The organism is Microcoleus sp. ARI1-B5, from assembly GCF_036705795.1.
Taxonomy (GTDB): domain Bacteria; phylum Cyanobacteriota; class Cyanobacteriia; order Cyanobacteriales; family Microcoleaceae; genus Microcoleus.
The window spans coordinates 1,823-100,539 of sequence record NZ_JAUBVK010000025.1 but is presented as its reverse complement, the minus strand read 5'-3'; the positions used below and the strand labels follow the sequence as shown (position 1 = coordinate 100,539).

Sequence of the window (98,717 nt, the reverse complement as noted above, 5' to 3'; positions counted from 1 at the left end):
AATTGGTAATTGGTAATTGGTAATTGGTAATTGGTAATTGGTAATTGGTAATTGGTAATTGGTAATTGGTAATTGGTTATTAGAAAAATGACTAACAAGTAACCACTAACTATTACCCATTACCCTATGCCCTCTCTGCCCTCTCTGCCCTGTTTGGCCTCTCTGCCCTGTTTGGCCGATACCCGATATTAGTTTGTGTTAATATGCTAAGATATCCAAAAACCCCGGTAATTTGGTGGACAAACTTCAGACAGACATAGAGGCAATTTGCTCTGAGATTGAGGCGTTGCGACGAGAACGCCAGCAGCTCAGCATTGGCGCTGCGGCGCCAGTCGGTGATTCGCCCCAAGCGATCGCTGATGCTTACCGCCGTCACGCGAGAGAAACAGCAGAAGTGTCGGCAGAAGTCAAGGGGATTGATGATGCGATCGCGGCTCTGTCAGCTCAACTGAATCAGAAACAGCAGCAATCGGTAAACTTGCAAAGAATGAGTCCGATGGAGCAGCAAGTTGAAGAGGGAAGAGAGCTCGCTCGCGGACACGCGGAACGGATTAACGAACTGGCGGCCCAATTGGCGGGGGAAGTGAAGGAACTTAAAGCCATTGCCGACCAAATTAGCCCCAGCTACTGGCAGGTTTATTACAAGCCTTTTATTACCGGTTTTAAAAGTATTTCTGTTCCCTACGTGCGATCGGACGGGGATGTGTGGACTATTGTCAATCGAGTAGTTTAGAGAGGCTGCGGGAGCAGAAATTAGAAGCATTCAAGACATTTTTTCTGTCCCTCTTCCTCTAATTCAACCGCGCAGCAGTTGCTTAATCGTACCCACCAATTCTTGTGGGTGAAATGGCTTGGCGATGTAAGCGTCTGCTCCTTGTTTCATTCCCCAGTAGCGATCGAACTCTTCGCTTTTGCTCGAACACATTACCACGGGCAAATTCTGAGTTTTGGGGTCGCTTTTGAGCCGGCGACAGACTTCGTAGCCGTTCATCCGGGGCATCACGATATCCAGAACCACTAAATCCGGGCGGTTGGCTTTGATTTGCTCTAGAGCTTCTACGCCATCACTAGCTACCGTGACGTTGAGCCCCCTACCTTTGAGCAAGTCGGCGATCATCTCCCGCAGAGTGACGCTATCGTCAACAACCATAACTGTACTCATAGAATAATCCCTACCAAGTTTCTGGGTTGAAACGTTCACATTAACGTTTGCATTAACGTTCACCTTCAAAGGTGTCTTTGCCCGATCGAGATTGCGCTCTGCTAGATGTAGTTTACCCACTTTTGCTGATTTCCCAATCATTTTTGAAGAATTATCGCGAAATAATAAAGATCCGCGCAATCTCGGTTGACACCCGAGGCTATGTCCGTTAGTCTATCATTTTCTTTCTCAAATGGTACGTTTGTCAAAAAATGACGGTGCTGCTTGGTTGTACACTTGGGGCCGAGTACGGCGGCGCGCCGCCGCCTGCATCAAAATTTGTCTAATTATGATTTTTCGTACCTAAAGTTGAGAGTTTTTGGTCGTAGAGGGTCTCTAAACCGACCGGGCGCTGCCGGTAGCTGTGGCGGTCGTTTTTGCAGCCGTTAGCCACGATTCCCAAGACGGAAGCTCCAGAAATTTTTAATTCTTCTAAAACTTTGCGAACTTGCGATCGGTCTGTTTTGGCAATTTGCACGACCATAATCGTAGCGTCGGTGTGAGCTGCGATCAAGTGAGCGTCTGCCAAGCCTGCTAGTGGCGGGGTGTCATAAATCACTAAGTCAAAAAATGCTTGAAACTGCTCCATCAGATACTGCATTTTTTTGGAAGAAAGCAGCTTGATCGGATCGGGGGGAATTTGGCCGGCGGTAAGTACGAACAAATTGTCTTGGTTGGGGGCTCGCTGAATCGCGTCGTTAAGGCTGATATCTGTGGAGATGGCATCGCCCAGGCCGCGCACGTTCGGCAGTCCTAGCTTAGCGTGCAGTTGCGGGCAGCGCAAATCTGCATCTACTAACAATACTCGCTGTCCGACTGCTGCTGCTGTGGCGGCCAGGTGCAAAGCTACTGTAGATTTGCCGTCTCCGGCTACGGCCGAGCCCACTAAGAGCGATCGAATCGCCGTACCTGCACTGAGCAAGTGAATGTTCGTGTAGAGCGATCGAAATGCTTCTAAAAATTGATAGTCCAACTCCCTAAAAATACTTTTCCCCCCGAGCATCCCAGCAGTAGGTGCAGCTTCGACAGGTTCGAGAACTTCCACTTGCGACTTCGACTTCGACGAGCGAGCCGATGTGAGTTTCCTCGGTTTCGCTGGCGGTCTGCGCTTGACTTTTTTGCTAAACGGAATCACCCCGATCACCGGCAATCTTGTGGCTATTCTCAGTGCTTCTGGAGTGTGGAAAACAGTATTTAGCACCTCTACCAGCAAGCCGACTGCTATGCCCAGCAGACCGCTTAAAATTACTGCCAGCACTAACTGTTTTTTGGTTTGTTTGACTGTAGCTGCGATCGGCTTGTTGAATTTGTCTAGCGGAATTTCCGGAGGATTGATCAGCACCCAGGGTATTTGCTGCTGAGCTGCATCAATCCGCAAGGCTTCGCGTTTTGCCAAAAAGTCCGACAAACTCTTAGTAACAACTTGTTGTTCCCGTACTAAATTGTCGTATTGTCTCGTTGTAACTGAAAAATTTCTAATTTTTTGGTATAGAGCCTTTTGCAAAGCAGTCATTTCGCGGTCGCGCGCCTCAACTTCTTTGATTTGGCTGGCCAAATTTCCCATCACCACTTCTTTTGCTTGTTGAGTCGCTGTTAAAACCAGTTCTTCCCGACTTTTTCGCAGTGCTAAAACAGGCAAACTGTCATCTCTGTACTGAGCTAATTTTAGGGATAGGTCTGAGTCTATTTTCTGGATTTGACCTAAGAGTCCGCCGTAAGCTTGTCCTTGGGTCATCAACACGCCAACAGGGTTATTTTGATCCAGTAAATTTTGATAGCTTTGGTAGAGATTTCGCATCCCTTTTAACTGTACTTGGAGTCCTACTTGCTGTCCCCGAATGCTTTGAACTTGTTCTGACAGAGATTTTCCCTCTAGCTGCGGCTCAAACAAGTTGCTCTGCTGCCGCAGTCTTTGGACTTGCAGTTGCAGAACTTCGACTCTTTCTCGGAGCTTGGGCATCTCCATATCTATAAATTTAATGCCTTGATTAATGCCCGTCAGACGCTGCTGCAAGCTGTACTCTAGATAAGCTTTAGAAACCTTATCCAATACGCCGTAAATTTTATTGGGATCTGAATCTTTGTAGCGAACTTCTAAAATTTTTGTCCCTTGCTGTTTGCCATCTTTTCCGTAGCTGATCCGGGTGATCGACAGTTTTGACATCAGTTCGCTGTAGGTCAGGTTAGAATACCAACCTCGCAATTCCTGAAGCACTGGCTGCATCATTTTGGGACTGCGCAAAATCCTAATTTGGGTTTCGTAATCTACTAAGCTAATTCCTTCTATATTAATTTTTGCTAAGTCGGCCGCGACGGTGTTGTCTAATTGTTTGGATAGCAAACCTTCAGCGGTGGCTGGTTCTACTAACAGGGAAAAGGAGCCTTCATACTCGATCGTTATCCGTTTAGAAGCGGTGACGATCGCAGTTCCTGCAAGGGCGCTCAAAGCAATGGTGGCTGCTGCCATGACTAGGATACGGCGGCGCAGGACTCCTAACAGCCAGGACAAGTCTAGCTTTTCTTCCTCTGTCTCCTCGACGAACCTATCTCTGTAGTTCTGAGCCGAGAAATCTGGCAGTTTGCCATTAGATTTGGGTGTGAAGGGTTGGTAATCTTGTCTGCTATCCATATTCAGCCTGGGTATTTTTGAGGTTTATATTTGTGATGTTGATATTTTTGAAGCTGCCACGCCGCGACCCAAGAAATCCTATTGTTTAATTTATTCTAGCCTTTGCCAGGAATTATCCACCTCACCAGCAACGTTCTTACCTGAATAAACTTCGGAGAACGTTTATAAAATTTAACACTCCGGTAGCTGGCCCGACAGGCCCGACTACAGCGTTCATGCGGTCTATGAAGTTGACGAGACCGCTGCGGGATACGATAATCATGTCGTTGTTGCGAAGTTGAGGATTGACTTCTTCGTTAATGCCTTGAGTTAAATCGACTTCGATCGTCCGTTTAGTAGCTGTACCGTCCTGATTGAGGCGGACTAGCTCAACTTTATTCCTTCTAGCTCTGGTATTCTCGTAGCCAAAAAATCCTCGCGAAATTAAAGCTTGATTCAGGGTGGCATTGGCTGGCAGCCTTAGGGGATCGAGGGATGTTCTGATTTCTCCTACTACAAAAACGTTGATGCCGGGGGGAGAAAAGTTAGTGTTAGCCAGCAGGCCTGCTTCTGCGGGGTTGACGATAGTTGCTTTGGGAACGACGATCGTGTCTCCCTGCTGCAGGATGGTATCTTGGGCGCCGTCGCCGGACTCTAGGAATTGCCACAGGTTGACTGGAATAATTTGTTCGCCTCTTCTGGTGATGCGGCGCACTTGAATTTGGCGGATGTCGGCTTCGGAGGTAATTCCGCCTGCAAGCTGAATGGCGCGGATGACGGTGGGGAAGCCTTCTCGGCTGAGGTCGCTGTTGGTGTTGCCGCCGATGACGACGTAAGCGCCCGGGCGGGTGACTTGGCCGACGATGGAGATCGATCGAGGTTTTTCGGGCGGCGGCGAAAAGTTGGCGGTCGCGAATTGGCGCGCTTCTGCTTGGTTGAAGTTCGCGACGGTGGGGATCACAATTGTGTCTCTGTCTTGCAAAATGATATCTTGGGAGATGTCCCCTTCTTGCAAGAATTTCCACAGGTTGACGCTGAGCACTTGGTCGGGGCCGTCGGGTTGGGGACGGCGCACGCGGATGTTGCGGATGTCGGCGACGCCAGTGACGCCTTCTGCGAGTCTGATGGCTTGGGTGACAGTTGGGTACTGCACGCTGGGCGTGACGCCCGGGCCGGGAGTGAGGGTGATCGTGAAGTTTCCGGGCCTGGTGACTTCTCCGATGACGCCGACGTTGAGGGGGCGGGCGGCGACGAGGCTGACTGTGACTATCGGGTCTTTGAGGATGCGGCGGTAGGCGTTGCGGATGATGGTAGTGGCTTCTACTAAGGTGCGGCCGCGGACGGAGATCAGACCGATCAGCGGCAGGTTGACAGAACCGTCTGAGAGGACTTCGTAGCCGCGGGTGAGTTCGGGTACTTCGAGTATTTCTACTTGGATGCGATCGCCACCGCCGAGTTTGTAGCTTTCGGGCGCTCTTCTAACGCCCGCAGGCGGTGTGGTGACAGCGCCCGGACGCAATGGCAGTTGCGCCGCTGCACCCGGAGCGAAGCCCAGGGAAATACTCGCTCCGGCTAAAGTCCACAAGGTCAAACTCAAGACGGGCGCGGTTATTTGTTTGGGAAAATCAGCGTTAACCACAGGCTACCTATTTTATTTGAGGCTCATTCACCAGTTTAATCGCTCATCATTGAAATGCGATATCTAGCGCAGATACAAAGAAAAAAAATCATCAAATTTTCTTCCCCTCCCCTCCGGGCACTTACGTAGAAGGCAGAATTAAACAAATCCTCGCTATTGGCGAACCCCTCTCCTCATACCCAACCACCAGACAAGTTAGATCCGCAGCAGCTTGCATAGAAGGCTAAAGGGCGACAACTGCCTCGGTTTATTGTTATTTTGGTGGAATTAGCCCGCTGCTAAATTGATATTTTTCTCAGAGAGGGTAGATATTTATGGCGAGAATGATTAAGGAACTAATTTTCAGCAATAATTTGTTGCTGATTATATTGGGTGTCAGTGGATTGATAATCACTCTGTTCATATTTCAGATAGCCAGCAAAAAAAAATTCGGTGTTACTTTTGAAAAATGGTTTGCTGTTTTGTACATTTTCATATCTCCTCACGTCAATGTACCTCCTTTTAATTACCTGCATTTTATCAATCTTACTCAAACTAATGGCGCTGCTATCAATCAGCTTCCTTTTGTATTTTATCCCTGGATATTATTTGTTTTGTGTGGAAGATTTATATTTTTTTTCAAACATCAGTTTGTAGAAGGATTGTCATTTTTAGTGCTGAGAAATCCTGGTTTTTCCCTGTATTGTTTGCTACCAATAACATCGACACTCTGGTCGCTAGTTCCTGATATTACGCTGAAAGCGGGGATGGCATTTACAGGTTTTACGGTTGTGGGTTTTTATGTAGGTGCGCGATATGAGTGGCACGAACTATCAGGCTTGGTGCGATGGGGCTATACCTCGATCGGTATAGTTAGTTTTTTGCGGCACCCGAATGTGGGACGGGAATTTGCAGGAATTACCAGTCACAAAAATTCTCTGGGCAGCATCATGGTGGTGAGTACAGCACTTTGGTACCTGCACTATTCCCAAGGTGCTAAAACTCAGAAAGAACGCTGGATAGCTCTCTTATTCATGTTGTTTTCATTTTATTTGGTGAGAGCTACTAGCTCAGGGGGTTCTCTAGTTAATAGTTTGATGCTCATAGTTATAGTATCATCCTTGAGTTTTTTGAGCAAGTTAAAGTTTCAATGGGCATTTACTTGTATTGTCGGCTTTACGGTCTTCGGTATCATAGGTAGCGTTTATATAATAGACAATTTAGAGTCCATTGTTGTCGGAGGTTTGGGAAAGGATTTGACTTTGACAGGACGCACGGAGTTCTGGCCCCAATTAATCGCGGCCGCCAATCAGCGTCCTTGGTTTGGCTATGGATTTGAGGGATTTTTTCAACAAGAGTTACTAGGTAAGGAAACCCCAGCTTATTTTATATATACTACGAATGGATTTCAACCTAAAACTGCTCATAATGGGGCTATAGCAGTCTTGCTCTCTTTCGGCTATCCGGGACTGATACTAATCTTAGTTTCTGTGTTGACTAATCTGATTTTTGCCGTCCGGCAACTGAGCCGCAGCCCGCTATCTCAAGCGGGAATACCGATTATTTACTTAGTTTTTATTATTTTGAACAACCTAACTGAAGGTTCTCTAGGTGATATTGGGGATGTGTGGCTTGCCTACGTGTTAATAACAGTTAGACTCAGTATCGATAGTAGCAAATCTCCATCCAGCAACCGCCGCATTTACGGAGGCGATTTGGTGCCGCGATCGCCATCGGGATTGAATCCAGATTAACTTGCAGAAGTTAAAAATCGATCGACTTATGATATACTATATTAATGAGTCTGGTTTTTGATTAATTCCCCAGCGCTCAAAAAGTATATTTACTTCTGACAGGGACTGAAAACTTTCTGATGTTAGATAAGCTAAATGCGGTCAGTCAAAAGCTCGGCCCCGGCCTCCGCCAGGTACTCGGCAACCTGGCTTGGCTGTTGACCGACCAAATTTTGCAGATGGCTCTGGGTCTGCTGGTGGGCGTGTGGGTAGCACGATATCTGGGCCCGGAACAATTTGGCTTAATCAATTATGCGATCGCCTTTGTTTCCCTGTTTGCCTCGGTGGCAACAATGGGATTGGGTACTCTGGTAGTGCGCGATATTGCTCGCAATCCCGACTGCAAAGAAGAGACTCTAGGGACTGCTTTTGCCATACAATTAGCAGGCGGAATCATCACTTTACTGCTAACGGTGACAGTGATTTCGATACAGAATCCCAACGACAGCTTAACTCGTTGGCTGGTGGGTATCATCGCCGCCGGAACTATTTTTCAGTCCTTTGAAACAATAAATTTTTGGTTTCAATCTCAAGTTCAATCTAAATATACAGTTGTTGCTAAAAATTTCGTATCGTTACTGGTTGCAGGACTCAGAATCGGATTAATTCAACTCAAAGCACCGCTGATTGCTTTTGCTTGGATCAGGTTGGGAGAGGTAGCATTAGCCGGATTGGCGATCGCCATTGTCTACCAAAGCAAGGGAAATGATTTCAAGCTGTGGCGAGTCAGTTGGCAGCGAGGCAAAGAATTGCTTCAGGAAAGTTGGCCGCTCGTGCTATCGGGCTTGGCGGTTTTTATTTATTCCAAAATCGATCAGATTATGCTCGGCTCTATAAATAAAACTGAGTTAGGATATTATGCAGTTGCAGTCAAACTCTCGGAAATCTGTGATTTCTTGCCGGTGATTATTGCTTCTTCTATTTTCCCTAAACTCGCACAGTTAAGAGAAAAAAATTATGGCGAATACTTAAAAAACTTTCAGATTTACTCAGATACCATGTTATTTTTGTGGTTGGGAGTGGCAGTACCAATCTCTCTGCTAGCTCCTTTCATAGTCCAGACTCTATACGGCGAGCAATATACAGATTCAGCCAGGGTGTTGTCAATCTACGTTTGGGCTCAATTTGGCAGTAACTTTGGTATCGCTAGAAATACCTATTTTGCCTTAGAAGGTCAACTGCGATACGGTCTTTACTTGACAGTTATTGGCTCAGTTTTTAATATAGTATTGAACTCTCTACTGATTCCTAAATATGGAGCTTTTGGAGCAACGGCGGCAACTTTAATCACTTATTTCTATGTAATTATTTTAGTCAACTTTTTGATTAAAGAACTGAGACCTTTTGGCAATTTAATCCTAAATTCGCTGAATTTATACAAGGCGGCTTCCAGGCTGATAGGATTGATCAAATGATTGAAATTAAACCCAAGCTCCAACATCGATCGCACTGTCCATATTCTGGGCAAATACTCAAACCTGTTAAAGTATTGTGGCAAGGTACCCGCGTCTGTGTTGTGTCTGAGTCTCCAGGAGGCGGCGAAATCATTGACGAGTTGAGAATTGGCCACGCCGCTAAAACTGCTTACAGCATTAACTTAGCTGAAGGAACAACTGTTAGTGATGACAAATATGCGGAAGAATTTTTAGCAAAACCATTGCTCAAATCTCTGCAAAATCCTCAAAACGAACAGCTAGAAATTTCTCAAGAAATCTTCAAATCTTACCAGCGGGTAATCGTATTAAACTGCATTGATTATCTTTACGGACACAGCCTTTTAAAGTTGCTCAACGCACAGAGGCATTTAGAATCTCACCCAGAGTTGGGTTTGATTGTCATCGTCCAAAAATTTATGAGGTGGATGGTTCCCGAAGGAGTGGCAGAAGTCTGGACAGTACCTATATCGCTGAAAAATGGTCAGTCTTACTATCCCAGTTTTGGCGATTTTGTCAGCAAACAGTTAGAACGTTTTGATGAAGTTTACGTCAGTGAAGCCTATTCTCACCCCAGTCAATTTGATATTAGTAAATTTACGGGGGTTCCCAAACACGATTTTGACAAGGAAGAATACAAAATTACTTTTGTTTGGCGGGAAGATCGGCTGTGGTGCAATAATTTGCTTGTGAAACTTTGCCGAAAAATCAACTTGCTGCAAATTCTTTTAAGTATTCAAAATTGGAAGGTGCAGAGGTTGTTTAAGAAAATGCGAAAGTTGCTGCCGCAAGCGGAGTTTGCAGTTGCAGGTTTAGGCAAAAGCACTAGCTTTCCTGAGTGGGTAGAAGATTTCAGGGTGGATAAGTTTGATGAAAAAACAGAGAGGCAAATGTGTGAGGTTTACTCTGAGAGTCGCTTGGTGATAGGCATTCACGGTTCCAATATGTTGCTGCCTTCGGGGCACGCTGGTATGACGATCGATATGATCGAGGAAAGGTGGGGCAATTTTGCTCAAGATATTTTATATCAAGAAACAGATCCCAGACTGTCTTCGTTTCGCTATCGATATCTGCCGCTGGCGACTAGCTTGAGCAACTTAGCGCATATTGGTTCTGAAATGATTCTCAAGCGATCGGATTTCTATTTTCACATGATGGGCGATTCCCTACCCTTCACCGAACCCCTTCGGGGAACGGGATAGCTTCGCTTCACGGCTTTAATTGAATCCACACTTTAAATATAACAGGAGATCTAGGCCATGAATAACAGCGGTTCTGTTTACATAGTTACTGGAATGTGCTGTGATGAAGAAGGTCAGGAAAGTAAATATCCGCAGGGATCGGATGCTAAATCTTCATCGGAGAAATTTCAATTAGTTTACTGGCGATGTGCGGTGGTATATTTTGCTTCCAGCGTGAGAAATAACCCGGAAGCTCAGCATATCTTATTTACGAATGCCGATCGCATTCCAAATATTGAAAGCTTTAACACCGTTGAGTTTTTCGACAAAATCGGAGTTAAAGTTGTCCAGATTCCATTTACCTATCAGCCACCAATTGAATACTACCACGCCTTCAGAAGTACGTTTTTTAAGTTTGACATAATTCAATATTTGAAAAATCATTCTGAGTTAAACGATCGCTGTATCGCTTTAGACTCTGACTGCGTGTGGGTAAACTCCGCCGATCGCATAATTGCCGATATTGAAAAACAAGGTTTGGCAACCTACGATTTGTACGAGCCTGAAGACAAAAAAATCAGCGGTTTAACCAGGCGAGAAATGCAGAAAATTTATGAGGAATTAGGCTATAAAGTAGATGAGCCTCCCAAGTATTTTGGTGCAGAATTTATCGTAGGAAGTGGCAAGCACATTAAAATACTGTCCGACGAAGTAGACTCGATATGGGAGACTTGCTTGCAAAGATTTGCCGAAGGAAAGACAAAATTAAATACAGAAGAGCAGATGCTCACCTACATTTACAATAAGCTGGGATATGCTCGCAGCAGCGGCAATGCTTATTTTAATCGAGTGTGGACATCGCCGATACTTTGTACAGCAACTGAGGCTGATTTCAAAATGGATGTGTGGCATTTGCCTGCAGAAAAAGGCTACGGAATTAAGCGACTGTTTAGCCAAGTGGCTAATCCCCAATCAGATTTTTGGAATGTGCCTCTAGGAGAGCAGTTTACTAAATATGTTGCGGGTTATGTAGGAATACCAAAACGCAATATTCCTAAGATTGTTTTGGATGTATTTGACAATAAAATTTCGGGTCTAAAAAGGAGATTGTCGAAAGTCACAAGTGTTGTCAGCAATTAGCAGAGTGGAGTTGTGTAAATGTTCGATAGACCATTAAAAACCCCCGTCGCGTTTATTATTTTCAAACGTCCTGAAGAAACTCTGAGAGTATTCGCAGAAATCCGCAAAGTCAAGCCGTCTAAATTGTTAGTAGTTGCTGACGGGCCGCGGCCGGACAGACCGGGAGAAGACCGGCAATGCGCTGCTGCTCGCGCGATTATTGAGCAGGTGGATTGGGAATGCGAAGTTTTGCAGAATTATGCTGAGACAAATTTGGGCTGTCGCCAGCGCGTTTCTAGCGGGTTAGATTGGGTGTTTGATACGGTGGAAGAGGCGATTATTATTGAGGATGATTGTTTGCCTGACAGTACATTTTTCTACTTTGCAGAAGAGTTGCTCGAACGCTACCGATACGACGAACGAATTATGTCGATATCTGGACAAAACGTGCAGTTTGGGAAGCAGCGAACTGATTGTAGCTACTACTTTTCTCGCTACACTCACTGCTGGAGTTGGGCGAGTTGGAGGCGAGCTTGGCGACACTACGATTTAGATATGAAGCTGTGGCCGTCGGTTCGAGATGGCAATTATTTGATGGATGTGTTGGGAGATGCTCGTGCTGCCAAAATCTGGACGAAAACTTGTCAGTTGTGTTACGAAAAAGCTATTGATACTTGGGATTTTCAGTGGACATTTGCTAGTTTTATTCAAAATGGTTTGAATATTTTGTCTAATGTCAATTTAGCTGCAAATATCGGACACGGAACGGGGGGAACTCACACGGATGATCTCAACAGTCCCTACAATAATATGCCTGTTGAACCGATCGCCTTTCCTCTAAAACATCCTCCGTTTGTGATTCGGGACGCGCAAGCCGATCGCTTCACTCAGGAGAGTTTATATGATTACGATCCGAAATTTGTCAAGAAAGTCCAGCGAAAAATTAAAAAACTTTTGAGAATTTAATTAACTAACCATGGGTTAAGGATGTTTTGATGAAAGTTTTGCTGGTCAGTAATTACGATATTAAAGGTGGTGCTGCGAGGGCGACTTATCGCCTGCACCAGGGCTTGCAAAGTGTGGGGGTAAATTCCCAAATGTTGGTGAATTACAAGTCGAGTAATGATGAAAGCGTGCGGTTGATGCCGACCAAATTAGGAGAAAAGTTTAAGAGTCTCAGAGCTAAATTAAATAGATTGCCGTTAAAAGTTTATCCAAAACTAGGTCAGGTAATTTTTTCGCCGCAATGGGTTCCTGATTCCTTGGCATCTGAAGTTGCCAAAGTCAACCCAGATGTGATTAATTTGCACTGGGTTTGTGAAGGTTATATGCAGATTGAAACCCTCGCCAAGTTTAATAAACCGGTGGTTTGGACGCTGCACGATATGTGGGCGTTTACGGGTGGATGTCACTACAGTGAAAGTTGCGATCGCTATATTGGTGCTTGCGGTGCTTGTCCGCAACTGCACAGCACTAAAGATGCGGATATTTCTCGTTGGATTTGGCAGCGCAAAGCTCAATCTTGGCAAAATTTGAATCTGACTTTGGTAACTCCGAGTCATTGGTTGGCTGAATGCGCTAAATCTAGTTCTTTGTTTGAAAAATATCCAGTTAAAGTCATTGCTAATGGCCTTGATGCTCAACTCTACAAGCCGCTGAACCGCCCGCAGGTGAGAGATAGTTTGAATTTGCCCCAACACAAACAGTTGGTGTTGTTTGGGGCGATGCAGGGTACGGGCGATCGCTGGAAGGGTTTTCCGTTGCTGGTTCCGGCTTTGCAAAGCCTCAGTAAGTCGGGATGGCAAGATCGAATTGAACTTTTGGTTTTTGGGTGTTCTGAGCCTGAAAGCCCGATCGATGTCGGTTTCAAAACTCATTATTTAGGCAGGTTGGATGATGCTGCTTTGTCACAGGTTTATGCAGCGGCGGATGTGATGGTTGTGCCGTCGCGGTACGAAGCTTTTGGTCAGACGGCATCGGAAGCGCTCGCTTGCGGTACGCCTGTGGTGGCTTTTGATGTGACGGGATTAAAAGATATTGTCGATCGCCAGCACAATGGATATTTAGCTCAACCTTACGACAGTGAGGATTTAGCGCGAGGGATTGCTTGGGTGCTAGAAGATTCCGAGCGACACCAACAGCTTTGTCGCAACGCACGAGAGAAAGTCGAAGCAAAGTTTACGTTAGAAGTGCAAGCTCGCGAGTATCAAAACCTTTATCAAGAAGTTTGGCAAGCTGCTAAGTAGGTAAAACTCATTAAACGTAGAACTTGTAGGGTATTGAGAATGTCGGTTTTTGGGTGTGTATTGGTATATTTTCGGATAGTGGACGTGTTGATTGCTACAATCACCTCCTCAGGCAATTATCGTCGGGGCAAAGCTAGAAAATCAAAAAATAAACGATCGACTAAATATTCTTGATACTCGCGACAGATTAAGTTAATAATTGAATAGGACTCGCAGTCGATCGGCATTGTCGATCGCCAGAGGACAGTTTTATACCAATTTTGCACAAACAGCCCAATATTTGATATAGATGGAGCCGATAAGTATAGCAGTCCTGATGACTTGCCATAACCGCAAGTTAAAGACTTTAGCCACTCTAGAGTCGCTGTTTAAGCAAATATTGACAAGTGAAATTGCACTCAATGCTTATCTGGTAGATGACGGCAGCACTGATGGCACAGCCGAAGCCGTACAGCAAACATACCCTCAAGTCAAGATTTTTTCGGGAGATGGTAACTTATTTTGGAATGGAGGAATGCGTGTTGCTTTCACCGAAGCCATGAAAGACGATCCAGATTACTATGTCTGGCTCAACGACGACACCGTACTCGATCCTGAAGCTTTAAACGACCTGCTGACAACCAGTAGCGAGCTAATTAAAAAAGGAGAAAAAAAGGCGATCGTCGCCGGCTCTACTCGCGATCCAGAAACAGGTAATTTTACTTACGGCGGCATAGTCAAAATTACCCCATTGCTTCCCTTTAAATTTCGCTTCCTCGAACCTACAAAAGCAGCTCAGCCTTGTGACAGCATGAATGGTAACTGCGTGTTAATTCCCCGCAGCGTGGTTGAACTGGTTGGCAATCTCGATCCAGCTTTTATTCATTATCTATCAGATTGGGAATACGGCCTGCGTGCCAGACAAAAAGGCTGTACAGTTTGGATAGCTCCAGGCTATCAAGGAACTTGTTCTCCCAATCCGCAGTCAACAACAATAGCGGCTGCCAATATGAGTGAAGGCTTGCAAAAAATGAACCAACCCAAGGGTTTAGCTTTTAAAGATGCTACCCTTCAACCCTGGGAAGAGTGGAAAGTATTTGCTCAGCGTCACGGTGGTTTATTCTGGCCAGTGTATTGGTTGCTACCTTACAGAAGGTTAGTTTGGTTTTCAGTTTTGAGCAAGCTGGGATTAACTAAAAACAAAACCCAAGGTGAATAGCATGGTCGATCGAGATGATTTGCGCGTCGCTTGGCTGGTTCCAGAAGTAGAATTGGGTGCATATTGGCAGCCTGTATTGAGAGAATTTACAAAAGTATATAAGAATACAGTGTTTTATACTGGTCGCGTGTGGTCTGGGTTCGATCCGACGCTACCGGGAGCATCAGCAATTAAGTTAGTAGGGGAGACTAAATTTGTCGAAACCCAAAAGATAGAAACAGGATACGATCGCGGTTTCATCGCAGTGTCGCCTAGCATCATCGGTCAGTTGCTCAAATTTAGACCTCAAGTAGTTTTTCCTCAAGCTTTTTCTTTGTGGACTGTCTTGGTAATTCTCCTCAAACCGTTTTGTCAATGGCGAGTTGCAATTATTTATGACGGGAGTTCCCCAAACACAGATTTTCGAGATTCGAGTTTTCGGACATTCGCCAGACGCATTTTAGCTAAATTTGCCGATGCTTTTATTTCTAACAGCCAAGCCGGGAAAAGATATTTGGTGGAAGTTCTCCATGCACCGGAAAAGCAGGTTTTTACGAGAACTTATTTAGTTCCCGATGCGGAAACGCTGCTGAAACCTTTGGCCACAACCAAGCCGCTAAATTTAGATGTCAAACAGCCAGTTTTTTTATATGTGGGACGGATCACAGCTAGAAAAGGAATTAAGACACTGTTAGAAGCTTGTGCCATACTCAAAAAGCAAGGATATTCTGATTATACTTTACTAATTGTTGGCAAGGGCGACCAGCGAGATGAGTTGGAAGCTTTTATTAAAGAGCAAGATTTCCCCGAGCAAGTAAACTGGGTGGGATGGGTTGATTACGGAAGTTTGGGAGCTTATTTTCAGCTTGCTGATATTTTTGTATTTCCTACTTTTGAGGATGTCTGGGGGATGGTTGTACCGGAAGCAATGGTGTTTGGGAAACCGGTATTGTGTTCTAACGGTGCAGCTTCCTGTGAGTTAATTGCGTCGGGGGAAAACGGTTATATTTTCGATCCTAGCAATGCCAAGGAGTTGGCAGAAAAGATGCAGGTTTTTATAGGTCGTCCTGATTTGATTGAATCGATGGGAGAGTGTTCGCGACAGCTAATTTCTCAAAAAAATCCTGAAACAGCAGCTAAAGCTTATGTCGAAGTTACATCTTTTTTAATGGGGAAGAGGTGAAGTCATTAGTCATTAGTCATTAGTCATTAGTCATTAGTCATTAGTCATTAGTTATCAGTCATTAGTTATCAGTCATCAGTCAGAAGGAAGAGGGAAGAATTTTTTACGGGGAAATTTCCACTTCCAATTACCAATTACCAATTCTCAATGCCCAATGCCCAATGCCCAATTACCAATTACCAATTACCAATTCCCAATATCCCCGATTACCGATTACCAATTACCAATTACCAATTACTAATTACCGATGAAAGTTCTATTATCTGCCTTTGCTTGCGAACCTAATCTCGGCTCCGAAGAGGGAGTGGGATGGAATACTGTTATTCAATCTGCTAAACATCACGAAAGTTGGGTATTTACTCGCACGTTTTGTCGATCGTACATTGAAGCAGAACTAGAACGCAATCCAGTGCCCAACCTGCACTTTGTTTATTTCGATCCCTTTGGGTGGAGCGAAGATTGGAAGGGGAGACAGGGATTGCTGCAACTTCACTACTATTTGTGGCAAATCTGGGCTTATTTTATCGCTCGAAAGCTCGATCGCGAAATTGGTTTTGATGTAGTACATCACGTAACTTATGTCAAACATTGGTCTCCAAGTTTCCTGGCGCTGTTACCGCATCCTTTTATTTGGGGGCCTGTGGGGGGTGCAGAAGCAGCACCAAAGCCTTTTTGGCAAGATTTTAGCCGCCGGGGCAAAATTTACGAAACGCTGCGAGCATTGGCTCAAAGCGCCGGAGAACGCGATCCGTTTGTGGGGCTGACGGCGCGCCGCAGTGCCGTGGCGCTGGCAACTACCGAAGAAACAGCAGCCCGAGTGCGATTTCTCAAAGCAAAAAATGTGAAAATTTTCTCGCAAGTCGGTTTGTCCCAGCAGGAAATTGAGGAACTAGAAAAATTTCCAACCCCGCCGGATCGACCAATTAGATTTATCAGTGTCGGTCGTCTATTACACTGGAAAGGGATGCACTTGGGACTCCGTGCATTTGCGGAGGCGAAGGTGGAACAATCGGAATATTGGATTGTCGGAGACGGCCCGGAAAGGCAGCGTTTAGAAGATTTGGTAACAGAATTGGGACTGGCAAATAAAGTACATTTTTGGGGAGCTTTACCGCGCACTGAAACTCTTTCTAAAATGGCGGAGTCTCACGTTCTCCTCCATCCGAGTTTGCACGACTCTGGCGGTTTTGTCTGCACGGAAATGATGGGGGTTGGGCGTCCGACGATTTGTTTGGATTTGGGCGGCCCCGCTACTCAAGTGACTGCTGAAACTGGCATTAAAGTGGCTGCTACTGACCCCGATCGCGCCGTGCAAGGTCTAGCAGAAGCTATAGTGTGTTTAGCGCACGATCGTGAATTGCGAGATCGCTTGGGTCGTGCGGGTCAAAAGCGCGTCAGGGAAATCTATGATTGGAATATCAAAGGTAAATTTTTTGCCGAATTGTGCGAAGATGTATTCCAAGGCAAACCAGGATAAAATCTGATTTGCTCGATCGCACAAAACAAAGAAAACTATATTTTTTAGGCGGTGAAGCGTGAGCGTTGCAATCATTACTGGAGCGGCGGGTTTAATTGGATCTGAGGCCTGTAAATTCTTTGCCAAACAAGGTTTCGACATCGTTGGCATCGACAACAATATGCGCCAGTTCTTTTTTGGTGCTGATGGTTCTACTAATTGGAACCGCCAACAACTAGAAAAATCACTGGGAACAAAGTATTACCATTTAGATGTGGACATTCGCGACTATGAAGCGATTACCAATATCTTTCAGCGGTACGGCGAGTCGGTCGAGTTAGTAATTCACACAGCAGCCCAACCCAGCCACGATTGGGCTGCCCGCGCTCCTAAAATAGATTTTACCGTCAACGCTAACGGTACTCTCAATCTTTTAGAAGTAACTCGCTTGTACTGTCCCAATGCCGTTTTCATTTTCACTTCTACTAACAAAGTATACGGCGACACGCCCAACAAATTGCCTTTAGTTGAATTAGAACACAGGTGGGAAATTGAACCAGGTCATACTTACGAAAGTGGCATTCGGGAAGATATGTCGATCGACCAGTGCCTGCACAGTTTGTTTGGTGCTTCCAAGGTATCCGCTGATGTTTTAGTTCAAGAATACGGTCGTTATTTTAATATGAATACGGCTTGTTTTCGGGGTGGCTGTCTGACTGGTCCAAATCATTCTGGAGCTCAATTACACGGCTTCCTCGCCTACTTAATGAAGTGCGCCGTGACGGGAACTCCTTACACCGTGTTTGGCTACAAAGGCAAGCAAGTCCGCGACAACATTCACAGTGCTGATTTAATTTCGGCATTTTATGAGTTTTATAAAGCTCCCCGAAGCGCCCAAGTTTATAATACAGGAGGAGGCCGGTACAGCAATTGTTCGATGTTAGAAGCCATCCAGATGTGCGAGGCAATTGCGGAACGCAAATTCAATTGGACTTATGCTGAAGGGAATCGCATTGGCGATCACATTTGGTGGATTAGCGACAATTCAAAATTCGCCAGTCACTATCCTGACTGGAAAATGAAATATAACGTTAAACAAATCCTGCAGGAGATTTATGAATGTAACCGCGAGCGCTGGCTGAAAGAGGGATCGCAGAATTGAGCGGGGAGAAAAAGAATTTCCGGGCAATTTTGGTAAATGATTGAATACAACGTTCAAACAATCATACACGAGATTTATGAGTGTAACGGTGAGTGTTGGTTTACAGAGGTGTTCTATGATCGATCTCGGGAAAAAGAATGTACTCGGCATATTAGTAAATGCCGTTAATTATGAAGCGGCTGTCAGCAAAATTATGGCGGCAGCCAGCGCCGGAAAACCACTGTCAGTTTCGGCTTTAGCGGTTCACGGGGTAATGACTGGGGTGCTTGACAGCACTCACCGCTACCGGATCAATCACATTGACTTAGTATTGCCAGACGGACAACCCGTAAGATGGGCGTTAAATTTGCTCTACAATACGGGATTGCCCGATCGAGTTTGCGGGCCGAATGCGATGTTACACATCTGCGAACGTGCGGCCGAAGAAGGATTCTCTATCTATTTGTACGGATCTAAAGCTTCTGTACTGGAGGCTTTGTCTCGCAATCTCTGCCAGCGTTATCCCAAGTTAATTATTGCTGGAACTCAGCCTTCTAAATTTAGGCACGTTTCGCCCCAAGAGAAAAAGGAAATTGCGCTGCAAATTCGCAACAGCGGTGCAGCCATTACTTTTGTAGGTTTGGGCTGTCCGCGACAAGAAGTCTGGGCTTACGAATACCGGGATGACATATCAATGCCGCTGATTGCTGTAGGTGCAGCCTACGATTTTCATGCGGGAAATTTGGCGAAATCTCCTGAGCTTTTGTCTAAGATAGGTTTGGAATGGCTGTTTAGGCTGATGAAGGAACCCCGGCGCCTCTGGCAGCGGTATGTTTTGTTGAATCCGCTTTATATCTGGCTGTTTTTGCTGCAAGCTTTCAAATTAAAAGAGTTCGACCCCAAAGACGCCACGCCGCCCGTGGAAGAAGTATTGTATGGTTGAATTTTCTCTCTTGTGTTGTAAATAGTCAGTTTTCACAAATAAAAAGCCAAAAGCCACAAGTAGAAATAATCATTAATTATTTTGACCTGCGACTTTAAACTTGTGAGGATTTAAATCGAGAATTAATGGGTTGTTTTCTGTAACTTTTGTTGTGCTTGTTTTGTAACTGTCTAGGTTATCGATTGATTTGAGGCGATCGCATAAAATTTCATTTCACTTTTTATTTGAGATTGCTGGTTTGTCTTAAAAGTCTTCCTTACGGCGGAATTTCCAGTTAGGGAATAAGTTTAGCCTAAATTCAGGCTGTTGTAAGTTTGTGGGAAAATTAACAAGATTCGAGCCGATCGACCGCGCGGCTGTATCATTGATGGTGTTGCTGAGTTTGGCGAGCGGGTTTTTGCTTGCTCAGGGCGATCGATCTTTACCGAAAGTGCGCGATTTTAGCTGGCAAAACAAACAGGTAGGGGCGGGAGATACTGCTTTTGTCCTGACTTTCAGCCGCCCGATGGATCGTGCAAGCGTAGAAGCAAACCTGCACGTAGAGCCGCCTCTGCCGGGAAAAATTAGTTGGTCGGGGCGGCGGATGGTATATACTTTGATAGCGCCTCCCCAGTACGACCGCACTTATAAAATTACATTGCAAAAAGCGCGGGAGCAACTAGGTTCTGACAAACAAGGAAATGCGATCGCACCGTTTGCCAGTCAATTTAGCACGCCCGATCGAGCTTTTGTTTACAAAGGCACAGAAGCCGCAGAAAAAGGGCGGTTAATTCTTTACAATCTCACCCGCCAACAAAAAATAATCCTCACCCCTGAGAACTTAGTCGTTAAAGATTTTAGAATTTATCCGGCGGGCGATCGCATATTATTTTCTGCTAGCGAATGGTCGAAATACAAGCCTGGTTTGTACGAACAATCTTTGTATGCCGCAACCACAGGCAGAAGTTCCGATCCGGCTCAAAAACCGGGTTTGATCCAGCAAATTTTAGGCAATCAAGACTACGAAAATCTCAAATTCGATTTGTCTGGTGACGGCAAGGCGATCGCAGTTCAGCGCGCCAAGAGGGGCAATGCAGAGGACATCGGTTTGTGGGTGCTGCGGCCGGAAACTTCCCCGATTCCGCAGCGGTTGTTAAGTCGTCCGGCTGGAGAATTTGCGCTCGCCCCAGACAGCGCAACATTAGCCAATCCCCAAGCAGACGGCATCGCCATTTTATCCCTAACACCAAACGTCAAACCTTTAGACTTCATACCATCTTTTCGGAGAGTGTTCAGCTTCACTCCCGACGGCCGAGAATCGGCAATGCTGAAGTACAACAGCGATTTTACGCAGTCAATTTTTTTAGTAACAAATCAGGGATTGCAAAAAGAATTGATCCGCACCGCCGGAGAATTTATAAACTGTCAGTTTGACCCCAGAAATCCTCAGCTTTACTGCTTGTTAACTAGGCCCAAGCCCGGGAAAGATTTTTCCGAGCAACTTACCCTAGAAGCAATTAATTTGCAGACATTTGCAGTAAAACCGCTGTTAGTTTTGCCCGACCAAGTGGAGACAAGAATGAGCTTGTCGCCGGACGGGTTAGAATTGCTATTAGACCGGATAGTTACCAAGAAATCGGAACCAGTCGCAGGAGATTTGAGAACAGATGGCGGAAGTGCGATCGGCTCTTCAACTCTCATACTTTTCAACTTAAAAAACGCACCGACATCTAATAATTCTCCCTCACCACAAGAATTGCCTTTAAAAGGATTCCGCCCCCGCTGGCTCCCCTAGAAAATCAACAATAAAAAATCCCATAACTTTACTCTTCAGTCTGCGGAGGCCGACGAGAGTTTGTGTAGTGGCGGTTTCCACCGCCGACTCACTACAAACCTTATTACAAACCTTTATTTTCCCGCGTAAGCCGCCATCCGTTCTTTGATAAACCGGATATAAAAATGCCTAAAAGTAGACTTAATCACCCGAGGCATCCCAAAGTCGATCGGCATCATACTTTCGGGCAATTTCCAATCTAACACTTTGAGAGTTTCCGGCCGCAACAGTGGAAAATCGAGCTCCTCCAAATTCGAGCACAGTCCCAATCTCATCGCCGCAGCTACAGTCGGAACCATTGCTGGATCGACATTAATAATTTCCACTAAAGTTCGATCCAAAGCAAACACATCACTCGACGCGCCCAAAATTCCCAAAAACTTAGGTTCGCCGCCGCTTGGCCCGTTACCTTCGTGACCGATAATCCCATCCAAAATCGTCAAATTTGGATTAATTGCCCGGGCAGTTTCTACCAGCATTTGACCGAATCTGGCGCTATCTTTGCCGGCTTCCATGTGCCACCAAGCCTTCATTTTTCCGGGCACGCAGCCGAACAAATTTTTGACGCCCATTGTCACCGTTAATTGAACGTGAGATTTCAGTTTGGGCAAATTTATCACTACATCGGCTTCCATTGCTTCTTTGCAAATTCGCAGATGATTGAAATCTTTGCTGACAGTTTCGTAGCGTTTTCCTTGAAACTCAACTACTGGCAAATTCAGTTCTTCCAACAGCGGCAAATAACCGTTAGCTTTAGCTACGCCCATCGCGCTACCAAAAGCCGGACTGTCTCCTAAAAATGGTTTTCCTCCCGCTTCAATCACCATTTTCGCCGCGCAGTAAACTAATTCCGGGCGGGTGACGCATTCTTTTGTAGGGCGAGAACCTGTGAGGAGATTGGGTTTGAGTAAAACCCGATCGCCCGATTTGACAAAAGCCGACATTCCGCCCAAGGGGGCCAGCAAATTTTCTAAAGATGCTTGTAGATTTTGGCGATCGTATGAATTGGCGCGAATTAAACTAACAGCAGACATAATTATTCAGTTGACAGTTGACAGTTGACAGTTGACAGTTGACAGTTGACAGTTGACAGTTGACAGCTTGCCCGGTCGCGCAGCCGAAGGGTTGACAGTTGACAAAAGAAGGAAGAGGATTGGAGTAATGAATCGTGTTCTTTTAATTTCTCCCGATCGGGGAGAGGCTTTAAACTAATTGTTTCTGGGAATCGGGAATTGGGAATTGGTAATTGGAAATTGGGAATTGGTCATTGGGAATTGGCAGGAGGAGTGGATTATTGGTATTTTTTGGCTTTGTGATTACCCATTACTCATCACCCATTACCAATTACCTTTTTCCCAATTACCCATTACCCATTACCAAGTTTAAGTAGACATCGGTAATCTGCCAGAAGCAGCCCGCTGCATGGTACTAACTCGCAGGGAGTTAGAGAAAATTCCTTGACCTTGAAGTTCCGGGATAGCAGGTTTAACTTCTACTTTCACCAACCGGGCAGTGCAGATAAAAACCGTTTGATCGACCAAATGAAAAGTCAACCAAGGTTGATTTAACAACTGCAGCACTTCCTCTTGAAATTCTTGTGCAGGCATCGGAACAGTAAAGGTTTCCGTGTGACCTTCCACATAATGAAATGTCACTTGAGTTGTGTTCTCTTTATCTTGAGTTGGTTTGCCAAAGGAACCTGCGCGCATAAATTTTGCTCCCAAACTTTAGAGTTGAAAAGATAGGACGTACGGTTGAAACCGCGTCTTGTCAAACTAAGTCCACCTCCGCGGTGTAAAGAAAATAATGTAATTTTAACCGCCCGGCCTTCAACCCGCTATACCAGCGGGTTTTGTTTGACAAGAAGCGGTTTCAACCGCCCGGTTTTCTGGCATTGCACTCATTTTCTCTAAATCTAGAACTTTTGCCAAGTCTTCTGCATTCATTAAACCGCGTTCTAGCACAATTTGCCGCAAAGATTTGCCTGTTTCTAGAGATTCTTTGGCGACGGCGGCGGCATTGAGATAGCCGATGTGAGTGTTGAGGGCGGTAACGAGGGCGAGACTGCCTTCTGCGTAAGCGAGACACCGATCGCCCTTTGCTTCAATTTTGTCGAGGCATTTTGTCGTCAGGGCGCTGATGGTATTGCCTAAAATTTCGATGCTGTGAATCAGATTGTAGGCGATGAGGGGCATCATCACGTTCAATTCTAATTGTCCTGCTTGGGCGGCCAGGGCGATCGCGCTATCGTAACCCATGACTTGAAAACACACCATCGAAGTCATTTCTGCCATCACAGGATTGTATTTCCCCGGCATAATTGACGAACCAGGTTGCACCGGAGGCAATTGAATTTCCTTAAAACCCGTTTTCGGCCCCGAGTCCATCAAACGCAAGTCATGGGACATTTTAACGCAATCCTGAGCGAGATTTCGGAGCGCGCCAGAGACATTTACAAACGGCGCCATACTCTGCATTGCTGCCATTAAATGCGGCGCGGGTTTTAGGGGTTTTCCGATTAACTCCGAGAGAATTTGAGCAACTTTTTCACAATATTCTGGGTGAGTATTTAAGCCCGTTCCCGCCGCACTTCCTCCCAATCCCAAGGATGTTAAATCTCCCGATGCAGTTTCAATTCTCGCGGTATGTTCTCTGAGAATCTGCGCCCAGGCGCCGAAGGTTTCGCCGAGTCGAACCGGGACGGCATCTTGCAGGTGAGTGCGGCCGGATTTGACGATATCGTGGAATTCTGCGGCTTTTTTGTCAAGGGATGCGATCGCCCCAGATAAGGCCGGAAACAAAGTTTTTTCTAACGCCAACAATCCGCCGATCCGAATCGCCGTCGGAATCACATCATTTGTCGATTGACCGTAGTTTACATGATCGTTGGGACTGACGCGCTTGTAGTTGCCTTTTTCAGATCCCATAATTTCCAAAGCGCGATTGGAAAGAACCTCATTAACGTTCATGTGGTGAGAAGTTCCGGCGCCTGCTTGGTAGACATCAACTACAAATTGATCGCGCAGATTTCCCGCTAAAACTTCATCAGCAGCTTGGATAAGTGCTTGACTGATATCTTCTGGAATGCAGCCGAGTTTACCGTTGACAATTGCCGCAGCTTTTTTAATTAAAACGCAAGCATCGACGTAAGTTGATAAAGGCTTGATACCGCTAATTGGAAAATTTTCCACGGCGCGCAGAGTTTGAATGCCGTAGTAAACAGTAGATGGGATTTGTTTGTCTCCCATCGAGTCGCTTTCGGTGCGGTAGGTGATGGTTGGCTTTTGGGTCATATCGTCTGGTTTGTGATAATTAGTAATTGCACAAATTTTTGGTAACACCGCGCTGCGGGTGTTTTTACTGTACCGCGCCCGCTGGCGACTGTGCAGTAATGCGTAAGTTGCGATCGCCTAGAATTATCTCACATCCCGGGGCTTGCTCTCAAATCAAGTTTTCCGCAAGGGCGATCGCACGCAGACAGGCCCACTCAGCTATAATCCTACAAGTAAACAAATTTCACTCTTACTGTTAAACTCCCATGAACAAACCAGCAAAAACTTTCAAACACCCGCTAAACATTTTGACGATCGGCTTAAGTGCCTCTGCGATTTTCCCGGCTTCAGTAAAGGCTATATCTAGCATTGTTCCCAGCGCAGCCCTCCCGGAACAACCGGCTATTTTAATGGCTCAGCGGCAGCAGCAGATTCAGTTTAAAACAGGTGCTAGTTCAGCGGAAGTAAAAGGAGGAGTAGCGCGCGGCGAAGTCATGATTTATTTGATTAGCGCCAAACAAGGTCAAACCATGAATGTTGAGATCCAATCAGTTGAGGGAAACGCTGTTTTTAAGGTTGTCGATCCGAATACAAACGCCGTAGCTGAAGGAGAAAAAAGCTGGTCTGGAGAATTGCCCCAGACGGGAAAATATCAGATAGTCGTGGGTACAGAACGAGGCGGCGCCAGTTACACTCTGTCAGTTTCGATCAACTAACATTTGGATGTTTCCGTTAGGTTGTTAAATCCCGACATTTATAACATTACCTAAATTCCCGAAACTCGGTTTCTTTAACTGCCGCGCCCCTCTCGAAGATGACAGCGTTAGCAGCACGGTCTTTCCCGTGCTGCTAACGGTTATTAAGTGCAGGAATTGCACATCATTTTAGTGGTTTATCTGCTGGTTTTGTGGCAAAATAGATTGTACCCTTAATTTTTTTGAGGATTGTTCATGGCTCGTTTAAATCAAATTATTGTGCTTAGTACCCTCACCCTTCTAGCTTTGACTGGTTGCGACAGCGCCAAGCAAGCTTCCACTCCGCAAGCCTCACCTTCAGAGATTCCTGCTGGTACTGCTGTAAAAACTGAGCAATCAACCTCTCAGGGAAATTATACAGAGTTGCTGAGTGTAGTTACCAATACCAAAGCAGCAGTTCAGACTGGTAATTTTGCCAAAGCCAAAACCGAATTTGACAAGTTCGAGAATGCCTGGAAGAAAGTAGAAGACGGCATCAAAGCTAAAGCTCCTAAAAGCTACGATGCAGTGGAAGATACTACAGAAAAAGTCATGGACGAACTCAAAAAGTCTAAGCCGAGTAAAGAGCAAGTTCTGGCTCAATTGCAGTCGCTAGAAAAAACGATCGCTACCATTCCTAAGTCCTAGATTTAATTGCTGAGTGCTTGATTCTACAGTCGGGGACGCAGAAACCGAGTTTTTTAACCCCCTAATTAGTTCAAACCTTGAATAAAAGTTAAAATATCCGGTTTCTCTGAGTCGGAGTGCGTAAGTCCTGTGAGAGTTATGCGATCGCAGTTACTCAGACACAAGCACTCAACCCTCCCTCCTTATATAACCTCACTCTTCCAAAACTTTCAACCACTATGAAGAAAGCATTTCGCAAGTACCACCGCATTCTAGGCATTATTGTTGCTTTGCCGATCGCGCTGACGGTGTTGACTGGAATGGCGATCGCAATCATCCGAGAGTGGCCGCTCGGTATAGAAATCTCATCGAGATTCTTGTTAAAAATTCATACAGGCGAAATCTTTCACCTGCAAGCAATTTACCCGATTTTAAACGGATTGGGAATGCTCGGCTTGCTAGTGACAGGTTTAAGTATGTCTGGTTTGTTTGGTCGAAGAAAGCAGCGAACCTCCAACGATTCAAACTAAAAAAGTAGTGAGTCCCGCTAACAAAGCTGAAGGGAAAAAATAATGATACAAAGCATGAATATCGAACAAACCCTATTAGAAAATCTGCGGCTGCTTCCGACAGAAAAACAACAGGAAGTGCTCGATTTCGTGCAATTTCTCTTGTACAAAGCACAACAGACAAAGCAGTTACCGAATGCAAGTTCTGAGTCGAGTATTTCGCCAACAGAACCACCGCCTCTCAAGCGATCGCTACTCGACTGCGAAGACTATTTGATTGACCCAGCTATTACTCGCAGCCAGGACGCTTTTTTGAAAGGCTGCGCACCCGAAGACGAAGGACTTTATGACGACTATTGAACCGGGTGATTTTAGGGTGGCCAATATTCCCTTAAAAATTCAATAGTTATGAGTCAAAAATTGAATTTTTCAAAATAGCCTAATTCTGTACTTTTTTCCGTTCCATTGTATTGAGTAGTTGCGACAAATTCTGGTTGAGAATCGCATACCCCTCTTCGTTCAAGTGTAGTTCATCTGCTCTATATTTCGGCAACATCATGCCCTGACTATCGGCAAGAATAGGGAAGGTATCAAACACTATAGTTTTCTCTCCTGCTAAGGTGGCGATGTAAGCATTTACTTCTTTAATCGCCCGACTGATGTCATCAGACCAAAAAGGCTTGCGCTCTAGTGGCACTTCTCCGACTGGGAAAATAGTAGTCACGATTACTACTGCACCCAGATTCCTAGATTCTTCGACAATTCGTTTAATATTTCCTTGACAATTGGCAACGATCGCATTTCTGCTTTCGGGAAACAAAGGAATGGTTTTCAGATCGTTGACACCAACTTGGATAATTACGATTTTGGGTTTTAAGGAGCGCACATGATAGGCAAATCTCTCGATCGCCTGAACTGAGGTTTGAGAACCAATTCCCCGGTTAATAAACTCATATTCACCGAGATTGGGCGATGTCCAACTGGCCGCTCTGGAGTCACCAAAGAAAACCACACGGGTTTGCTTGTTATTAGTAACTGGCTGGGCATTTATAGGATGGTTGTTCAATCCGAGAGGATCTAAACGAGTTTGATTGAGTTCGCGATAATACTGTTTGGCTCGACTGAAAAGAAGAATATTTATAAAAATTGAACTTCCCAGCACTACTAATACAAGAGCGCTCAACAAAATACTACGTTTGCTCAATGTCATCTTTTTGGGATTTGGCAGCAATTTACTCTCACATCTTACGATAAATTAAGAGTTATCTACCAGCGCTGTTAGCTGCATAGTGCTCCCATTCACCCTAAGTTATTTTCCTTCAAATTCTCCCATCGCTCAACCCGAATTGTTATTAACTCTACATCGGTTAACGCTTCATGCGCTCCTTTTTTAATTATCGGTGAATTTCGGGAACAGTTGGATGCGATCGCCCGAATTACTGCATTGCCTCTGATTACGGGAAAGACGAAACAGGCAGAGCGCGATCGGCTGTACGAAGCATTCCGTCACAAAGAGATTCCCGGATTAATTCAGTCTCGCGCGGGCAATTTTGCCGTCGATTTACCGGATGCCGATGTGTTGATTCAGGTATCAGGAAAGTATGGTTCTCGCCAAGAAGAAGCGCAGCGCCTGGGACGCATTCTCCGCCCGAAATCTGACGGACATACTGCGAGTTTTTATACATTAGTCTCGCTACAAACTTGCGAGGAGGATTTTGCGCGACACCGCCAACTGTTTCTGACTGAACAGGGCTACAGTTATACTATTGAGGTTCAAGGCGATGGTTAGTCAGCGATCGATAAATTCTTGGTAAAACTGCTCGTGCAAACCCGAGAAATTATCCATCCCCTCCTTTGTCAGATACCCGCTATTCTTACCAGTGTGCGGGTTTTCTACGTAGCTAGAAATTTTCTTTGAAACATTAGGATTCTCGCTCCACCTAATGTTGAACGCTGCATAATCTGGGAAAAAGGTCATTTCTGCATAAGCATCAATGTGGTCATGTATCCACCATGCCAATGCTGTCCAATCTTGAGTGCGTTCATAGTAAGGGATGAATGATGTAACAACAATACACGCTGTTGCTCCCATATACCCCTCTGAATCTTTTACGTCCCAGATATGTTGTGCATAGTTGGACTCATTACTGGCACAGTTGTACTGATTTTTATTCTCTGCTCCTTTGGCGTTCACCGCACACGAACGATAGGCTGAGCGGATACTAATCCGACCAAGCGCATCTTGAATTGGTTCAAGCACCCTCTCACACAAATTCTTTCCTGCTGCGATCGCCAAGTCAGGATCGTTAGGAATGTTAGGGATACCTTCAATTTGAGAGATTTCTGAATAAAGAAACTCACGCATGAAAAAACTCTTAGAGAGTTGAACCCGTCCTAGCTTTTCCAAAGCTTTAACAGTTTGTGGCTTTCTCATGGACTGAACTACAGCAATTAGAGGTGAATAGCTTAATGTTAAACACTGACAGATAACTTAGAAGAATTGTTTCAGCCCAAAGCGAAGCCAGCTAACTGATAATTGTACCGCATCTGCGGTACAATACATGATAAACTCTAAAAATACCGCAACTTGCCCATCTCTGTCCACCCCTTCTTACCGCCGTCGGAATCTCCTGTTCTCGATCGACGGCGCACCACCCGACTCAAACATCTTACTCGTCGCACTTAAAAAAGCGATATTTGATTACATATTAGACTATTTACTTTCACAATAAAGGACATCCACAAGACATGGGAGCTGAAGAGGTTCGTGCTGAGCTTTCCTAACCTAAATTCTGGAATATCGAATGTCTAGACGCGATAATTTACATTCCTCCCTGCGTCGCACCCTCGAAAAAGACGGGTGGACAATTACGGACGATCCTTTAGTCTTAGTGTTAGAGCAGACTCTTTTGAAAGCCGACTTAGGAGCAGAAAAGTTTTTCAGTGCCGAAAAAGAAGGGCATAAAATCGCTGTTGAAATCAAAGACTTTGATTCACCATCAGTCATTAGCGAACTGGAAAAAACGATGGGACAACTTCAGCTTTACCAATGGGCATTGGAAAACCAAGAACCGGAGCGTCAGTTGTTTTTAGCAGTGAGCCAAGCGATCTACATTAAGCACTTTCAAAAACCGATTTTTCAGTTAGCCGTCCAGCGAAATAAAATCAATTTATTAGTTTACGAACCAAGTCAAGAGGCGATTCTCCAATGGATAACTCACTAACCTATGCAGACATTCTCAAAAAAACCCTGCAAGAAGCAACTCGCGCGCAACCCCGTTTACAGGCGATCGAGCTTTACTCCGTCTGTGATGTCGATTCGGGTCACTTTCTGGTTCTGGCGACAGGCTGGGATAAACAGCGCTGGATGGACACCATTCTGTTTCATGCTCGTTTAGTCGATCGTCAAGTGGTAATTGAAGAGGATAACTTCGAGGAAGGGCTAAGCCAATCGCTGATTGAGGCTGGTATAAAAGCAGAGCATATCGTAACTAGCTCTTTTCCTGAGAATAGCGATCGACAAAGAACGCATCAAACAGTGTAAAGCCCCTCGTTCGGAGCTATTGGCGGCGTATTTGCGATCGCCAGTTGATGCTGTTATTGTCCGCGTCCTGGTTTGCAATCTGCAAAACCTAATGCCTCTGTGTCAAGGAAACTAGCGATCGCCATCTCAATGACTGCTTCGATTGGGTATTCAATTTCAGCAGCACGAGCAATTAGGGCAGCACGAATTCGTTCAGGAAAACGTCCTAAAATAACTTCGGCATCAGCGAGGGAAAGTTGCTCTTGAAGTTTGGCTTGCATGGCTTTACATCTCAGTTGGAATTTGGACGTTGTAAGGCGGTTCAGTAGCTCTTAGAATGATGGCTTCTAGCTCCAATAGTAACGCAGGGTTCTCAAGCGTGAGAAATTGTCTGTACTGCAATCCGTATGTCTTCATCGCTATATTTATCGAGCCATGCCTACAAAAAAGCTTTGTGCCCACCACTGAAGCGACCTCGTAAGCTCTTGGTTTTACCGATGTAGAGCAATCCATCAGTTCTGTGCCTGATTGCATAAATGCCAGGACGCGCAGGAATGCTCTCAAACCCACGGGTCAAGGGTTGACATTGCTCAAAAGGAATGAAAGCAATCGCGTCTAGAATTCTTCGCGCTTGGATTTGTAGGTCAGAATCATTCGTTGGCATGAAGGCAAGAAGGCTGATTGCACAGAAATCATAATCCCACAAATTCTGTTACAACCATCATCAACTAGGGATGGTTTCCTGCGCGATCGCACAGAGAAGGCGATCGATCCCGATCTGATTTGAGCCTTGACCGTGCTTGTATTTTTCTAGGATATTGGAAAGGGGCGAGCGAGCGAGTTTTACCTGCAGGTAAAAAATGTAACGTTATTTTTGTAAAAAACCTGGTTTCTGCGTCCAGGAGTATCAATGATGAAATTAAATCTAAAAATCAACAACTGCAGAATATCTGGCAACTATCCGAATTATACCTCCTAACATCCTGCTACACTATTAATAACCGCATCCTCACCCACATTTATGCTTCCAACAATCATCGCCGCTATCGCTCCCTACATCTCGGGAGTGCTCTCACCCATCGCCAGAAATATCGGCCACAAACTAGGAGAAGCCTTCGGTCATAACTCTCAAAATTACCGAGATATCCTGATTCCCTATCCTAATAATTCATCTGATTCGACCGAAATAGAGCGAGCAAAACAGCGTTATTCTCAAGAAATGCTGGAATACGCGAAGGCGAAAGATACCAGAGACCGGGAATTGTTAAAGCTAACAGTAGCACAAACAGCACGCCGCCTTGAGTTGCAGGAACAGGAACAGCGAGACAGACTGAAGCTGGCAGCCTTGCAGCGGGATTTGATGCGGGAATTGCAAGCAAAGGATATTCAGGTCAAGCTGGCAGAAATTCAAACCCTTTGGGATAAAGATACTTGGTTTTCTAAGTTGAATCGAGAGGAAACTAAGCAGATTTTACTCCAGCAGCAACACCGCCTCTTAATCTTACTATCACCGCCCAAGATTAGCAAGCGATGCCCGGAAACCTTCTGTGAAGATTTGCCAATTGAGATGAGAAGTGTGGGAGATTTTCTCAGACAGCATTATCCTCAACAGGATGTCTTACGCCCAGTTAAGTTTTATAGCGACTATTTCACTGAGTCGATTGGTGATATTGATGTGGAACGCTTGCAGCGAATTTTATCTCCGGTTCCGACTACAATTTTATATAGCGATATCAGCGACTATGCGGTAACTTTTCGTGTCGGCTTTTGGGGATTCCTGAATAATCAGGAAGTCTCCCTGTTTTCTACAAAAGTTTTTGACTGGGAAGAGGCCAAAGATGCACTTTTAGCATCTGGGGTAAGTGAGAAAAAAGCCCTCCGCATGATTCGGCAGTTGATTGTGGCAATTCACAAGTTACTGGCTGGATTTTTAGCGGATTTGTATTATCTCAATATTGACCCCGGCTATGAACCTCAGTTGTTTAATTTAAGGGATGAATTGGCTGAAGATGGATTGGCAGAAGAATGGGTGAAACCTTATTTTGATATTCTTCAGGATATTCAGGGGCGACAGGGAGAACAGTATGAACAGGAGTTGAAAAAGCTGATTGAGCAAGTAGAAGCGGAACGTCAATCTCAAGAAGCACCCAAAGCTGAAGCACAACGTAAACAACAAATACGAGAAGCAGCCAAAGCTGAAGCACAACGCAAACAACAAATACAAGAAGCGTCTGCCAAAGCTGAAGCCCAACGCCAACAACAAATAGAAGAAAAAATCATTAGAAAAGCTCACTCCTTCAAATGTGTAAAAACTCTTAATGGCGTAGGTATGTCATCTGTTGATTGCGTAGTTATTAGTCCAGATGGCAAGACTTTTGCTAGTAACAGCAGTGGAAATTGCAGCAAACTTTGGAATCTCCATACAGGAGAGCTAATTCGTACTTTCTCAGGGCATTCAGGTGCGGTTTATTGCGTTGCCATTAACCCTAACGGAACAATTTTAGCTAGTGGAAGTTATGACAAACAAATTAAGCTGTGGAATCTGGAAACTGGACAAGAATTTAGAACCATAAAGGGTCACTCATCTTTAATTCGGTCTCTTGCTTTTAGTCCAGATGGAGAAACTCTTGCTAGTGGCAGCCAAGACCATACTATCAAACTGTGGAATCTGAAAAACGGGCAGGAAATTCGCACTCTCATAGGGCATTCATCCTCGGTTTGGTCTGTCGCTATCAGCCCGGATGGGAACACTCTGGTTAGTGGCAGTTCGGACAATACTATCAAGCTTTGGCATCTGAAAACTGGACAGGAAATTCGCACTCTCACAGGGCATTCACAGTCGGTTTGGTCTGTCGCTATCAGCCCGGATGGACAAATTCTTGCTAGTGGTAGTGGAGACAACACTATCAAGCTTTGGCATCTGAAAACCGCAAAGGAGATTCGCACTCTCACAGGGCATTCAGAGTCGGTTTTTTCCGTTGTCATCAGCCCGGATGGACAAATTCTTGCTAGTGGTAGTCGAGACAACACTATCAAACTGTGGAATCTAAAAAATGGACACACAATTTTTACTCTCACAGGGCATTCAGCCAATGTTAATTCGGTCTGTTCTAGCCCAGATGGAAACACTCTAGTTAGTGGCAGTAATGATGGGAGTATCAAGATTTGGCGGTGTGAGGGGTCAAGTAAGAGGGAAAGATGAAAATTCTGGCGCGATTGGCAAACATGGAACTACAAAACTTGACTGCGTGAGAAATCAACTGACTACTAAATCCGCCTTAAATACTCCGTTCAGTAGAGGTGAGGAACTTTGGTCGGTTATATTGTGGGAGTGGATAGAATCAGGAACGCTCTCACCTTTGAGAGTCGTGATAATATATGTAGGTCATGCAGAAATCTAACAAAGCTGAAGGGTAAAAATCCCATGAAACCAACTATTAATAATATCGAAAAAAGCGTGGTCGAAAAATTGCGACTTCTGCCTATAGAAAAACAACAGGAAGTGCTCGATTTTGTGCAATTCCTCTTGTACAAAGCACAACCGACAAAGCAGTTTAGCATAAGTTCACAATCTAGGACTTCGCCAACAGAAACACCGTCTTTCAGGCGCTTCCTACTCAAATTAATACAGACAAAGCCGTTGAGCGTAAGTTCAGAATCTACGACTTCGGCAACAGAAACACCGCCTCTCCAGCCCTCGCTACTAGACGGCGAAGACTATTTAATTGACCCAGCTATTACTCGCAGCCATGATGCTTTTTTGAGAAGTTACGCACCCGAAGACGAAGGACTTTATGATGACTATTGAACCTGGTGATTTTTGGGTGGTAAATATTCCCTTTACAAACGGCGCAGACTCTAAACCACGCCCCATACTTTTGCTATGGTTGGATGGCGAGGATGTGGTAGCAGCCGCCGTCACCTCTGCCAAACCCCGCAGCCAAACTGATGTATTTCTTAATGATTGGTCTGTCAGCGGTTTGCGCCGTGCTTCAACAGTGCGTTTGTCTAGATTAGATTGTTTGGAAAAGTCTTTGTTGCGAGCGAAAATCGGGCAAATTTCTCAAGCAGATGCAGCAGCAGTGAAACAAGTCTGGGAGTTGTACGTTAAGCCTCAATTTTAATCATAATTCGATCGCCCTCAACTCCCCAACTCCCCTCAACTCCCGTCGCCCATCCCCCAACAGCCCAACAATACTTAATAAAAACTTTACAAAACTTACCCGATCGCCCAACACGAGTTAGAGTTATCCTATAAAATCCAGCAATCCTGCAAATCGTCAACATTCCCGTCACTCATCCACTGGTTCGATGACTCAAACCCAAAGCACCAAAACTACCACCACAACAGCAATTTATTCCTTGACAATTGCTCCCGCCTGTGTATTGCGGGGTCAAAAAGCCGTTTCACAAGCCGGAGATGCGATCGCCCGTTTCGGAAAGCGGCCCCTCATCGTCGGGGGTAACAACTCCCTCGCCGCCGTGCAACCCTACCTGCAACCCATCCTGGAACAGCAGCAGCTACAATCCGCCCACACAGCCTACGGCAAGGATTGCAGCGAAACAAGCCTCGAAACCCTACGCGCAGCCGTCCAAACCCACAAAGCCGACTTCATCATCGGCGTCGGCGGGGGCAAAGCCTTGGATGCAGCCAAACTCGTCGCCCACCAGTGCAAAATGGCGATCGTCACCATCCCCACATCAGCAGCAACCTGTGCCGCTTGGACAGCACTTTCTAACATTTATTCCGAACAAGGTGCATTTCAATACGATGTTACATTAGCCAGATGTCCCGATTTGCTAATCCTCGACTACGGCTTAATTCAAACCGCACCGCAGCGGACATTAGTAGCAGGAATTGGAGATGCGATCGCCAAATGGTACGAAGCATCAGTCAGCAGCGGACACTCCGAACAAACCCTGATTATTTCGGCCGTTCAACAAGCTAGAATACTGCGCGATATTTTATTCCAAAAATCAGCCGCCGCCCTCAAAGAACCCGGTAGCGAAACCTGGCAAGAAGTCACAGATGCAGCCGTATTGCTAGCAGGAGTAATCGGCGGAATTGGCGGCGCCCAATGCCGCACCGTCGCCGCCCACGCTGTCCACAACGGTCTAACTCATCTATTAGCAAGTCACGGCGCATTGCACGGCGAAAAAGTCGCCTACGGCATTTTAGTGCAACTGCGGCTAGAAGAAATTCTGCAAAACAATCAACTCGCAGCCACCGCCAGACAGCAACTGCTAAAATTCTACGCCGAGATAGGATTGCCCCAAACTTTAGACGACTTAGGACTCGGAGACGTTAGCCTCACACAATTGCAGCGCGCCGCCCAAATAGCTTGCAATCCCAATTCCGACATCCACAGACTGCCATTTAAAGTCGTTCCCGAACAATTAATGGCGGCCATGGTTTCTACCACCGCACCTGTGGGAGAATTAAAGATTAAGAATTAAAACAGTTTGTAGTAAGGACTTTAGTCCTGCTGAAAAGGCTGTGCTAGCAAGGGCAGAAGTCCTGACTGCAAACCCGGAAAACAACTAACAACTGATACACAACAAATGACTTTGGATTGGATTAGCCCTGCTGACAGGTTGCAAAAACTACCGCCCTACGTATTTGCCCGTCTCGACGAACTCAAAGCCCGCGCGCGCGAACAAGGACTCGATTTAATAGACTTAGGAATGGGAAATCCCGACGGTGCGACTCCGCAACCTGTAGTAGAAGCCGCCGTCGCAGCCATCCAAAATCCTGCAAATCACGGCTATCCGCCGTTTGAAGGAACTGCTAATTTTCGGCGCACAATTACCAAATGGTACAGCCGCCGCTACAATGTTGAACTCGATTCAGAAAGCGAAGCATTGCCTTTGTTGGGTTCTAAAGAAGGTTTAGCACATTTTGCGATCGCCTATATCAATCCAGGGGACTTAATATTAGTACCGAGTCCTGCTTATCCCGTATTATTTCGCGGCCCAATAATCGCCGGTGCAAAAGTTCACAACATCATCCTCAAACCAGAAAACAACTGGGTAATTGACTTAGCCGACATTCCAGACAGCGTAGCCGAACAAGCCAAAATACTTTATTTCAATTATCCCAGTAATCCGACAGGAGCAACTGCACCCCGCGAATTTTACAAAGATATTGTTGCTTTCGCACACAAACATCAAATTTTGCTGGTTCACGATTTGTGTTATGCGGAATTAGCCTTTGACGGCTATCAACCGACAAGTTTATTAGAAATTCCCGGCGGCAAAGAAATCGGCGTCGAATTTCACACCATGTCCAAAACCTACAATATGGCGGGCTGGCGCGTCGGTTTTGTAGTAGGAAATAGCAAAATTATCCAAGGTTTGCGGACATTAAAAACTAACTTAGATTACGGTATATTTTCCGCCTTGCAAACAGCAGCGGAAACAGCGCTGCAATTACCTGACAGTTACTTGCACGAAGTGCAGGAACGCTACCGCACCCGCCGCGATTTTATGGTTGAAGGATTGGCCCAATTGGGGTGGAATATTCCCAAACCTCTGGCTGCAATGTATCTTTGGGTTCCCTGCACTCCGGGCATGAGTTCTACGGATTTTGCCCTGAATGTTTTGCAGCAAACGGGTGTTGTGGTGACTCCTGGCAATGCTTTTGGGCCGGGCGGCGAAGGATATGTTAGGGTTAGTTTGATTGCAGATTGCGATCGGCTGGGAGAAGCATTGCGGCGTTTGAAACAAGCTAATATTCGATATTAGTCAGTAGTCATTGGTTATTGGTTATTGGCGATCGGCCGCTCACTCTGCATCAACTCATTATTATGTGGAGGGTGACACCCATTATCCCCTAAACATAATAATGAGATTAACAAGCTCAGGCGCATACAAATTGTACAGTCAAGTTTGATGAAATTATTGTGGGGTGTCCCGCCCGCCCGAAAAATATAACGCAAGGTGCGGGACAGCTTAGTGTGTAGTATGCACCAGAGCAGAATAAACCTGTTAAAATTGAAATAATCAATCTCCGACGCACTCTACAAGTTGATTTAAGAGTCACTCTTTATTTTGTGGTCAGGTTTAAAACATCCGTGGATGTACGAGTTGCGATGCCGTGTCTCCTTAGTTATACTTAACAAAGATCATTAAGGAAGCATTTTTGCCATGCCTGTAATTGAATCTAAGTTAAACAACACGCGCAACCTTTTACAAGAATTAGGCAACTCAGTCTCTAGCTTAGTCAAATCGTCCCCGGATGTTTTTGCTGATTCGGGGATTCAATCTTGCCTACAGGATTTTTTAACTGTTTATCAAGAAGCCGTCCAACGCCTAGAAAATCCTAGTTTTCGGATTGCTACTCTGGGCACAACTTCCTCTGGAAAATCAACGATTGTTAACGCGCTGATTGGTCGGAAAATTGCGCCTATTGAAGCAGGGGAAATGAGTGGGGGTGTATTAACCATCAAACATTCTCAAGAACAGAGATTAATGATTGCAGAAACGGAAGATGCTGCTTGGGATGCTGGTGAATGGACGGGATTAAGCGATGAGGATTTATACCAGCGAATTAGCACCGTGATGCACTCCTATCACGCGGCGCGGAAAAAGCGTGAGTATGTTGCGCCACAAATAACAGCTCATGTTCCTCTTTTACCTGCTTGTGATGCTTCTTTACTGGGTTTACCCAACGGAATCGGAGTGGAATTGATTGATTTACCGGGATTGAAATCAGTTCAAGACCGGGCTAACTTAGCAACTATCCAAAAGCAAGTTAATAAAGCTTTTAGTTTAGTGGCTTTGGACTATATGCAGGTAGATGATGAGCACAGAAAACGCTTATTAGAAGAATTAAAGACAGTTGTCGGATATCTACAAGGTCGCACAGATTCGATGATTTTTATCTTAAATCGGGTCGATAACCGAGGAACCGATGATTTACCCCTATCAGAGCGGATTGATAAGTTAAGAGAAGAAATTAAAGATGTCTTATCGCTTCCAGAACTTCCTGATGTTCTGCCTTTTAATGCTCGTCTTTTATATTATGCTCAGTGTGCTTGGGGTTCAGGAGCTTTTAACGAACCGTCAACAGTTGATCTAGCGACAAGAACAAAATTCATAAAAGCACTTTTTGAAGACTGTTTTGGTACAATTTTTCAGTGTATTGGAAATAATCTGGAGTTAGCACAATGGTTTTTTAACCTCAGAACGCAAATCATGTCAGGTCACAATGTTGATGATGAAACCATGCTAAAAATTATCGACTATTCTTTAGAATGGAGTGGAGGTAGAGAACTTTGGGATCGTTTTCGTGTGCGGGTTCAAGAATCATTTGCTGAACTGGTAATACTTCCTGCATTGTTGGAAGTATTCGATAATTACGATGCTTTGGCAAAATCTCTCGATATTCTGATTCAAAGCAGAAAAATTTACAATCAAGAGCAGGTTGAACAAGAAAGAGATAACCTTGCTAAAATTCGTCAAAATTTACAGGAAAACATAAAAACAATTGGCAAAGAATTTAATGGTGAAATTAAGGAATTAATCGAAAAGCTTAAGAAAAACAACCCGACGACTAATGATCAACTTGTACAAGATGCTGTAAAAAAAGGGCGTAAGGGATTTGAGCCGATTTATGATGCTGTTCGAGAAGTAGAAGGAGATTTAATTAAAGTTTTAATTGTTCCTGTTCTTGATGCTTTTAAAAATAATCAAGGAGCTTTTGAACTCAGAGATAAACTAGGGGAAGTGACATCCCCCCCATTAGCTGAACATATTTCTAAAGCCTATGATCATGTTAGTCGAAGACTCACTAAATTTTCTTCAGACTCAGAATACTTAGTTAAGCGTATACGGGCTGATGATGATAAGGGGAAAAAAGAACTTGAACATGATGAACGCTATGTTCGCTTGCTATATCACACGATGAGAAAAGCTATGTCTGCAAGGGCAGAGTTTGTTCTACAATCAAAAGCAAAACAGTTTGAACAAGCTTTAGAATCATTAGTTGATGAACAAGTTAAGAAACTAAAGGTTTTTCTGACCGAGGGCAATTTTTCTTCGATTAATTTTGAAAAAGCAGCCATCAGTAATTTACGCAAAAAGTTAGCTCAAAACTTGCCAACTTTACCAGAAACATTTTTTGAATTGCCAGATAATATCAAGCAAAACCGTTCTAAAAAAACCGAAGTAGTTGGACAAAAAACAGAAGACGAAACACGCACCAAAACAGAACAGGAGAACTATGAAGAATCTTATCAGGAAGGGTCTTGCTTGAAAACAACAAAAACGAGAACAAAAACACGACCTGTAACTCGTACTTACCAAGAAGCAGTAACTCGTGATATTACCCAAGATGTTGAATACATCAAACTTTTCCTTCCATCTCCCGGCTTAATGGCAAAACAATGGTCAAGTGGAATTGAAAAAGGGAAAGGGAGTTTGTGGGATATTTTGCGTGAGTGGATTCTCCAACGGTTAGATTATGTTAGCGAGATATTTAAAGAATCCGTTGATGAGATTACCAATCTAGCTGAACGTGCTTTGCAGCAACAATTAAGTATTATTGAGGGCAATTTTGAGCAAGAAAAACAGTTTTGGCGTGAGTTTGAAGTTAAAAAAGATCATGCAACAGCAGATTGTGAAAAGTTACAAGAGATTTTTCGTCAGTGAAACAAGTTTTAAACCTAATGAAATTCAGGAGTTGAACAATGGAACCTAAAGAGATGGATATTGTATCACAATTAGTAGTAGGAGGAGCAGTATTAGTAGGAGGAGCAGGAGGAGCAGTATTAGGAGGAGCAGGAGGAGCAGTATTAGGAGGAGCAGGAGGAGCAGTATTAGGAGCAGTAGGAGGAGCAGTATTAGGAGGAGCAGTATTAAGAGGCGCAGTATTAGGAGGAGCAGTAGGAAGAGCAGCACTTGGTCCCAAGAAACAAGAAGGACAAGAATCACAACAGCCAACTAATAGAGAATCTTTTAATCTTCCATCTCCGCCAGGTGAAACTCCTCCTGTTCAGGAAAATGCTAAAGAATCTTCTATTTTAGTTTTAGTGATTTCCGCCTCGCACGCAGAGTTTCTTAAATCGCTAAAAGACAAAAATGATATTGATGTTAGTGAGGGAGAACAACTTTACCAAATTACGAGATATTTATGGCTAGGAACTGAAACTCAACTTTCTGAAAACAGACCTGATATCAATAAGTATTCAGTGGGCGGAGCAGAATCAGAATATAACATTTACTTGGTTGAGATTAAACTCAACCAAGATGATGATGGATTGAAGCCTAATGTCAATCAACTCGATAGATATGATGCTTTTCGTAAATTAGCTCATTTAGCAGTTGATGTTAAAGTTTCTGAGAGATTGCAAATAGAAGCCTACGAAAACCTTGAAGTTTATAATCGATAAACATAGAAAATAAAATGCTGATTGATACCACTCTTTTAGTTAACAATCCCGAAATTATCAATGGTTTACTCGATGGCTCAATGCAACGCTATGGAAGCGTTATTAGATGGGCTGCGGGAACTGTGAATGGTGGTCAAATTGTCCGCCATTTAGCCGAAACTCCCGGACTGACTAGCAAACTGATGACTGTTCCATTTTCTCCCATTTTGGCAGGAATTGATGTTATTGGTCATGGGCTTAACTATCATAAATTAATAGGTGTAGAGCGTAAATTAATCGGTCTTGAAAAAACCTTATCCTCAGTGATGGGGCTAAGTCAAATTGCTGCGGGCGCAAGTGTTTTAAACCTTGGTGTCAGTATTGCTGGCTTTGCCTATATGGGCTATAAACTGCACCAAATACAAAAAAGTTTAGGTCACATTCAACAGTCAATGGAAGAAGGCTTTAACCGTGTTGAATCTGGCTTAAATCGGATTGATAATCGCATGGAAGAAGGATTTAATCGAGTTGAATATAGGTTAAATCAGGTTGATAATCGCTTAGATAATATCTCTGGACAATTGGCATATCTGTATTTATTGGTAGAAGACAGCCGCCAAAAGCAAAAAAGCCTTGCTAAAGCTATTTCCCATCTTCATCAAGCCATGCTAATTCAAGAAATAGCTGCTTTAAAAGCTGAACTTGACGTTCGCTCTCTTTTTCCTGATGAATCACCGATATCTGCCATTAAAACAGCTTCCCGTGTGGGATTATTTCTCAGTAATCAAGCGATGCAAGCTACCCCAGAATTAGATGCTGAAATTATGCTTAATGCTGATGTTTCTATTCAAGGTTGGGCTGTAGCCCTAGCAACAGAAGCCAATCTTCTCTTAGAAATAGGGAAACATCAAGAAGCTAAAGAATTCCTGGCGTTACAAATCCCCCAATTTAAACAAGTCGCGGAAAGATGGGGTAAGGCACTAATCAATGATGAAAACACTTATCTATCTACTGCTTATCGCTTTACTAATTCTCGGTTTAAAAACCATATTACCTCAGAACGAGTAGAACGAATTACGGAAATATCACCAAGCGATCGCACTTTATCTCCTGACCAAATCCGAGGCAAAAAAACTAATGTTGATGTAGAGTTTGAAATGTCCTATAGTTCTGCTAAATTTGATCAAACATGGACACATCGCCAAATTGCTGTAGCTGAATATTTGGATGGATTGAGTGAACTTTCAGCCAGATTAGAGGGTTTAGAATCGTTTGCAAATCTGTGCGAAAGTAAAGGTGTTAAAAGCAGCCGTGAAATTCTGCCAGGGGATGACGCTGAACCGGGCATATACATACTACCCAGCACATAGGGTAGGGTGCGTCATATCAAATCCGGTAGCATCTGAATTAATATTACCCACAATCAGGACACGGCAGGGCCCATAAGTGTCAACTTAAGCTTTTTGTGCGCCAGTCATCCCGCCCACCCGGCAGTCCGCCAGGGAATGAATTCCCTGTCTAATAGCTAAAGTCCTCTCAAAGAGGACTGAAAAACTCATTAGTCCTCTTTGAGAGGACTTTAGCTTTGAGGCAGGGGTTTCAACCCTTGCCGGACTATCGGTTTTACGTTAAGTTGACACTTATGGGCGAAGCGTAGCGGAGGGAGTGCCGTTTCCCTACAATTAATGGGGGTAGGGAAACGGCACTGCCGTGTCCTCCGTTTCTCTCATCTCTGAGTGTAACTATAACCTTTTAATTTGCTCGATCGCCCAGTTAAAAGTTTCTATAACTTGCTGGAGAGCAAATTCGTCTTCCAAAGTAGATAAAGCCAGACTCGGCGACCTTCTCTCTCCAGGTTCTGTAGGTAGCGACAGACCGATCGAACTCAGCTTACTTCTCAATTCCAGCCAATTTGGTTCTGCATTAAACGGCGGTTGGGAACCGTAATTGTCAGCAGAAATCTCCATTCTGCCAGCAATATCTACAGTGAATAACTGATAGGGTTTTCTTCCCTTTTGAAGCAATTGAGCCGCGAAACCGCCGTAGGCATCCCCCGTTCCCCAGTGGATTTGAACTTCGGGTTCTTGACTTTTTGCCCAAAGGTATATGGCTCTTGCCATTTGCGCCTCGTCCGTACCCCGTCTGGCTTTGATTTCCGCAAAAAATGAAGATTCATCCCAGCGCCTTCTTTCGCGCGTGGCGCTGGCTTTTTTCTGCTGTGCTTCGGCTGTCTGACCGATCACTCTGGGAACCAAGGTTTTCAAACCGTCTTCACTTACATACTGCTTAATTTCCAGGGCCAAAACTTCAACCGGGTCCATTTGTTCGTTGAGAAATTCCACAACTCGGCGCATTTCAGCGGAAATCTCGTCAGCTACAAACACTAAGCGAACTTTACCGGCTTGCAAATTAGTTTTAACCTTCTGCCAAAATCTCTCTTCATTAGCATCCGCACCGAGAAACTCTTCAAAAATCTGTTCGGGATCGCGCCCCCGATCGCGACAATTAGCTTCAAACAGAGCAATAATTGAATCTATTGGCCAGTAAACCAACGCATTAGCAGCATAGTCGATCGACTGACCCAAAACTTTTTGCCGCAGTTCGGCATTAGGAGTGCGCCTGACATCCACCAAAGTAGGAACTGCATTTTGGTCGAGAAACAAATGATCCAGCGACCACTGGACGGCAGTTTCCTCATCGGTGGGCACTGCGGCTTCCCGCGAAATTAGCAGCCATCTCCGCGCCGTCGCCCGATCGATTTGGTCTCCCGCGATCAGATTAGGATAAGTTACTAGCAAGTCTTGTAACTGGTCTTCCGAGTCGTAGGGCTGTTCCATCATTTCTACCAGCCTGTCGTCGTCCTGAATCAAATAAATACCTCCAGCCATGCAAGTCCACCTACTTAATTTTAGATTTTAGATTTTAGATTTTAGATTTCCGGCTGAGTCATTAGTCATTAGTCCTGCCGTCATTAATCATTAGTCATCAGTAATCAGTCTTGGACCAATGACTTCACAAGGCGCAAGGCATTAGTCATTGAGCATTCTTCATACTTAAAGAATTCAATAAAAATTTTGAATTCAATAATTTTCCTTGTTTGTCAATTCCACAAAAAACTCCTTCTGACAACTGACCAATGACAACTGACCAATGACAACTGACAACTGACAACTGTCAACTGTCAACTGTCAACTGTCAACTGACTACTGACAACCAGTAAATACTCGCTGTGCCGGCCCAGTCATGTAAATCCGCCCAGAAACTTCTGCCCATTCGATTTCTAAAACGCCGCCGGGGAGTTCAACAGCAGTTGTACGATCGCACGAACCGACCAACACCCCAGCAACCACAGCAGCACAAGCACCAGTCCCACAAGCTAGAGTAACACCTGCGCCTCTTTCCCACACCCGCATTTTTACGTAGTCCGATCGTATAACTTGAATGAATTCGGTATTAGTACGCTGCGGGAAGGCTGGGTGGTGTTCAAATTGAGGCCCCACAGTTTCCAAAGCAACAGCCAAAACATCTTCTACAAAAGTAATGCAGTGAGGATTACCCATGCTGACACAGGTTACAGACCAAGATTTACCGGCAACTTCGATCGGCACATCTATAACTTTGCCCGACGGTGCAGCCAAAGTTGTCGGAATTTCCGCAGCCATCAGCCGGGGAACTCCCATATCCACCTTGACTTGACCGTCCGATCGCAATTCCGGGCTAATTACACCCGCCAGAGTGTGGATGCGGTACTGAGTTTTTGCCTCCTCACCTTCCAAATCGGCGATAAACTTAGCCAAACAGCGAATCCCGTTGCCGCACATTTCCGGTTCCGAACCGTCGGAGTTAAAAATCCGCATCGTATAGTCAGTGCCGTTTTGACCGGGAAGAGCAAAAATCGCGCCGTCTGCGCCGATCCCAAAATGTCGATCGCACGCGGACACAGCTTGTTCTGGCGTTAAAACTGGTTCTGACGAGTGGCGGTTGTCAATCAGAATAAAATCATTGCCCAGTCCGTGATACTTAGTAAACTCGATCGGCATAAAAACAAACCTCTGTTGACAGTTGACAGTTGACAGTTGACAGTTGACAGTTGACAGTTGACAGTTGACAGTTGACAGCTTTCCAGGTTGACAGTTGACAGCTTTCCAGGTTGACAGTTGTCAGAAGGAGTTTTTTGTGGAATGGACAAACAAGGAAAGTTCTTGAATTCAAAACTTTCTTTAATTCTTTAATTATGAAGAATGACCTGGGAAGGCCAATGCCCTATGACCTGGGAAGGCCAATGACCAATGCCCTCTGCCCTGGGAAGGCCAATGCCCTGGGAAGGCCAATGACCAATGACTAATGACTAATGACTAATGACCAATGACCAAATTACCCATTTCCCACTATGTCAGAATTTGAGACCGGATTGCCCAGCGTTCGCTTAATACAAAGCTACATCAAAGACAAAGAACAGGTAGAAATCAAACTCATGACCGGTGACTTGCTAGCCGGCAGAATTTTTTGGCAGGATCATAACTGCATTTGCCTCTTAGATCCCTCTGAAACACAAATTATGATCTCGCGATCGGCAATTGCTTATCTCAAACCCAACGCCTGAGGAGAGGGGGAGAGGCGGAGAGGCGGAGAGGGGGAGAGGCGGAGATGGGGAGACGAGGAAAATCTTTCCTGTTCCCTCTTCCTTCCATCCGTTACATCCGTTACATCCCCTACAGGGCGACGGAAGCCGAACTTCCGTCTTCCGCCTTCCGTCTTCCGTCTTCCGTCTTCCCTCTGACTAATGACTGACAACTGACAACTGACAACTGACTAATCGCTAAACAGCTTTTCGCTGACTTGGGCGGTAACAAAAGGCAGCTTTAAGGCAGGTTGCGGCACCGGAGGCGAGGCCGTCCGCTGCATCAAGCCGAGCTCGTAGAAGCCGCCGCACAGCAGCAAACGATCGCCCTCTTGCAAATCAGTAGTTCCGTCCGGCCAGCGAGTAAACTTCCCTTCCCGGCGGATCGCCCGCACCTGCACCCCGTACTGAGTCAACAAATCTACCTCTGAGAGTTTTTGACCCGCCCAAGGGCTGTTTGCTGGCAGCCTCAGCCACTGACAAGAACTGTCGCCCTGGGGCACAGCAACTTCGCCCTTCGCCAGCAACTCAAAACTGATCAGTTCTTCCGGTTCACCCACGACCAAAAGTCGATCGCCCGACTGCAAAGCTGCCTTCCCGTTAGGATAATCAATTTCCTCGCCATCTTCGCGGACGATCGCCATCACGCTGACCCCTGTCAACTGCCGCAAGTTAGTTTCTTCCAGAGTCATGCCGGCGATGGGAGAACCCGAAGGCAAGCTGTACCACTCGCTGTTCATATCTCGAACCGCCACTTTCAAATCCCGCGAAACCGCCAAAGGTTCGCGCGCCGGGCGCAATTCCAGATAGCGGCTGCTGCGAATTTGCTGGACTTCCCGCCCGATCGCCATTGCTGACAAACCCATCCCAGCCAGCAAGTGGGCCGACAGTTCTAAACTAGCCTCAAACTCCGGCTGCACAACTTCCCAAGCCCCGAGTTGGTAAAGCAGTTCAATGTCTTTATCTTTGTTGGCCCGCACCACAATATCCAAATCCGGGACTAATTCTAAAGCCCGCTTCAGACACAAGCGAGTGCTCATGGGATCGGGAAGGGCGATCGCCATTGATGCGGCCCGTTCCACCCCGGCTGCTTCCAACACGTGCAAGCTGGCAGCATTCCCGTAAATGTAGGGAATTCCTAGCACTCTGCACTCTTGAATTCTGCTTTCTGACTCGTCGATCACCACAATTGAACAGTTGCGGCTTTGCAGCATTTTGACTAAATTTCTGCCAACTCGCCCGTAGCCGCAAATCACAACATGATTTTGTTCCGGCAAAGTTTCAGCTATTTCCACAGGTTGAGATGTTTCGTCAAAATAGCGCTGCAAGGGCCCGAAATTTTCTGCCCACTTGAATAACTGCGGCACGCTTCTCAATACAAACGGCGTCAGCACCAGGGTGACTGCTGTCGTTCCTAAAATTAATAGGTAAACGTCTCGCGAAACCAGTCCCATAGCTTGACCGGAACTAGCAAGTACAAAGGAGAATTCTCCGATTTGAGCTAAGCCCAAACCTGCGATTAATGCTGTTTTTAGCGGATAGCCAAATAGTCGGACGATCGGCGTGACGATCGAGAATTTGCCGACAAATACTAGAAATACCAGTCCCAGAATTAATTCTAGATGGTTCCAGAGAAACACCGGGTCGATTAACATTCCGATGGTGACAAAAAATAAAGATGCAAAAATATCTCGCAAAGGCTCGACATAAGTTAGAGTTTGGTCGGCATATTCCACCTCGGAAATCATTAAACCCGCCACAAATGCGCCCATCTCGATCGAGAAACCCAAATATTCTGTCAGCAGCGCAATGCTTAAAGCCAAAACCACAACTCCCAGCAAAAACAGTTCCCGGCTTTCTGTTTTCGCGAGGTAGCGCAGCAACTGCGGGACGATCCAAATGCCCGCGACGACTGCACCGGCAGCAAATAAGCCGATCCGCAGCAGGGCCCACGCTACTGTCATGCCGATCGCCTCTGCGGGCTGGTTGAGGGCCGGCAAAACTGCCAGCATTAGCCCCAAAGCCAAATCTTGAACTACCAAGATTCCCAGCATGACTTGACCGTGGGAAGTACCGCCTTCATTGCGTTCCATCAAGCATTTGAGTACAACCGCCGTCGAGGAAAGCGACAGGATCGCCCCTAAAAACACGCCTTGGGCAGGTGATTCTACCCAGCCTACACCCAAGGAAATTGCAGTAGTAATGGCGATCGTCAGCACAATTTGCAAGCCCCCACCGCCCAGACTAATTGCTTTAACTCGATTTAGTTCGGCGAAGGAAAACTCTACTCCCAAGGCAAACAACAGAAAAGCAACGCCAAATTCAGCCAGGGTGTCTACCTGAATTAATTCTTTAATCAGTCCCAAACCGGCCGGCCCAACTACGATCCCTCCCAGAAGGTATCCGAGAATTACCGGCTGTCGCAACAGCGATGCAAAGAGTCCTCCTGCTGCGGCAGCAGCGAGAACTAGAACTAAGTCAACAATCAGTCGGAAGTCTTCTTGCACAACTTTATGAAAAAAGTGTAAAGTTATATTATAGTGTTTAATGTGTTGACTATGTTTGGCGCGTTGACTATAGTTGAGTAGCAAGCCCAACTGCCACTCTCGAACAAGGTATTTTCTCATGACAAAGAGTTCAAATCCTCACAAAAAGCTTAATCTCTTGCAAGTTTATCGAGGGATTGCGGCTTTATTGGTGGTAATGTTTCACGTCAACCAGATGAGCACCGAAAGATTAAATCAAGTTACTTTTTTTAATTTATTTCAGGCGGGGTGGAGCGGTGTTGATTACTTTTTTGTCTTGAGCGGTTTTATCATGGTGTACGTTCACCGATCGGCGATCGGTAAAAAAGACCAGTTAAAATCATTTTTAGTCAAGCGCTGCGTGCGAATTTACCCGATCTACTGGATAATTACTCTGACAGTTTTGTGTTTCTTTCTAGTAATTCCCGGTTTTGCTAACAATCAAGATTTAAGTTTGACCAAGATAATTCTGTCGCTGCTCTTGATTCCTCAAAAAAACAAGCCCATTCTGGATGTAGGTTGGACGTTAGTTTACGAAATATATTTTTACGTATTGTTCAGCATAGCTATCTGGCTAAAGCCTAAACAATCTGTGCCTATACTGTCGGCTTGGCTATTTGTGACGGTTCTACATTTTTGGAAAATAGATACAATAGTAAAAATTACCGAGGCTTTTTTCGGGCTGAATATAGTATTTGGAAATATGAATCTAGAATTTGTTTTGGGCGGCTTGGCGGCGTATATCGTGCTTAAATATAACAAGAAAATTACCAATTACAGATGGATATTATTTGGGATAGCAAATTTAGGATATCTTATTTTAGCGCTGCTGGTGGCTTGGGGCAACATTGAGTTCGAGCGCATCAATACTTTTGCAGTGCTGGCAGCTTTGTTAATCGTTGCTTCTACTTCGATCGACCTCAAGGATTCTCCGAGAATTCCTTATTTTTTCATCTTCTTGGGCGATGCCTCGTATTCAATATTTCTGATCCACAGTCCGGTGATATCAGCAAGTACAAAAATTGTGCAAAAGGCGAATTTAGGAAAATATTTCGACGGTTTCTTTGCCCCGGCTATGGTGGCATTGTTGGCCGTAGTTGTCGGCTGCATATTCTACTCTTTGATCGAAAAACCATTGACAGTTTATCTGCGGAAAAATGTTGTTGAAAAAATGTTTCTTCCGAAGGCACAACCAAGCTAATTGTGTGGTGCGGCTCTGTGAGATGTGCGGTGCGCTCGAGCTTAACTTGCGTTCGATCGATTGACCGCCATACGTCGGCAGGGGCGGGTTTTTGAGATTGTCAATGATTGGCTGTTGTCAATATCGAGAAAAATTGAGCGATCTCAAAGCGACGCACCGCAAAATCTAATTAGTTCGATCGCACAGTCTTTTGGATGGTGCGTCGCTGACAGATTATCGCTAGAAATTGTAGATTGTAGAAGGAGCCGCACCCTACAAAGAATCAACAGAGAAAAGAGCAAAATAGCCAGAGAGAAGAGCCCTTGCCGGGAAAACTAGGATGGGGAAGAATACGACGACATTGCTACCCGAAAACCCTCGATCGAAGAAGAGCCCATGCCTTCCCGATACGGGCTGTGACACAGGTACAAGATGCGATTGAAGCGATCGGAATCTGTATGGTTGATAGACTCAAGGTTCATCCGAATTGAGAGTGGGAGAATACCGCCAGTCGGTGCGCCTTTGTCGGTATTACCCAAGTTAATGCCGCACCATTCCGCAACCTTGCCGTGCATATCGTAAAGTCCAAAAGCATTGGGCCCAAAACTCCCCACATCGTTTATTTGGCGATGAAGACCATGCGGTGCATCAAGGTCGGGATGATTGCCTTTACGGTTAACTTCTATTATAGTTTCCATAAAAAAATCACCATCAAATGAGGCTGTTGTATTGGCACGACAGGCATATTCCCATTCTGCTTTACTCAGGAGACGATATTTTTTACCAGTTTTTTCCGATAGTTTTCTAGAGAATCTGAAGGCCCAACGCCACGATACATTTTCAACAGGACGTTTTTCGCCTGTGAAACTCGATTCGTTGATTCTCTTTCCCATTACTGCTTCCCACTGTGCTTCGGTGATGGGGTATTTGCTTGCATAAAAAGCGGGTATTGTGACTTGATGCTTCTCACCTTCCTCATAAACTCTATATCTATCACCTTCTGTTACTGGCGAACCCATCATCAATTTACCACCGGGAATGTAAACCATTTCCAGCACAATTGAGTTCCCTAGGTCTTCGGTGAAGCAGAAAGCAAATGACTTAAGGCGGCTGCTTTCTTTTCCATACCGATCGACTGCGATCGCCTCAAACTCAAATATATGAGAATAGTTTTGTAAATATTGTTCTACCTTCTCATCATTTCTATCTTTCAGCAGTGAATAGGCAGCTAATTTCACCTGTATGGAGTCGTCGCCTAATGCTCCAATTATCAAATCTAAACCAGCTTCTCCATATTTCAGTGCTTCGGACAGTGCAGCGACTCTCGCTTCGACATCGGGCGATGCCAAGCGGCTCTTAACGCCGGCAATTCCTCCTAGTACCGCCAAATCCCTAGGAAGTGAATTTTTCCCCCCAAGGATGGCATCATATTCTCCGGGTCGATCTTGCTCGTTTGGCATGATATTTTGACCTCAGTACGATTAATATCTACGATGCGATGGTTATAACATATATATATAATATAGGTCAATATTCATGGCTTATGCAGCTACGCTAAAAACCTGAAAAATAATTAGTGGCGCTTGGCGTTTTCACAGGCGACACTTAACAGACTTCGCAGGAGTGATAATGCTTTGCTCTTTAAGGTAAGAGGGTGCTAAGATAGCATTTTTTGTGTAACATTAGCTAGACAAAGATTAAGGATATCGGACATGACAGCGACTGTGAATCGAGCCAACTCCGAATCAATTGCGGAAATAGTTGTGCGTGCTATTTTGAAGTGTAGGCTGTTGAACGCACGCATGAAGAGATCGATTTCGATCGCACCAATTGTTGCTGGCATTCTGAGTTTCACTGTGCCGGCGCAAGCTTTGCAGGTGCAGGTGACACCGACAAATCCTGAACTGGGTGATACGCTGTCGGTAATTATTCAGGTTGACGGTAACGGCGGGGAAACTCCAAAAGTGTCTTTACAGCAGAAAAATTACCCTGCTTTTGCGATCGGCAACGGCCGCTTTCGGGCCCTGCTGCCGACGACGCCGCTAGAGAAACCCGGTGCCCGCCTTCTTCAAGTCTCGGGTGAGGGACAAGTGCAGAAGTTGAACGTGCAAGTGCGCGATCGAGATTTTCCCACTCAATCCATCTGGCTGCCGCCTGGGAAAGACGAGGAAGGTACGGATGCCGAATTCGATCGCGTAGACGCCTTTAAAGCACTGGTGACACCCCAAAAATTCTGGGACGGCAAATTGTTGCGCCCCAACTCCGGCGAAATTACGACTATTTACGGCGTGCGCCGGTACTATAATGGGGTATTTGCTAAGGACTACTACCACCGCGGCGTCGATTACGCGGGCGCTTACGGTTCCCCTGTAGTCGCACCGGCCGCCGGTCGCGTGTCTCTGGTGGGGCGCGAATCCCAAGGGTTCAAAATCCACGGGAATGTCGTTGGTATCGACCACGGTCAAGGGCTAGCAAGTATTTTGATGCACCTCAGCCGGATTGATGTTAAGGAGGGCGAGTTCGTGAAAGCGGGTCAAGTAATTGGTGCTCTGGGGTCTACGGGGGCTTCGACAGGCCCTCACCTGCACTGGGGACTTTACGTGCACGGGCAGTCGATCGATCCGGTACCTTGGCGGCTTCAGGGAATTGAGTAAGACTTTTTTACCGATTTTGACGAATTTAGCTGTCAATTATGGGGTAAGTTTGTGGCTGGGGTGTGCGGATAACTCTGGGTTCTCAGTATTGAGTTATGATTTGTAGAAAAATTCTCAACTCAACCCTCAAAACTCGAATCTCAAGACGCCAGCAATCGCGTCTTTACAAAACTTTATTGATGATGCCGTTGAGCGGGAAGCATATATGAGTATTGAAAAAATTGTTGAACAGGCTTTGCAAGACGGCTATTTAACGCCGTCTATGGAAGCTGAGGTGGGACGGATCTGCAATACGGCTTCTGAATTGTCGATCGAAGAGTACATGGCTCTCGATCGTCTGATGGGAGCTTTGTTGACCGGAGAAGTTGTGGTTCTGCCTCGCAAACAGTTCATCAATGTGATGGAAGAGTTGGTGCTGAGCGATGCGATCGCTAGGGTGGCAGAAATTGAGGCGAGTAGCGACCTGAGTCTGGATGTGGGAGATATTGCGGCTTATGCTTTAAATAGGCTGCCGCCTCTGTACGCTACGACGGAAGAGGGAGCTCACTTTCAAAGGGCTAGGGCTAAAGAGCAACTTCACGATTTGATTTCCAAAGAAGTCAACGCAGCGATCGCGCGCAACTTGGACAGACCTGAACCGGTAAACCCCACAGCTTTGGGTAAGCCGTCTTCTGGAACCGAAGTTCTGTCTAATCTCAGCAATTGGCTGCAAGCTAATGCCGTTAATTTTGAGCCGCAGCCGTAGCACCACCTCCAACTGCTCGGTTTCGCCGGTTAAGTAGATCCCGCTCTATTCAAAAAGCGGGATTTTTAGTTTTTTGAGCCACAAACATTAATCTGTCGGCATTCGCCAGAAGGCATTTTTGACAGTTGACAGTTGACAGTTGACAGTTGACAGTTGACATCTACCTCTACCTAGAAGGAAGAGGATTAGATTAATGAATCGTCTTCTTTTAATTTCTCCCTAGAAGGGTTCCGGCTTTAAACCAATTCTTTTAGGTCACAAGACATCCGTCAGAATTGAAGAAAAAAATTTTAAAGGAATTGTTTATTTGCTACCTAAAACAAACAATTACCTTTTCCTTCTTGCCTCTGCCCTCTGACTAATGACTGATGACTAATGACAAATGACGAATGACCAATGACCAATGACCAATGACTTCAAACGATTAATTATTGCTGTCAGAAGAGTCGGATGAGGGGCCGGCAGTAACTTTTGTTTCTCGCTTTTCGCGTTTTTTCCGTTCCGCTTGGATGACATCTTGAAGCACTATTCGCGCTTGGGCCATTTTTTCCAAATTGCTGCGGTACAAATCTAAATCTTTGCTAACTTTGTCTTCAGGGAGGTGCAAGGCGGCACTGACTTTGGCGATCGCGTCGTTGCGAGTTTCTGGTTTTTTTACCATCTCGGGGTCAGCTTTTTCTAACATCGAGAACAAACCGATCGCGAACAAGCGACTGTATTTAAATTGAGGGTTGCTGGCGATCGCCCCTAAGGACGCTTGCAAATCTCCTGTATCTTCAAAGCTGGTGGAGCGATCGAGCCACGAGAGCAACTCAGACCCGGAAAGGCGCTCCGCCAAGCTTTCCAATCTTTGAGCGTCTTGCTTGTAGCGATCGGGATTGTCTTCTAGGGACTTGCACAAAGCGTTAAAAATCGAAAGTCTGTCTGCTTCTGGGGCGTACCCGAGCATGAATCGATCGAATGCTGTCACCACGCCCAAAGCATAAATCGGGTCGTATTGAAAATCGACATTTGCCGAAAGCAAGTGCATTTCTACCATCAACTCTTCCACCACTCGACGGTAAATTGAGTTAATCGGTCGAGTGTGAATCGTATAGAAACTTCGCTTAGTATCTGAAACAGTACGGTTATTGTTCACCTGAGTCTTATAGATAAATAATTTTGCCGCCGCGGGTGGGCCAGCGCGGCATGAGTAAAGTCGGGGGAGTCGATTGGCGATCGGGCTGACAAAAATTGCCAGTTTTTTTTAGCTGTGCCGCCAAGACAGCGAGGCAAAATTTTACCCCGGAAGATTTTGCGGGCGATCGGCAGCAACAATTAATATGTCGCACTACCAGGGCAAAAGCCAAGTATCTTTACAATCATAGCTCTTCTGGGATCGGTGATAAATCTAATCTTCTGACTTTGCCGACCCTGCTCTGGCTTAGCACAATATTTTTTAATTGTCAAGCACTCATTTCTCAAAAATCACACAAACATGACAATTTCTCCTGAATTAAGAGCTTTAGCCCAGTACATGGCGGGCGAATTTGACAACCGGGAACAAGCGCTAGCAGACCCGGCTTGGTACGTTCACCTGCGTTTCTGGCAAAGACCCCTGCCGGTTGCTCTATTTTCTGAGCCCAGCATTGCCCTGTTTGCCGAACAAGCGAACATTCTCGAATTAGACAAGCCCTACCGCCCCCGCATCGTGCAACTGAGGCACGTTAAGACAGCGCCGGGACAGATAGAAGCTCAGTATTATATGTTCAAGGATATCGCAGCCGTCAAAGGAGCCGGTCGCAACCCCGACTTGCTAAAAAAGCTAAAGGCGGAGCAAATCCAACTCCTCCCGGGCTGCACCCTTTCCGTTGCAGTGCAAAATTTAGGCTCAAACCGCTATCGCTTTCGGGCATCTCTGCCTCCGGACACTCGCTGCGGTTTTACCTACGACGGGCAAAATTACCAAGTAGACTTGGGATTTGAAGCCTCCGGCGAGGAATTTCTCAGCTACGACAAAGGAATAAGCCCCACGACAGGTAAGGCTATCTGGGGAGCTTTAATGGGCCCTTTTAGATTTGTCAAGCGTCAGGATTTTGCTTCTGAGATATTGGCGAATACGCTTGGGATCGGATCGGACGGCGGTTGAAACCGCGTAAGCGTCAAACTTTCGTCCGCGGAGGCGGACGAAAGAAGAAGATCGAGTAATTTTCACCGCCTTTGTCTTTAACCTGCACGCCTGCTGGTGCAAGTTTGTGCAGACGCGATTTCAATCGCCCGGTCTTCTTCAACCTGCACGCCTGCTGGTGCAAGTAGAAGAAGAAGAAGCGGTTTCAACCGCCCGGTTTTCTGGGCGAGTCTCAAGGTTAAATTGTCTTTACACCGCAATCGATGTCAGCAAGAGCAATCAACTGGCGCGCGGCACCCCCTCTAGAGCTTCTTCTTCCGTTTCAAAGATTTCAAACACAGAATCCATCATGGTGACTTCAAACACCAGTTTGGCTTCTGGATGAACATTGCAAATGCGGAAACTTCCCTTAACTTTATCGGCATCGCGCATACCCGCTACCAACGAGGTCAGGCCAGAACTATCGATAAAGTTTACCTGACCAAGATTCACGACGACATGGCGGCTGAGTTTGGAAATACACTCTTGCAACTTGAGGCGGAATTGCCAAGCTGTCGTGATGTCCAACCGTCCTGTCGGTGCTAAGACGATAACTGTTGTACCGTCTTGAAGCGTGTGGGTTTTTTGATCAATATGAATCACTGACCCTTCCCTCAAATTTATTACTATTTATCGCGGTGGTTACTTTCCCAGTAGTTTAACTCAGGTCGGTGACTGCTGAGGCATCCAATTCGCCCAATCTTGCGGTTTTAAGAACTTGGAGTAGAGTTCGGCTTCTGGAGAGTTGGGTTCTGGTTCGTAGCAATATTCCCAGCGTACCAGAGGTGGCAGGGACATCAGAATCGATTCGGTGCGTCCGTTGGTCTGCAAGCCAAAGGTCGTGCCTCGATCGTACACTAAGTTAAATTCGACGTAACGGCCGCGGCGGTAAAGTTGGAAATCGCGCTCGCGATCGCCGTATGCTTTCGATCGGTGCTTTTCAACAATCGGGGTGTAAGCCGGCAAAAATGCCCGGCCGCAGTCCTGTACGAAGGCGAACAGCGACTCCCAGCTTCTCGGCTCCGGGTTTCCGACATTCTTGCTGTACTCAGCAGCTTTCCCTTTGACATTCTGGTCGCGGTAAAGCGGGCCTTGAGCGTTTTGGTAGTCAAAAAACAGGCCGCCGATACCGCGGGTTTCTTGGCGGTGCGGGAGGTAAAAATATTCGTCGCACCAGAGTTTAAAAGTCGGATAATAGTCCGAATGGTGTTTGTCGCAAGCTGATTTCAGAGTTTTGTGAAAATGAGCTGCATCCTCATCCAACAGGTAATAAGGAGTCAAATCGACACCGCCGCCAAACCACCAAATCGGCCCCGCCTCAAAATAGCGGTAATTCAGGTGAACCGTAGGCAAGTAGGGATTGCGGGGGTGCAGCACCATCGAAGTGCCAGTGGCGTAGAAATCGTGACCGGCAGCTTCTGGGTGCTTGGCCAGAATCAAAGCAGGCAAACTTTCGCCCCAAACTTGGGAAAAATTGACTCCGCCTTGTTCAAACACATTGCCTTCGCGCATGACGCGAGAACGTCCGCCGCCCCCTTCGGAGCGTTCCCAAGAGTCCTCTTTAAATTTGCCGCCGCCATCGAGCTGTTCGAGGGCTTGACAAATTTCGTCTTGTAGGCTTTTCATAAATTGGCTGACTCTAGCTCTAGAGTCAGCGGGCGGCAAAAACGGGGAAGTGGTTGTTTTAAGTGTGGTAGAAACTGTCATCCGATTTTAGATTTAAGATTTTAGATTTTAGATTGAAGAATTGCGACCACGGATCAATTCGGGGATTGTGACCAAATTGCTTTCGGTCGTAGAAATTCTTGCCGATCGCATTTGAGTTTGAGATTGACCGTGAGTCCCAAATCCAGTCGTCATGTAATTATGCCACCGCAGGTCTGCAAATGATCGCAATGAAGATACATTAAAAAATAGCAACAAAAATATACTTAAACTTGCGATCGAAAATTCGCTCACACAATTGCAGAGCTATGGTGGAGAACACAATGCCCAATACACTCGATATTAGTTCAGTCTTAGAAATCCTGCGACCCGTGCAAGACCCAGAACTGCAAAAGAGTTTGGTGGAATTGAACATGATTCGTAACATCAAAATTGACAGCGGTGCCGTCAGTTTTACTCTAGTGCTGACAACGCCTGCTTGCCCGCTGCGAGAATTTATTGTCGAAGATTGCCAAAAAGCGGTCAAACAGTTGCCAGGAGTCGAAAAGGTGACTGTGGAGGTGACAGCCGAGACCCCGCAGCAGAAAGGAGTGGTCGATCGCCAAGGCATTGAAGGAGTCAAAAATATTATCGCAATTTCCAGCGGCAAAGGCGGCGTCGGCAAAAGCACGGTAGCGGTAAATGTGGCTGTAGCCCTGGCGCAAACCGGCGCTAAGGTGGGTTTGCTGGATGCGGATATCTACGGGCCCAACGACCCAAATATGTTGGGTTTGGGGGACGCGAAAGTGATGGTGAGGGACTCAAAAAGCGGGGAAAGCCTCGAACCCGCTTTCAATTACGGCGTCAAATTGGTGTCGATGGCGTTTTTAATTGACAAAGACCAGCCTGTTATTTGGCGAGGCCCGATGTTGAACGGGATCATCCGGCAGTTCCTCTATCAGGTAAATTGGGGCGATTTAGATTATCTGATTGTCGATATGCCTCCGGGTACTGGAGACGCGCAGTTGACAATGGCGCAAGCGGTGCCGATGGCGGGTACGGTGATTGTGACGACGCCGCAGACGGTGGCTTTGTTGGACTCCCGCAAGGGGTTGAAGATGTTCCAGCAGTTGGGAGTGCCGGTGCTGGGAATTGTGGAAAATATGAGTTATTTTGTGCCGCCGGATATGCCGGACAAGCAATACGATATTTTTGGTTCCGGCGGCGGGGAAAGGACGGCGGCGGAGTTGGGAGTGCCGCTGTTAGGCCGCATTCCGCTGGAAATTCCGCTGCGGGAAGGTGGCGATTCGGGTGTGCCAATTGTGGTGGGGCAACCGGGTTCTGCTTCTGCTAGGGAGTTGCGGGCGATCGCGGGACGCATTGCCGGTAAAGTTTCTGTAGCAGCCCTAGCCTAACTGTTCGCCAGTGTCCGCCAGGGAATGAATTCCCTGACTAATAGCTGAAGTCCTCGCTATGAGGACTAAGGAGTTAATAAGGTTTAAAAGTCTTCTTCTGAGTCCTCTTTAGAGGACTTTAGCTTTGAGGCAGGGGTTTTAACCCCTGCCGGACTGCCGATTTGACGTTAAGTTGTCAGGAATGGGCGATCGCCTCGCATTTGAGCATCAAGTCTCGATCGCAAAGAAACGGTAAGCTATAAAGAGCAAACTTAACATTCAAAGAATTATGATTTTTCCAGGTTCGGCAGTTCGAGTTAAAGATAAGGGCGAGATTTACTACGGCTTTCAAGGACTTGTCCAGCGAGTTACCGACGGGAAAGTCGCGGTACTGTTTGAAGGCGGCAATTGGGACAAGCTGATCACGTTCCGGCTATCGCAGTTGGATATCGTGGATGCTACGGCTGGCCGCGCGAAATAGTAATTAGTCAGCGGTCATTGGTGATTGGTCATTGGTGATTGATAATTTTGGACTTACGCATGGGTGGCGAGAAACCGGGTTTTTTATCTAAATACTTGCTAAAAACCCTCAAATTTGGTAAAAAACCCGGTTTCTTTAGTCTAAGCGCGTAAGTCCTGTAATTGGTAATTGGAAAAGTACCGAAGACCAGACCACTTACTAAATAGCATTGCAAACTAACACAAAACCAATGGCTGATGACTAATAACTAATGACTAATAACTAATGACTAATGACTAATAACTAATGACTAATGACCAATGACGGCAGGACTAATGACGGCAGGACTAATGACGGCAGGACTAATGACTAATAATTAAAACTATGCGTTTACCTTTACCCCAATTTGGAACAAAAGAACGCCATCCCGATCGCATTGCTGAGGTCATCGAGACGGCAACTTGCGAGTTTTTGGCTCAATGTTTGGAACCGGATGATTTGAGTTTTCCCGTGATGCCGCCTTTTGGGAGTTGGGTGAAGGCCCAGGATGAGGAGTCGAAAAATCAAATTTACGGCGTGGTTTACTATGCTACCACTAGCCCGATCGACTCCGTGCACAGAGCCCGCGCCTTGGGTTTGTCCCTAGAAGAGTTGCGGGAAGAACAACCGCAGATTTTTGCGATGCTCAAAACCGAGTTTCGAGTGGCGATTGTGGGGTTTGAGGCTGCGCCGGAAAGGTTGAACGGTCACGGCCCGTCGAGGGGTAAAATTTATCAGTATTTGCCGCCGCGCCCGCCACAAATTCACCAGGCGGTTTATCGCTGCGAACCGGATGAGGTGATTGATTTTACGGTGCAGTTGGATTTTTTGAGGACGCTGCTGGGGGTGACTAATGCGCCGGTGGATGCGCTGACGGCGGCGACGATTCGGGAGATTTATCAGTTGCGAATGCGCGATAGAGCTTGGTTGGTGGAAGCGGGGAGGAATTTGAGTGTTTTGTTGAAGGATGATTACGATCGGTTGCGGGTGATTTTGAGCCAGATTCATCCTTAGGATATGGTATATGGAAATGCGGCCGATCGCACTTTGCGAACAGCTAAGTTTTATTTAAAGAGCTTTCTAAAATCATATTATGGTGACACTTCAACTCAGACAACTCGATATTCCCCTAGGACAGCGATTGCTGCTACACGATGTTAGTTGGCCAGAATTTGAAGCGATTTTATCAGAACTGGGCGAACACCGTGCCGCCCGCTTAGCCTACAATCAAGGTTCGTTGGAGATTCGGATGCCTTTACCAGAACATGAGGTAAATAAAGAACTAATCGGCGATATGGTGAAGATACTGCTAGAAGAATTAGAAATAGATTGCGAGTGCTTTGGTTCTACCACATTTAAGCGAGAAACGAAAAAAAGTGGTGTGGAACCTGACCAATGTTTTTACATCCAAAACCATCAGGTGATGCGAGGAAAACGGCGGGTTGATTTAACAGCAGATCCGCCTCCCGATTTGGCAATTGAAATTGATGTCACCTCTAAAACGCAACTGGATGCTTATGAAGCTTTGCAAGTTCCTGAATTGTGGCGGTATGAAAATAATCAACTGCGAATTAACGTGCTGGAAGATGGGAAATATGTTAATTGTTTAAGTAGCCGCATCTTCCCAGGATTGCCGATTGTTGAACTGATAGCTGAGTTTGTCTCTCAAAGCGTTACTCTGGGGAGAAGCCCGACTTTGAGAGGTTTTCGCGATCGCATCCGGCGGGCGATCGCCAATTAGTTGCGGTAGTTTCTTAATGATTACTCTTCGGATTTTTCCTCCAAATCATTTAAATACAAACGAACGAACTCTGCTGACGCCTGTGGATTAATTTGCCATAGTGCTTTCCGAATGTCCAACACCGCCTCTGCTACGGGCTCTCTACTTTCATTTACCCACCGGTGAATGTTGGAACGTCCTACCCCCATTGTCACAGCCAAGCGATTTTGGCTGATGTCGTAAGTTTCGAGCACCTGTTTGAGTGCTTTGCCTGCTTTTCCCATGCCTCAGATTGTCTCAGAGGCTCGCCCGATCGTCCATATTATTCTTCTTCAGGTTTTTTCTCCAAATCATCTAAATACAAACGAATGAATTCCCCTGCTGCATCGGGATTGATTTGCTGCAATCCCTTGCGAATCTCTAAAACCGCTTCAGATGCCGGATCTCGATTCTCGTTAACCCAGCGGTTAATACTCGATCGCCCAATGCCCATAATCGCTGCCAATTGATTTTGGCTGATGCCATAGGTTTCTAAAACCAGCTTCAGCGCCTTTCCTGCCTTGCTCATGGCTTCTATGTTGCCAGAAGCTCGCAACTAAGTAAAGATTGTTGACATTCGTCTACACTGAGGTAAGATAGTTTTGTTGACGATTGTCAGCAATGCAGTAAAGAACCACATAATGTTTATGCCGAAAAACTTCCTTGCCAATCCCCCAGCAACCGATACTGCCACAGCGACTGTACCCGTCGCGGAGCCTCCGCAACCCGATCGAGAACCGGTCAAAATCCTGCTGATAGGTTCTCCCAAAGCGGTGAGAAGCATCATTTACATCCTTTACGGTTTGGGTTTTGCCTCTGTCAGCGAATGGAGTCCGCTGCAACCTGCCCAAAAGCCGGGTGAAGTGATGAGCATTCTCATGCGTTACCTGCGGATGGCATAAAATAATCTGGACTTACGCAAAAAGTAGTTTGAATAGCCGTAAAGTGCTAAATATAAAGGTTTTGCGTAAGTCCAGACAAGATTTCTTTCGGAGCAGAAATATTTTATGTGGGTAGAGATAACAGCGCTAAATCAAGTTCCCGAATGGGGTGTATTGAAGGTAAAAGTTGAGGATACTTCGCTGATTTTGAATCGCCAAGGTGCGAATGTCACTTGTTACCGCAATGCTTGCACTCATTTAGAATATCCGATCGATATGGGGAAAGTAAGTAATGGAATCATTACCTGTCCGTTTCACAAATTTCAGTTCAAGTTAGATAGTGGTAAATGTTTGAATGCACCCAGCGATTCCCTGGAATCTTATCCGGTAAAGATTGAGGGCGAGATCGTTTTTGTCGATATAAGTTCGTAGTAAGGACTTTAGTCCTTATTTGCTAAAATTCTGAGGACTGAAGTCCGAACGATCAAACTTGTAAGAGTGCGATCGTTGAAATCCGACAAATTTCAACGATCGCACTTTTTAGTCTCAACTTACCACTTTCGCGCGCCGCTGGCGGAGGAAAACGGCCAAAAGCCCGATCGCCCCAACGATCAAAAGCAGCCATTCTTCCGGTTCCGGAACCCCAGAAACATTCAGAGGATTGTTCGGTTTACTCAACTGTTCCTTACCAGATTCTACCTCGCGATCGAATCGATCGCTCTTAGATTCCGCCGCCTTTAGCTGTTCCCTTTGCGCGTCATTAACCAACACAATCATCGAAGAATAAGGCGTGACGACTTTAAAGTTTTTAGCCAACGAGTGCATCGCATCCAATTGAGTCAATTGATTCGCAGTTTTCTGTTTGCTAAGTGCGGTTATCAACTGCCGCGCAGCTATCGGTTTAAAACCTTCATTTTCATCATCTGTTATTTTCGGAACCGCCGCAGTCTTCGGAGTTTTGCTGTAACTCCAAACATAGCCGTCAACAACATTAACTACCGATTTCCCCGATGCTGCTGTCGTCGCCACTCGCTGCATCGCCTCTTTGATATCGGTAGAAACTCCGCCGCCGCTATCTTGAATCAGCTTTAAAGTTCCATCGTCATAGCCGGGTGGTAAGCCTCCCAAATGGACTGTCCATAAGGGTGCAGCTAGGGAAACGCTGGTTTTGCGATCGTCCGATAACTCGTAACTGTGGCGATCGCTCACCAAAAACACAGTATCATAACTTTTATCGCCGCGCAACTTGGCAAACTGTTGCAGAATATCCTTAAGTTGGAGCGTACCATAAAACGTCAACTTTCCAACATCAAAACTCCGCAAATCTTCCACCAACTTCGGCGGCATCCCCGCAGCACTCGCCACATACAAATCAACCGTATTTGTTTTTAAACTATTCGCTTTCAACCATTCAAAATTCTCCTTAACCTCCTTCGTTTCCCCCGCCATACTGCGGGAAGTATCCAGAATCACTGCAAACTTTTTGCCCTGCGGTAGCGAATAATTTGCATCAACCAGCGGCTTAGCAGAAATCGTATTTCCTCCCGGCAAATTCGCCAGACGCGGTATTGCTTGCTGCTGCGAAACTGCTGGCACAAATCCCGGCAGCCAAGTTTCTTTTGCCTCTTTCCCGCTGTAATTTACCTGTTTTCCGGCAATCGTGCGGCGAGTATTTCCATCCCAATAAATGTTACGTTTTTCTGCCAAAACAGGCATCGCCCAACCCTGCGGCTGTCGCATCACTTTGTAAGTCAGCCATAGATTCATCTCCGTTGGCCCGTCAGTTTGGGTAAACTCTCGTTTAGCCGGAATTGGAAAAGCTCGCAAGCGGTATTGTTTCGGGCCAACTTGTTCGAGCAAAGCCGGATCTACCCTTTCTACCACCTGCTGGTTGTAAACTTGCTGTGCGGCACCTCTGGGCGACACAGTAAATGCAAAACGCTTTTTCAAATCCCCAGTATCCCCCAGCCAAATTCCTGTAACTGCGGCGCTTTCCGGCAGTGAAAAGTAGTAGAATACTTCTTGCAAGTTCGGCGTTTGATTTTTGTAAACTTCGTAGAGTTGAACGTCAGCCCAATCGCCGTTTTCTTTGACTGTAACTTCTTGCGACTGCAACCATACTTTTTCCTCATTTACATTCAGCAAACCTGCCTTAGCTTCTTCGCGGTTAGATGTTGACTGCACCGCGTGTTTTACTGCTTCCGTGTCACCTTTTTGAATTTCGGTATCGAAGAATTCACCGTAGAGTTTTTCGGATTTTTTAACATCGGAATCAGAGCCTTGATACAAAAACGGCGACATTAAAAAATTGTAGCTGTTCTGCACAGTTTGAGCCGAGCCGTCAGGCAAACTCAAAGTATTTTTGTACATCGCATAAATGTGGTTGTTTTCTGCCACTGTGCTGACGTAGCGGTACGGAGACAAATAAGCGTTAACTAAGCCCGATCGAATCATATCAGACTTGGCTAATAAAGTTTGACGTGCAGTCTCATTGGCTGCGGGAGTCGCCAGCATTTTCAGTGCTTGAATTTGCGGCTGCTGCTGCAAAGCGGAGAAAATCGCCAGCCAAGCTGCTATAACTCCCAAGCTGCCAATGATTGCCTGATTTTTCCCGTATTGCGAAGCAAAATTGCGAAATACTTTGCGCCCGGATTGGATGTAGAGAAAGCCGTAAAGCGAAGGCATTGCCACGAATAAGCTGGAGGTAAAACCAAACATAATCAAGGATAATGGCAGCCACCAAATTATAGCAAGTGAACCGTACCTTAGAGAGTCTATTAGTGGTGTCACCCAGGCAAAACTCAAAAATCCAACTATTGTCACAATTGCGACAGGTAGAGCGTAAAACATCAGCAAGGTTGCCGCCCAGATGCCAACTAGCAGCATTAAACTGTGAAATCCTAACTGTATCCACGCACTTCGCTTTTCTCCAATTAATCCAGTCACAGCGGGCTTTTTGATCTGAGCATCTTGAGATATTGAAGTATCTTGAATGTTTTCTTTTTTACCCAAATATCCGTAGAGCATTTCTACTAAAAATGCTGCGATGCACAAAACGATTGTAGCGATAATTAGCGAGCTGGCTGGATTCAGTTCTCGCAGCATAAATAACCTGATTAGGCAGAGCAAAAACAACGGCGCTTCTACTCCGTAAAACAAGCGCATTAGCTGCAATGCTTGCTTGCGAAAACGCCTGAATCCGAGGATTGTAAATGCTGTCGGTACTGCTATCAATGCTGTTAGGGTTAAGGAAAATTCTAGGGGAATAATTCCGTCTATTGTGGCTTGGATTAACGGAATTGCCAGGTAAGGCAAAATTCCCAGATAAACAATTGACAAAAATGTCAGGTTCCACAGCCAAAAGATTGACTGAAAAATTATGTTAAATGCCAGTTTGAGTTTCTTCATTTTTTCCGGCTGTTAAGCTATGATTGACGGTGTTGTGTACAGTAGTCGCGAAGTCTTGGATTTCAGGACTTTCTGGGTTTACGGAACTGTCAAAGAGAATGGAAACTAGCACCCAAGTATGATTTTTATGGGTGATGTCGCTGCGGATGCGCGACAAGAAGTTATCGGTAGTTTGCTGGGAAGATTGCAGCCAGTATGTAGCGGAGAGTTGGTTGTCTCTGAGAGATAGCCAGCGCGCCGTTACAGCAGGAGTTAGCTGTTTTTTTTCTATTCGATTGACGGGGATGCCGCTTGCTATAAAGCACAACTCTGGTGCGTGGTAAGTCTGCCAAGATGTGCTGGCTACTGCGAGCATGGAACCGCGCAAGTTTCCTGACACAAATCTCTTTTTTTCTGTTTGCGTGTCTGGGTAATTGCCAAAGAATTTTTGTTCGCTGGGATTCAGGGGAAGGGGCTCGGATACAATTTGTTGGGGAAATTTCAGGGGGGCGATCGCCCCTTTGTCACTTTCTACATGATACAATTGAGAAATTGCTGCCCAAACAGCCACCGCCGCAATTAGTCGGGCTTTCGCCAGCGGCTGATTTTTGAGAATTTCTGCATCTTGTTGCGAGTTAATATTAGTTTCTTTGGCCTCGGGAAATTTGGGAACCTTTTGCAGCATCAACCAACTTAAAAAACAAGCGCAGACTAAACCTACAATTCCCAGGGGTACGTGCAGGATTTCTGCATATTGTGGCTGTTGCCAAACTTGGGCGACTAACACTAATACGGCAACCCGCAAAGCGTTAGCAGACACTAACATTAAGAAGTTCGCAGCGCATACTGCGAGCCATTTAAAACTCAATCTGCGGCCTTCTAACCAGGTAGCAGCTAGCAAAAATAGGGTGCCTACTAAGAGTGTTTTAATGCCGCTGCAAGGTACGTCTACGTGGGCGATGCCGTTTTCCAAAATGATGATGTCGTAGGAAGAAATAGCCCCAACGTGCAGCATGGAGAGCCACTGTTCTACTAGCTGAGCAGTTAGCACTCGCGCTGGCAAACCCAATCCGCTATTAAACTGACTGTTGAATGGTAAAATACAAGCCAGCAAGCCCGCAACTGGCAAGTTTTTTCGCCAAAAATTTGGCTCCGCAAACAAGCCGCACAGCCCGTAAGTTCCGATGATAAATAGCAGGACTGTAACTTGTTTGATATCTATTATGCACCCTGCGGCGATCGACAAAACACCTGCACCCAACATCAACAGCAGCGGATTGCGCCTCAAAACGAAGTTTGGGGAAAATGCGCGCGGGCGAGATCCCCAACCGAGCGATCGGGCTACTAATGCTACAATTAGACAGCCAATTAGTATCTTGTACAGTGTCGGTATCTCAACAAACGAGGATAACAGCCACTTAACAGCCGAGATATTGGCCCAAAACCAAGCAAGCGCCAGCAAAAAAGGAGCCAGCCGAACCAAATTAACCGCCTGAGGGGGACTAACAGAATCTGGAATGCCAGAATTGGGAATATTAGTGCGCTGCATGATACCGCTTGACATTCACGTTGGTGACATCTTAGCTCAGCAAAATTGGTAATGCCTAGACCGATTATTTAAGTTTTGTCAAGCTTCTATTTCCTCTACAGAGATGCTAGCGTTATAATGATTTTAGCGGAGGTAAAAATGAGCGAAAAAAGTCCAGGATACAAAATTCTTAGCGACAACCGACAAGCGCGCCATCTGTATGAAATTATAGATACATATCAGGTGGGCATCGAGTTGAAGGGAACCGAAGTCAAATCAATTCGGGAAGGAAAAGCCAATTTGCGGGACGGATATGCTTTGGTTAAAAATGGCGAAATATGGCTGATCAACGTTCATATTTCGCCGTGGAGAAGTGCTAGCAACTATTTTAATCACGAGCCGCGCCGCACCCGCAAATTGCTGATGCACAAGCAGGAAATTCGCAAATTAATTGGCAAAGTTGAAGAAAAAGGCTTGACTTTAGTGCCGTTAAAAATGTATTTGAAAGGCGGTTGGGTAAAACTTGATATCGGTTTGGGGAAAGGGAAAAAACTGCACGACAAGCGCGAAGATTTGAAGAAACGCGAAGACAAGCGGGATATGGAAAGAGCGATGAAGCAATTTTAGCCATCAGTCATCAGTCATCAGTCAATGGGTCATTAGTCATCAGTCAATGAGTCATTAGTCATTAGTGATTAGTGATTCGTGATTGATTATTTTAGATATAGTCCGGTTAATCATATCCGTTTCAAAAAAGAATGCAACTGTAGGTAAGCTCTAAACACTTATGAAATCAGTCATTTCCAATTCTAAAATCTAAAATCTAAAATCTAAAATTGTTTGATATTCCCCGTTGAGGATTTTGAGGACTTGGGCCGTCACTACAAACTTAATTATAGTTATTTCACCGGACTCGATTGTTATGTGCTAAGTAGATCGCATATAGCGGTTCTCAAGTGAGCTATTCACCAATTAATTAACAATTCTGCAATTCCCAAATCTAAAATCTAAAATCTAAACCTGTACCTCCAGAAAGCTGAGAAAGGCTATACTGTCGATCGCCCGCCCAACTAAGTATTATTACTTATTTTCGTAACATTCCGGCTTCCCGCTGCGCGCTTGGGGCTTCCGGCTTGCTTTTTCCTGAAAATATCCGGATGGCTTGTGGAGTCCCATGAAGGATCAACCTATGCTCGAATACATCTAGGTAGTCGCAGCATGACACAAGCATTCGGCTGTGGAGTTGCAAACTAGAGATGAGAAAGGGGATCGAGCCTTAGTCATTTCGTAAGATTATGATGCCATGAGGGTGGCAATTAAATGTCCCAACAAATTATTCCAACTCTCCACTTAAAATATGCTAAAAACGACACCATTAGCTAACATTTTTAATGTTATGAAAGAGCCAGAAAAAAAGCCTCATCACTCCAAGTGGGCGGCATTCCTACTGATGCTAACAGTAGGCTTGGGCGGCTGGCAATTTGGGTTGCCGGAACTCGCATCACTGTTTAACAATAGGGGCTTGGAAAACTACAAAGCCAATCGATTGGCTGATACTCAACAAGCCTATGAGTTAGCGCTCTCGGTAGATCCCAAAAGCCGAACTGCTCTTTACAATTTGGGATGGCTTTGCGAAGAGGTGCAAGATTTAGAATGCGCCCGAGGAAAATATCTGCAAGCTGCCAAACTCGGTCTCCCTGCTGCTTACAGCAATCTAGCTAGATTATACATTGTAGACAAGAAAAACTATCCTGCTGCCGTTCACTTACTGTTGCAAGGTTTGAAATTAGCTGAGGACGATCGAGTAAAATATTCTTTACTCAAAAATTTGGGATGGGCTCGGCTGAAACAGGGTAGATATTCCGAGGCATTGCAACATTTGGATGCAGCGATTAAGCTTGATAGTGAAAGACCAGCAACTTACTGCTTAAAAGCGCAAGTCCTAGAAGGGATGAAAAAGACGAAGGAAGCGCTACCGCAGTGGAAAACTTGTCTAAAGTATGCGGATTCCCAAGAATTCGATGAGGATATATGGATAGGAATGGCACGTCAACGATTACAAGAGGAAAAAACAAATAAATGAAACGCACAGTTTTGCTTTCATCAACCATACTGGCATTTATAACGGTACTGGAGCTAAGTCAAGCCTCAAAAGCACTGCCAACTCCTGCGACTGTTAAACCCACAGTGAATGAATCAGTCGAAACGCTGCTCAACTCGAATCAGTCGGGGTGGCGGCGGTGCAGAGATAGAGGTAGAGATTATGCGTGCCCGAGATTCGTCACGCCTACCGACAGCGAAGAATAAGAATTATTTTGAAATAATTTTGTAGAGTGCGCCATCAGCACTTGACACCCACAGGTATGTAGTATGGAGTAGTATTGTGTAGGTGCGCCTCGCGCACCTTATACCATTTTAGATTTGAGATTAAAGCATTAAAGAATTGGAAATGACCGATGACGATTTTGGTTTGCAGCTTGCCTCAAGTTGCATTTTTTTTGAACTGGTGGCAGATTCCACTTTTATGAAGTACGGCCGATTAATCCCCGCAGGACAGGGTACGGCGCCGCGACCTGTGTTGCTGGATGTGTACTTCAATTACCTGAAATTTGCTGTAATTACTTTGTTCCTACAGCCATTTACAGTATCTTTTTGGCTCGCACCGGCACGCGGGGAAAAAACCCCGCCCACAATTCTACCTACTCGCCCTCTGTCAAAGGTGAATCTTGCTGCTGCTGCGAGTTGCTGTAAAAACTAGCAATAATCGCCACCATCAACCACCAAAGCATATTAACTTCCGGCCGGTACCAAACGGTATCGAAAAAACCGTGAGCCATCATGCCGGTTAAAGTTGCGATCGCCCCAATCAACCAAAACGCCTGATTCGATTTTAGGTTTGGGCTTTTGGATTTGAGATTTGGGGATTCTTCCTCTAAATTAGAGGTGTTAAATTGTGCGTCGCGCAATCTTTTTATCTGCAACAAACCCTGATTGACGGTAACAGTCATCAGCCACAGGAAACACATTAAGCCGATAAAACCAGTTTCCACCGCAATTTCTAGCAGCACAGAATAAGCACTCAAAGCAGTGAATTTCGGCTTCATATAAAGCGGATAAACTTTATTAAAAGCAGTGTTTCCCGGGCCAATGCCGAGAATTGGCCGATCGCGAATCATGTCAATCACCGCCGTCCAAACATTAATCCGAAAATTGTTGCTGCTGTCGCCGCGGCCGATAAACATACTCGCAACTCGATCGCGCAAGGGAGCCACCAAAAGCACTCCCAAAAGTAACGCCCCAGCCAAACCTCCTAACCCTAACGGCAGCGCCCAAGTCCGCCAGAACCTAGGCATTAAAGGGCTGTACCAGTACCAAAGCAGCACTAAAAACACCACAAGCACAGCCACAAAACCGATCCAAGCACCCCGGCTGTCGGTGTAGCGCAAACACGCGCAATTCACCACCAGCATCGTCAGCGCTAAAAGTTTGGTTCCCCATCCTTTCCACACAAAAAGCGCGGCGGCGCTCAAAGCAATTGCCGGCAGCAAATAGGAACCGAGCAAGTTTGGATTGCCCAAAAAGCTGTAAACTCGCGTGAGATTGGCTTGAGTAGAAGTCGGATCGTTCCAAGTAGCTAATGGCGGCACTTTATCAATCCACTGCCGCACGCCGTAGAAACTGACAATCAGAGCGACATTCAAATATACGGCAATTAACCACGATCGCCAGCGGGGATCTCGCAAGATCCGCGCCATCAGGGCAAAAAACAGCAAATACAGCGTTAGCTTCGTCCAACCTGTAAAAGCGGCGGCTTTCACCGGCGACATTGCTGTGGCGACGGTAGCAATGCCCCAGTACAGCAGTACCAGCAAGTGAATGGGCGTGAGGGCGATCGCGCGATCGTCGGAAACAGTCAGCAGCACCCAAAATGCAGCGCCAGCAGCCATCAACAGCCCCACCAAGGCATTGTTAACAAACGGGCCCATACCGAACGTCAAGGCCAGCAAACCAAAACCCAGGGGTTCTGCCCACTGCATCAGCCAACTACTCTGCCGCCAACTGCGCGCATTGCCGATCGCCAAATTCAATAAATAACTGCCACTTTGCCACTGAGAGAGCGGCAAATTTGCCAGAGTTAACTGTTGCCAAACTGAATTCATTTCAATTTTAGATTTGTACTTAGTAATCGGGAAAAAGGTAATCGGGAATTGGTAATCGGTAATCGGGAAAAAGGTAATTGGTAATCGGGAATTGGTAATCGGTAATCGGGAAAAAGGTAATTGGTAATCGGGCAATTCTCCCCCTCTAGCCCTCTTCCTTATTCCTTATTCCTTATTCCTTATTCCTTCGCTCAACTGTCAACTGTCAACTGTCAACTGTCAACTGTCAACCGTCAACCCCTCGGCTTCGCTCGGGGCAAGCTGTCAACTGTCAACTGTCAACTGGTTTTTACCCTTCCAACAACTCCGTAGCATTGATGCACGGGAGCCAGAGCGCGTAGCGATATCCAGATTCCGGGGTGCCTTGAATCGAGAGTTGGCCGCCTTGAATTTCCACCAACTGGCAGCAAAGCAGCAACCCCAAGCGTTCCCTGGCCCCGTAACCAGCTAACACCGGTGCGGTATCCGCGGCATTCTCGGCCACCAAAGCCGCCAACTCAGAAAACGCCAGCGTTAATCGCTGGGAACCGCGTGTCTGTGACGGGAGTTGCGGTTCGAGTCCGAGGGAGCTGGTTTCGGAGTTCGATCGCGCACCGCTACCCGATCCCACCTTTAGCAAGTAGTCGGAGTAGAGTTTAGCATGGGGCAAACTTTCTCCCAACCAAGGATGAAAAACCCAAACTCCGATGTTGATACCCTCTTCTTTCCGAGAAAGGTGGACTCGAATCACGCTGCCTGCCCCAGCGGATTGAATAATGCTAAAAATTAAGTGGTGCAGCATTTGCTGAACTTTATCCTTATCAACCAACCAGATGCGCGGCCCGGGCCCCATCGACAAATTAATTTCTTGCTCTCGCCTACTTGCCGCCGGCGACAGGGTTGTCACAACTTGCTGACACAAAGTTTCTATATCAACTGCGGTTCGCTTCAAGGTGAAAGCGGAATCATCTAGTTCTGCCAGTTCCAAAATTTCTTCAACTAGCGATCGCAAAGACCGGCTGCTGTCTTCGATCACGTCGATATATTCTTTTTGCTTGCTGGTTAAGGGGCCGTAAATTTCTTGGTTCAACACGCTCGCCATGCCGAGGATTGAAGTGAGCGGGGTGAGCAATTCTTGCGCTAAATGATTCAGCAGTTTTACCTTAATTGAGTGAGTAGACAAATCGATAGGTTTGTTATTCATCGGTTATTTTTGTTGTTAATTCTCGAGCGTTTATTGTTAGATATAGTCCGGTTAATTAATTTTAATTAAATTTTGATTTAGGACTTGAGTCCTCAAAATCCTCAAGGGGCGAGAGGGAACAACTTTATTAGGAGTGATTAACCGGGACTTGATATTAGGGATTTATTATACCTCTTCCCCAAGTTTATAACAACTTCTTTGCTTGACAAATCAAAAACGGAGCGGGAACGGAAAAGCAATATATATATCTGCATTCTTCCTGCTTCTCTCTTCGTACTTCTCTCGGACTTTTTCTCTCGGACTTTTTCTCTCGGACTGCTTCCCTCGGACTTCTTACCTCTTCCACAACTGACTTATTAAGATTTAATCATTCCTTCTAAAGCTGATTGCAAGTCTTGAGTGAGTTCGGCAACTGCTACCCTGCGGCCCTTTTGATATCCCTCCCAGCGATCGCCCACTGATATCGGTTCGCCCACGGTCATTTGCACCTGCTGTTTGCCCAAAGAAGGCCGGCCGAAAGGATTTCCCCCTTTGATGCGAGTCAGTACGTCCCACAGCAGTAAAGTTGTTTCTGCCAAACGTTCTGCTGTCAGCTTTTCTTGAACGTACCTGCCGGTGACGGAGACGAAACTTTCGACAAGTCTCATGTGCCACATCCGCAGACTTGCTTCTTCAGCGAGGCGATCGGCTAATCCTCTTTCTAAAGGACAAAGTGCTGCAATATCTTTGATATCTTCTCGATAAATATAGTCCCAGCCTGCTTGTTCCAGACGGCGGCAGCGGTCTATCAAACTGCCTTTGGGCTTCAAGTTGAAATATTCTTCTGCTACTTGCAAAGCTACGTCCAACAGTGCTGTCAGTCGAGCAATCATCGCTTCATTGTCCGAATCGTTGGCAGTTTTTTCGGGCAGCGATAATGATGTTACAGGAGATGGTTTTAACGGTAAATTTCGATGGTAAAAACGGAGATAAAACTGTTCCATTACTGCTAGCAAATGGTTGCCCAGTCGAATCAGGCGCAGATAGTGGAATTTGTGACTTTGGTTTTCTGTAGCGGGATTTTCTGCCTCTAAATTGGCGAGATTGCTTGGTTCTAAGGCGGGCAGTCCGCAATCTATTTCTAATTGAGTTAAAAGTTTTTCTAGGGGTTGCCAAGGCGGATTGACATAGCGGTATTGAATGCCGATCGGCACAATTAACACTTTTTCATCAGTACGTCCGGCTTTGTGCAAGTCTTCCACGCACCAGAAGCCCATTTGAGCGATTCCCGGTTCCAGGGGGCTAACTATTTCATTGTGACCGTTGGTGGCGCCTTCTGGGGCGGCGGCGATCGGGAATTGGCTGTTAGCAAATAAATCGCGGGCCGATCGCAATCCAGCGCGATCGATCTTACCGCGCACAATCGGAGTACCGCCGAGCTGGGAATACAGCCAGCCGACGCCAGAACCGGCCCACAGCGGAATTCCGCGATCGTAGATAAAGTGGGAATGTACCGGGAATTGCAGGGGAATGCCTTTGGCGCGCGCCGCCTGGGGAACCAGTTTCCAAATTAGCTGTCCCAAACAGTAGGGATCGTCTGAGTTGGGGTGGCGGAAGGCTAGCAAGAAGCGAACTTTCTGATTTTGAAATTGGTGGAATAGTTCGGCGAGGGTTTCGACGTTTTCGGCTTGAATGTGGCTGATATTCGTCCGAAATCTCAGCCACCAGGGGAGTATTTGCTGGCAGCCTTGCATCACTAGCGGGTTGTAGGCTGGGGGTATGAATTCCAGCGGCGGCTGAACTTGGCTAATTGAATTGGGCATTTTGCGATTTTAAATTTTAGATTTTAGTTAAGACGGCGCTTGAAACCAGGTCTACAGAAACTTTCACCCACTCGCCTGCGGGTTGAAGAGTGGGTTCCCCTAAATTCGTGAGCTCAAATTCGTCTGAGATTACTAACCCAAGCATATTGGTTTATAGCCGCAAGCGCACAATTCCTGTCACTAAGATTTTGGCAATCCCAAATCTAAAATCTAAAATCTAAAATCCTATTGTGCGGCTTCAAAAATCATTTCTTGGAAGTTAACGACATCCGATCGCGGATCGCAGTGAGTGACTTTGACTTCTAGCCGATCGCCTATAGCCACCGATCGACCAAATCGCATCGCCAACTCCAAACCCAACTCTTCCAACAAAATCAATCCGAGATTGCTGTCTTCCCTCAGCCAGCGCAGCATTAAAGCTTCCCAAACTTCATCGGGGTTGCGCCGCAGATATTCCAATCCCCAATAGCGGTTAGTTTGGCGTTCGACGGTAGAGGCTTCTTTAACTGCGGTGCCGAGACACATCACAATGTCCTGTATTTCTTGGGCCGCAAAAGGCAGGGGTTCGCCCCGCAGGTGGGCTTTAATTTGGAAGTGAGTCAGCAAGTCGGTATAGCGGCGGATCGGGGAAGTAACTTGGGTGTACAATTCCAAACCTAAACCGGCGTGGCGTCCGGGGGTGAGGCCCATTTCGCTGCGGGGCATACAGCGGCGCACGGCGCAAGCGCGGGCGGGGCCAGCGGGCACTGCCAGCAGTTCTTCCTCTGGAGGGAGTTCCGGCTGCGGCTGATAGCGGTAGGGTATGGGCAGGCTGTGAGCTTGACCGTAGCGGGCCGCTACTTCGCCGGCTAAAATCATCATTTCGGCTACTAGCATTCGGGCTGTGGAGTCGTCGATGACGTGGATTTTGATCTCGTCGCCGTGGACTTTGATGACGGATTCGGGCATGAAAATGCTGATTGCCCCTTGGGCTTCCCGCCATTTTTGGCGCAGTTTTGCCGCAGAGGCGATCGCGCTTATTTCCGGTTCTGCTTCGATTCCCAACTCCAGCATTTCATCTACGTCATCGTAGGTTAAGCGGTAGGTTGGTTTGATCGTGCTGATGTGGATGCTGTAATCTTGAGCCGCGCCGGTTTCGTCTAAGGTGACGCTGAAGCTGAGCGCGCTGCACTCTTTGCCTTGAATTAAACTCATCGGCCCCGTTGCCAAAGCCGGGGGAAACATCGGGATCATTCCCGTGGGCAGATAAACCGTAGTGGTGCGCTTTCTGGCTTCGAGGTCGAGTTCGTCTCCGGGGGAAAGCAAGCGGGTAGGATCGGCGATGTGTATCCAGAGTCGCTGCTGGTCGTTTTCGAGGAATTCTAAGCTGAGGCCGTCGTCGATTTCTGTGGTGCTTTCGTCGTCGATCGTGTAAACCTTGAGGTGAGTTAAATCGAGACGATTTGTGTCGGAGTCGGCTGGCGGATTTTCTAGGCAGCGTTGGGCCACTTCTAATACCTTTGCGGAGAATTGTAGGGGAATTTGGCTGCGCCGCAAAAACAGGTTTTCGTGGGTACTCCACAGCCCGAGATCGACTAGGAGCCCAAATGCTGCTTCGGGGTTTTCGGAACGTTCTAAGCTGGCTAAAGTTTCTAAGGCCGGGGTGCGGTGCGTTGCTTCTTCTCCGAGGGTGGCAAAGCGTTCTAGGGCGTCGAGGCGAGTTCGATCGCTGTGTTCCCACTCTACCTTTTCCCCGGCCAGCCGCTGTTTGACTCGATCCCAAAATCCTTGGGATTCTTGGTGTCGCTGCTGTTCTACTTCTTGCTGGTGTTTGATTTCCGCTACTTGGGCGGCCGGTCGCGGTTCGTAGCGATCGCCCTTTTGTTTGAAATACAGTTTGTCTGTTGAGAGCAAACAGTATGCTGCGTAGCACTGGGCCGAACTGCGATCGGAAAATAGCAGCACGGCCAGGGATTCTGGATCTGCGGTTTCTCCGTCGCCCACTAGCAGTTCCCAAGCTACTTCTAGACTCGACGGATCTGAGTAAACTTCTACTTCTTTGAGAAATTTGGGAATGTCGGAGGGTTTGTAAGTTTCTCCGACTACTTCGTAGCTGATTTGTTTGGGCGGTATGCTGTGCGGTTGACCGTTTTCGTCTACCACGACCCAGTTTTTCTTGCCGTCGGGGCGATCGGCAACGGCCAGACGGCGGTCGCCGTGCACTCTAATTTCTACTAACGTTCCCTTCTCCACTTGCCAGCTTTATTTTTGAGATTTTGGATTTTTACACTTGCTATTTTTCTGGTTTCGATGGGGGAATTTTAGATTTTGGATTTTTACATTTTTTACATCAATTGTTAAAACTAACATCTAAAAAGTTGTGCTTTTTGTACTTTAATTTCTAACTTTTGAGATTTTGATTAAGACTTACGCAGCAGCGACTATATACCCAATATTGCGCTCTATTAGCGACCCTCGCTTGCGACAAAAAGACGTTGTTTTCGCGTAAGTCCTATTCCCGTCCAAAATCTAAAATCTAAAATCCAAAATCCAGTTAACCTTCTTGGTTTACGAAGGGCATCAAAGCTACAATTCTTGCTCTTTTGATGCTGCGGGTCAGGTCGCGCTGCTGTTTTGCCGTCAAACCGGTAATCCGGCGGGGCAAGATTTTACCGCGTTCTGTGACGTATTTTTTGAGCAAATCGACATCTTTGTAGTCGATCGGGTCTCCTGGTTTGATTGGCGAAACGCGCCGGCGAAAGTAAGTCATGGTTTATTGTTTGTTGACTGTTGACTGTTGACTGTTAGTTTTTAGTTATTAGCCGTTAGTTGCTAGCCGTCAGGAAAGCATTTGTTAGTTATCTGCTTTTCGCGGGTCAATATCAATTGCCAACAACTGATGACTGATGACTAATGACTAATGACTAATCACTACTTGATCTCTTTGTGGGCCGTGTGCTGGTTGCAGTGGGTGCAGAACTTTTTGAGTTCCAGCCGCGCCGTCGTGTTGCGGCGGTTCTTGGTCGTGGTGTACCGAGACACGCCTTTGGAGCGTTTGCTCGCGTTGGTTCGGCACTCAGTACACTCTAGAGTAATTATGATGCGGACGCCTTTAGCCATAATTCTAAATAAATTTCGACTAATTTAAACACAATTTATTATCTTCTCACATTGGTCTGCACTTGGTCAAGCAATCTTCTGACTTTGATGTCGAGGGAGTAGCCGCGGCGGGCTCCGACGACGATCGTCCCGCCGAGCCGATCGTGAAAAGCTTGGGGAAACCGAGCGGTGTCGGTGAAAGCAACGCTGCAGTCGATCGCCAGCGGCAGCATCAGCAGCAAGACGGCGGCGTTGGTAGATGTGAGCCCGCCTACACCGGCGAAGGCTAAAGCAGCGCAAAAGCCCAGCAATCCCTCGCGCTTGCACAATTCTTGGAAGCCCGGAGTCCGTTGGAATCGGGTATCGGCAATTTTCATGTCCAGGGCCCAGCGCCCGAGACTTTGACCTTGGTTTTTCCTGACGATGGCTACGCGCAGGATCATCCACAGCAGAACAAAAAATATGGTTTGGACGATCGGATTAGTGCCGAGAAGCAAACTGGGCAGCCAAACTGCGATCGCGTCGATGCAGAAGGCACCGGCGCGACGGCCGACTGATACTTTGGGAAGGAGAGGAACTAGGTCGGAACTCATGGGCAAAAAGGTCGATCGCCACTAGCTACTTTTCAATCTTAAACTGTGGAGCCTGTCGATCGGCGTAAATGAACCTCAAAGCCAACCGCTAATGATTCAAGCCGAAAATGGATTTTCGCCGATTCCCAACTGTGTTTTCGACTTTTCCACCTGTTCCCAGAGTGTTTGGATCTGACTAAATGCCTGTTCCACAGACATTTTACCGTTAGATGTCAAGGAACTGATGTAACCCACCCGCTGGGAAAACTCTTGTAAATTCGCATTAAATACCAAATTTTCAGGCTTTACTTCACCGTAATAGCGATTGTGAGGATATAAAAAATTTGAATTTGCTACCATTGCTTTAACCTCGCCTGAAAAGTTGTTTTCTGAACATATCAATATTATAAACCGCTCTTCCCTTCTAGAGTTGTGCTGTAAGTAGCAGAAATTATGTGAGATTTTGCCAACTTTTTTGTGATGGCAATTACACATAGAGATGATAAGGCAAAAAAATAAGTAATTTCACTTAGAGAAGTTGCGCTGGCGGGGTCTGCCGATTTGAGATTTGAGATTTAAAATTTGAGATTTACAAGGGCAGATGAATCTGGGAGCTGAACGAGAGTCTAAAATTTTGATATCGTTCCTCAGGAGTGTCGGAGGCTGGTATCGGTTTTTGGGCTGGTCAAAAACCCGGTTGCTGCGTTAAAGTCGATCGCGCAAAATCATAGGTTTTGCGTAGAAACTGGTTTTTTGTGCGTCCAGGACTGACTTATGGAAATAAGTGACAAAAAAACCAAAAATAGATATGATTATTGCCGAGATAAATAATTAGACTTTTAGTGGGAAACTGCGTAATGTCTGCAAATGCGCGATCGCCCCGTCCCAAACCCCCGCTGAGGCAAGTGTTAATCAGACTTGCCCTCGCCGTAATTGCTGCTGTTATTGTCCTGAATATTCCTCACTCATTGATTCCCGTGTTTAAAGAACCTGTATCCGAAGCAACGCCGCCGCCAGAAATCCAAAACCTGCTCGTCGGGAAGCGCAAAATTGTGACAGTGGGCGACAGCATCACCGAGGCCGGGAAATACCCCGGAGGTTACGTTTGGCTGCTGCAACGCTATCTGAATGCGCTTTATCCCGATCGCAAAATCGAAATCGTCAACGCGGGCATCTCCGGCAACAAAGCGACAGATATGCAGGCGCGCTTCCAGAAAGACGCGATCGACAAAAAGCCAGATTTAGTCACGATTAACGCCGGAGTCAACGACGTTTGGCACGCTTTCTTCGACTTCCAAAACCTTCAGTTTCATCCGCAAGGCAACTTGCCGGCGGGAGTACCGCTAGCAGAATATATAGACAAAATAACTCAAATGGTGCTGGCAGCAAAAGCCGCAGGAATTCGAGTTGTCCTGCTTTCTCCTACTCCCATCCGCGAGATTCTCGACGGCCCCGAAAATCGCAGGTTGCAAGAGTATGTTGCCGCGATGCGAGAAATTGCGCGGCAAAACCAGTGCTTGTTTATCGATTTGAATGCGCCATTTCGGGAAGTGATCGGCACCTATCAAAAACACGCGGGAAAAACTCTAAATTTGTTAGCCGCCGATGGAGTTCACCCCAATCCGTCGGGATATCGAATTATTGCTTTTACTATCTTGCGCGGTTTGGGCGTACCCGCCAAAGATATTGAGAATTTGGAAGTCAAAAATTGAAAAGAAGGAAGAAGGAAGAAGTTCGGCAACGAGCAATGTACGGGATGTAACGGATTAATTTTGATGGGAGAAGCAAGTATTGTAGGGTGCGTCGCGATGATAAATTAATAAATTCAATCGACAATCTCATGGCGACGCACCTTGCACTTGGGTTTGATGAAATAAGAAAAAAATTGTTTTGTCTCATTTTTTAATAAACAATATTAATCATCTATCGGCGGATGATAGCGTTTCAACCAACAGCTACCGATAATTACCAACGCCACCACAACAATAATTTCCGTCCAAAAAAACGAAAGGAAATCGCTGGCAGTTCCCACCGGAGGCACTCCAGGCTGAGCGTTGCGAATAGCGGGAAAAGCAAACAGCATCACAGCCGTCCAGCTCAGCATTCCTACTTCCGGCAACTTGCCGGATTGCATCACTTTTAATGCTAGCAAAAGCGCCATAATTGACAGCACCCACATGATGACAATAATCACCAAGGCAAAGAATTTCACCGGAATCGATCGACTTGCATAAACATCGATATAAATAAAGATAGATGAATTCTCTTCCAGCGGCTTGTAACTGATATCGAAGCCGGGAACATCGGCATTAAACTTAAATTCCAGCGGTACGGGATTCAGTTCAAAGGGAGCAAACTTTTTGCCCATCGAAGCCAGGGGGTCGATGGAAATTGCTACTTTAGCAATGTGCCTGTCAAACGGATAATTGTTAATTTTTCCCTTGACTAGGTTAAACTTTAATGCTGGGACAATCATCGGTTTGCCTTCTTTAAAGGTAATTTCCGAATCCTCTACATTTGCGCCGTTAACTGTCATTAGCAAGTCTTGAGCTGGGTAAGTTGGCCCTTTTTTATAGATGCCTTTGAGATCGAACTGCAAGCGGGTTTCTAATTCGTTTTTAATCGGGTCTACCCCAATTACGGTCATTTTGACCTCAACCAAGCCTTTCGGGGCTACAGCGGTATCTGGAGACGGGCTGTAAGGTTCTTGGGCATTAGCATTGTGAGAGTAAATAGATAAGATAATTGTAAATATAACGGCGGCACTGCAAATTAAAATAAGTATTTTTTTTAGATGAAATTTGTTGGCAGTTTGCATTAATTATGGATTTTTTATGTCTTGAATTGTTGGTATTCCCTGCATTTTCCGCATTCACGCAGTTCCTTATTCCGCCAGTCCGCCAGGGGTTTAAACCCCTGGCTCATAGAAGACAGTCGGTTAAAACCGAGTGAAGAAACTCGATAATAAAACGGCTATTTCCCAGTCCGCCTCCGCGGACATTGTTTGTCTAGCAGCGATTTCAAGATCCGACTCTTACGAACCTACTACGAACCGATAGGAAGCAGTACGTTTGACGTAAAACTGCCGTGCAAACCGTAGGGGATGTGCTGTTTTAAATGCAGGCGCGCTACGGGGCCTTTGGTGATGTCGCTGGCATCTAGAATCGCTAAGGTCGATCGATGATTAGCCGCATCATACATCAAAACTAGCAGCCAGCCGTCATCCTCAGCAACAGAATCAGGACGAGCCACAAACACCGGTTCCCCCGCAAAGCCGCGCGGCGCCACACTCCAAATTTGCCTTTCGCCAGTCAGGAAATCAATTTTGAGAATAGCTTGCAAAGGAGCATTCCCAGTGGGAGAATCGGCGGCACCAATATAAAGATATCGGTAAGGCTGTCCGACATTATTCGGATGCAAAGTCGGAAACTCGCAGCACCGAGTTTCAATTACTTGATGCTTGACAGTTTTCTCGTTCAAATTTAGCTGAAACCGCCACAATTCCCCCGCTGGAACGCTGTCAAAATCAATCTCGCGAAAATCGCCGTCCGCCTCTACCGTTGGGAATGATTCGTAGCAAACTGAATCTACAAAAACTTCGCCGTTTTCTTCCCAGGCGTTGCAGTGGTGGAACACAAAACAAGGTTCTGTTTCTAATATCTTCACCTCGTCAGTACCGTTGCGGGGAATCAAAATTGCTTGCGTGGGCTTGTGTGGCGAAAATTGAATGCACTGGGATGCACTGCGAAATCCTAACAAGAAAAGCAGGGGATTGAAGCTGACGGGATTTTGGAAGAATATACAGTAATTTTCGGTAATTACCATGTCGTGCAGGAAGGCAAAACCCGGGATTGCGTGGGCGTGTTTTTGTAAAAGTTTGCCGCTTTCGTCGAGTTCGTAAATGGTAATTACACTCGACAAACCGGGCTTGACAGAAAAGTTGACTAATCTGTCTCCTTTGCCATTTTTTCCTTTTTCAATTCTGGGGTGGGCGGCGAAGGCTTCACCGGGTTGTAAGATGCCGTCTAGGGTGTCTAATCCGAGGGTTTCTAGGCTGCGGGGGTCGAGTCTGTAGGGCTGTGCTGCTTCCCACAGTGCTAGCAGTTTGTCGCCCCAATAAATGATGTTGGTGTTGGCGATGTTTTTGATTTTGACATCAAAGATGTTGGCCAGCCAGCCTCCGGGTTTCTGTGTGCCGAAAACGCCTCGGTGCAAGATTTTTCCGGCTTTTTGTTCGGCGATATAGCCTTCGGTGTGTACGAATCGGTTGCGGAAGTGGGCGCGGCCTTCAGTCAGGGCGATCGCGCAAATCATGCCGTCGCCGTCAAAGGGGTGGTGGATGCGATCGCCGTTGACATCCAACAATCCGGGCCCGTTGCGAAAGAATGTGCCTTGCAAGCCGGCGGGGATTGAGCCTTCTATGTTGTCAATCCAGTAGTCGGCTTCGTTGGGTTGGGATTCGTAGCCGCGCTGCCAGTCTTTGCGATCGTATGATGGTTTTTGGCCGGCTGTTTGAGGTTGGGGAATTTGTAGTTTTTGCATGGGTAAACAGTTGACAGTTGACAGTTGACAGTTGACAGCGAAGTTTTTAAGACGGGGATTTAAAGCCTGCCATAAAAACCATCCAGGGGCGGGATGCGGAACCTGAATATTTGGTAAAGTTATGGAATTGTTTTTTAACCGCAGAGAGCGCAGAGAGCGCAGAGAGGGTAAAAGTGAGAGAGTCAGAGAATTGGAAAACACAGTGGAATTTATCCGTTACATCCCGTACATTGCTCGTTGCCGAACTTCCTTCACTTGCTTTCTACGGTGCGGTTTTCGGGGATTGATGTTGGCACTAAGTCTGGAAAGTATTCGGGCATGAAATGTTGTCCGCCCGGTTTTGCACAGCCCAGTTCTGGTTCTAATACTGGGAGAGATTGTTGGTAGTTTGGATCGCCGCTTTCTGTACTTTCTGCAGGGAGCCAATTTAAGAAGGGGAGGGGCAGCAGTGTGGAGAGGTTGGCGATGACTACTAGCAGCCAGAGGTTGTCGAAATTGCGATCGGTAATTCCGAGCCAGTGAGTCAAAATTGCACCGCCTTCGTAGGAAATAAGTCCTGCTAAGTTGGTGACTGACATCAAGACTGCAAATAAAGTTGCTTCGACGCCAGGGGGACACAACCGCGCCGAGAGTACCAGCACGGGCATATAGGCAATTTGTCCGATTACTGTCAGGATCAGGCTGTCTCCGATGCTGAACCATTGGTCGTCAATTCCTAATGCTCGGTTGGCATGAGTTACTAATAATAACGCAGTCATGCCTAAAACTGTAGCAATGACTGTTGACCAGCCGAAAATTACTCGAAATGGAATTGCTTTGAGGTAGCGCTGAAACAGCCCGATGCCTATGAGGGCTGCAATGCTGGTAACGAGGCGCACTCTGCCGAGAAATTCTGGTGGAAAGCCTAGTTCGTTGGTGGTGAAAAAGAAGAAGGCGGAGTCTGAGCTTGGGGTGGCTTGCCAGAGGAAGAGAAAGGCGGTGGGCAGCCAGATGGTTTTTTGGGTAACAGCTTGCCGCAGTTGTTTTAGTTGGTCTTTGACTGCTTCAAAGTCGGTTCTTTTGTTGGTTTTTTCTTCGGCAATTAACCAAGCTGTTGCTGATACGATTAGCGGGAAAGATGCGGTGATTGAAAATATGGTGTGGGTGCTGAAGTGTTGCAGCAGGGAACCGCTGAGGTAGGCGGTGATTAGTCCGCCGAGGGCTGATGCGCCCCAAGACAAGGATTGCAGGGAACCGGCATCGGCGATTGATTCTTTTCTGGCTCTTTCGACTACTAGGGAGTCGGCGATTACGTCGCTGACGGCTAGTGAAAGGGAACTGAGGGCGATCGCCCCTGTAGCGGCCAACGGCGTGTGTACAATTGTTGCGAGGCTCACCCATGCTGAAGTTCCCAGCAGCCCGGAGAGCACGATGTAAGGGCGTCTGCGGTAGCCGAATATGGGCAACCCGTCGGACATGAAGCCGAACAGGGGCTTGATAATCCAAGGTAGGGCGACGACGCCCAGCATGGCTGAGACTTCGGCGGGAGTCATGCCGAGTTCGTCTTTGAGGAAGAAGCTGACGGCTAAGCGGGCTAGTCCGAGGATGCCTTGGACGAAGTAAATCAGTAAGATGGCTATGAGCTCGGGGGTTGGCTCATTCCCGAAGAATACTTTTTCTTTTAAAGATTCTTTGAGTTTGCTGGCGCCAGAGGGGGAAAGGAGCATTTGAGCAATATTTCTTAATGAATCTCAATATTTATAACACATTCTTAATGAATTGACCGCTTGACTGCTTGACAGTTGACAGTTGACAGTTGACGGTTGTGACAGTTGACGGTTGACAGTTGTCAGAAGTCCGAGGGAAGCAAGGGTTTCAGCAATTAGGACTTTCCCGATCGCCAGCAGAGGTTGCTACGATTGTAATTAATCTGAATTTAATGATTTTTTGTAGCAATGAAAACAGAAATTAGAATTGTCTCTCTGGCAGTAGCTTGGATTTTAGGAGCTGGGGCTAATTTAGCCTTGGCTTTACCTGTTGCTAATCCGCAAGGTGATTACCCGGTGCCGCCTGGAAGAGGGCGGGGAAACAGGCAGGTGAATTGGGTGGTTGTTGATTCGGATTCTCAAGGGTTAAATTGCCGGATGGCTAAGCGATTTCAATCTGTTTCTGTAGATGCTCTTGATGCGCCAGATGAGTTGTTTGCAAGGAATAAACACAATGTTTCGCAGTGGCCTGTGGTGACGACTTTTCGGCGGGGAAAACGCTTGGAGGCGGTGACTGGAAATAATGCTAATCAAATTATGATTGCTGATTCTCAGGGCAAGCCTTGGTTGCCGATTTCCACAGATAAGGGTAATTGTTTTGTGCGGGCTAACAGCCGTTTTATTAAGCCGATTCGGGAAAATCCTACTACTTTGAAACCTTTGGAATAACCAACAGTCAAAAACCACAGGCGTCCCGCCTGTTCCACAAATAACCACAGGCGTCCCGCCTGTTCCACTAAGAAGAAACTAAACAAAAGGAAAAGTTATTTAATGAGAGTAAATAGTTTAGATGATGTGAGTATCCTGGTGAAAGGCAACAATGCTTTTGCGATCGACCTCTATGACAAACTGCGCCACCAAGAAGGAAACCTGTTCTTCTCTCCCTACAGCATCTCAACAGCGCTGGCGATGACTTATGCCGGTGCTAGAGGCGAGACAGCTTCGGAGATGGCGAATGTTTTGCACTTCGAGCTAGAACCAGAGCATCTGCACCCAGCCTTTGCTGCACTGATGGCCGATCTCAATATTGGTGAAGATTGCGGATATCAACTGAACACGGCTAATCGACTTTGGGGACAGCAGGGGTTTGCTTTCCTTGATGCGTTTCTTCAAACTACCAAAGATTATTACAGCGCTGCACTAGCATTGGTGGACTTTATACGTGCTACTGAGGAGGCTCGCTGTACGATTAACACTTGGGTGGCGCAACAAACTCAGGAGAAGATTCAAAACCAGATCCGTGAAGGGATTTTAACCGGAGATACACGATTGGTTTTGACTAATGCTATCTATTTCAAAGGCAACTGGGCAAGTCAGTTCGATCGCATTTCCACAAAGGAAGAACCCTTTACCATTGCACCAGACGAGCAGGTTAATGTCCCGATGATGTTCAAGGGAGGAGCGTTCCGCTACGCTTCTCTGGGTGACTTACAAGTGCTGGAACTGCCTTATGTGGGCGATCGGCTATCTATGGTGATTCTCTTGCCAAGTAAGCTGGAGGGGTTGGCGCAGTTGGAGCAGCAATTGACAAGTGCCAGCTTGGAGAAATGGCTATCGTCACTCTACATAACGCACGAGTTATTAGTTTGGCTGCCTAAATTTAAGCTAACTTCAGAGTTTATGCTCAACCAAGCACTTTCAGATATGGGGATGCCGCTTGCTTTTGATAAGTACGGGGCTGACTTCACTGGCATGACAACTGCGGAGGCTGACTTATGTCACCTGAGTGATGAGCAAAGGCTGCATATCTCAGCGGTAATTCATAAAGCTTTCGTTGATGTGAATGAGGAGGGGACGGAGGCGGCGGCGGCTACAGCGGTTGTGATGGCAAGGTCAGTAAGTATCAGCATTCCAACAATTTTTAGAGCCGATCGCCCTTTTATCTTTCTGATTCGGGATACTCAATTTGATAGTATCCTATTTCTGGGTCGTGTGGTTAATCCACTGATTCATTAGAATTTAAAATGAACGAACCCCGAAGACGCAAAGGACGCGAAGCCAGAAAAGAGAGAGAGTTCACAACTACTGAAAGGAGTGTTTTATGATTGTTAATCCTGAAAATGTGCCGGACAGTACAGGCTCGAATTATCCCCAGGAATTTAAATCTGTGGTTGCCGGAAGAGTTAAAAAACGTTTGGGGAATGCTGCGGGTTTGCAGAATTTTGGGGTGAATTTGGTGAGGCTGGCGCCGGGAAGTTGTTCTGCTCTGAGACATTGGCACTCTCGTCAAGATGAGTTAGTCTACGTTTTGGAAGGGGAAGTGACTCTGGTGACAAATTCGGGTGAGGAAGTGCTGCAACCGGGTATGGCGGCTGGTTTTCGGGCGGGTGATGCTGATGGGCATCATTTGGTTAACCGCTCGAATGCTGATGTTGTTTATCTGGAAATTGGCGATCGCACTCCGGGAGATGAGGCCCAATATCCTGATGACGATATAATTGCCAAAGCTAGCGGCAATAGTTGGATTTTTACTCGCAAAAACGGCGAGGTTTACTAAATATCAAGGGTTATTAGCCCCCGCCCGGTGCGGGCGGATTGTTTTTATGGAGAGGTTTAAATCCCCGTCTTAAAAACCTCGCACTCATCTGTCAACTGTCAACTGTCAACTGTCAACTGTCAACTGTCAACTGTTTATGAGTCAAGTTAATCTTTGGAGTTCTGCGGAACACGCTTTGTGGTATCTGGCTAAGGCTGATGGCATTCCTCACCGCACTGAGGGTGAGGCGGTTTTGTTGGAGGAGGTGCCGCAAACTGTGCAGCGGATTCTGGATGTGGGTACGGGTGACGGGCGGTTGTTGGGCCTGCTTAAGTGCGATCGCCCGAATGTTGAATGTGTGGCGATCGACTTTTCGCCGACAATGCTGGAAAAAGTCAGAACTCGTTTTGCTGATGACAAAACTGTCACGGTAATCGAGCACAATTTTGACGAACCTCTGCCGGATTTGGGCAAGTTTGATGCGATCGTTTCTAGTTTTGCAATCCACCATGTTGAGGACGATCGCAAACGTTCGCTTTACGCCGAGATTTTCGAGCTTTTGGAACCCGGAGGCATTTTTTGCAATTTGGAGCACGTAGCGTCCCCAACAGAGGCTTTGCATGAGAAGTTTCGAGAGGCGCTGGGTATTAGCAACGATCCAGACGATCCGTCTAATAAATTGCTCGATGTAGAAACGCAACTAGGGTGGTTTAGAGAAATTGGTTTTGGTGAGGTAGACTGTTATTGGAAGTGGCGGGAACTCGCTTTATTAGTTGGGGTGAAACCTTTTTAGATGCGGGTAAGGACTGCATTGTCGTGTCCTTTTAAAATGGGAAATAGTCACAATTAGTAAGGTGCGTCAGATTTTTAAACCCTCAATAATCGTTCGAGAAATTCACCTGACGCACCCTACAGCTTGATTTTTGTATGCCAGTTGCCTAAGTCCTGAATATAAGAGGTTGCTGTCATAGTAGAAGTCGATCGCGAACAGTTCTGGTTAGCGTGAAAATAACCAACAGAGTATTGAGGAGAGAACAGGCGAACTCTTAACCCAAACGATACAGAAAACAACCGTTTTTTGGAGTAGCAAGCAAATTGAACCTCCAATTTACACTTTTAGTTAGTTGGGATGGAAGATATTGTCCGGTCGCTCGCACATTGGGATCTTACCCAGTTAGAGGGCTGTTTTAAGAGTTATTAACCAAACGATCGAATTAACAACAAACAAAAAGGTATAAAAAATATAGATTGAGGGAGCGCAGATAGCTCGACCTAAAGAAGGCATTTTAATTGTTTTTAATGAACCGAGCGGGTGAACCAGACCTTCCGGAATTGAGCGAGTATTAAAACTTTCATCTAAGGCACTTTCATTATTCAAGAATTTGGTAATTGCATCGACTCTTTGTATGTAATAAAATTGCACCTTCCAGTAGGTAGCTTCTAAAAACCAGAAACCAAAAATTATAACGTATCCTAGGGGAACCAACGCATCTATTTTGCTTGTAAAAACCCAACCAATCAACGCTACCCAAATGGTAATTGCCGTAGTTTTTAATTGCATCAAAATTGTTGTGAAGTTAGCTATTTTTTTCTCTAGTTCCTCTGCTCCTTTTTGCAGCATTGCTAGCTGAAATTCAAATCTATCCATGTTTGATTCCGCGAACGTTTATATTAGAGTTATCGAAAAAATTATAATCTTCTTTTCTTTCGGTGTCGTTATAGAATTTCGCCTGACGCACCCTAGAACTCGATTTTAGATTATATAGTAAGGTGCGCTACTCTCCCGAAATTCCCGATCGCCGTTAGAGAACTTCGCCTGACGCACCCTACAACTCTGGCTTTTACTGTTATTGGAAGTGGCGGGAACTCGCTTTGTTGGTGGGAGTTAAACCAGTCATCATTATGGATGGGTAAGAACACGGGTGGGGAAATCGACCCTGAAAAGTATCGTCCAATTCACCGCCAAATTCGTCCTAAGTTTAAGATAAATCCGGGTAATACATCCTCTCCAGAAAGTTCTGTGGGATGTTCTAAAACCTGGATTTGTTGTCCCGGACGGTAGATTTCGACTCGTTGATTCTGAGGGTCAATTAACCATCCCAATCTCGCACCATTGTTGAGATACTCCTGCATTTTCTCTTGAAGTTTGGCGAGGCTATCTGTAGCAGAGCGCAACTCGACGACAAAATCGGGACACAGGGGAACGAATCCTCGGCGTTGTTCGGGAGTCAGAGCTTCCCATCGTTCTCGCCGCACCCAGGAGGCATCCGGGGAACGGCGAGCACCGCTGGGGAGGATAAATCCTGTGGAGGAGTCGAAGGGTATACCATGACCCCCCTCCTCTTCGACCCACTTGACTAAAAAGTAGGAAATTTTGACATTACGATATCCTGATTCGCCTCCCGTAGGTGGATTCACGATTAATTCTCCTTGGGCCGTTCGTTCTAATCTTAAATCGGGATTGGCTGCGGCAAGTTCCTCAAACTGTTCGGGGGTGACGTGGAGAATGGTAGAGGTGGGGAGTTCTAGGGTGAGGGTGTCCGGTTGGTTGAGGGTGGATTGCATCGTGTCACTTGGGGAAAACGGGGCGATATCTTTATTCTAGGGGATAGGGGAAGTTTGAGGCGATCGAGTATTAAAGTGTGAATTAAATTAAATCCGGTACTTTAGGTTTAATTCGCCGTTCGTACCAGTTCATTAACGGAGTAGCGCTAATGCCGTGCAAAATCACAGAAATCACGATTGTTGTAAAGGTAATCCAGGCAATTTTCTCGGCAGTTTCGCCTTTTAAACCGTGACCGAAAGCATAGGTAAGATAATAGATTGAACCGACGCCGCGAATGCCGAACCAACCGCACAACCAGCGGCTGGCGGGATGCAAACGACTGCCGAGCGTACTGATCCAAGCTCCCACAGGCCGAATCAAAAAGATTAACAATCCAGCTATTAAGAGGGCGTAGCTGCCATGTGCCACCAGAGCTTCTAGGCGCAACATGGAACCCAATATTAAAATTGTTGCTACTTCCATTAACTTTTCTATGCGCTCGGTAAAGTGCAGTTGGGAAAGCGGTTTTTCGGGATCGCGGTAACTCCGCTGCACTACAATTCCTGCTACAAAAACTGCGAGGAATCCGTAGCCGTTGACTACTTCTGTGAGGGAATATGTGAGCAGAATTGTGCTGAGAGCGATGAAATCTTCCATTAATTCGTCGGCGGGTCGGTAGCGTTGGAGTCTTTTATCGATCCAGGTGACGGCTTTGGCTACTAAAATGCCCATCACGATACCTGCGGCGCCCGCCCAAATCAAGTCAACTGCTACCCACTGCGAAAACCAGTTCGGCCAGTTGTTATCTTTTAGCGCATAAATGCCGAAATAAACAAAGGGAAAAGCTAAAGCATCGTTCAAACCGCCTTCCGATGTTAAACCAAAGCGCAATTCATCGCGATCGTCTATATCAGCTAACTGCACTTCTGAGGCTAAAACTGGGTCGGTGGGAGCGAGAATTGCTCCCAGTAAAATCGCGGGGCCCCAATCTAATTTGACAAACCAATGAGCGATCGCAGCAACAGCAAAAATCGAAATTGGCATTAAAAAACCGAGCAGCCGCGCTGTGGAATTCCAGGCCCAAAGTTGAAGCGGGCGATTCATTTTTAATCCGCAACTGAACAGAGAAACAATAACTACAAATTCTGTAAGTCTTTCTAAAAATTGAGCTTCGGGGCGCAATTCAATCAGCTTGACGCCGTAGGGCCCCAATCCGATACCGACAATTAGATAAATTAAGGCATAAGATACCGGCAATCGCGAAATCCATCCCGAGCCCAACGTGACGGTGAGCAGGAGGATGCCAATCACTAGCAAGTTGAGAATGTAATGATCTACCATAGAGCGCACTTTTAATTAGTTTAACAAGTGCGATTTTGACAGATCGAAGCTTCTGGCGCATCCGCCAGAAGCTAGAGTCTGCTATCCTCCGAAAGTTGCATTTGTTGTGCTAAATAATGCCAATTTTCAAAATTATTGTTATACAAATGTTGAGTGTGTTTAATCAAATATTGTCATTAGGCGAATGTTTAGATGCAGCGATCGATCTATATTTGCAGGTATAGATGCTATCTAAACGCTGTTTTTTGCGCCACAATGCGATCGAACCTTCACAAACAGGATTTACGCACTCATATAGTTTGATGCGCTACAAGTAGCAGTAAGGCGCGCAGTGCGCGCCCTACAAGAATACCTGCGTCCGGGACTGTCTAAGCTATGTTGAAATTGGCAGCATCGATCGAGCTGGCAGACACTCCATTAAGAGAGGCTAAAATTTCACCTGTTGCTGACAAACGGATGAAAGTTGCACTGTTTTCTTGAGTAATTGACAATTGGGCAAAAGTGAGATTGTTACCCAATACTAACAAGTCTTTACCAACTTCAAAGTCAGTAATAGTATCAGTACCGGCATTGGTAGAAAGCAAGAATTTATCATTGCCATTACCTCCCGTCAAAATATCACTTCCCAAACCGCCAGTCAGCAAATCATCGCCCTTACCTCCCAGCAGAATATCGTTACCATCACCGCCATTCAAAATGTCGGCACCGCGACTGCCAAACAAGGCATCATTACCGCTACCTCCCAGCAGAATATCGTTACCTTTGCCGCCGAAAAGAGAGTCATTGCCGATCGCACCGTCGAGGTAATCATTGCCCCTCATGCCCATCAAAGCATCATTTCCGCCGCCGCCAGTCAGGATATCGTCATCATTTGTACCGAGAATGCGATCGGGCGAATTGCTGCCCAACTCCGCGTCGCCGGTGACAACAGGAACCGCCAGCCCAGACGCAGGCGAGGTTGCGTCTTGAATTTTGCTATCTAAAGCAGCACCAGTATTCTCAGCAACTAACTGGGAAATTGGCTTGCTTCCCGCACCAACTGCTTTAAAGTCTTGAGTAGTTGCGCCCAAAGCTACTTTTTGGACGCGGGCGACTGCTTCAGGAATCGATGTTCCTGTTGTGCTGGAGACAGCGGCATCAATGCGTTGATTTGCTGTTGCCATTACAGTCGCAGCTTGCGAGGCAAGTTGGGTGAAGTTTTGACCGTTAAAACTGGGGTCAACTTGCTTGATTCTACTGACAGATTGCTGAATAATTGGTTCTAAATCTGCTGCATTGCTGAGGTTTAAAACTGTACTGGATTGAATTCGACTCGTAATTGAACTGACAACAGCCTTGACAATATCCTTAGTTAATGCACCAGAAGCACCGTCAATCAAAGCGCTAGTTTGAGTGATGATGTTTTGGACTTTCACCATTGCGGATAAAACTTGGACTCCCCCTGGCTGGTTGTTGTTGGTTGCCTTAATGGGATCTAAGCTAATTAGGTCAACATTAGCGGGGATGGCAAGGGAATTTTTGACTAAAGATTGTGCTTGTTCTGATGTAACTCCTTTGTCGATTAAGTCAGCAACTAAGCTGGTTAAAAGGGTGACAACAGTAGCATCTGGTGGTGCCGTAACTGGTGTTTCTAGCGGTAAACCAGTGGCGGTATCGGTGCCACCTATGGCAACTAAATTGCCTTCTTCTGGGTCAATTTCCCCGTTTTCATTTTTGTCAAAAATGTTGGAGGCGAGATTCAGATCGAATTCACCGTTAGGGCTAGTTATGGCAGACGGTTCGTTAGGATCGAGTATGCCGTTTTTGTTAGCATCAAAGAAGATAGTAGCACCAGCAATGTAATTGTCAATCACAAAACCGCCGAAATTGTAACTCTTGAACCGAACGAGTTCGCTAACACTGGTACCAGACGCATCCGTTCCCGTTACCTTCAGCCAATAGTTGAAAGATTTTGGGCGACTCGCATCTAAATTGATAGTACGGGTTCCGGGATTGAAAGTTAACCACGAGGGGAGAGGAATTTGAGGAAAACTTAACCCATCTACCGGCTGGCGATAGGAATCGCCGTTGAGAGCTCTCTCCCAAGTGTATGCAGACGAATTCAAAGCATTGTAATCTGCCAGAGAGATCGTATAGTTAATGCGATCGCCCGGATCGGGGTCAGTATCGGTGTTTGCAGCAAAGGTCAACTCATTGGTTTTAGAACCTCCTTGCGACAAGACAGGACGATTTACCAATGGCGGGCGGTTATCCGTTGGTGTCGGTGTTGGTGTCGGTGTTCGTATCGGCGTTGGTGGTGTCGGCGTTGGTGTTGGCGCTGGTGTTGGCGTTGGTGTTGGTATCGGTGTTGGCGTTGGTGTCGGTGTCGGTGTCGGTGTCGGTGTTGGTGGTATCGGTGTCGGCGTTGGTGTTGGCGTTGGCGTGACTGGTGTTGGTGTTGGTGTCGGTGTCGGTGTCGGTGCAGTGTAATTAATAATAGTTGTGGTAGCGGTAGCAGTGGTGATTGTCGGTGTTACCGCTGCGATGCCTGTGGGATCTGACAGGGTGACGGTAATAGTTTCATCGGGTTCCACCGTGGTGTCGCCCAACACATCCAGAGTGATGGTTTTTGATGTTTCATCTGTCGCAAAATTAATCGTGCCAGTAGCAGTTATTGCCCCAGAAGTGCCGCCGATATTGTTATAATCGCTGCCGTTGGTAGCTGTTCCGGCTATTGCATATTTGACGCTACTTGCCCCGTTAGTGACGTTGCTGCGAGTCACAGTGAAAGTTAGAGGTTTTTTGCCGCTATTACCTTCATCAATGGTGGCAGCATTGGTGGCAATGGCATAACCAACAGAAACCTGATCTGAAATAGTTAGAGTTGTTTTTTTTGTAGATCCGGCAATGCCACTGGTAATTGTGCCAAGGTTGAAAATTACGGTTTCGGGGTTTTCAGAGATATTGTCAGCCTTGATAGTAACTGCAATATTTTTGGTAAGTGCATCACCTGTTGCACCTGCGGGGAATGTAATCGAAGTAGGGGAAAAGGTGTAGTCTGAATTTTCGGTGGCTGTGCTAGTGGGGTCTAGGACAATTGGCACAACTACATCGTTTAAGGGAGTCTCGCCGGTGATTTTGACGGGAATATTAACTACTTTGTCTGTTGTTCCTTCCACGCTGCTGTAAGTGGCCGCACCGAAATTAACTGTATTCGATGTATTCAGCAGAACCGAGACATTTTGATCGAAAGCCGTAGCTATATCCAACTTGCCGTCAGCATTAAAATCTCTCGCAAGCATATAAGCATATGCGAAAGAATTCGGGATCGTAAAGTTGCTGAGAGTACCAAATTTACCCGTACCATCTCCTAACAAAACTGAAAGGTAGGTACTAAAGTAGTTAGACGTGGCTAAATCGAGTTTGCCGTCGCCATTAAAATCCCCTGCAACCACAAATTGGGGAAATCCTCCAGTAGTTGCGACATTAAAGTTGTTAGCAGTATCAAAATTACCCGTACCATCTCCCAAGAAGACTGAGACAGATTTATCGGTGCTGTTATTAGTGGCGATATCGAGTTTGCTGTCACCATTAAAGTCGCCTGTGACGACGGTTCGCTGAGTCCCGCCGATGCTGCTGCCATTGTTAGTGGGGGAGCTAAGGTTAACGGGGGAGTTAAAGTTGCCTTTACCATCTCCTAAGAAAACGGAGATGTTATTAGTCTTTTCATTGTTAGACGTGACTAAATCGAGTTGGCCGTCGCCGTTAAAGTCGGCTGTGGCAACAGTAAACTTTGGTGTTTGTGTACTAATCTTAACGGGAGTGCCAAAGCTACCAGTACCGTCTCCAAAAAGTATTGAAATGAAGTTATCAAAAATGGAGTAAGGAGTTGTGGCTAAATCTAACTTGCCATCTCCATTAAAGTCACCGGTTACGATCGACTTATGATCTATCCCTTGACCGAAATTGGTAGGATCGCCAAAACTGCCAGTACCCGTCCCCAGCCGGATCGAAACGAAATTGCCGTTATTGGAAAAACCGAAATTCGTTGTAGCTAAATCGAGTTTGCCGTCTCGATTAAAGTCCCCCACTGCAACGCCAGAGGGATTCTCTTTAGCTGGCTTAAATAAGCTGATAGGAGTACCAAAGCTGCCCGTAGTACCCGTCCCCAACAATATGGCAAGATCTTTTGGGAAGTTGTTTTCCCCCATTGGCACTACTAAGTCGAGGAAACCGTCACTATTAAAATCGCCCGTACCAATGTCAGAAATCCTTCCTTGGCCCGAACTATAGTTTCTGGCTTCACTGAAGGTGGCAAGGACGTGGTTGTATGCTGCTAGAACTTCGGGCCGAAATGCTAAAGAGGCTGCTATTTTTCCAGTTGTTGTTTCTAGTTCCCAGTCGCCACCTTTTGCTGCACTTCCGGTGAGGTTTTTGGAGGCGGCAACGTTGGTATTTGTGAGTTGGGCGATGCGCTGGATGAAGGTGAAACCGTCTGCTTTGTGTTTAGGATCGATCGCACCTTCACGATCGAGCGCACATTCAAGATCGATCGCACATTCACGATCGATCGCACATTCACGATCGATCGCGTGTCGATCGTCTTTGGCGTATTCATCCGATCCGCCGTTCGTTTCAACCCCCGTCTCATAGCGAAAGTCCTCTGAAGAGGACTGTTTGATCGGGTTGTTTTCAGTCGGTTTCAACCGACTTGCGCTATGAGACGGGGAATTAATTCCCCGGCGGACTTTCGGACAAATGCGAGGCCCTGATGCGACATTGCAACCGTAAATCAGAATGTCCGCACCCTCGCCCGCAGGTCCGCCCTCGCCCGCAGGCCCGCCGTTCGTTTCAACCCCCGTCTCATAGCGAAAGTCCTCTAAAGAGGACTGAATACCCGCCTTTCTTTCAGTCGGTTTCAACCGACTTGCGCTATGAGACGGGGAATTAATTCCCCGGCGGACTTTGGGACAAATGCGAGATCCCGCTGCCACATTGCAACCGTAAATTAAAACATCTGCACTGTCTGTAAACGCACTCCGCCACTGCTGCAATTTCTCGGCATAAGCTTCCAGATTGCCAGAACACAATCTAGTTTTTCCCAGTTGCAAACTTCCCGGACTGCCGTGAGAAACTATGTGAATGCTATCTATATTTGTCCGAATAGCTAAAACTTCGGTAATTTGGTCGATCGCATCCCGATCCCGATCCAAAACCACTACTTCCGTACCCGGTGTTACCCCGGCAATCAAACTTTGATAATCTGCAACTTGGCGATCGATAAAGGCGATCGCACTTCCTGAAACTTGACAATTCAATTTTGACATGACACTTATTCCTGGTTTAAAAAAGAGTGAAAATTTGTTGGCTCAACCATAACAGTTGATTGTATAAAAGTCTGTAAATATTTGTGAAAATTTATTGATACATAGTCCCTCGATCGAATCGATCGGTTTGTCCGCAGGTCTGCCGGGGATTTAAATCCCCGTCTCATAGCAAAAGTCGGTTGAAACCGACTGGAAAAAAACCTTAAAATAATTATAAAAAATGTGTCTTTCAGTCCTCTTCTAGAGGACTTATGCTATGAGACGGGGGTTTGCAACCCCCGGCGGATTAATGGGTTGGTGTGGATATTGCGGCACAGTATTTGCGGTGAATTATTGCGAATTTGGATGTGAACCCACCCTACAGCTTATTGAGAATGCTGCAAGATTTCAGCTCGCACTTTCTACCGTTTTTTTATTAAATCAGGTGGCTATTTGAGAAGTTGAGTGAGTTCTCATCGACTTCTCATGACTTTTCATTAGACCTCTGGCATAATTTGGTCAGTCCTGGACGCACTCCGACAAAGAAACCGGGTTTTTTACCTAATCTTCGAGTACGAACGAAGTATTGTTGTAAAAAAACCCGGTTTCTGGGCCCCCATGCAGGAGGCAGGAGGCTCTAGGGTGTGTTTTCTTGCCTCTGAGATCCCCGGCCCCCCTTCCCAAGGGGGGAGCAAGAGTGTCAAAGTCCCCCTTTTTAAGGGGGATTTAGGGGGTTCTGAATCTGAGGTTGCAGTTTGAAAACACGCCCTAGGTAATAAGCTCATCTGTTTCAGGAATCGATCGAGTCCGCCATCGCCTTGCCGATTGCTATATTATTCTCCTTTCTTTCTAATGAAAATCTTGAGAAACTTCTTAAAAGTTACAAAAAATCTGCAACTTCAAGAGAAATATTGGCGCGGGCGGTGGTCGATCGCCCTGTTATTTGCTGTTGTCGCATTCAGGGAATTTACCACACCATCAGATAATTCCCATTTTAATTTTAACATCTCACGCCCAAAAATCATTAATTGAAAGGTTGATTTCAGCGGGAGCTCAGGGATATTGTCTCAAGGGAATTGCGGCGGAAACTTTGGTGTTGGCAATTCGATCGGTAGCGTCGGGCGCTTCTTGGTGGGACAAGGCGGCAACTGCGGAAATTCGGGCGATTTTTGCTAATCCCGAACCTGTGAAATTCGCGACTAAATCCGAAGTTTTAGACAATCCGCTGACGAAGCGGGAACAGGAAATCTTGGCTTTAGTTGCGGGGGGGAAAAGCAATCAGGAGATTGCACAAATATTGTACATTGCTCCGGGGACTGTGCGGGTGCACGTGCACGCAATTTTGCAAAAGCTAGAAGTGCGCGATCGCACTCAAGCAGCAGTGCTCGCTATTCAGAAGGGATTGGTAGCAGAAGAACTTTTGGCGATCGAACCTTGAACAGGTTCGCAGCATCGGACTTTAGTCCGCATCCAAGAAAAAACTGAAGTCCTCACTACAAACCATGGCAGTTAATTTTACTGATGACATTTAATATTGAAATTTGCTAAATTTGGTGCATATTAATTTCCGTAAGGTCATCTAACCAGAGGTGTATTGTGCCAGATTTTATCAGTTCTGTTATGAGTTCGATCGCCTTTTTCGACTCTGCCATTCCAGATATCCCAATCCTCAGCAACGGAATCGCAGCCGGGACAGAAGTAATTATCCTCGATGCGGCTGGGGATGGAGTAGCACAAATTACGGAAGTGCTAGGGAGTCGCAGCAATATTAAAAGCATTCATCTTATCTCCCACGGTCGCCCCGGGAGTTTGCAGCTAGGGGCGATCGACCTAAACTTGACAAATTTAAAAACATATGCTAAGCAATTGCAGCGGTGGTCGCGATCGCTCGCCCAGAGTGCAGAGATTTTGCTGTACGGGTGCGATGTGGCGGCGGATGATGCGGGCGCTAACTTCGTGCAGCAAATCAGTAGGCTAACAAAGGCAAAAATTGCTGCTTCCAGCGGACCTGTAGGAAGTGCAGCTAAAGGCGGAGATTGGGAACTAGATTATACAACGGGAGCGGTGTCCTCTGGGTTGGCGATCGACCCAGCCGCAAGAGCCGCCTATCAATTTGCCTTCGGCCTGCAATTTTTGGGACAAGCAGGATTTCCGGCAAATACAAATTATCCTGTTGTTGGAGGAACCCAGGTAGGTGGACTGTCGGGCCTTACCTACGCGGGCAACAACACTTACTACGCTATCTCCGACGGCCGCAATATTCCTGGTGCCAGTCCCGGCCCGTCTCGCTTTTACACCCTCACTATACCTAATGTGAGTTCGGGTATCTTGACACCAGCATTAGGACAAGTTAATTTTACAGCGGTAACACAGATTGGCAATCCGCCTCCCTTTGCCGCAGATACTTCAGATACAGAGGGCATTGCCTTAATCGGCAGTAATGTCTTCGTTTCTTCTGAAGGCAATTTCTCGCCAACTCCAACTATCCAGCCTTTTATCAATAGCTTCAACATTGCCACGGGACAGCAAAACCTAGTGCTGCCTATTTCTTCTCCCAAATACGACGTATCATCAGCAGATACTACCAGTGGCATCCGCAACAATCAAGCTTTTGAAAGTCTGACTATTACTCCCAGTCAAAGTTTTCTGTTTACAGCAACAGAAAATGCTCTCGAACAAGACGGCCCTGCTACACTTACAACGGCTACGATTGGCACGCGATCGCGCATTTTAAGATATAACTTAGGCACAAACACCGCAAACGGAGAATTTCTTTACAACACCGATCCCGGCAACGGCATTTCAGAAATGCTGGCCGTTGATGATAATACGCTGCTGGTTCTCGAACGTTTTCTCAACTTAGCAACGAATCCGCCGTCAGGCGATTTGAAGCTTTATCAAATTTCTTTAAACGGTGCGACGGACATTCAAACGAATACAGGCTTGATTGCTTCTGGTGTTGCTGGCATTACACCGGTATCGAAAACTCTGATTGCTGATTTCCCAAACACTTCAGGCTTTCCGATCAACAATTTTGAAGGGATGACATTTGGGCCTTCTCAGACGGCAACTGGGAAGCGAACGCTAATTCTTGTCAGCGACAACAATTTTGCCATTCCCACCGCATTCGCAGCGTTTGCAGCCAACAACGCACCTGTACTCGACAACAGCGGTGCGCCGGTACTAACAGCAATTAATGAAGATGTACTTGCTGCCAGCAATACCGGCACCTTAGTTTCTGCTTTAATTGCAGGTGCTGTTACAGATTTGGACACCGCTGACACTCAAGGAATTGCTGTCACGGCGACAGACAATACTAACGGCAGTTGGGAATATTCAACTGATAGCGGTGCGACTTGGACGGCATTCGGCACGCCGTCAACAGCAGCAGCGAGACTGCTAGCAGGCAATGCCAGCATCCGCTTTGTTCCCAATGCTGACTACAACGGCAGTGCTAATATCACGTATCAGTCATGGGATGGAACGACGACTAACTCTAGCGGTACTACCCTCGCGAACGGCGGGACGGCTGATATTTCAACTGCTAGCAGTAGCGGCGGTTTAGCAGCTTTTAGTACGGCCAGCGAGACAGCAACAATTACCGTTAATTCTGTCAACGATGCACCGTCTTTTGTGAAAGGGACAGACTCAAGCGCGATCGCAGGTACGGGAGCACAAACAGTTGCCAACTGGGCAACAAGCATCTCTAAGGGCCCAGCCAACGAATCCACTCAAACTGTTAGTTTCAACCTTAGCAACAACAATAACACTCTATTTACCGTGCAGCCTGCGATCGACCCAGCGGGCAACCTCACCTACACCCCAGCCTCCGGTGTCAGCGGTACTGCAACTGTCACTGCGACGTTAAGCGATAACGGCGGCACTGCCAATGGCGGCGCAAACACTTCCGCAGCCCAAACCTTCACCATCAACATTACAGCCGATGCGATCGTACCTGCTGCTGCCAATCTAGTCGCTACCAACATTATCGGCAGTGGCGGCACTACAGAAACTTTTACGGTAGACTACAGCGACAATGTTGCTGTCAACAGCAGCAGTTTGGATAATTCAGACATCCGCGTGACTGGGCCGAATGGATTTAACCAATTAGCAACATTGGTAAGCTTTACGCCGGCTGGCAACGGCACTCCTCGCACGGCTACCTATCAAATTACCGCGCCCGGTGGCAGTTGGGATGTGGCTGATAATGGGAATTATGCGATCGCGATCGAATCGGGCCAAGTTAGCGATATCAATAATAACTTTGTCGCAGCCAGTAACTTGGGAAGCTTTAATGTCAATATTCCTAGCAACCCAGGCAGTTTTAATTTTAGTGCTGCCAATTACGATGTCAGTGAAGGTGGGGGTACTGCCACAATTACCGTGATTCGGACAAGCAATACTAATGTGGCGGCGAATGTCACCTACAGCACTGCCGACGGGACTGGTAATGCAGCCAGTGACTACACGGCAACATCAGGAACTTTAAATTTTGCGATCGGCGAAACAAGCAAAACTTTTACGATTCCCATTAACGATGACACCTTAGTAGAGGGAACTGAGACTGTTGCGCTCAGTCTGAATAATCCCACAAACGGTGCGAGTTTGGGAGCGCAAAATAGGGCGACTTTGACAATTTTAGATAACGATGTAACTCCGACTCCGGTAACAACTCCAACTCCGGTAACAACTCCGACTCCGGCGACAACTCCAACTCCGGTAACAACTCCAACTCCGGTAACAACTCCAACTCCGGCGACAACTCCAACTCCGGCGACAACTCCAACTCCGGCGACAACTCCAACTCCGGTAACAACTCCAACTCCGGCGGAAAGTCCAACTCCGGTAACAACTCCGACTCCGGCGGAAAGTCCAACTCCGGTAACAACTCCAACTCCGGTAACAACTCCGACTCCGGCGGAAAGTCCAACTCCGGTAACAACTCCGACTCCGACGGAAAGTCCAACTCCGGTAACAACTCCGACTCCGGCGACAACTCCGACTCCGGTAACAACTCCGACTCCGGCGACAACTCCGACTCCGGTAACAACTCCGACTCCGGCGACAACTCCGACTCC

Annotated in this window: 85 protein-coding genes; 49 read left to right on the top strand and 36 right to left on the bottom strand. The window is 46.3% G+C overall.

Translation table 11 applies throughout. The features are described from left to right. Positions 1-235: 235 nt before the first annotated feature. Positions 236-733 (top strand): hypothetical protein, encoded by a 498-nt coding sequence (locus QUB63_RS26945; protein WP_332948425.1) that lies wholly within the window; start codon positions 236-238, stop codon positions 731-733. 63 nt (positions 734-796) lie between these two features. Here QUB63_RS26945 and QUB63_RS26940 read toward each other — a convergent pair whose 3' ends face one another. The 3 genes from QUB63_RS26940 to QUB63_RS26930 form a co-directional block, all read right to left on the bottom strand. Continuing rightward, complete coding sequence (locus QUB63_RS26940) at positions 797-1,162, bottom strand: response regulator transcription factor (protein ID WP_039886668.1); 366 nt, start codon at positions 1,160-1,162, stop codon at positions 797-799. 322 nt (positions 1,163-1,484) lie between these two features. After that, positions 1,485-3,830 carry a GumC family protein gene (locus tag QUB63_RS26935; RefSeq protein ID WP_332948424.1) on the bottom strand — a complete coding sequence of 782 codons (2,346 nt, stop codon included), beginning with the start codon at positions 3,828-3,830 and terminating at the stop codon, positions 1,485-1,487. A gap of 136 nt (positions 3,831-3,966) precedes the next feature. Next, positions 3,967-5,448: a polysaccharide biosynthesis/export family protein gene (locus tag QUB63_RS26930; protein WP_332948423.1), complete on the bottom strand. Its 1,482-nt coding sequence runs from the start codon at positions 5,446-5,448 to the stop codon at positions 3,967-3,969. Positions 5,449-5,762: 314 nt separating this feature from the next. On the opposite strand from QUB63_RS26930, the gene QUB63_RS26925 reads away from it, so the two are divergent. From QUB63_RS26925 to QUB63_RS26870, 12 genes are all read left to right on the top strand, one after another. Beyond that, positions 5,763-7,181, top strand: a complete 1,419-nt coding sequence (locus QUB63_RS26925) for an O-antigen ligase family protein (RefSeq protein ID WP_332948422.1) — start codon at positions 5,763-5,765, stop codon at positions 7,179-7,181. A gap of 119 nt (positions 7,182-7,300) precedes the next feature. Further along, positions 7,301-8,635, top strand: a complete 1,335-nt coding sequence (locus QUB63_RS26920; RefSeq protein WP_332948421.1) for a flippase — start codon at positions 7,301-7,303, stop codon at positions 8,633-8,635. Then, a complete protein-coding gene (locus tag QUB63_RS26915) occupies positions 8,632-9,855 on the top strand; it encodes a hypothetical protein (RefSeq protein WP_332948420.1) in 1,224 nt (407 codons plus the stop codon). The genes QUB63_RS26920 and QUB63_RS26915 overlap by 4 nt, the downstream gene beginning before the upstream one ends. 57 nt (positions 9,856-9,912) lie before the next feature. Beyond that, the gene (locus QUB63_RS26910; protein WP_332948419.1) at positions 9,913-10,974 is read left to right on the top strand and encodes a hypothetical protein; all 1,062 of its coding nucleotides are present in this window, start codon (positions 9,913-9,915) and stop codon (positions 10,972-10,974) included. 18 nt (positions 10,975-10,992) lie between these two features. Continuing rightward, on the top strand, positions 10,993-11,919 hold the full coding sequence (locus QUB63_RS26905; protein WP_332948418.1) for a glycosyltransferase family 2 protein: 927 nt from the start codon (positions 10,993-10,995) through the stop codon (positions 11,917-11,919). Positions 11,920-11,948: 29 nt separating this feature from the next. Then, on the top strand, positions 11,949-13,199 hold the full coding sequence (locus QUB63_RS26900; RefSeq protein WP_332948417.1) for a glycosyltransferase family 4 protein: 1,251 nt from the start codon (positions 11,949-11,951) through the stop codon (positions 13,197-13,199). 316 nt (positions 13,200-13,515) lie between these two features. After that, positions 13,516-14,397 carry a glycosyltransferase family 2 protein gene (locus QUB63_RS26895; RefSeq protein ID WP_332948416.1) on the top strand — a complete coding sequence of 294 codons (882 nt, stop codon included), beginning with the start codon at positions 13,516-13,518 and terminating at the stop codon, positions 14,395-14,397. A 1-nt stretch (position 14,398) separates the two neighbouring features. Then, on the top strand, positions 14,399-15,559 hold the full coding sequence (locus QUB63_RS26890; protein WP_332948430.1) for a glycosyltransferase family 4 protein: 1,161 nt from the start codon (positions 14,399-14,401) through the stop codon (positions 15,557-15,559). Between the two features lie 247 nt (positions 15,560-15,806). After that, on the top strand, positions 15,807-17,036 hold the full coding sequence (locus tag QUB63_RS26885) for a glycosyltransferase family 4 protein (RefSeq protein WP_332948415.1): 1,230 nt from the start codon (positions 15,807-15,809) through the stop codon (positions 17,034-17,036). 58 nt (positions 17,037-17,094) lie between these two features. Next, a complete protein-coding gene (locus tag QUB63_RS26880; RefSeq protein WP_332948414.1) occupies positions 17,095-18,177 on the top strand; it encodes an NAD-dependent epimerase/dehydratase family protein in 1,083 nt (360 codons plus the stop codon). A 115-nt stretch (positions 18,178-18,292) separates the two neighbouring features. Then, complete coding sequence (locus tag QUB63_RS26875) at positions 18,293-19,099, top strand: WecB/TagA/CpsF family glycosyltransferase (protein WP_332948413.1); 807 nt, start codon at positions 18,293-18,295, stop codon at positions 19,097-19,099. A 316-nt stretch (positions 19,100-19,415) separates the two neighbouring features. Next, on the top strand, positions 19,416-20,873 hold the full coding sequence (locus QUB63_RS26870; protein WP_332948412.1) for an Ig-like domain-containing protein: 1,458 nt from the start codon (positions 19,416-19,418) through the stop codon (positions 20,871-20,873). 113 nt (positions 20,874-20,986) lie between these two features. Here QUB63_RS26870 and QUB63_RS26865 read toward each other — a convergent pair whose 3' ends face one another. The 3 genes from QUB63_RS26865 to QUB63_RS26855 form a co-directional block, all read right to left on the bottom strand. Then, on the bottom strand, positions 20,987-21,946 hold the full coding sequence (locus tag QUB63_RS26865; protein ID WP_332948411.1) for a DUF362 domain-containing protein: 960 nt from the start codon (positions 21,944-21,946) through the stop codon (positions 20,987-20,989). A gap of 348 nt (positions 21,947-22,294) precedes the next feature. Further along, positions 22,295-22,621, bottom strand: a complete 327-nt coding sequence (locus tag QUB63_RS26860; RefSeq protein ID WP_332948410.1) for a hypothetical protein — start codon at positions 22,619-22,621, stop codon at positions 22,295-22,297. Positions 22,622-22,741: 120 nt separating this feature from the next. Continuing rightward, positions 22,742-24,205, bottom strand: coding sequence for an aspartate ammonia-lyase (locus QUB63_RS26855; RefSeq protein ID WP_332948409.1), 1,464 nt, complete (start codon positions 24,203-24,205; stop codon positions 22,742-22,744). 245 nt (positions 24,206-24,450) lie between these two features. On the opposite strand from QUB63_RS26855, the gene QUB63_RS26850 reads away from it, so the two are divergent. The 4 genes from QUB63_RS26850 to QUB63_RS26835 all read left to right on the top strand — a co-directional run bounded on the left by QUB63_RS26850 (position 24,451) and on the right by QUB63_RS26835 (position 26,414). Continuing rightward, positions 24,451-24,900, top strand: a complete 450-nt coding sequence (locus QUB63_RS26850) for a hypothetical protein (RefSeq protein WP_332948408.1) — start codon at positions 24,451-24,453, stop codon at positions 24,898-24,900. Between the two features lie 234 nt (positions 24,901-25,134). Continuing rightward, on the top strand, positions 25,135-25,566 hold the full coding sequence (locus tag QUB63_RS26845) for a hypothetical protein (protein WP_332948407.1): 432 nt from the start codon (positions 25,135-25,137) through the stop codon (positions 25,564-25,566). Positions 25,567-25,784: 218 nt separating this feature from the next. Further along, a complete protein-coding gene (locus QUB63_RS26840; protein WP_332948406.1) occupies positions 25,785-26,075 on the top strand; it encodes a peptidase in 291 nt (96 codons plus the stop codon). A 42-nt stretch (positions 26,076-26,117) separates the two neighbouring features. Beyond that, positions 26,118-26,414, top strand: coding sequence for a hypothetical protein (locus QUB63_RS26835; protein WP_332948405.1), 297 nt, complete (start codon positions 26,118-26,120; stop codon positions 26,412-26,414). A gap of 79 nt (positions 26,415-26,493) precedes the next feature. Here the strand turns inward: QUB63_RS26835 and QUB63_RS26830 are convergent, their stop codons facing one another. Continuing rightward, positions 26,494-27,264, bottom strand: coding sequence for an SGNH/GDSL hydrolase family protein (locus QUB63_RS26830; protein WP_332948404.1), 771 nt, complete (start codon positions 27,262-27,264; stop codon positions 26,494-26,496). Between the two features lie 72 nt (positions 27,265-27,336). On the opposite strand from QUB63_RS26830, the gene QUB63_RS26825 reads away from it, so the two are divergent. Then, on the top strand, positions 27,337-27,843 hold the full coding sequence (locus QUB63_RS26825) for a helicase-related protein (RefSeq protein WP_332948429.1): 507 nt from the start codon (positions 27,337-27,339) through the stop codon (positions 27,841-27,843). Here QUB63_RS26825 and QUB63_RS26820 read toward each other — a convergent pair whose 3' ends face one another. Further along, entirely contained in the window at positions 27,844-28,488 is a 645-nt protein-coding gene (locus QUB63_RS26820; protein ID WP_332948403.1) for a peptidase M15, read from the bottom strand. It abuts the gene before it with no gap. Between the two features lie 370 nt (positions 28,489-28,858). On the opposite strand from QUB63_RS26820, the gene QUB63_RS26815 reads away from it, so the two are divergent. Both QUB63_RS26815 and QUB63_RS26810 read left to right on the top strand, forming a co-directional pair. After that, on the top strand, positions 28,859-29,278 hold the full coding sequence (locus QUB63_RS26815; protein ID WP_332948402.1) for a XisH family protein: 420 nt from the start codon (positions 28,859-28,861) through the stop codon (positions 29,276-29,278). Then, positions 29,263-29,598, top strand: a complete 336-nt coding sequence (locus QUB63_RS26810; protein ID WP_332948401.1) for an element excision factor XisI family protein — start codon at positions 29,263-29,265, stop codon at positions 29,596-29,598. Before QUB63_RS26815 ends, QUB63_RS26810 begins: the two co-directional genes overlap by 16 nt. A 53-nt stretch (positions 29,599-29,651) precedes the next feature. On the opposite strand, the gene QUB63_RS26805 is transcribed toward QUB63_RS26810, so the two are convergent. Together QUB63_RS26805 and QUB63_RS26800 are read right to left on the bottom strand one after the other, a co-directional pair. Further along, positions 29,652-29,858, bottom strand: coding sequence for a hypothetical protein (locus QUB63_RS26805; protein WP_006631417.1), 207 nt, complete (start codon positions 29,856-29,858; stop codon positions 29,652-29,654). A 158-nt stretch (positions 29,859-30,016) separates the two neighbouring features. Next, positions 30,017-30,241 carry a GIY-YIG nuclease family protein gene (locus tag QUB63_RS26800; protein WP_332948428.1) on the bottom strand — a complete coding sequence of 75 codons (225 nt, stop codon included), beginning with the start codon at positions 30,239-30,241 and terminating at the stop codon, positions 30,017-30,019. Between the two features lie 357 nt (positions 30,242-30,598). Here QUB63_RS26800 and QUB63_RS26795 point away from each other — a divergent pair, with 357 nt between their 5' ends. The 8 genes from QUB63_RS26795 to QUB63_RS26760 all read left to right on the top strand — a co-directional run bounded on the left by QUB63_RS26795 (position 30,599) and on the right by QUB63_RS26760 (position 41,317). After that, entirely contained in the window at positions 30,599-32,779 is a 2,181-nt protein-coding gene (locus QUB63_RS26795; RefSeq protein WP_332948400.1) for a serine/threonine protein kinase, read from the top strand. Between the two features lie 222 nt (positions 32,780-33,001). Continuing rightward, entirely contained in the window at positions 33,002-33,385 is a 384-nt protein-coding gene (locus QUB63_RS26790) for a hypothetical protein (RefSeq protein WP_332948399.1), read from the top strand. After that, positions 33,372-33,701 carry a type II toxin-antitoxin system PemK/MazF family toxin gene (locus QUB63_RS26785; RefSeq protein ID WP_332948398.1) on the top strand — a complete coding sequence of 110 codons (330 nt, stop codon included), beginning with the start codon at positions 33,372-33,374 and terminating at the stop codon, positions 33,699-33,701. The genes QUB63_RS26790 and QUB63_RS26785 overlap by 14 nt, the downstream gene beginning before the upstream one ends. A 187-nt stretch (positions 33,702-33,888) precedes the next feature. Continuing rightward, positions 33,889-35,034 (top strand): iron-containing alcohol dehydrogenase family protein, encoded by a 1,146-nt coding sequence (locus QUB63_RS26780; RefSeq protein ID WP_332948397.1) that lies wholly within the window; start codon positions 33,889-33,891, stop codon positions 35,032-35,034. Positions 35,035-35,139: 105 nt separating this feature from the next. Beyond that, positions 35,140-36,321: an aspartate aminotransferase gene (locus tag QUB63_RS26775; RefSeq protein WP_332948396.1), complete on the top strand. Its 1,182-nt coding sequence runs from the start codon at positions 35,140-35,142 to the stop codon at positions 36,319-36,321. A gap of 402 nt (positions 36,322-36,723) precedes the next feature. Beyond that, positions 36,724-39,228, top strand: coding sequence for a dynamin family protein (locus QUB63_RS26770; RefSeq protein WP_332948395.1), 2,505 nt, complete (start codon positions 36,724-36,726; stop codon positions 39,226-39,228). 38 nt (positions 39,229-39,266) lie between these two features. Beyond that, positions 39,267-39,968, top strand: coding sequence for a hypothetical protein (locus tag QUB63_RS26765; protein ID WP_332948394.1), 702 nt, complete (start codon positions 39,267-39,269; stop codon positions 39,966-39,968). A 14-nt stretch (positions 39,969-39,982) separates the two neighbouring features. Continuing rightward, positions 39,983-41,317 (top strand): hypothetical protein, encoded by a 1,335-nt coding sequence (locus QUB63_RS26760; protein ID WP_332948393.1) that lies wholly within the window; start codon positions 39,983-39,985, stop codon positions 41,315-41,317. Positions 41,318-41,689: 372 nt separating this feature from the next. Here QUB63_RS26760 and QUB63_RS26755 read toward each other — a convergent pair whose 3' ends face one another. Both QUB63_RS26755 and dapF read right to left on the bottom strand, forming a co-directional pair. Next, complete coding sequence (locus QUB63_RS26755) at positions 41,690-42,835, bottom strand: hypothetical protein (RefSeq protein WP_332948392.1); 1,146 nt, start codon at positions 42,833-42,835, stop codon at positions 41,690-41,692. Between the two features lie 315 nt (positions 42,836-43,150). Further along, complete coding sequence (gene dapF, locus QUB63_RS26750) at positions 43,151-43,987, bottom strand: diaminopimelate epimerase (protein ID WP_332948391.1); 837 nt, start codon at positions 43,985-43,987, stop codon at positions 43,151-43,153. 350 nt (positions 43,988-44,337) lie between these two features. Between dapF and QUB63_RS26745 the strand changes: the two genes are divergently transcribed. Continuing rightward, the gene (locus tag QUB63_RS26745; RefSeq protein ID WP_332948390.1) at positions 44,338-44,550 is read left to right on the top strand and encodes an Hfq-related RNA-binding protein; all 213 of its coding nucleotides are present in this window, start codon (positions 44,338-44,340) and stop codon (positions 44,548-44,550) included. A gap of 209 nt (positions 44,551-44,759) precedes the next feature. Here the strand turns inward: QUB63_RS26745 and QUB63_RS26740 are convergent, their stop codons facing one another. Continuing rightward, entirely contained in the window at positions 44,760-47,075 is a 2,316-nt protein-coding gene (locus QUB63_RS26740) for a cation:proton antiporter (protein WP_332948427.1), read from the bottom strand. Between the two features lie 118 nt (positions 47,076-47,193). Between QUB63_RS26740 and QUB63_RS26735 the strand changes: the two genes are divergently transcribed. Next, the gene (locus QUB63_RS26735; protein ID WP_332948389.1) at positions 47,194-48,294 is read left to right on the top strand and encodes an acyltransferase family protein; all 1,101 of its coding nucleotides are present in this window, start codon (positions 47,194-47,196) and stop codon (positions 48,292-48,294) included. A 314-nt stretch (positions 48,295-48,608) separates the two neighbouring features. Here the strand turns inward: QUB63_RS26735 and QUB63_RS26730 are convergent, their stop codons facing one another. Continuing rightward, positions 48,609-49,733, bottom strand: a complete 1,125-nt coding sequence (locus tag QUB63_RS26730; RefSeq protein WP_332948388.1) for a formylglycine-generating enzyme family protein — start codon at positions 49,731-49,733, stop codon at positions 48,609-48,611. A 342-nt stretch (positions 49,734-50,075) separates the two neighbouring features. Here QUB63_RS26730 and QUB63_RS26725 point away from each other — a divergent pair, with 342 nt between their 5' ends. After that, positions 50,076-50,927 carry a M23 family metallopeptidase gene (locus QUB63_RS26725; protein WP_332948387.1) on the top strand — a complete coding sequence of 284 codons (852 nt, stop codon included), beginning with the start codon at positions 50,076-50,078 and terminating at the stop codon, positions 50,925-50,927. A 205-nt stretch (positions 50,928-51,132) separates the two neighbouring features. Continuing rightward, a complete protein-coding gene (locus QUB63_RS26720) occupies positions 51,133-51,672 on the top strand; it encodes a late competence development ComFB family protein (protein ID WP_332948386.1) in 540 nt (179 codons plus the stop codon). A 424-nt stretch (positions 51,673-52,096) separates the two neighbouring features. On the opposite strand, the gene psb29 is transcribed toward QUB63_RS26720, so the two are convergent. After that, positions 52,097-52,810 carry a photosystem II biogenesis protein Psp29 gene (psb29, locus tag QUB63_RS26715; RefSeq protein WP_332948385.1) on the bottom strand — a complete coding sequence of 238 codons (714 nt, stop codon included), beginning with the start codon at positions 52,808-52,810 and terminating at the stop codon, positions 52,097-52,099. A gap of 339 nt (positions 52,811-53,149) precedes the next feature. On the opposite strand from psb29, the gene QUB63_RS26710 reads away from it, so the two are divergent. Further along, positions 53,150-53,800, top strand: a complete 651-nt coding sequence (locus tag QUB63_RS26710) for a chromophore lyase CpcT/CpeT (protein ID WP_332948384.1) — start codon at positions 53,150-53,152, stop codon at positions 53,798-53,800. 258 nt (positions 53,801-54,058) lie between these two features. Here QUB63_RS26710 and QUB63_RS26705 read toward each other — a convergent pair whose 3' ends face one another. Beyond that, complete coding sequence (locus QUB63_RS26705) at positions 54,059-54,421, bottom strand: STAS domain-containing protein (RefSeq protein ID WP_006631392.1); 363 nt, start codon at positions 54,419-54,421, stop codon at positions 54,059-54,061. 60 nt (positions 54,422-54,481) lie between these two features. Beyond that, positions 54,482-55,525, bottom strand: coding sequence for an oxygen-dependent coproporphyrinogen oxidase (gene hemF / locus QUB63_RS26700; RefSeq protein ID WP_332948383.1), 1,044 nt, complete (start codon positions 55,523-55,525; stop codon positions 54,482-54,484). A gap of 281 nt (positions 55,526-55,806) precedes the next feature. Here hemF and QUB63_RS26695 point away from each other — a divergent pair, with 281 nt between their 5' ends. The 4 genes from QUB63_RS26695 to QUB63_RS26680 all read left to right on the top strand — a co-directional run bounded on the left by QUB63_RS26695 (position 55,807) and on the right by QUB63_RS26680 (position 59,096). Further along, entirely contained in the window at positions 55,807-56,877 is a 1,071-nt protein-coding gene (locus QUB63_RS26695; protein WP_332948382.1) for an Mrp/NBP35 family ATP-binding protein, read from the top strand. Positions 56,878-57,145: 268 nt separating this feature from the next. Then, positions 57,146-57,337 (top strand): NAD(P)H dehydrogenase subunit NdhS, encoded by a 192-nt coding sequence (locus QUB63_RS26690; RefSeq protein WP_293185343.1) that lies wholly within the window; start codon positions 57,146-57,148, stop codon positions 57,335-57,337. Positions 57,338-57,700: 363 nt separating this feature from the next. Further along, the gene (locus QUB63_RS26685; RefSeq protein ID WP_332948381.1) at positions 57,701-58,369 is read left to right on the top strand and encodes an HAS-barrel domain-containing protein; all 669 of its coding nucleotides are present in this window, start codon (positions 57,701-57,703) and stop codon (positions 58,367-58,369) included. 79 nt (positions 58,370-58,448) lie between these two features. Then, positions 58,449-59,096: a Uma2 family endonuclease gene (locus QUB63_RS26680; RefSeq protein ID WP_332948380.1), complete on the top strand. Its 648-nt coding sequence runs from the start codon at positions 58,449-58,451 to the stop codon at positions 59,094-59,096. Between the two features lie 20 nt (positions 59,097-59,116). Here the strand turns inward: QUB63_RS26680 and QUB63_RS26675 are convergent, their stop codons facing one another. After that, a complete protein-coding gene (locus tag QUB63_RS26675) occupies positions 59,117-59,359 on the bottom strand; it encodes a helix-turn-helix domain-containing protein (protein WP_332948379.1) in 243 nt (80 codons plus the stop codon). Between the two features lie 38 nt (positions 59,360-59,397). Beyond that, on the bottom strand, positions 59,398-59,643 hold the full coding sequence (locus QUB63_RS26670) for a helix-turn-helix domain-containing protein (RefSeq protein WP_332948378.1): 246 nt from the start codon (positions 59,641-59,643) through the stop codon (positions 59,398-59,400). A gap of 118 nt (positions 59,644-59,761) precedes the next feature. Between QUB63_RS26670 and QUB63_RS26665 the strand changes: the two genes are divergently transcribed. After that, a complete protein-coding gene (locus tag QUB63_RS26665; protein ID WP_332948377.1) occupies positions 59,762-60,016 on the top strand; it encodes a peptide ABC transporter substrate-binding protein in 255 nt (84 codons plus the stop codon). Between the two features lie 105 nt (positions 60,017-60,121). Beyond that, positions 60,122-60,427: a Rieske (2Fe-2S) protein gene (locus tag QUB63_RS26660; RefSeq protein WP_332948376.1), complete on the top strand. Its 306-nt coding sequence runs from the start codon at positions 60,122-60,124 to the stop codon at positions 60,425-60,427. A 114-nt stretch (positions 60,428-60,541) separates the two neighbouring features. Here the strand turns inward: QUB63_RS26660 and QUB63_RS26655 are convergent, their stop codons facing one another. Together QUB63_RS26655 and xrtO are read right to left on the bottom strand one after the other, a co-directional pair. Next, complete coding sequence (locus tag QUB63_RS26655) at positions 60,542-63,403, bottom strand: TIGR02921 family PEP-CTERM protein (protein WP_332948375.1); 2,862 nt, start codon at positions 63,401-63,403, stop codon at positions 60,542-60,544. Then, positions 63,378-64,931: an exosortase O gene (gene xrtO, locus QUB63_RS26650; protein ID WP_332948374.1), complete on the bottom strand. Its 1,554-nt coding sequence runs from the start codon at positions 64,929-64,931 to the stop codon at positions 63,378-63,380. Before xrtO ends, QUB63_RS26655 begins: the two co-directional genes overlap by 26 nt. A 138-nt stretch (positions 64,932-65,069) precedes the next feature. Here xrtO and smpB point away from each other — a divergent pair, with 138 nt between their 5' ends. The 3 genes from smpB (at position 65,070) to QUB63_RS26635 (ending at position 67,217) form a co-directional block, all read left to right on the top strand. Next, positions 65,070-65,537, top strand: a complete 468-nt coding sequence (smpB, locus tag QUB63_RS26645; protein ID WP_332948373.1) for an SsrA-binding protein SmpB — start codon at positions 65,070-65,072, stop codon at positions 65,535-65,537. Between the two features lie 769 nt (positions 65,538-66,306). Continuing rightward, a complete protein-coding gene (locus tag QUB63_RS26640) occupies positions 66,307-66,993 on the top strand; it encodes a tetratricopeptide repeat protein (protein ID WP_332948372.1) in 687 nt (228 codons plus the stop codon). After that, entirely contained in the window at positions 66,990-67,217 is a 228-nt protein-coding gene (locus tag QUB63_RS26635) for an Osc7112_2153 family protein (RefSeq protein ID WP_332948371.1), read from the top strand. The genes QUB63_RS26640 and QUB63_RS26635 overlap by 4 nt, the downstream gene beginning before the upstream one ends. A 392-nt stretch (positions 67,218-67,609) precedes the next feature. Here the strand turns inward: QUB63_RS26635 and QUB63_RS26630 are convergent, their stop codons facing one another. From QUB63_RS26630 to QUB63_RS26595, 8 genes are all read right to left on the bottom strand, one after another. Further along, the gene (locus QUB63_RS26630) at positions 67,610-69,070 is read right to left on the bottom strand and encodes an IctB family putative bicarbonate transporter (RefSeq protein ID WP_332948426.1); all 1,461 of its coding nucleotides are present in this window, start codon (positions 69,068-69,070) and stop codon (positions 67,610-67,612) included. 289 nt (positions 69,071-69,359) lie between these two features. Beyond that, on the bottom strand, positions 69,360-70,253 hold the full coding sequence (locus QUB63_RS26625; RefSeq protein WP_332948370.1) for a sensor histidine kinase: 894 nt from the start codon (positions 70,251-70,253) through the stop codon (positions 69,360-69,362). 356 nt (positions 70,254-70,609) lie between these two features. Further along, positions 70,610-72,055, bottom strand: coding sequence for a 1-acyl-sn-glycerol-3-phosphate acyltransferase (locus tag QUB63_RS26620; RefSeq protein ID WP_332948369.1), 1,446 nt, complete (start codon positions 72,053-72,055; stop codon positions 70,610-70,612). Positions 72,056-72,280: 225 nt separating this feature from the next. Next, positions 72,281-74,287, bottom strand: a complete 2,007-nt coding sequence (locus tag QUB63_RS26615) for a ribonuclease catalytic domain-containing protein (RefSeq protein ID WP_332948368.1) — start codon at positions 74,285-74,287, stop codon at positions 72,281-72,283. A gap of 301 nt (positions 74,288-74,588) precedes the next feature. Further along, positions 74,589-74,804: a 30S ribosomal protein S18 gene (gene rpsR, locus QUB63_RS26610; protein WP_006631377.1), complete on the bottom strand. Its 216-nt coding sequence runs from the start codon at positions 74,802-74,804 to the stop codon at positions 74,589-74,591. Positions 74,805-74,965: 161 nt separating this feature from the next. After that, positions 74,966-75,154 (bottom strand): 50S ribosomal protein L33, encoded by a 189-nt coding sequence (rpmG, locus tag QUB63_RS26605; RefSeq protein ID WP_332948367.1) that lies wholly within the window; start codon positions 75,152-75,154, stop codon positions 74,966-74,968. Positions 75,155-75,192: 38 nt separating this feature from the next. Beyond that, complete coding sequence (locus tag QUB63_RS26600; RefSeq protein WP_332948366.1) at positions 75,193-75,726, bottom strand: RDD family protein; 534 nt, start codon at positions 75,724-75,726, stop codon at positions 75,193-75,195. 96 nt (positions 75,727-75,822) lie between these two features. Further along, positions 75,823-76,065 carry a DUF7219 family protein gene (locus tag QUB63_RS26595; RefSeq protein WP_332948365.1) on the bottom strand — a complete coding sequence of 81 codons (243 nt, stop codon included), beginning with the start codon at positions 76,063-76,065 and terminating at the stop codon, positions 75,823-75,825. 497 nt (positions 76,066-76,562) lie between these two features. Between QUB63_RS26595 and QUB63_RS26590 the strand changes: the two genes are divergently transcribed. Next, positions 76,563-77,417, top strand: coding sequence for an SGNH/GDSL hydrolase family protein (locus QUB63_RS26590; RefSeq protein ID WP_332948364.1), 855 nt, complete (start codon positions 76,563-76,565; stop codon positions 77,415-77,417). Positions 77,418-77,620: 203 nt separating this feature from the next. Here the strand turns inward: QUB63_RS26590 and QUB63_RS26585 are convergent, their stop codons facing one another. The 3 genes from QUB63_RS26585 to QUB63_RS26575 all read right to left on the bottom strand — a co-directional run bounded on the left by QUB63_RS26585 (position 77,621) and on the right by QUB63_RS26575 (position 81,953). After that, positions 77,621-78,523 (bottom strand): DUF4436 family protein, encoded by a 903-nt coding sequence (locus QUB63_RS26585; protein WP_332948363.1) that lies wholly within the window; start codon positions 78,521-78,523, stop codon positions 77,621-77,623. Positions 78,524-78,750: 227 nt separating this feature from the next. After that, positions 78,751-80,247 (bottom strand): carotenoid oxygenase family protein, encoded by a 1,497-nt coding sequence (locus QUB63_RS26580; RefSeq protein ID WP_332948362.1) that lies wholly within the window; start codon positions 80,245-80,247, stop codon positions 78,751-78,753. 251 nt (positions 80,248-80,498) lie between these two features. After that, a complete protein-coding gene (locus QUB63_RS26575) occupies positions 80,499-81,953 on the bottom strand; it encodes a folate/biopterin family MFS transporter (RefSeq protein WP_332948361.1) in 1,455 nt (484 codons plus the stop codon). 228 nt (positions 81,954-82,181) lie between these two features. Between QUB63_RS26575 and QUB63_RS26570 the strand changes: the two genes are divergently transcribed. From QUB63_RS26570 to QUB63_RS26555, 4 genes are all read left to right on the top strand, one after another. Next, positions 82,182-82,661 carry a hypothetical protein gene (locus QUB63_RS26570; protein WP_332948360.1) on the top strand — a complete coding sequence of 160 codons (480 nt, stop codon included), beginning with the start codon at positions 82,182-82,184 and terminating at the stop codon, positions 82,659-82,661. Positions 82,662-82,763: 102 nt separating this feature from the next. Then, entirely contained in the window at positions 82,764-83,948 is a 1,185-nt protein-coding gene (locus tag QUB63_RS26565; RefSeq protein ID WP_332948359.1) for a serpin family protein, read from the top strand. A gap of 85 nt (positions 83,949-84,033) precedes the next feature. Then, entirely contained in the window at positions 84,034-84,489 is a 456-nt protein-coding gene (locus QUB63_RS26560) for a cupin domain-containing protein (RefSeq protein ID WP_332948358.1), read from the top strand. A 136-nt stretch (positions 84,490-84,625) separates the two neighbouring features. Next, entirely contained in the window at positions 84,626-85,261 is a 636-nt protein-coding gene (locus tag QUB63_RS26555) for a class I SAM-dependent methyltransferase (protein WP_332948357.1), read from the top strand. Between the two features lie 381 nt (positions 85,262-85,642). Here QUB63_RS26555 and QUB63_RS26550 read toward each other — a convergent pair whose 3' ends face one another. The 4 genes from QUB63_RS26550 to QUB63_RS26535 all read right to left on the bottom strand — a co-directional run bounded on the left by QUB63_RS26550 (position 85,643) and on the right by QUB63_RS26535 (position 93,660). Then, positions 85,643-86,116 (bottom strand): hypothetical protein, encoded by a 474-nt coding sequence (locus QUB63_RS26550; protein ID WP_332948356.1) that lies wholly within the window; start codon positions 86,114-86,116, stop codon positions 85,643-85,645. 308 nt (positions 86,117-86,424) lie between these two features. Then, entirely contained in the window at positions 86,425-87,033 is a 609-nt protein-coding gene (locus tag QUB63_RS26545; protein ID WP_332948355.1) for a Uma2 family endonuclease, read from the bottom strand. Between the two features lie 82 nt (positions 87,034-87,115). Beyond that, positions 87,116-88,354, bottom strand: coding sequence for a cation:proton antiporter (locus QUB63_RS26540; protein WP_332948354.1), 1,239 nt, complete (start codon positions 88,352-88,354; stop codon positions 87,116-87,118). 368 nt (positions 88,355-88,722) lie between these two features. Continuing rightward, on the bottom strand, positions 88,723-93,660 hold the full coding sequence (locus tag QUB63_RS26535) for a DUF4347 domain-containing protein (RefSeq protein ID WP_332948353.1): 4,938 nt from the start codon (positions 93,658-93,660) through the stop codon (positions 88,723-88,725). A gap of 1,015 nt (positions 93,661-94,675) precedes the next feature. Between QUB63_RS26535 and QUB63_RS26530 the strand changes: the two genes are divergently transcribed. Together QUB63_RS26530 and QUB63_RS26525 are read left to right on the top strand one after the other, a co-directional pair. Beyond that, on the top strand, positions 94,676-95,077 hold the full coding sequence (locus tag QUB63_RS26530; RefSeq protein ID WP_442921864.1) for a LuxR C-terminal-related transcriptional regulator: 402 nt from the start codon (positions 94,676-94,678) through the stop codon (positions 95,075-95,077). 158 nt (positions 95,078-95,235) lie between these two features. After that, on the top strand, positions 95,236-98,717 hold a 3,482-nt coding region (locus QUB63_RS26525), incomplete at its 3' end, for an esterase-like activity of phytase family protein (RefSeq protein ID WP_332948352.1).

What these genes read in the sequence shown, in the direction of transcription:
- QUB63_RS26940 (WP_039886668.1), bottom strand. Translation starts at nt 1,162, where the DNA reads ATGAGTACAGTTATGGTTGTTGACGATAGCGTCACTCTGCGGGAGATG.
- QUB63_RS26935 (WP_332948424.1), bottom strand. Translation starts at nt 3,830, where the DNA reads ATGGATAGCAGACAAGATTACCAACCCTTCACACCCAAATCTAATGGC.
- QUB63_RS26925 (WP_332948422.1), top strand. Translation starts at nt 5,763, where the DNA reads ATGGCGAGAATGATTAAGGAACTAATTTTCAGCAATAATTTGTTGCTG.
- QUB63_RS26920 (WP_332948421.1), top strand. Translation starts at nt 7,301, where the DNA reads ATGTTAGATAAGCTAAATGCGGTCAGTCAAAAGCTCGGCCCCGGCCTC.
- QUB63_RS26915 (WP_332948420.1), top strand. Translation starts at nt 8,632, where the DNA reads ATGATTGAAATTAAACCCAAGCTCCAACATCGATCGCACTGTCCATAT.
- QUB63_RS26910 (WP_332948419.1), top strand. Translation starts at nt 9,913, where the DNA reads ATGAATAACAGCGGTTCTGTTTACATAGTTACTGGAATGTGCTGTGAT.
- QUB63_RS26905 (WP_332948418.1), top strand. Translation starts at nt 10,993, where the DNA reads ATGTTCGATAGACCATTAAAAACCCCCGTCGCGTTTATTATTTTCAAA.
- QUB63_RS26900 (WP_332948417.1), top strand. Translation starts at nt 11,949, where the DNA reads ATGAAAGTTTTGCTGGTCAGTAATTACGATATTAAAGGTGGTGCTGCG.
- QUB63_RS26895 (WP_332948416.1), top strand. Translation starts at nt 13,516, where the DNA reads ATGACTTGCCATAACCGCAAGTTAAAGACTTTAGCCACTCTAGAGTCG.
- QUB63_RS26890 (WP_332948430.1), top strand. Translation starts at nt 14,399, where the DNA reads ATGGTCGATCGAGATGATTTGCGCGTCGCTTGGCTGGTTCCAGAAGTA.
- QUB63_RS26885 (WP_332948415.1), top strand. Translation starts at nt 15,807, where the DNA reads ATGAAAGTTCTATTATCTGCCTTTGCTTGCGAACCTAATCTCGGCTCC.
- QUB63_RS26875 (WP_332948413.1), top strand. Translation starts at nt 18,293, where the DNA reads ATGATCGATCTCGGGAAAAAGAATGTACTCGGCATATTAGTAAATGCC.
- QUB63_RS26865 (WP_332948411.1), bottom strand. Translation starts at nt 21,946, where the DNA reads ATGTCTGCTGTTAGTTTAATTCGCGCCAATTCATACGATCGCCAAAAT.
- QUB63_RS26860 (WP_332948410.1), bottom strand. Translation starts at nt 22,621, where the DNA reads ATGCGCGCAGGTTCCTTTGGCAAACCAACTCAAGATAAAGAGAACACA.
- QUB63_RS26855 (WP_332948409.1), bottom strand. Translation starts at nt 24,205, where the DNA reads ATGACCCAAAAGCCAACCATCACCTACCGCACCGAAAGCGACTCGATG.
- QUB63_RS26850 (WP_332948408.1), top strand. Translation starts at nt 24,451, where the DNA reads ATGAACAAACCAGCAAAAACTTTCAAACACCCGCTAAACATTTTGACG.
- QUB63_RS26845 (WP_332948407.1), top strand. Translation starts at nt 25,135, where the DNA reads ATGGCTCGTTTAAATCAAATTATTGTGCTTAGTACCCTCACCCTTCTA.
- QUB63_RS26840 (WP_332948406.1), top strand. Translation starts at nt 25,785, where the DNA reads ATGAAGAAAGCATTTCGCAAGTACCACCGCATTCTAGGCATTATTGTT.
- QUB63_RS26835 (WP_332948405.1), top strand. Translation starts at nt 26,118, where the DNA reads ATGATACAAAGCATGAATATCGAACAAACCCTATTAGAAAATCTGCGG.
- QUB63_RS26830 (WP_332948404.1), bottom strand. Translation starts at nt 27,264, where the DNA reads ATGACATTGAGCAAACGTAGTATTTTGTTGAGCGCTCTTGTATTAGTA.
- QUB63_RS26820 (WP_332948403.1), bottom strand. Translation starts at nt 28,488, where the DNA reads ATGAGAAAGCCACAAACTGTTAAAGCTTTGGAAAAGCTAGGACGGGTT.
- QUB63_RS26815 (WP_332948402.1), top strand. Translation starts at nt 28,859, where the DNA reads ATGTCTAGACGCGATAATTTACATTCCTCCCTGCGTCGCACCCTCGAA.
- QUB63_RS26810 (WP_332948401.1), top strand. Translation starts at nt 29,263, where the DNA reads ATGGATAACTCACTAACCTATGCAGACATTCTCAAAAAAACCCTGCAA.
- QUB63_RS26805 (WP_006631417.1), bottom strand. Translation starts at nt 29,858, where the DNA reads ATGCAAGCCAAACTTCAAGAGCAACTTTCCCTCGCTGATGCCGAAGTT.
- QUB63_RS26800 (WP_332948428.1), bottom strand. Translation starts at nt 30,241, where the DNA reads ATGCCAACGAATGATTCTGACCTACAAATCCAAGCGCGAAGAATTCTA.
- QUB63_RS26795 (WP_332948400.1), top strand. Translation starts at nt 30,599, where the DNA reads ATGCTTCCAACAATCATCGCCGCTATCGCTCCCTACATCTCGGGAGTG.
- QUB63_RS26790 (WP_332948399.1), top strand. Translation starts at nt 33,002, where the DNA reads ATGAAACCAACTATTAATAATATCGAAAAAAGCGTGGTCGAAAAATTG.
- QUB63_RS26785 (WP_332948398.1), top strand. Translation starts at nt 33,372, where the DNA reads ATGATGACTATTGAACCTGGTGATTTTTGGGTGGTAAATATTCCCTTT.
- QUB63_RS26780 (WP_332948397.1), top strand. Translation starts at nt 33,889, where the DNA reads ATGACTCAAACCCAAAGCACCAAAACTACCACCACAACAGCAATTTAT.
- QUB63_RS26775 (WP_332948396.1), top strand. Translation starts at nt 35,140, where the DNA reads ATGACTTTGGATTGGATTAGCCCTGCTGACAGGTTGCAAAAACTACCG.
- QUB63_RS26770 (WP_332948395.1), top strand. Translation starts at nt 36,724, where the DNA reads ATGCCTGTAATTGAATCTAAGTTAAACAACACGCGCAACCTTTTACAA.
- QUB63_RS26765 (WP_332948394.1), top strand. Translation starts at nt 39,267, where the DNA reads ATGGAACCTAAAGAGATGGATATTGTATCACAATTAGTAGTAGGAGGA.
- QUB63_RS26760 (WP_332948393.1), top strand. Translation starts at nt 39,983, where the DNA reads ATGCTGATTGATACCACTCTTTTAGTTAACAATCCCGAAATTATCAAT.
- QUB63_RS26755 (WP_332948392.1), bottom strand. Translation starts at nt 42,835, where the DNA reads ATGGCTGGAGGTATTTATTTGATTCAGGACGACGACAGGCTGGTAGAA.
- dapF (WP_332948391.1), bottom strand. Translation starts at nt 43,987, where the DNA reads ATGCCGATCGAGTTTACTAAGTATCACGGACTGGGCAATGATTTTATT.
- QUB63_RS26745 (WP_332948390.1), top strand. Translation starts at nt 44,338, where the DNA reads ATGTCAGAATTTGAGACCGGATTGCCCAGCGTTCGCTTAATACAAAGC.
- QUB63_RS26735 (WP_332948389.1), top strand. Translation starts at nt 47,194, where the DNA reads ATGACAAAGAGTTCAAATCCTCACAAAAAGCTTAATCTCTTGCAAGTT.
- QUB63_RS26730 (WP_332948388.1), bottom strand. Translation starts at nt 49,733, where the DNA reads ATGCCAAACGAGCAAGATCGACCCGGAGAATATGATGCCATCCTTGGG.
- QUB63_RS26725 (WP_332948387.1), top strand. Translation starts at nt 50,076, where the DNA reads ATGAAGAGATCGATTTCGATCGCACCAATTGTTGCTGGCATTCTGAGT.
- QUB63_RS26720 (WP_332948386.1), top strand. Translation starts at nt 51,133, where the DNA reads ATGAGTATTGAAAAAATTGTTGAACAGGCTTTGCAAGACGGCTATTTA.
- QUB63_RS26710 (WP_332948384.1), top strand. Translation starts at nt 53,150, where the DNA reads ATGACAATTTCTCCTGAATTAAGAGCTTTAGCCCAGTACATGGCGGGC.
- hemF (WP_332948383.1), bottom strand. Translation starts at nt 55,525, where the DNA reads ATGACAGTTTCTACCACACTTAAAACAACCACTTCCCCGTTTTTGCCG.
- QUB63_RS26695 (WP_332948382.1), top strand. Translation starts at nt 55,807, where the DNA reads ATGCCCAATACACTCGATATTAGTTCAGTCTTAGAAATCCTGCGACCC.
- QUB63_RS26690 (WP_293185343.1), top strand. Translation starts at nt 57,146, where the DNA reads ATGATTTTTCCAGGTTCGGCAGTTCGAGTTAAAGATAAGGGCGAGATT.
- QUB63_RS26685 (WP_332948381.1), top strand. Translation starts at nt 57,701, where the DNA reads ATGCGTTTACCTTTACCCCAATTTGGAACAAAAGAACGCCATCCCGAT.
- QUB63_RS26680 (WP_332948380.1), top strand. Translation starts at nt 58,449, where the DNA reads ATGGTGACACTTCAACTCAGACAACTCGATATTCCCCTAGGACAGCGA.
- QUB63_RS26675 (WP_332948379.1), bottom strand. Translation starts at nt 59,359, where the DNA reads ATGGGAAAAGCAGGCAAAGCACTCAAACAGGTGCTCGAAACTTACGAC.
- QUB63_RS26670 (WP_332948378.1), bottom strand. Translation starts at nt 59,643, where the DNA reads ATGAGCAAGGCAGGAAAGGCGCTGAAGCTGGTTTTAGAAACCTATGGC.
- QUB63_RS26665 (WP_332948377.1), top strand. Translation starts at nt 59,762, where the DNA reads ATGCCGAAAAACTTCCTTGCCAATCCCCCAGCAACCGATACTGCCACA.
- QUB63_RS26660 (WP_332948376.1), top strand. Translation starts at nt 60,122, where the DNA reads ATGTGGGTAGAGATAACAGCGCTAAATCAAGTTCCCGAATGGGGTGTA.
- QUB63_RS26655 (WP_332948375.1), bottom strand. Translation starts at nt 63,403, where the DNA reads ATGAAGAAACTCAAACTGGCATTTAACATAATTTTTCAGTCAATCTTT.
- xrtO (WP_332948374.1), bottom strand. Translation starts at nt 64,931, where the DNA reads ATGCAGCGCACTAATATTCCCAATTCTGGCATTCCAGATTCTGTTAGT.
- smpB (WP_332948373.1), top strand. Translation starts at nt 65,070, where the DNA reads ATGAGCGAAAAAAGTCCAGGATACAAAATTCTTAGCGACAACCGACAA.
- QUB63_RS26640 (WP_332948372.1), top strand. Translation starts at nt 66,307, where the DNA reads ATGAAAGAGCCAGAAAAAAAGCCTCATCACTCCAAGTGGGCGGCATTC.
- QUB63_RS26635 (WP_332948371.1), top strand. Translation starts at nt 66,990, where the DNA reads ATGAAACGCACAGTTTTGCTTTCATCAACCATACTGGCATTTATAACG.
- QUB63_RS26630 (WP_332948426.1), bottom strand. Translation starts at nt 69,070, where the DNA reads ATGAATTCAGTTTGGCAACAGTTAACTCTGGCAAATTTGCCGCTCTCT.
- QUB63_RS26625 (WP_332948370.1), bottom strand. Translation starts at nt 70,253, where the DNA reads ATGAATAACAAACCTATCGATTTGTCTACTCACTCAATTAAGGTAAAA.
- QUB63_RS26620 (WP_332948369.1), bottom strand. Translation starts at nt 72,055, where the DNA reads ATGCCCAATTCAATTAGCCAAGTTCAGCCGCCGCTGGAATTCATACCC.
- rpsR (WP_006631377.1), bottom strand. Translation starts at nt 74,804, where the DNA reads ATGACTTACTTTCGCCGGCGCGTTTCGCCAATCAAACCAGGAGACCCG.
- rpmG (WP_332948367.1), bottom strand. Translation starts at nt 75,154, where the DNA reads ATGGCTAAAGGCGTCCGCATCATAATTACTCTAGAGTGTACTGAGTGC.
- QUB63_RS26600 (WP_332948366.1), bottom strand. Translation starts at nt 75,726, where the DNA reads ATGAGTTCCGACCTAGTTCCTCTCCTTCCCAAAGTATCAGTCGGCCGT.
- QUB63_RS26595 (WP_332948365.1), bottom strand. Translation starts at nt 76,065, where the DNA reads ATGGTAGCAAATTCAAATTTTTTATATCCTCACAATCGCTATTACGGT.
- QUB63_RS26590 (WP_332948364.1), top strand. Translation starts at nt 76,563, where the DNA reads ATGTCTGCAAATGCGCGATCGCCCCGTCCCAAACCCCCGCTGAGGCAA.
- QUB63_RS26585 (WP_332948363.1), bottom strand. Translation starts at nt 78,523, where the DNA reads ATGCAAACTGCCAACAAATTTCATCTAAAAAAAATACTTATTTTAATT.
- QUB63_RS26580 (WP_332948362.1), bottom strand. Translation starts at nt 80,247, where the DNA reads ATGCAAAAACTACAAATTCCCCAACCTCAAACAGCCGGCCAAAAACCA.
- QUB63_RS26575 (WP_332948361.1), bottom strand. Translation starts at nt 81,953, where the DNA reads ATGCTCCTTTCCCCCTCTGGCGCCAGCAAACTCAAAGAATCTTTAAAA.
- QUB63_RS26570 (WP_332948360.1), top strand. Translation starts at nt 82,182, where the DNA reads ATGAAAACAGAAATTAGAATTGTCTCTCTGGCAGTAGCTTGGATTTTA.
- QUB63_RS26565 (WP_332948359.1), top strand. Translation starts at nt 82,764, where the DNA reads ATGAGAGTAAATAGTTTAGATGATGTGAGTATCCTGGTGAAAGGCAAC.
- QUB63_RS26560 (WP_332948358.1), top strand. Translation starts at nt 84,034, where the DNA reads ATGATTGTTAATCCTGAAAATGTGCCGGACAGTACAGGCTCGAATTAT.
- QUB63_RS26555 (WP_332948357.1), top strand. Translation starts at nt 84,626, where the DNA reads ATGAGTCAAGTTAATCTTTGGAGTTCTGCGGAACACGCTTTGTGGTAT.
- QUB63_RS26550 (WP_332948356.1), bottom strand. Translation starts at nt 86,116, where the DNA reads ATGGATAGATTTGAATTTCAGCTAGCAATGCTGCAAAAAGGAGCAGAG.
- QUB63_RS26545 (WP_332948355.1), bottom strand. Translation starts at nt 87,033, where the DNA reads ATGCAATCCACCCTCAACCAACCGGACACCCTCACCCTAGAACTCCCC.
- QUB63_RS26540 (WP_332948354.1), bottom strand. Translation starts at nt 88,354, where the DNA reads ATGGTAGATCATTACATTCTCAACTTGCTAGTGATTGGCATCCTCCTG.
- QUB63_RS26535 (WP_332948353.1), bottom strand. Translation starts at nt 93,660, where the DNA reads ATGTCAAAATTGAATTGTCAAGTTTCAGGAAGTGCGATCGCCTTTATC.